Origin of the sequence: Paenibacillus sp. GCM10023252, from assembly GCF_042653305.1 — a bacterium.
Taxonomy (GTDB): domain Bacteria; phylum Bacillota; class Bacilli; order Paenibacillales; family Paenibacillaceae; genus Pristimantibacillus.
On sequence record NZ_JBHSHW010000002.1, the window covers coordinates 1 to 112687 of the forward strand.

A 112687-nucleotide genomic window follows, 5' to 3' on the forward strand; every position below is an offset into this window, starting at 1 on the left:
TAAGAGGACGAAAACAGAAAGAGAAACCCACCGTTCTGAATAAACGGTGGGTTTCTCTACAATCTGAGCCCCCTGTTCAGGGGGCTTTTTAATGGCATGAGCCATGTGATGGTGTGTTTGAAGTATATAAAATGTAGCGTACAAAACTGTAATTTGAATCTTGGAGTGGGAAGTTGGAGGAAGTATGATAAGGGGGAATCAGGGCGAAAGGAGGATACCTTAAATTTTACAAAATGGTAGCGTTTACACAAGCTCTTTCTTATTCGAAAAAGGAGGACAGGCATGAGAAAAAAGAATTGGTTGGCACTTGGATTGGCGACGTTGATTGCAGCAGCTCCTGTAAGCTCGGCATTCGCAGAACAGTGGAAGCCTCTGGCCATTACAGATGAACGCATTATGAATGTTTACGGCGCAGGAGGTGAAGGCGGACAATGGATTCAGGGCGTGGAAGCAGATCCTAATACCGGGGACTTCATGATCTTCACAACAGACGTAGGCGGCATGTACCGTTCCTTGGACGGAGGGGCCTCATGGGCCCAGAGCTCCATCGGCTTCAACCCGCGGGGAGCTAACGACGTTGCCATTGATCCGAATAATAGTAATCGGGTTCTGGTCGTTGGCAGCAACTCTGTACCGGATGAGCGGAACGGCATATACTTGTCTACGGACAAGGGAGCAACCTGGCAATCCGCCTATATTGCCAAGATAGAGGGCTACCGAGATTACCGGGAACAGCTGGCCTTCGACAAGTCCAGCTACGACCCAGTAATCGGGGGGAGCAAGATTGCTTACTGGAGCCGGATTGCTGTGGACACCAATGATTGGATTCCACCAGAGGTGAAGCCGGCACTATATAAGTCTATAGATGGCGGCGCTACCTGGCAGGAGATTCCGAACAGCTCTGCCTATGGAGGCAGTATCGTCAAGGTCCACCCGACCCAAGGATTCGTCTATGTAGCCAACAGCACGGGGTTCTATAAGAGCATCGACGGCGGAGCCAGCTTCACCCAGAAGGTGGCCGGTGATGTGAAGAGTCTGGACGTGATCTATACCCAGTCTAACCGGGTGTATATCAACAAGGCCGATGGTGTATATGTCTCCAATGACAGTGGGGAGAGCTTCCAGAAGGTGAACAGCAGCAGCTTCCCGTCCATTAACCCGATGCTTCTGAAGGTAAGTCCTGTGAACCCTAACCGGATGATCCTGACGGACAATGCCTTGGATGCTACGGGGAACTATGCGGATACCAAGAGTTATTACTCTACCGATGGCGGGGCAACCTGGACCGCCTCGATCAGGGATAATCTGTACAGCTACATCCCCTTCAACGCCCGCCAGAATGTATATGCCTGGGATCCGAACGAAGAGCAGACGGTTTGGTCCAGCGGCGGGGACTACTTCATGAAGAGTATTAACAGCGGAGCCCAGTTCAGAGTCCACAACAAGGGCAATAATGGCATCATGCAAGGCGGCTCCTTCAACTTCAACTTTAAGTATCCAGATCTCTTGTATATGAACTCCCAGGATTATAACGGAGCGGTTACCCAAGATGGCGGCTTGACCTGGAAGTATGTGAATCCGAGCCGGTTCGATTGGGGAGGCTGGGGCTACGGGGCCTATGCGGTCAATCCTAAGCTGCTCTTGGTAGCTACCCGCGGATGGAATTGGAAGAAGCAGATCGCTGTTAGCCGTGATGCAGGGGTTAGTTGGACCAATATCGATCTAGGCCGGGATGCCAACGGAGATGAGATTGGATTGAACGGCTTGGAGAGCTCCTATGCCGATCCGACGGACGACCGGGTGCTCTTCGTACACGAGTACCGCAGTGAGGATCAGGGCTATACCTGGACCAAGATGACGAACAGCAAGGGGGTGCTTAATCACCATCCGATATCTAAGGACCTATATGGGGGGAACAACGGGAAGGTGGTCCGCTCCCAGGATAAGGGCAAGACCTGGCAAACCTTAGTTGACGTAGGCTATGTAGCTGACATCGGCGTGGATCATGTCAATAACCTCCTGTATATTGCAACAGGCGGCGGTATCTATAAATACAATCTATCCACTTCAGAGCTGACGAGCCTGAACTCCAATATCCCTAAGGATCAGGCTGGAACCAATAGACTGAAGACGGTCGCGGTGGATCCCGTGGATACGAATGTCATCTATGCCGGGGGGAGCGCCAACCTGTACTCCACGGATGCGTCTGTGGTCCGTTCGACGGATGGGGGCGTCACCTGGCAGGTGTTGACGCGCAATACTCGGAACAGTGTAATCCTGGCGGGTCCCGATGGCGGACGAGAAGCCAGTTGGATCCGGGTGCATCCTGTAACGCGGTACGCCTATGTAGCCGGACAATGCTATGGGATGTGGGTAATCGGGCCGCCTGGAGATACGACAAGCGCCTCTACTGCTCCCTCTGTAACGATCGTACCGGGTAATGGAGAACTGAAGGTGGACTGGTTCGGTAACGGCAGGGTGACACAGGCTATGGTGGACGATGTTGTGGCCCACTACGGCTCGACCAATGTGGATGATGTATACGCATATGATATTGACGGCAGCAGGGCGATCGACTCCATGGACCGTGATATGCTGGACGCTCGCAGAGTGGAGGATGCAGCGAAGGCTCTCGACAGCTTCGAGGTACACCGGAGCACCTCGGTGAATGGAACCTACTCGAAGATTGCTGGTCCAATCACAGCTTCCGAATATAAGGACGGAACGGCTGTGAATGGAACAACTTATTACTACAAGGTCAAGAATGTGACGACCGGCATATGGTCGGATCCGGTAAAAGGCGTTGCGGCAAATCAAGGGCCGGCAGCGGTCTATGCCACGGAGTTTACGGATAAGGTGGAACTGACCTGGACCGCGAGGAGTGCCACCTCTTACAAGGTGTTACGCTCTACTACGAGCGGCAGCGGGTATACTCAGATTGCCAGCGGCATTACTACTCCTTCTTATACAGACACCACCGCTGCTGCAGGAACCACCTATTATTATGTGGTCAAGGCTGTGAATGCCAAGGGTGACAGCGCCAATTCGCTGGAACGCAGCGCCAAGCGTGCCATTCCCGGAACGCAGCCGCTTCCGCCGGCTCCCGGAGATATACGGCAGGGGGATCCTTACAGCAACAATTTTGACAGCGGATTGGGGAATAATTGGTCAGTGAAGAACGCAGGGGTCAATAGCCAGAAGCTCAACAGCTCTTGGGATGCAGAGGCAATGGCCGTCTACCATGGCTCCACATACTCTGGCAATTACCGCTACAAGGTGGATGTAACCGTCAATGGCAGCGGGGTGTTCAATCGTGGCGGCATCCTGTTCAACTACCAGGACGAAGACAATTACTATTACCTGGACATCGGCTCTTATACCGGCACGAATACGATTAATCTGAAGAAGAAGATCGAAGGCGGAAGCTCCACCATAGCAAGCTACAGCAACTACAACATGAATACAACCACTGCGCTCGAGGTGTTCTATGAAGGAGACGGATATATCACGGTCACAGCTGTGCAGGGCTCAACCAAGACCACCCTCTTCAACCGGGTAAGAGACCGTATGCTGAAGGGCGGCAAGATCGGTATTCGTACAGAGTACAGCTATACACTGTATGACAACTTGCAAGTTATTCCGATGCTGTCTGCCACGCCTAACAAGGCTGGTAACCCTGGATTCGAGACGGGGTCAACCGCTCCATGGGATACGCCATGGGGAGCAGGAGCCATTACCAGTTCAGGTGCGAAGATCGGACAGTATGCTGTGAAGTCTTCAGGCTCAGGAGGTATTGAGCAGACCGTCAGCGGGCTGAAGGCCAACACATCCTATACCGTTAGGGCCTTCGCCAGAGCGGAAGCAGGGACCAGCTACATCGGTGTAAAAAATTTCGGAGGAACCGAGATCAATACCTCTACTACAGAGAAGGATTACCAACGTCTGACGGTAACCTTTACAACAGGGGCTGCCAACACCTCGGCGAAGATATACTTCTGGAAGTCCGATGCCGGCACCGGATACGCGGACGAATTCGAAATTACTGAGAGCAGTGTGGTGCTGCCTTCGGATCTGTCCGTTCCTACCCAGCCTTCGAATGTGAACACGGTGCCGGGTGCAGCCCAAATAGACTTGACCTGGAATGCTTCTACCGATAATACAGGGGTTACCGGTTATAGAATCTACCGGGATGGAGTGCAGGTAGGAGTGGTGTCCGGAACGTCTTACAGCGATACGTCAGTAACGGCTGGAAGTACTTACAAGTATATGGTGCGTGCAGTGGATGCTGCAGGCAATCTCTCGGCTGCCAGCACGGAGAAGACAGTTACAGTCGGAACGGCTGTTAATCTAGTGGGCAACCCGGGCTTCGAGACAGGGGCGGCCAGTCCTTGGGAAGCGCCATGGGGGGGAGGCTCGCTGGTATCCGCTGGAGCTCATGCAGGATCCTATGCGGTGACTTCAGCAGGAGCTGGCGGTATCGAGCAATGGGTCAGCGGGCTTCAAGCGAGCACAACCTATACCTTGAAGGCTCATGTGAAGACGGATGCGGGGTCAGCGAGCATCGGTGTGAAGAACATTACGGACACTAAGAGCGTCTCGACGACTAATGCGGCGTATACTGAGCTTACTTTAACCTTTACTACGGGTTCTTCTGAGACCTCCGCCAAGATTTATTTCTATAAGCCAAATGCGGGGAACGGATTCGGGGATAGTTTCACATTGACCAAAAATTAGCAGTCGTTTGAAATTCAGATAGACGATGCCGCCTTTCAAACCCTCCGGTTGGGAGGCGGCCATCTCTACTTTAACTAGGACAACTCGGGATTAGAGGCGGTTGCCTCGGTGTTTAAAATAACATGAAGAGTTATCTCTGGGGGCGAGATGCTTCTGGAGTTTTTTGTGCTTTTTGGGTAAAATCATGCAACGAACCTCTTCTCAGATACGTCTTACTTAGAGTAATAATCTGGAATAGTAAGAAATATCAGAGAGGATGATTGGAACCCAATGAAGAAGAGGAATCGAAACAAAGTGGCTGCAGCAACTCTAATGGTAAGCATGCTGCAAGCACCGTTCGCCGGATCATACGCCTTAGGGGCATCTACGGAGGTATCCATAACGGCTGTTTCGCTGGATGAGAAGAGTGCGAATGCCCAGCATGACAATGCTCAGGATGAGAGTCAGGCGAAGATTACGAAGGAAGAAGCGGTCGAGAGAATAATCAAGCTATTCCCAGAGTTCGGGAAGGAAGCACGCGTAGAGAGCGTTCAGTTCGGCAACCCCAGTGTATTCCCTCCGCCTCGCAATCTAGTCTGGACCATCAATTGGGTTATAGAGAAGGGGAACTCCTCTCACGGCTTCAATTCTGAGGTAGATGCTATGACGGGTGACCTTCTTCAGTTCTATCATCCTATCAGTGAACAGGATCAAGTCTACTATCCTCCTAAGGTTAGCTACGAGGAAGGAGAGAAGCTGGCTAGAGCATTCGTTAAGAAGGCTTCTCCATCTATCGCGAAGTACAAGCTTGTTCCAATGGATAATTCCTATAACGAGAGCTTTAAGCCCTTATTCGGCTCTGTCCGCTACTCTTATTCCTATAACTTGCTTGTGAATGGAATTCCATCCGATGGAAGCAGTCTCCACTTGACCTTGAATGGCAATGGGGAGGTCGTATCCTACCATGCTAACTACGCTCAGGGCGACTATCCATCATCCGATACGAAGTTGTCTGCTGCAGAAGCTGAGAAGAAGTTCAAGGATGAATTAGCACTCACTCTCTTCTATATTCCTGACAAGCCTTACTATGATCGCAGTCCCAATTCGGAATGGAGTCTAGGTTACTTCCCTGCCGAGGATAGTCTGCTTCCACTAGATGCGAAGACTGGCGACAGAGTTCAGAACCATCCAGTTGCTCAGAATCGGTTCAAGGGGTATATCCCTATACCGAAGTCAGCGGTATCCTTCGTTGCCCATACTGGCAAGACGTTAACGCAGGATGAGGCTAAGGCTCGCGCCTTGAAGATCGTTACGGTGCCAGCAGACTATAAGGCTCATAATGCCTATCTATCGAAGGATTGGTATGGTGGAGCAGGGGAGCGGCCAGTATGGCGGTTCACTTGGAGTAAGGACGATCGGTTCGGCTATATGAATCAGCTCTCTGTCGTTATTGATGCCAACAACGGCCAATTGCTTGAGCTTAATGATTATGATTATGTTAACGAGCCTCCATCTGAAGAGGAAGCGAAGGACAAGCCTCAAGCTTCAATAACGAGCGAACAGGCAAGGTCCAAGGCGCTGACTCTCATCCATGAGATCTATCCCAATGCCGCGGAGAAGCTTAGGCTGATCGAATACGCGCAAGCTGAGGATGGGAACAAGACTGCTACGTTCAGCTTCATCTTCCAGCAATTCCACGAGGATATACCTCTGTACGCCAGTAATGTTCATCTTGTATTAGATGGAGATGGGAAGCTGAAGACCTATAACGATGCGTCTTCCTTGATGGATAAGCAGGCCATTGCTAAGCTGGAGAAGCTGACCGCTAAGCTGGAACCGGATAAGGCTCTTGAGGCTTATCGGGATGTACTATCAGCGGAGCTTCGTTATACTCAATATGGAGGCTATTATGATCCGAATAATTATATTGAACCTGTAACCAAGCTTGCTTACGTACCTCTGGTTCAGAAGAGTCGCCAGTTCTATTATGTTAATGCTATGACAGGGAAGCTCGTTCTTACGTATCCATATGGATCAGAAGCGGCAGCTAAGCCGAAGGCCTCAGACCTAGCTGGTCATTGGGCGGAACGCGAACTCACCACCATGGTGGAATATGGTGTTCTCGAACCAGATGCAGAGGGGCTAGTGAGACCAGATAAGAACCTTACCTTGGGGGATTGGATGAAGATGGTGATGGCCTCATTCAACCCAAGTCAGTCATACTACAATTATTACAGCTCCAACTCCAGTTCGCAGCCTTATTATTCCGATGTGGCCAAGGACAGCCCATATGCGGAAGCCGTGTCCTTATTCGTTAGCCGTGAATGGCTTAAGCCGTCAACACCTGAGGCCAAGCTGAACCCGGAGCAGACATTGACTAGAGGACAACTGGCGCTCCTGTTAACACAATTCCTTAATTATGATGCCCTGTCGGTCTATATGAATAAGGATCAGCAGGTTGCGTCACTGAAGGATGCCGCTTCAATCCCGAATCCAGGGGCGGCTGCCATTGCCCTGAAGCTGGGTCTGCTAACGGCGTCAGGAGGCAGCTTCAAGCCGGATGCTCCTGTCACAAGAGCTCAAGCCAGTGTCATTCTAATGCGGCTCGTCTACTTGCAAGGCAAGGTAGATACGCCAATTATGGGGTAGGAAAGTACGAAGAGTGAGTCCACTCTCCGAGGAACCACATACAGGCTGAGCAGCGTTCTGCTCAGCCTGTAAGGCGTGTGATACTCCTTCTACAGTTGGATCATGCGGTCGCAGATGGCCTCCACATCTTGGGGATCATGTGTCACGAACAAGCAAGTCATATTCTCTCGTCTCAGGATATCCCTGAGCTCCTGGCGAATCGATTCACGAAGCCCGGCATCTAGGGAGCTGAACGGTTCATCCATGAGCAGTACATTCGGCTTAGGAGCAAGAGCTCGGGCTAATGCAACCCTCTGCTGCTGGCCGCCGCTCAGCTCATGGGGATAGCGATCTCCGAATTCCGCAAGCTGTACGAGCCTCAGCATCTCCTCTGCACGCAGCCTTCGTTGCTTCCTCGGCATCCCGTGCAGGCCGAATTCAATATTCGTTCGCACGTTCATATGGGGGAACAAGGCATAATCCTGGAATATCATACCGACTCCGCGGCTCTCAGGTTGAATGAACGAGCTCTGATCGTTGACCGTTACGCCGTTAATGTGAATGGAGCCTCCAGACGGCACTTCCAGCCCGGCAATGAGTCGCAGCAAGGTGCTCTTGCCGCTCCCGCTTGCTCCCAGAATTCCGACAATATCGCCGTGCTGAATGGAATAGGATACGCGGTCAATGACGGCTGTTCCTTGCTTCTGATATGTGAAGGTAAGGTTCTTCACTTCAACTGCATTCATCTGTTCGGTCTCCTTCCAACCTGCTGTAATAGAACTACGGAGATTAAGCTAATTCCAATGATAAGAAGCGAAGGGATTGCAGACCTATGAATCTGCTCGTCATTCGCATACTGATAAGCCTTAATAGCTAAGGTCTCGAAGTTGAAGGGCCTGAGCAGCAGGGCAAGCGGGAGCTCCTTGCACACCTCAACGAAGGTTAGAATGAGACCGGTAAGCAGGGCTCCTCTAATCATGGGCAGATCTACACGAATAATGGTCCTAGTTAAGCCGGCCCCTAACAAGCGAGAAGCTTCGGAATACTTCATGCCGAGCTTCTCATATCCTGTCTCGACTGCTTGATAACCAGTCGCCATGAATCTAACGATATAGCCGAACAACAGCATATAGACAGATAAGCTAAGAATGAGAGGAGCTTCACCCCAGCCTAGGTATTGATAGAGAGGAGCGAAGGTATGGTCCAACTGAATGAACACCGCCAGCACCCCGATGGCAATGATCGCTCCTGGCACAGAGTACCCGGCCGTTATGCTTCGCGACAGCAGGTAGGAGAACCCTGTGCGTGAGCGGTTGACTGAGGCAACGATGACGGTCAGCACCATAATCACAATACTTGATATAGTTGCAACATACAGTGTTCGCCATATGAGCTCGGAGAAGCTGTTGTCCCAGACACTCTCATACGTCCATGCAGCCCACACGATCAGCTGTGCAACAGGAATGAGGAATGAGATGGATACGATGGTGAAGCAGAACAGGACAGCTCCCAGTGCTCTACCGCCCTTCAGCCGAATAGGAGAGAGTCGGCTTGCCTTGCTGGTCGTCGCACTGTAGGCGCGACCGCCGCGAAGCAATCTCTCTAGGATGAACACCCCGATAATAATAAGCATTAACCAAGCGGCAAGCCGCATAGCCGTCTCTACATCATACATGCCGAACCAGGTCTGGAAGATCGCTGTCGTAATGGTCTGGATGCCGAAGTAGCTGGTTACGCCATAATCGCTGAGCACCTCGAATACGACGAGGCTGGCCCCGCCAATAATTGCGGGCCGAGCTAATGGCAAGGCAGCTAACAGGAATACGGCAAGCGGCTTCCGGCCTAACAGCCGGGCATTCTCAATATAAGAGGCGCTCTGATTCTCGAAGTAAGCTCGGGTAATGAGATAGACATAAGGGAACAAGAACATCGTGAATATGAATATGGCGCCTCTCATCGACGAGATGGTAATGAGCTCCTGATTAGGGACAATTCCTAGATGATTACGAAGTGTCGTCTGAACTACTCCTGTATAGCTGAACATGGTGCTGTAGGTGTATGCGGCAATATACGGCGGGATGGCCAGCGGCAGCAATAGAGCCGTTCGGAACAGCCTCTTGCCTGGGAAGTCGAATACAGCGATCAGCCATGCCAGACTTACCCCTAACCCTACAGTCAGAGCACCGGACATTATCGTTAAGAATAGAGTATCTGCCAGATAGTCCTTCAGCAGATATCGCTTCACTTGGTACCAGTTATCACCCGGCGGGGTAAGGATAGTTGTGAAAACATAGCAAATAGGCAGCAGAATTACTGCTGCCGCCAATAAGCTTGTTACTTTCCATCCATTTAGATGCTTTTTCTTGTATAGCTTGAGATTGGGCAAGCTCATCAATTATTTCCAGCCTGTCTTGTTCATGATCTCGATTGCCTTCGCATTATGCTCGCCGAGCTTGCCGAAGTCAAGCGTCTGAGCCTTGAATTCGCCCCATGACTGCAGCAGCTCTGGAAGCTCAGCCTTAGGATTGACGGGATATTCGAAGTTCTCACTGGACACGAGGCTCTGAGCCTCAACATCCGTTAAGTATTCAATAAGCTTAATCGCGTTCTCTTGATTCTTACTATGCTTCGTTAAGCCTGCTCCGCTAATATTAATGTGAGCGCCGGTCGTATCCTGGTTCGGGAAGAATACGCCAAGACTGTTCCCGACCTTAACTTCCTCTGCATCCTCAGAGTTCAGCAGCAGCCCTACATAATAAGTATTCATTAGAGCAACATCACCGACACCGGCAGCAATTGCCTTCGCTTGATCGCGGTCTCCGCCTTCTGGCTCTCGTGCCAGATTAGCTGCAATTCCTTGTGACCATTGTTCAGCCTTCTCCGCTCCATTCAATTCTATGAACGAGGAGAGCAGGGATTGATTGTAGAGCGAAGTGGAAGAGCGGACAAGCAACTTGCCCTTCCAGGACTCACTGGCAAGATCTTCGTAGGTTGACAATTGTTCCGGCTTCACACGGTCCTTGGAGTAGGCAATGACTCTTGCACGGGTCGAGAGGCCAATCCACTCGTTATCTGCATCACGCCGATCCGCAGGTACGTTCGCATTGATAACATCAGATACGGCTGGCTGTAGAATGCCTGCCTGCTTGGCATTGTTCAGTACTCCGCCGTCAACGGTGATGAATAGGTCTGCAGTCGTGCTCTCGCCTTCGCGCTTCAGACGCTCAATCAGCTCTTCGGCCTTCCCGTCTACAACGTTTACTTCGATTCCTGTTTTCTCTGTGAATTTGGAGTAGAGCACCTTATCCACAGCATAGTTCCTGGCGGAATAGACATTAACGACCGCTTCCTTAGCAGTGTCTTGCACCGGTTCCTTTGTTGGCTCAGCAGCGTTCGTGTTGTTTTTATTCTCAGTTGAAGCTCCGCATCCAGCAATTAAGCTCATCGCAGTTACAGCAGATAGTACGAATGTAGACCATTTAGCAATACGCACATTGACACCCCTTAATAATGATAATTATTATCAATATCTATCCTCATTGAATGATAACCATTCTCATGTCTGATGTCAATACTATTTTTGTAACTATGTAGCAGCTATCTGTAAAAAAAAAAGCTCCTACCTCTAGTCAAACTAGTGGAGGGAGCTGCATTCGCTTCTATATAGGATCTTCTACTAAACTAACCGCCGTAGGCTTGCCTGAAGGCGGTAGTAAGCTTAGCGCGGTCAACCTGCCAGAGCTCGGCAATCTCAGCGCTAACTTCTTCGTCCCACCAATCGGACTGGAGCTTGCGATTGCTCTGATGCTCTACGACCCATTGCAGGTTGAGCATCACTTTATTGAAGTAGATGGCCTCTGCTTGGTCCATTAACTCCTTCGATACGTATACTTTCATACGCTTCACCGTACGGTACAGCTCATTGCTGCATGCTCTGCGGATCTTCCTCGCCGTAGGGTAGTCAGCTGAATGCTTCTGGGATGCAGGCTTCAAGGGTATCGGGCTCCTCTCTACCCCATATGTATGCATCCAGCCGAGCGGTGGTCACTACTGCACGACGATATACCCAACCATCGGACCGCCATGATTCATGTCGGTATGGGTCAAGCATTGAATGGCATAGATCCCCTTGCGCTCAGCGGTGAATCGAATCTCCGTTACCTCACCCTTCTTCACTTCGCCGCGCACGCCAAGTCCTTCTATAATGAAGGGATGGCTGGCACCGTTCACTCCAGTAATCTGAAGCTTGATGGCTTCTCCTTGCATGACGGGAATGTTGCCAGGCTGCCAGGTGTATACCTCGAGTTCCTTCCCATCCTCCTTCGTTGTCTTGAACTCGCCCGTTACAATAGAGATTGTCCGTTCCACTTGCGGCTGTGCAGTAGCGGTCTTGGCCGCATTCCAGCTGAAGTAGGCAGCAGCTAGCAAGATAACCAACAGGACAACGGCAGTGACGCCGAGTTGACGCTTCGTTACAAATAAGACTTTAGACATGTAACCCATCCCTCCTATAATCGTATAAGGTATGGCTAGTCTATGCGCAGGCTTGTCTTCCAATGACAAGAAGTGGTAAGCTGGGAGATTCCTGTGATAGAATATGTGCAATAGAGAAGCTAGGGAGATAGGAGCGGAGCAGAGAATGATGGATTGGATTCATGAGGTGTTGGCAGATTTATTAGTATGGATTGAGAGTCTAGGTTACTTCGGCATTCTATTCGGTCTACTTATTGAAGTCATTCCAAGTGAGATTGTTCTTGGTTATGGCGGCTATCTGGTGTCGAAGGGAGACATCTCTTACTTCGGTGCAGTCGTGTTCGGTACAATAGGCGCAGTGGGGCAGAACTGGATTCTGTACGCATTCGGCAGATACGGCGGGAGACCGCTCGTTGAGAAGTATGGCAAGTACATTAAGATTAAGCCTAAGCATGTAGACAAGGCAGAAGCTTGGTTCAATAAGTATGGGGCAGGCATCGTGTTCACCGCCAGGTTCGTTCCGGTTATGAGGCAGGTCATCTCGATTCCGGCTGGTATGGCGAGGATGAACTTCGGGCTGTTCACTCTGTTGACAACATTGGCATCTATTCCTTGGTCGCTGCTGTTCGTATACTTGGGAATGACGCTGGGCGATCAGTGGGAGCATGTGGACGAGAAGGCGGCTCCTTATGTACAGCCTGCCATTCTCATTGCGATTGCCTTATTGGTCATCTATGTGCTGGTGAAGTTTGTACGTTCCCGCGGGAAGTCGGTATAATAGCGTTACATGGCTTAAGTTAGAAGCAACACACAATAATGACTAATTAAGAAGTGAGGGATTGGGATGGGTACAAGCATTGCAAGCAAGTTAGGCCAAGGCATCTCTCCACAGCAGTTCATAGACGGCATGGAGAAGAACAAGGAAGCATTCCTGAATTGGTATGAGCAGTTCGCATGGGCAGAGGAGAGTGACCGCGAGTTCTTCGAATCACTGAACAATCGCGATGACCTCAGATGCTCCATACTGATGGCAGAGTGGTGCGGGGATGTCGTTCGCAACATTCCGGTTGTGTTCCGCGCGCTTGAGAATAGCGGCATTCCAGTCGAAGTACTCATTATGGAGGACCATCTGGATACGATGGATCAATTCTTAACGATGGGCGGACGTGCGGTTCCGATCGTCATCATCTGTGATACAGGCGGTGCGGTGCTTGGTCAGTGGGGGCCGCGTCCGAAGCATGTTCAAGAGGCTATGATTGCGTTCAAGCAGGAGAATCCTGACCGCGAAGCGGCGGATTATCAAGAGAAGCTGGCTGTCACTCGTCAAGAGATGGGACGACGCTACGGAGAAGGCACCGGCTATCAGTCTGTCATTGTTACAGAGCTGCGCGAGCTGCTGTCCTCGTTCTAGCATGAGCAAGCTCCTTATTGAGACGTTCAGCTTAGGCCCTATTCAGACCAATGCTTACTTATTAACAGATGAAGCACGCTCCCGCGGCATCGTAATCGATCCCGGCATGAATCCGAAGCGACTGCTAGATCGTATCGCCGGCATTCATCTGGAAGCCATACTGCTCACCCATGCTCACTTCGACCATATGGGAGGAGTGGATGAGGTGCGCAAGGCAACAGGATGCCCCGTCTATATTCATGATCTCGAGGGGGATTGGCTGACGGATCCGAAGAAGAATGGCTCCCTTCGTTGGTCGGATGTGACCCCGCCGCTAACGACGGACCCAGCCGAATATGCGCTTGATGAAGGTCAGACGCTGGAACTAATCGGCCATACGTTCAAGGTGATGCATACCCCTGGACACTCTCCAGGGAGCGTCTCCTTCCTGTGCGGGAATGACTTGTTCTCCGGGGATGTGCTCTTCAAGCAGTCCGTAGGCCGGACTGACTTACCTGGCGGCAAGGAGCGGGATCTGTACGACTCCATACAGAACAAGCTGTACAAGCTCACTCCGGACACGGTCGTCTACCCTGGGCATGGCCCCAAGACAACGATTGGCTACGAGCTAGCGAACAATCCTTACACAAGATAGTGAACACTCGCTGGAGCTAAGGCAGTATGCCTTCGTCTCCGGCGTTTTTTTGCAATCATGATTAGAATCCATTGAAGGATGGTGCAGTGAATTGGCAGACACGAAGCAAGTACATACAGACCAGGCGAATGCAGAGCAGAGCGCTCTCATGACACGGGTGATTGCGGCTGAGCTAAGCATTCCGGTAACGAAGGTGAAGGCAGCCGTCGGTCTCTTGGATGAAGGCAATACGATACCATTCATTGCCCGCTACAGGAAGGAGATGACCGGCGAGCTGGATGAGAATGATCTGCGTGCCATTGAGGATCGTCTTCAGTATATGCGTAACCTGGAGGAGCGCAAGGCCGAGGTGCTGCGGTTAATTGACGAGCAAGGCAAGCTCACGGAGCAGCTCAGAGGACAGATCTCAGCGTCAACCAAGCTGCAGGAAGTGGAGGACCTATACCGTCCTTATCGGCAGAAGCGTAAGACCCGCGCCTCCGTGGCCAAGGAACGAGGGCTGGAGCCGCTCGCGCTATGGCTATGGAGTCAGCCTCGGCAAGGAGATCCGCTGGCGCAGGCCGCGGCCTATGTTAATGAGTCCGCAGGCGTGGCAACGCCTCAAGACGCCTTGCAAGGAGCGATGGACATCCTTGCTGAGAATCTCGCCGATGACCCAGCCATTCGGAAGTGGGTCCGCCAGCATACGTTCGAACAAGCGCTGCTGAAGACAGAGGCTAAGAAGGCAGATGAAGAGTCGGTCTACGAGATGTACTACAGCTACCAAGAGCCTGTACGCAAGCTGCCTCCTCATCGCATATTGGCGATTAATCGAGGAGAGCGAGAAGAAGTGCTGCGCGTCTCCTTCGAGCTGTCACCGCAGCGCATCCACGATTATATGACGAGGATGACGCTGCGTAATGGTACTGCCCAAGGCATACGTGAAGTGCTGATTGGCATTATAGAGGACAGCTATAAGCGTCTCATTGCACCATCCATTGAACGGGAGGTACGCGGAGAGATGACTGCCAAGGCGGAGGAGCATGCGATCTCCATCTTCTCCGAGAATCTGCGGAATCTGCTGCTCCAGCCGCCTGTTCGCGGTCAGATTATTCTTGGAGTGGATCCAGCATTCCGGACAGGCTGTAAGCTCGCCGTTGTTGATGATACGGGCAAGCTGCTGGAGGTAGCAGTCTCTTACCCGACACCTCCGAACAATAAGGTCGCAGAGGCAGAGAAGCTGATCAATGCTCTGATCGACAAGTACAAGGTCGGACTCATCGTCATCGGCAACGGGACCGCTTCTCGTGAGACGGAGCAGTTCATCGCTTCTCTAATCGGGAAGCGGAAGGGGAACGGGGCTGGAAGCGCCTCCGAACTGAAGTACATCATCGTCAATGAAGCGGGAGCTAGCGTCTATTCCGCTTCCAAGCTGGCGGCGGAGGAATTCCCAGCGCTGGATGTGGCTGAGCGAAGCGCGGTATCCATCGCTCGCAGGCTTCAGGACCCGCTAGCTGAGCTGGTTAAGATCGAACCGAAGGCGATTGGGGTTGGTCAATATCAGCATGATGTCTCTCAGAAGCGGCTAGATGAGACGTTAGGCGGCGTCGTCGAGTCTGCGGTGAACCATGTTGGGGTTGACGTCAACACAGCCTCGGCTTCGCTGTTGTCTTATGTAGCAGGGATTAACGCTACGATTGCGAAGAACATAGTGAAGTATCGCGAAGAGCATGGGAAGTTCAACGCGAGATCCCAGCTTCAGAAGGTTCCGCGTCTCGGCGCGAAGTCCTATGAGCAGTGCATCGGCTTCCTTCGCATAGCAGATGGCCGCAATCCGCTCGACCAGACTCCAATCCATCCCGAATCTTATCGTGTGGTGGACCAGCTGTTCGCCGAGCTCCGCATAGAGCTGGCAGCACTAGGCTCAGAGGAGTTGAAGTTGAAGCTGGCCGAGGTCGATGCCGAGGCGGTTGCTCCAGCGCTCGGAGTCGGCGTACCGACGCTTCGCGACATTGTGGACAGTCTTCTGCGGCCGGGAAGAGACCCGCGTGAAGAGCTTCCTCCGCCGATCTTCCACACGGAGGTACTGAGTCTTGAGGATCTGAAGCCGGGGATGGAGCTGCAGGGGACGGTGCGTAATGTCATTGATTTCGGTGCCTTCATCGATATCGGCATTAAGAATGACGGCCTCGTGCATATCTCGCAGCTAAGCAACAAGTTCGTGAAGCATCCAATGGACGTGGTCTCCGTTGGCGACCAGGTCACCGTATGGGTTATTGGTGTGGATGGGGCCAAGGGGCGAGTGAGTCTAACGATGCGCTCTCCGAAGGGGCAAGCTTAATAACCATAACAAATACCCGCAGTTGCCTTGGAGGGCAGCCGCGGGTATTGCTGTACCAGCTTGATCTAATCGAATGGAGTACCACCAAGCGGAAGGCTTGCGCCATCCTCACCCGGCTTGGAGCTATGCTTGTCGCGATAGAAGTACCAGCAATCATTAAGCAGACGAATCTGCCGAAGGTCCTTCTTCAGATAGGCGCGCATCAGTTGATTGCAGAGCCACTGAGGCATAATCGTCCTCCTCCCGGTGCTATACTTGAAGTAGTATTAGCATATGGGGGAGGGCGAAGGTCCGTGCAGGTCCTAACGGGAACGCTCTATCCCTCTAGTTCTTCCTCGTACCATTGCTCGAGCTGTGCCTGAAGCGCCCGAATCTCTGTCAGCAAGGAGATAAGCGGATAAGCGCTCTCCTTCGTTGCGGCGAATTCCTGCTCGAGCTTGTTAATGTACTGTAGCCCATCCTCAATTGTAAGGCTGCTGCTGTGCAGTTCTACATCATTGCATTCTGCTACAGCGTATGGCAGCTGAGGTACAGCTTCGGCTGTCAGCTTGTCGATCTCTTTATGAAGTCTCAGGTTAAGGGCGCTGAGCTGGTAGGCATGTGTGGCTGGCATCTCTACGAAGAAGAGGCTGTCGGCTTCCTTCATAAGTACGTAACGCATAGTAGGCATAATAATGGTCTGGCTCCCCTCGGTCATGCTGATTGGCAATGAACTAACGTTAATTCTACTTGAAGTGTAGCGTATTGAGGCTTTACAATTCAAGTAGTTGGGGGAGAAAAGTCGATGAATGATGAAACGCTGCAATTGTGGGTGGAGCAGGTGTCGCTGAAGTACTTCGGGCGGCCATTCCTGCATCGTGCCACCTTCAACAGCCGACTGAAGGCGACAGGCGGCCGATATTTCACCAAGAGCCATCATATTGAGATTAGTCCGCATCAACTGGCGAGCTTCGGCACGGAGGAGACCGAGAAGATCATTAAGCATGAGCTGTGCCACTATCATCTCCATATTATGAAGAGGGGCTATCAACATCGGGACAAGGACTTCAAGACGCTTCTGCAGCAAGTAGGCGGCGCTAGGTTCTGCAAGTCTCTGCCTGAGCGTGCCATGCGGAGGCCTGCGCCCTATAAGTACAAGCTCATCTGCCAAGCTTGCGGTATGGAATATCCGAGGAGAAGGCGTGTAGATCCAAGTAGATATGCATGCGGGAAGTGCCGAGGAAAATTATTAATTAAAATGCTTGACTTATAATTTCACGCATGATATATTACTACTTGTCGCTTTTACTTTTCCCTGATAGCTCAGTTGGTAGAGCACTCGACTGTTAATCGAGTTGTCACAGGTTCGAGTCCTGTTCGGGGAGCCAGATTTGGAGAGATACCCAAGTGGCTCAAGGGGACCCTCTGCTAAGGGGTTAGACTGCGCAAGTGGTGCGAGGGTTCGAATCCCTCTCTCTCCGCCACCATATGATTAAGCAATTGATTGTACGGAGGACCGTTGCAGCAGGTCCTTTTTCTTTGCCCGCAAGACAATTGCAAAAAAAAGTACTTGCTTCTAAACAAGCGTTTATGATAAAATCATTTTTGTCGCTTAAGAGTATGATCCCAAGAATGACAAGCTTAAGGCCCGTTGGTCAAGTGGTTAAGACACCTCCCTTTCACGGAGGTAACAGGGGTTCGAGTCCCCTACGGGTCACCATCTTCTCTCTATGAGAGCCATTAGCTCAGTTGGTAGAGCACCTGACTTTTAATCAGGGTGTCGTAGGTTCGAGTCCTACATGGCTCACCATTTTTTCCCCTATAATGTGCGGTAGTGGTGGAACGGCAGACACGCTATCTTGAGGGGGTAGTGTCCAATGGACGTGCAGGTTCAAATCCTGTCTACCGCACCAATATGACAAATGCTCAAGAACCCTTGATGGATAAGGGTTCTTTTTTTGTATACCTGCTTACATACTTCCTAGCTCTAAGACTCAGACTAAGTCTAACTTGAACCTTGACCACAAAGGAGCTTGATTAGCTTGGTGAACAAAAAGCTTACCTCAGCTGCAGTTCAATTCATAAAATTAGGAATAGCGGCATGCATCATGGCAGGGATGTCCGGCTGCGGCACATCAGATGATACGAACCGGAACGAAGGCCCGCGTCTCTCCAGTATCACCGGACAGGACGCCAAGCTGCTCGTCGCAGATGAGCTCGTAGCTAATCATCTGCCTATATACAGGGATAGTGGACATATATGGGTGCCTCTGAAGGGTGCCGCTAAGGCATTAGGATTACAGCTGCATGAAGATGGTGGCGGCCATTATGCAATGGGGCAGACTAATCCGAACTACAACGTGCAGATTAATCATAAGGAAGCGTCAGCCGGTGATAAGGTGATAAGGCTTCCCGAGCCGCTTAGAGAGCTGGACAATGAGCCGTACATGACCATGGAGTCATTGTCAGCTCTGCTTGGAACCCCATTGAATTGGGATGAAACCAGGCAGCAGATCGTCATGACCCCTATCACTGCTGAGCGGCAGTCATCATCAGACGGATCGTCTGATGGAGCTACCTATCGAGGCTTGGCGGCAGGGTATGATGCGACTGAGCTGATTCAGTATGCGAGGTCGTTCGAAGGAACCCCTTATGAATTCGGGACGGGAGATTATGAGCGAACGAGGAAGTTCGATTGCTCGACGTTCACAGCGCATGTATTCGAGCGGTATGGGATTAATCTGCCTAGGACGTCACTCTCTCAATCGCAAGTCGGTGAGCGCGTAGAGAAGGATGAGCTGCAGGCTGGAGATCTCATGTTCTTCTTCACCCCAGGGCGGTATGAGAGCAATGAAGTCGTAGGCCATGTGGGCATCTATGCAGGTGATGGGAATATGATCCATACTTACGGTGATCCAGGCGTTATATTCGACCGCTTCGACAGCTATTGGCAAGGCCGATTCCTCTTCGGAAGACGTGTGGCCAATTGATCGAACCCAAGTAATCCAACCATTCAACGAAGGAGCAGCCCTCTCCGTGCGAGAGGGCTGCTCCTTCGTTATAGTTATAGCCGAGCTTGCTTGCGGTATTGCCCGGGTGGAACTCCCATCTCGCCTTGAAATACCCGGGTGAAGTAGTGGACGGAGTCGAAGCCGCAGGCTGCAGCAATCTCCTTAATGGATAAGCGGTCCTGTCTCAACAGCTCTGCAGCCAGATTGACGCGTGCTGCCCTCAAGAAGGTAACGAAGGTATGCCGATCGTGGTCATGGAATAAGCGTGATAAGTAACGGGATGATACATGCAAATAATCAGCTACGTGCTCTAGCTGCAGCGGCCTGGTCAGATTATCAATGATGAAGGTCTTGGCCTGGAGCAGGACTCGATCAGGACGATCGGTTACCTGTTCCACAGGGGCTTCTGTTCTCAGGAAGCTGCCCATTAACGTACTTAAGAATCCTGCAGCAAGTGGCTGCAGCACATCGATGCTCCCATGACCAATTGAAGCCTGGATAAGGATGGCCTGCCAGATGAGTACCGCAGGCATGGAATGGGCATCACGGAGGAAGTAGTGGTCGGTCACTGCGAGCTGCTGACAGAGCTGGATGGCCTCAGGAGAAGAATGCTTCACCCTTAATTCGAATCCGATCCAGATGAGATGAAGCTGCGCTCCCTGATGGATCTGATGGGTAATATGCGGCCTAGAGCAGAACAGGTCTCCCTCGCGAAGGACATAGGTTGAAGCTCCATCCTGATAGACCCCCTCCCCGCTTACGACGTAACAGATCTCGAAGAAGGAATGGGTGTGAGGAAGATTGTCCAGATGGCTGGAGCTTCCTCCCCAGGCATGAATGTAATAGGCCGCATACTCGGTGCGCGTCTCAACTATATGCCTTAGGTAAGGCAGGGCAGTATTGAAGTTGATGTCTAATGCTGTCAGCATAGCTGGCTTCCTCCGCATCTAGGATTAATAGTTAACCTAATCCTATCATGAATTGAGGCGTAATATTGCAATAATCTGGCGCATCTTTTTAAATACATGGCTGTACACACCGATTAGAATAGTACTATGAATGAATGAAATTATGACATAGGCAAAAGGGAGCGGGATGAATGAGTGTGAAGGTGGATGCGCAATTTTACAATGAAAATGGCTACCTGTTAGTGAAGGGGGTCTTCTCTCCAGAAGAAGTGGCTGAGATGAGGGAAGCGGTTGAACGGGTTATACAGAAAGCGGCAGCAACCAAATACGATCGCAGCCATGCCTGGCAAGGAGACTTCCTGCCTCCTGAGGAATTGAAGAAGCTTGTTCTCAAGGGATTCCATGATGTGCATTATCATGAAGCGGTCTTCACCAGAGCGCTCTCCCATCCGAACATGACTGCGGTGCTGACAGAGCTAATCGGTCCGAACGTACAGCTGCATCACAGTAAAATGCTCGTGAAGCCGCCTGAGCGCGGCGCGGCCTTCCCGATGCATCAAGACTATCCGTACTTCCCGCATGCTCGGCACTCGATGCTGGCCGCTAGTATGCATCTCGATGATTCTGACCTGGAGAATGGCTGCTTGAGTGTTATTCCTGGCTCACACAAGCAGGGACCTCTGCCGCATGTCGGAGCTCACTACTTGAACCATAAGGAGTACCCCTTGTCTCTCGGAACACCTTGCCCGGCTCAAGCGGGAGATGTCTTGTTCTTCAATTACTTGACGATACATGGTTCGGATGTGAACCGAAGCGAACGGCCGCGGCGTAATGTCCTGTTCCAGTATCGCGACCCTGCCGATCTGCCGATTAATGATGAGCATGTGAATTGGGGACAAGGGCTTATGGTCGCAGGTGAGAATCCTGTGTTCAAGGAGTATCGTGCTGATTACAAGCTGGCGTAGCGTGCATGCAGCTTGAGGGGTTCGTAATGCAACATTCAAGACTCTGCGGCCAGTAGGCTTCGGAGTTTTTTATTATACTTAATAGGTTCTTATGCTCATATGGAATTGACAGATAGTAGATTAGTCTATAGAATATTATGGATGATAATCATTATCAGTGGCATCATGTGGAATAATCAGAGCATATGGACAGGGGACAATGAAGATGAAGAAAGTAAGAATACTTATCCTAATCGCACTAGCAGCAATGATGATGTCTGCATGCCAGTCAAGCAGCAGCTCCAAGACGGACTCGGGCTATCCATTGGAAGTGAAGCATCTCGAAGGTACAACTACGGTTAAGGCGCAGCCGAAGAAAATCATCACAACGAGCTATATAGCGGCAGCACAACTGCTGGAGCTCGGTACAGCACCTTATGGAACGGTTGATTACAGCCTGCTTACGAATCTTCGAATCTATGACGAAGAGTTGAATAAGGGAACCATTGTTGACCTTGGGTCACCTATAGACTATGAGGGGATCGAGAAGGCAGCTCCTGATCTTATTCTCTCTCTAGCCGGAGATGGGTCGGATTATGACAAGCTTAGCGGAATCGCTCCAACTGTTGTACTCGAATCCGCGCAGGGACAGTACAGCTTCGATCAGATGCTGCTTGCTGTAGCCAGGATTATGAATGAGACGGATGCTGCTAAGGCTATTATTGACAAGTATGCGAACCGATTAGCCGAAGTGAAGAAGACTGTTCAAGCCAAGGGTGCTGAAGGCAAGACGGGCGTGTTCCTGATGGCCACTAGCAAGGGCAACATCGTCTATGGCGGTTCTTCCGTTCAGTCGTATCTGAGTGCGATCGGACTTACAGAGTTGCCAGAATGGAAGGAAGGCGGAATGGCGGATCATGAGGCGCTTGCTAAGCATAATCCAGACTTCATCTTCTTGGCAGAGGATTATGTGAAGCCTGGCAATTACTCGCTGGATATTCAGAGTAATGAGCTGTGGCAGGGTCTGAAGGCGGTTCAGTCGGGGCAGGTCTATCTGATGGATGCAGCATCAGCGCTGCCGCTGGCACGCGGGCAGTGGGCAGGACTAGACCGGCTCGGCAAGAATCTGGACATGATCCCATAATAATAGAGCAACTTAGACCCTTGCGGATGCAGGGGTTTCTGTTGTTAAATGAAGTGGATCTTATTGTCTGTTAGGAAGAAAGGAACATGAATATTCAGATGGAACAACATTCAACGGCTAGCATGATGAAGCTGGGTATGCCGATGAGCAAGGGCGTCTGGCATAATGCGAGAATCGACTTCGGTGCATCCATCTTATTCAGCCTCTTCAACGTAGTGCTTAACCAATTCTACATTCCGTTCGCTATTCAAGACGGAGCAACGAATGTACAGGTTGGCCTCCTGTCGGCAGCTCCTGCAATAGGATTATTATTCTCTCCCTTGTGGGCAATCTTAATTGAGAGGTCAGGTAATCCTAGACCATTCGTAGTTATCCCTAACTTAATCGGGAGATTGCTGTTGTTCTTGCCAGCCTTCTACCCGACGCCTGTCGTCTATGTGGCTGCAGCTATTCTATTCCAGCTGTTAATGGGCATCCAAGCGCCAGCCTATGCCGCGCTTGTATCACGAATCTATCCAGCTGATCTGCGGGGCAGATTGATGGGCTATGTTCGCGTGGCGATGGGTACGTTAATGATTCCGCTAGCCTACGTTGTCGGATTATGGGCGGAGGGAAGCGGGCCGGCGGGACCGCTCATTACCGCTGCCATCTTCGGAGCCATATCCATATTGTTGTTCAACACCATTCGAATGCCAGAGCCTGCTGCGCAGCCCTCTCCGTCGGCAAGGAGCTTCTCGATAGGTGCACAGTGGCAGCTTATTCGAGACAATCGAGTGCTCGCTGTATTTCTTGCCGCCACGACCTTTGCCGGCTTCGGCAATATGCTGTCGAATCCCATCTATCAGATTGTTCAGGTGGACACGCTGTCGCTTAGCAATATCGAGATCGGTTATGCGAGAATCGCTTATTTCACAGGGTTGCTGTTAACTTACTTAATCGCCGGACGCTTGCTGGATCGAATCGATATTAAGTACACCTTAATATGCGGCATCGCTGCCTATGCTATAGTCCCCATGCTGTACGGAATGTGGGGGACCTACCCTGCGGTCATTGTAGGCAACGGAATACAGGGCATTGGAGAGGCGATCTGGGACATTGGCATACTGGCCTTCATCTTCCGGCTTGCACCAGGGAGGGAAGCGGCTGTGTTCGGCCTCCATCTCATGCTCTTCGGCATTCGAGGCACACTAGGACCAATTATAGGGGCCTCCCTGTCTACGAGCGTACCGTTGTCCGACATTCTCCTGCTTGCAGCTCTATGCGGCTGGATAGGTACTGCCTTGTTTGTTGTCGGGAATTTTCAATGGCGGAAGAGTCGCAGGAGCCGGAACGAGAAGAACAGCAGAAGCAAGTGAGAAGCCTGATCGAAGGATAACAATTATAGAATATCTAATGACACGAAGCCCCCGCAGCCGCTGAATCATCTCTTCAGCAAGCTGCGGGGGCTTCGTGTATAAGCCTAGTATACTCCTTAGTATAGGGAGATGGTCATTGTGTCCTTCTCATGGTAAGTATGCAGAGTGGCTTCACTGCCATCAATCTCTATGCTAATCAGGGATTTAATTGTATTTTTGATGGCATTTTTGCCTGTCGTAAGCTTACGGTTAAGTACGTCGGACAATTTATCGATCGCTTTTTTGTTCGTATCGGTGAGGTACACTGGAATCGTACGGTTCTGAAATAAAATCATGGTTCTCATCACTTTCGGCCTCCATTTCATCAACAAGTGATTAACTTTCCATAAGTCTACTATACAATCATTAATAGATACTTAAAAAACAGTGAATAATTGTTACAAAATATCGTCAAACGGCTTAATCTAGCAGTGTTAGGGAAGTTCGAGCACCATCATTCCCCACTTGTCCCAATCGCTGCCTTGCGAAATTGTGTAGGGGAATAACCCGTTGCCTTGCGAAATACGCGGACAAAATAGCTGTTGTGATCAAAGCCGACATCTGCAGCGATGTCCGATATCTTGCGGCTGCTGCCTCTAAGCAGTTCAGCCGCTCGCATGACTCGATAAGCATTCAAGTATTCAATAGGAGTCTTCCGGGTCATGGACTTGAAAAACCGGCAAAACTGGCCTTCGCTCATTCGAACGAGCTCCGCTAGCTCTGCCGAGCGAATCGTTCGGGTGTAATGAAGCTGCATGTGCTGAATCACTTGCTTGAGCCTGAGCATCTTATCCTGTTCAGCAGGCTGAGGCTGACTGCGATTGACGGAGCAGCCATCAGCAGCGAGGATAGGAAGCATTAGGAATAGGTACCCCTTAATGGCAGCCTCGTAACAAGTATTCTTCGATTCATCTGCTTCCATAATAAGACGAATGAAGTGAACAATTTGTTGCTCCCACGGATGAATTCCCTTCACATGTCTGGGGAATGTACGCTTGCGCTGTTGGAGCGGTGATACAATTGTCTGCTCGATGAGATCAGGAATGGAGCATGTCAGCATGGAAGGATTGAACACAATGGAGCAATATGCACAAGCTGTTCCGCTTATGGAATAAGCGGCATGAACCTCTCCTCCGTCCAGGAAGACAGCCTCACCTGCTGCAACGCGGAAGCATTCCGTATCAACCTGGAATAGCAGCTCACCCTCCATGACGAAGAACCATTCTGCTTCAGGGTGCCAATGGCAGTCCATGAGACTCTCTTCTTCCTCTGCCTTGGACTGCCCGCGCCGAACGGTTAACGGGAAGCTGCAGCTTGTAAGCAAGCTGTATTCAGAATGCACCTCTCTGGTTGAACGATCTCCCATGCTGCCTCGCTCCTATGGTCTTGATTATGTCGAATCATGTCAGAATCGTGCTATAATGAAGTCAATCTAGTTAAGAATAATAGATTTGTAATCAGTATAATGCAAATGTTAAGATTTTCATAGTTGCAATAGTAGAGAGGGGCAAGACTCAGATGAACGAGATGATAAGCTTATTGATGAACCATCGATCGATTCGCAAGTTCAAAAACGAAGACATAACGTCTGAGCAGCTTCATACCATAATTCGATGCGGGCAAATGGCGTCAACCTCGAGCCACATGCAGGCTTACAGCGTGATCCGGATTACGGACAAGGAGCTTCGGGCTCAGCTTGCGGCTCTGGCCGGCAACCAAGCGTATGTAGCGGAAGCGCCTGAATTCCTCGTATGGTGTGCTGATCTGCAGCGTCTTGGTGTTGCTATTGGAATGGTGGAGGAGGAGAGGAAGTGGAATGACTCCGCAGAGAACTTCCTGGTCAGCGCGGTGGATACTGCTCTTGCTGCTCAGAATGCAGCCGTAGCTGCGGAGTCCATGGGGCTTGGCATCGTCTATATCGGGGGTATTCGCAATCAGCTAGGAGAAGTGACGAAGCTGCTGAAGCTTCCGAAGCATGTCTTCCCGGTGTTCGGGATGTGCATCGGTATTCCAGATCAAGAGCCGTCTGCTCATCCTAGACTTCCGCTGGAGGCGATCATCCATGAGAACAGCTATAGCAGTGACCAATACGATTCCTTGTTGAAGAGATATAATGATACAATTAGTCAATATATGAATGAACGAACGGGCGGTAAGCGAACGTCTGGCTGGTCTGAGATGATGGCAGCCAAGAGTAAGCAGCCAGAGCGGTTGCACGAAGAGACACTCAGGGGCCAGGGATTCGGATTCAAGTAAGAGGAATAATAGCATGGACTAAGAATATGGGAGTGTGATGAACTTGGCTAAGCTTCGCCCTTATCTGTATTGTGAGGATGCAAGAACTCAAGCGGCGTACTATGCTAAGGTGCTCGGAGGTGACATCAGGCGTATTCAGACGTTCGGTGACATGCCGGGCGTTCGTGATGAATGGAAGGATCGGGTCATGCATCTCGTCCTCGAGGCAGCCGGAGTTACCTTCTATCTGGCTGATGGTGAGCTTGCAGAGCGGGGCACTAAGGGGTTGGACTTGGTGCTGGAATTCCCATCTGACACCGCTGCCAAGGGGGCATATGAAGGACTTGCGGCCGGCGGCAGGATTATCATGGAATTCGAGAAGATGTTCTGGGGAGCGATGTTCGGCAGAGTGGAGGATCGCTTCGGCGTGCGCTGGCAGATTGCAACGGATGAACGGCAGTCCCAAGGGTTCGGTGATTAACAAGGGCGGTGAGCAAGCAGAGACCCTCCGTGCAAGCTGCAATCGACAGCCTTGCATGGAGGGTCTCTGCTTATAGGTGCCTATGCTGCTGCAATTAAGCCTCCCATACCTTACGCTTCTGATCTTGCCCTGTATATTCAATCCGTGAAGGTGTAATGTTCAAGATGACATAGTCAGGATCGTCAGGCCCTTCGAACCAAGGCTTGAGCTCATCGTTCCACAGCTTGTGACGGAGCGTCTCGTCCTTCGTAATCTGAACCGTACCTTGCAATTCAACGATCTCATCCGGTCCTGTTCCTTCGTGGCCGAATAGCAGGAAGGCATGTGGATTATCCTGCAGCTCCTCTACCTTATGAGTCTTGCGATTCGTAGCCAGATACACCTGAAGTCCATCGTGAAAAATAGCCATATACCTCGCCTTGGGCTTATCTCCCTCGATAGTGGCCAGAGAGCCATAGCGATGCCTGCCCAGCGCTTCAATGATCTCCTTCTCCAACTGCAAATGATTCATGGTTCAATGCTCCCTTCGCGTATGGTTACTCTGGTATAATACCCATGAAGCGACGGAATGAACCGTATGCTTGTACATATTAGACTGCACGTGGAAGGAGAGGAATGCTCGTTGAGAATGCTGTTATTTGTCATGTGGCTGCTGTTCATCTCCTATGCCTGGCTGTTAGCGCCAGGAGCTTCCGGCAGCCAAGATCCAATCCTGCAAGATCTATTGAGAATGAAGGCCGAAGAGCCTGCTGTCCTCGTCATGTTCTCTCTGCTCGGCGTGTTCCCTATGGTCTACGCCTGTCTGCTCTTAAGAGATGATCGTCTGAGAATACCGGCTTGGCCATTCGTCCTATTGTCCTTCGCACTGGGCGCCTTCGCGCTGCTTCCGTATTACTTCTTGCTGAGCGGCCTAGCTAGCAGATCCGAGGGCAATCGAACGCCGATCTTCCTCTTACGTATCACGGACAGCCGTCTATTCGTCTCACTCTTATTCTTAATCACTTCCGCTCTCATGATCTATGCCATCACTGGCGGTGATGGTGAGGCCTATGCCGCAGCATTCCGCCATTCATCGTTCGTTCATGTGATGACCATAGACTTCGTCCTATTAACTCTGCTGTCTGTCTATGCAATCTATACGAATAATCGGCTGTCGAAGCGGGGTGGAGCGCTGCTTGGCCTCATCCCGATCCTTGGCCCTCTCATCTATCTGTGGATAACGGCTGGGACAAGACAGGGCAAAATCGCATAAGAAAAGGGTAATCCGACTCCTAGTTAACCGCGCTGATGCCACTTATAATGAAAACGTATAGCAAAATAAAGACAAGATGGGCTAGAAATCGACTGAAGGCATACTAATTCATCCTAATAGGGGCGTGCAATCGACAATGACAAAACTTAATATTGGCTTGCAATTGTATACGGTTCGTGATGCGACATCAGAAGACTTCGAGGGTACCTTGCGCCAAGTGGCAGCTATGGGCTATGAAGGGGTTGAATTCGCAGGCTATGGGGATGTCCCTGCTGAGAAGATGCGTGACCTGCTTAAGGAGCTGAATCTAACGGCTATCGGAGCCCACCTCGGCTTCCAGCAGCTGGAGGAAGATATTGAAGCTCAGATTGCTTACTTGCAGACGATTGGTGCCAAGTATGCCGTATGCCCTTATCTTGCTGTGGAGAACCGCGGAAGTGAAGAGGCTTGGATTGACGTGATAGAGAGGCTTGAGGCGATCGGCAAGCGAATGCATGAAGCAGGGATCTCCTTCGGTTATCACAATCATGCCTTCGAATTCGAAGACCAGCTAGACGGCGGTTCAGCCTTCGATGCTATCTATAGCCGTACTGCTCCAGAGCATCTTCATGTAGAGATGGATATTGGCTGGGTTCAGTATGCCGGCAATGACCCTCTTGCCTATATTGCCAAGTATAAGGGACGTCTACCGCTGCTGCATCTGAAGGACTTCCGCAAGGCAAACTCTGCGGTTGGCAGTATCGATACGGTTGAGCTTGGCCAAGGGGACCTGCCGTTGACAGACATTATTAAGAGTGCTGAAGCTGCAGACGTGGAGTGGATTATAGTCGAGCAGGATTCCTGTGCCAACCCCCCGATGGAATCGGTTGCTACTAGCATCAACTGGCTGAAGCAGAATTATCTGCAGAGCGTCTAAGAATTATCTGCAGAGCGTCTAAATAGAAGAAATATGAACGCGAGAGGAGCTTCACCAGCATATGAGTATAATCCGAATCGCAGTGATTGGCTGCGGATCAATCTCCAAGCATCGCCATATTCCTGAGTATGCGGCTAACCCGAACGCAGAGCTTGTAGCCTTCTGCGATCCTGTTGCAGAGCGTGCCCAGCATTACGCCGAACAATATGGGGCGAAGGCATATACCGATTATAAGGTTATGCTTCGGGAAGTGAAGCCGGATGCAGTTAGTGTCTGTACACCGAATGCGCTCCATGCATCAATCTCTATCGATGCTGCCAATGCTGGAGCACACGTTCTAGTTGAGAAGCCTATGGCCGTGACAGATGCAGAAGCAGCAGCTATGGTAGAGGCTTCCAATCGTAACGGGGTGTACTTAATGGTAGGCCATAATCAACGCTTCATGCCTCCGCATGTGAAGGCGAAGCAGATCCTTGATTCCGGTGTGCTTGGCAAGGTCATCACGTTCCGCACTTCCTTCGGACATCCAGGTCCTGAATACTGGAGTGTTGACGGGCCGGGCAGCTGGTTCTTCCACAAGGAACAAGCGTATATGGGTGCGATGGGTGACCTCGGCGTCCACAAGGCGGATATGATTCGCTGGATGCTGAATGATGAAGTGGCGCAGGTTGCAGGCTTCATCGATACGATTCACAAGGAAGGCACGGATATTGATGATAATGCCTCCTGCCTCCTGCGCATGAAGAGCGGTGCTGTAGGTACGCTCGTAGCCAGCTGGACCTATTACAAGGGTGAAGACAACAGTACCGTGCTATGGTGCGAGAATGGCGTCATGAAGATTGGCACTGACCCGAATGATCAAGTCATTGTCGAGCTTCGGAATGGGACAGTTGAGAAGCACAAGGTGGGAGCCATCTCAACGAATGACAAGCAGGAATCGAGCGGCGTTATTGACGCCTTCCTGAACAGCATAGTGACGAAGACCACTCCTCCCGTTCCTGGAGAAGAGGGGCGCAAGTCGCTAGCCGTTATTCTCGGCGCCTTCGAATCGCAAGCTAGCGGCAAGTTCGTGAGTCTTGGTTAAGCAATAGCATGTTCAATAGGAGTGCTTGGCGAATTCGCTGAGCACTCCTTTTTTTACCTGGAATAGAAGAGAGCTCACGGCAATATCTTAATCTGTATTGACACGAACTTAATTAATGATTATATTCATAGTGAGTATACTTACTATATGGGGGTAATGAATTTGGATATTGTATCAATTGTGCTGCAAGTCTTATTAGGTCTTATGTTCCTCCTCTCTGCATTCGGCAAGCTGTCCGGGCAGAAGGCCCAAGTTGACAGCTTCAACCATCTTGGACTGCCGCAATGGTTCCGTATTCTGACAGGTTCCATGCAGTTGATTGGTGCAGCAGGCATGATCGTTGGGATCTGGTATGCAGACATTGCCGCAATAGCTGGTCTATGGATTGGGGTCATTATGCTCGGCGCAGTCATCTCTCACCTTAGAGCGAAGGATCCGATTAAGGCTGCAATCCCTGGGATCGTGCTGTTCGTTCTGGCTCTAGCGGTCGTTATATTGAACTGGTCAGAGCTAATGGCATCGTTATAATGGACGACTGGAAGAATGGACTGAGAGGCTGAGAACAATTAGGGTATCCTTCACATATCATGGGGGATCCTTTTTTTTATTCGATTTCTCGGTATGAAGAGATAATTAGTATATTGCAATGTAGAATAGTGGTATGATATGCTCTTGGAGCAGGGATTGACGGATTGTGCATCACGCTATGCATTAATATAGAATAGTGTGTATAGCTTCATAGAGGAGCGGACGGACGAATGAATATTCAGTTCAAGAAGGGCGTACTAGAAGTGTGCGTACTCGTGCTTGCCTCGCGTGAGGACAGGTACGGCTACGAGCTGGCGGTTAAGATCTCTGAGAAGTTCGAGGTAGCGGTAGGCAGCGTATATCCGCTGCTTAATCGGCTGACACAAGAGGGGTACTTCTCTACTTATCTGAAGGAATCGACGGAAGGTCCGCCCCGCAAGTATTATAGGCTCACTAAGGACGGCTGGGCGCATATGCGCGGGTTGATTGACGAGTGGCATCAATTCACGGCGGGAGTTAACGAGATTATCGAAGAAGGGATCAGGCCATGATGAAGACAAGGCAACGTTATATGCAGGAGCTCGATCGTTATCTTAGCAAGGTGCCGGAGCATCTGAGAAGAGAGATGTTGATGGATTATGAGATGCATTTTCAGATGGCGGTGGAGGATGGCAAGTCGGAAGAGCAAGCAGCCGCAGAGCTTGGTGATCCAAGAGTCAATGCAAGTGAGCTGCTGCTCAATTACAGGGTAGAGCAGGCTGAGACGAACAATAATATATCAAGCTTGTCTAAGGCTGTGTTCGCCACGTTAGGGCTCGGATTATTCAATGCGATCTTCGTTCTCGGACCTTATGCCGGGCTGCTTGCTGTGATACTGGCGCTGTGGTCCGCTGTCCTTGCCCTTGGGGCAGCGGGAATCGGAGTCATACTGGATAGTATATGGAATGGGAATCTAACGATGAAGCAGGCTGTATCACTCGCACTTATCGTGTGGGGGCTAGCGATTCTGCTGGGACTCGGACTTAACAAGCTGACGAAGGTATTATACACATCTACTCTTCGATATCTGAAGTTCAATACCCGACTAGTGAGGGGGAGACAAGGATGAACAAGTGGGCAGGGTCTGCTCTCGTTATGATCGGTGTTGGAATCATTGGCGTGCTCATGAGCTTCCGCGGTGAACAGCTCTTGACCTTCGGTACGGAACCAGTTCTTCAGGAGAAGACTCTCAGTGTTCCGAGTGATGTGAAGGAGCTGCAACTGGCACTTGAAGAGATGGATGTGAAGGTCGTTCGTACGAATTCGGCTGAGGTTAAGCTTCGCCTTGAAGGCCGTGCCAGCAAGCAGTATGTCGATAAGTTCAAGCTTGATGCGCATATTCAGGGAGATAAGCTGGTCGTCAGCGGCGCCAATACCAAGAAGTTCTCGATTGGTGTTAATATTATGGATGTTGATCTTACAGTATCCCTCCCGAGTAACGTCTGGAATTCCATTGATATAGGATCGGATAGCGGCAACATAGAGGCTGCCGACTTAGAAGGCAGCAGTCTGGACATTCGAGCAGGCAGCGGCAATATTCGAGGAGATGGATTACATGCCAATAAGATGTCCTATTATTCGGGCAGCGGCAACCTTCGTCTGTCTGGGGTAACGGGCGAGACGGCAATGGTTAAGCTTGGTTCCGGCAACGTTGTGATGAACGATTATCGGTTGGAGCAATTGGAATATAAGCTGAGCAGCGGTAATGTGACACTGAGGGACGGAAGCGGCAGCGTGTCGGGCCGATTAGGGAGTGGTAATGTTAACATCTACACTGACCGAATTGATCATCTCATGAGATTGTACGCTGGGAGTGGTAACATCTCTGTCTATACCGATCAGAAGCCGGAAGGGCTGCAAGTGAAGTTCAAGACCGGTTCCGGTAATCGATCCATCCAGTGGGAGGGCTTCTCTTATGAGGATAAGGATGGCGAAGGTGCCATCGGATCATTCGCGGGCTCAGGCAGTGGAGTGTTGGAGGTTCAGACAGGCTCAGGCAACTTCAAGCTAGGCCAAAAATAGAAAAATAAGGCGCTTTCCTTGCGGTGCAGGGTGGATATAGGTTATGCTTCGGTTAACGATATGAACGGAGCGAACGGTATGGACACTAAAATATGCACAGTCTGCGGCTGTGAGAAGGAGCTTAGCTCATATGCTAAGCGAACGGGCAGAAGCGCAAGAAGGGGCACCTGCCGTTCCTGCCAGAGGAAGAAGAGCAGGACCGAGAACCCGTCCCTTGCTGAGCTTAATCCAGACAGGGAGGTGCCTGCAGGAGAAGAGCTGCCTGCAAGGCGCAAGCGCAGGCGCAGAAGGAAGAGCCGATCAGCGGAACAGAAGCTTGATACGCTAAGCCTGGATGAGAACGGCGCGGCGCTTGAAGAATCCGCTGTCGTGTCAGGTATGGCAGAGGAGATGGATAAGTCCATCGGTATCTCGAATCCTGCGAAGCGCAAGAGGAAGCGGAGAAGACGCAGGAAGGCTGCTCCTTCCAGTGCGCAGGAGATAGGAATCTCCAGTGAATCACCTGAGATTGCGGAGGAGGCTGGGCAAGAGCCTCCGGAAGCTGAACCAGTGAAGCGCAAGCGTAAGAGGAAGCGTAGACGTAAGAGTGGAGGGGCAGCTCAGAAGCTGAACGCCTTGCAGACAGACAGCGCACAGCCCTTGCTGCTTCCGCCGCGCAGACATATCGAACCGCTGAACGGGCCGTTCACCTTCGATACGAATCGATTGAATGACCGCGGATCAGGCGTGATTAAGCTGAGGGGTCGCAGAGAATCAGGGAAGCGCTGGCATACGGATATTGATACAGCGATGGCTGTTCGTATGGTGAAGGAAGGGGCGGCGGGCATTGTGAACTCCCGTACCATCCATAAGCTGTATACGAAGAGCGACTTCCGTATCTTCGTCCTCCAACGGGATAACTACGTCTGTAAGTATTGCGGGCGATATGGCGATACGATTGACCATGTGCTCCCTAAGTCCAAGGGCGGCTTATCGACGCCGGATAACTGTGTCTGCGCTTGCTCCAGCTGCAATCTGCACAAGGCTGATAAGCTGACCTATACATATAGCCGTCATGACCTATAGATAGAGAATGAACCGCATGCTCAGAGGCATGTGGTTTTTTGTCTTTTCATGCGGCTGGAGCAAGGTTAACTGACTTATACCTAACATAACAATAACACTATTTTGTTCTAATTATGGAGTCATTCCATTAGAATTTTACACAAACTTCTGTAAATCTTTTGTTCTGTGTTATGAAAATTGACATGAATCCTTGCTCGCCTTAACCAGCGGCTTATATAATGGTCATAAATGGTGCAGGTTGACAGGGGGAAGTGACATGGATCGCTCTCAGTATGCCATTGAGATGATCGATATTCACAAAGTGTTCGGTGAGATAGCCGCAGCGGACGGAGTGAGCTTCCGCGTGCTTGCAGGAGAGATTCATGCCCTGTTAGGGGAGAACGGAGCAGGGAAGAGCACGCTCATGAGCATCCTGTTCGGGGTCTATCGTCCTGATAGCGGAATCATTAAGGTGAATGGCTCAGAGGTGAAGATCCGTTCCCCTAAGGAAGCAGCCAAGCGTCGAATCGGTATGGTGCATCAGCACTTCAAGCTGGTGCCTGCGTTAACAGCATTAGAGAACATTGTGCTGGGTGACCCGAGCGGGTGGCGTAATCTATGGAACGGAGCAACGTGGCGGGAGAGGAAGACTGCTGAGCTCTCTGCGCTATGCGAGCGATATGCTCTGGTGTTCCCGCTGCATCGCCCGGTGTGGCAGCTATCGGTTGGGGAACAGCAGCGAATTGAGATTATGAAGACTCTCTATCGCAGCTGCGATATTATCGTGCTGGATGAACCAACAGCGGTGCTCACTCCGTCTGAAGTCGAAGATCTGCTTGCGACGCTGAAGGAGTTGAAGTCTAGCGGGAAGACCGTTATCTTGACCACGCACAAGCTGAAGGAGGTTATGTCTTCATGCGACCGAATCTCAGTCATGCGCCGCGGCAAGATGATTCGTACCGTTACGTCGCAGGAGACGGAAGAGAGGGAGCTTGCGGAGATGATTATGGGCCGAGAGGTTATCCGTCCTACCGATTCTGACCGTAAGCCTTCAGGTGATGAGCTGCTGAGGATTACTGACTTGAGCGCTAAGGGAGATCATGGGCAGAATACGCTAAGCGGCTTCAGCTTGTCTCTGCAACGGGGCGAGGTGCTGGGCATCGCAGGTGTAGCTGGTAATGGACAGAAGGAATTGGCAGAGATTATAGCTGGTCTTCGTCCGTGGCAAGGAGGCGAGATCCAGTTCGATGGGGAGTCGCTTGCCGGCCTGTCCGTGCAGCAGATTATTGAGCGGGGTATTGCGCATATTCCAGAGAATCGGATGCGAAGCGGGATGGCAGGCAGCCTGAGTGCTGTAGATAACCTGCTCATGAAGTCATACGCAAGGCCTTCCCGTTCCAGAGGCGGATTCATGAAGAGAGCAGGCAATCGTTCATGGGCCGAGAGGATGGTTGAGCAATTCGAAGTACGAACACCTGGTATAGACACCGAGGTTCGAATGCTGTCAGGCGGGAATCAACAGAAGCTGTTATTCGCTAGGGAGTTGGACATGAAGCCGCTCATGCTGATGGCAGTTCATCCGACACAGGGACTCGATGTCGGTGCAGCTGGGGTCGTACATAAGCTGCTCATGGAGCTTCGCAACAGCGGAAGCGGCGTGCTCCTCATCTCGGAGGACCTAGATGAGATGATGCATCTCGCTGACCGGATTGTAGTGATCTACAATGGTAGAATTCAAGGACAATTCATTCCCGGGGAAGCCTCCAGGACAGATATTGGCCTCCTCATGACAGGGATGAATTCTATTCAGCATGACGAACAGCACGGTGAGCAGCAGATCGAGCAGCAGATCGAGCAGCAGACTGAGCGGAAGGGCAAGCCTCCCACTCATTCACCCGATTATTATCAAGAAGGGGAAGGTGCTTAATGCAACGATTAACGCTGGGTTCCAGCAGCGGGAGAAGGCTGAGTGTTGTGAAGCTTACGGCCTCATCCTCGTCTGGGTGGTGGGTGCCGCTGTTGTCTATAGGAGGGGCGCTCCTCTTCACCAGCTTATTCATTCTGCTGAACGGAATGAATCCGCTTGTTGTCTACAAGCAGATGCTTGCCGGCGCATTCGGCTCTTCCTATGGTATTGGGGAGACGCTCGTGAAGGCGATTCCGCTCCTGCTCTGTGGACTGGGTGTCTCCTTCGCTTATCGAATTGGGATATGGAATATTGGAGCGGAAGGCCAGTTCACAGTAGGGGCTATTGCGGCTACAAGCGTAGTCATCTACTGGCCAGCTCTTCCTCCGGGGATCTATATTCCACTGATGATAATGGTAGGAGCTGCAGCAGGAGCATTATGGGGGGTACTGGCGGCTATACCAAGAGCTTGGCTGGGAGTGAATGAACTAATCACTTCACTAATGCTTAATTATATAGGACTGCTCCTCCTCGACTACTTCGTCTACGGACCGTGGAAGGATCCGAATGGCCTCGGCTTCCCGGGAACGATTGCCTTCGAGCCCTTCCAGCAGCTCCTGTCCTTCGGAAGCAGCCGTCTCCATATGGGACTGGTGTTCGGTCTGGTTGCGGTCCTTGCTTATTATCTCATTATGAATCATATGAAGTGGGGCTATGAGCTGCGAGTACTCGGGGCAAGCCCGGAAGCAGCGCGCAGCGCGGGTATATCTATCAACAAGCAGATACTGCTCGTCATGCTCGTCAGCGGCGGCCTAGCTGGGCTTGCAGGCATGTCCGAAGTAGCCGGCGTATCCCATCGTCTAATCTATGGTATCTCGCCTGGCTACGGCTATACCGCCATTATTGTCGCATGGCTCGCCAAGCTGAATCCGTGGGGACTGGTGCTCTCGTCCATCCTGTGCGGTGCGGTCATCGTAGGAGGCTATAGTGTCCAGATGATCGGCCTGCCGGCATCGATGTCCCTCATCCTGCAAGGCTCCATCTTGTTCTTCCTAATAGGCGGGGAGCAGCTTCGCCATTATCGTATAAGCTTCTCGAGAGCTGGAGGTGCAGGCTGATGGACAGCTTATTATTGATTGCGATTGCAGCCATGTCGGCCGGAACTCCTCTCTTGTTCGCTACACTCGGCGGTATCCTCTCTGAACGCTCAGGAGTCATCTATCTAGGAACCGAAGGAACGATGCTGATGGGAGCAGTGACAGCCTTCATCACGTTCTATACGTCCGGCAGCTGGCTCGCAGCCCTGCTGTCTGCCATACTCGTCGGTGGAGCGTTCGGCTTGCTCCATGCGGTGCTGACCGTGTCACTCAAGGCGAACCAGACAGTAGCAGGAATGGCTATCACACTGTTCGGAACAGGACTAAGCGCTTATCTAGGCAAGGCCTATGCCGGTATGCCTGCCCCAGGGTCAGTGCCGAAGCTGCATTTGTCCTTCTTGGAAGGAACCCCTATGTTAGGCGCCTTGCTCGGACATCAGAATGTACTCATCTGGCTCAGCTTCGCCCTAACCGCTATTCTGCAGGTGTATATTCACCGTACGTCCTGGGGGTTGAAGCTCAGGGCTGTAGGCGACAGTCCGGCTGCCGCAGACTCCATGGGCCTGCAGGTGGGCGCCATTCGCTACACTCATGTCATTGCAGGAGCGATGTTGATGGGGCTGTCAGGGGCCTACCTCATTCTAGTCTTTTCACCGAATTGGCTGGAGGGCATGACTGCAGGTAGAGGCTGGATTGCAGTGGCTTTAATCATTTTCGCTCGGTGGAATCCTGTACGTGCCCTGCTAGGTGCTTATTTATTCGGTGCATTCGAGGCGCTAGGCTTCCGAATTCAGATGATGAGTGATTGGATTCCTTCCTACTTTTTGAAAATGATGCCCTACCTCATTACCATCATTGTGCTCATGATGATCGGCTTCAAAAACCGCAAAAAACCGTCAGGTCAGCCGGAATCGCTTGGCATTCCTTACTATAGGGAGCAGAGGGTTTAGCTGCTATCTCAACCGGATAGGACTTAGATTGATTTATGAATAGATATTAATGCTGATGCTCGGCAGTCGATTTTCGAGGAGGAGCCGGGGTGGTTCGTTCATTAATAAATGCAGCGCAGACGGTCAATAATGGTCTATTCCATGCGGCTTCTGTTAAGGTTAAGGGATTCTCATAATCGCACAGGTTGTTCTTATTTTATTTGGTTTACCAATTTTTGAACCATGAAGGAAGTACCTCCTCATGCTACGATAGGTGGCGTCGGGTAGTTGAACCGGCACATCCCACTACTCCTGAGGAGGAACAATTCATATGAACATGCAACATATACGTCTAGGCGTCGCAAGCATAGTAGCAGCTACGATGATTGGCGCAGGCTTAACCGCCCCAACTGCAGGTGCAGCACCAGCTGTGAAGACAGACTCCAATGTTAGCCAATTGATCTTCAATGGAGATGCATTCAGAGAGTTAGCCAATAAATATGGAATTGACTTGAATAATCTGACATTCGGCACAGGTATCGTTGTAACATGGCCAGGTCAAGGCGGTACAGCTCCTGTGCAGCCTGAGAAGCCAGTGAAGCCAACTGAACCTAGCAAGCCAACTAAGCCGGTTCAACCTTCACCAACGCCATCGCCGACTCCTGTACCAACGCCGAAGCCAACACCGAAGCCAACGCCATCACCAACACCAGCTCCAACGACTCCAGACGTGAGCAAGCCAAGCGGCTTCGAAGCTCAGGTCGTTGATCTAGTGAATGTAGAACGGGCGAAGGCTGGCCTCCCAGCTCTGAAGAGTGATGCTCCTCTTGCGAAGGTAGCTCTCGCCAAGGCTAAGGATATGGACACGAACAATTACTTCAGCCATACTTCGCCGACTTACGGCTCACCATTCGATATGATGCGTCAGTTCGGAATCTCCTATTCTTATGCAGGAGAGAACATCGCATCCGGACAGCGTACGCCTGAAGAAGTCATGAAGGCATGGATGAACTCCCCGGGTCATCGTGAGAACATTATGAGCGCTAACTTCACCAAGATCGGCGTAGGCTACTACAACGGCGACTGGGTTCAGATGTTCATCGGTTAATGGAAGAATAACGACAACGGCTTACTGAGCTCACAGCTCGGTAAGCCGTTTTTTATTTCTATACAGGGCATTAATTCAATCGTTCCTTCAACCAATCCTTCAGCCTAGGCTCCTCCGACCTGGGACAGATAAGCAGCCCATTCGGGGTGGATACAATGATAAGATCACTAACACCGATGATGAGTGCTGCCTGATCGATATCAATCGTGTTGTTATAGGCTTCTGCCGTATGGACATCACCTCGGATTACATTCCCTCCGCCATCTGCCTTAATGTGCCTTCTCAGAGCTGACCATGATCCCAGATCATCCCACCCGCAGCTGACTGGAACACAGTAGATGGATTCCGTATGCTCCATAACCGCATAGTCAATAGACAAGCTTGGAACCGCCTTGTAGGCCTCTCCCAGTTCGTCGTATCCGTTAACAAGCGTGTTCCACACCCCAGGAGCATGTCTCGCCATATAGTAAGCAATCGTAGAGGGTCTCCAGATCCAAATCCCGCAATTCCAATACACGCTCGGGTTCGTGATGAGCTCAGCCGCGATTCGCTCTGTAGGCTTCTCAAGGAATCGGCTGACCTTATAGAATTGCCCTTGGGGTATGGAGCCTTCAGACGTATGAGCAGGACCGGACGTCTCTAGATAGCCGAAGCCGGTCTCTGCCCGATCTGGCACCGCACCTATCGTTGCAATCGTTCGCTCTCTCTCTGCCACTCGCGAAGCGGTGCTGATGGCCGCTCTGAACGCCTCACTATCGCTAACCCATTGATCGGAAGGGACGAATACGAGCGGGTCATCCTTATTCTGCTGCAGGAATGTCAGGGCGGTTAAGGCCATGCATGCGGCAGTATCTCTCTGCTGAGGCTCAATAATAAGCTGACTTGGAGGAATATGAGGTAATTGCTCTGTAATCAATGGAAGATATACGCTGGGGGCTGCGATATAGATCTGCTCTTCCCGAGCGAAGCTTGTGCTCGTGAAGCGGTTGACGGTCTCCTGAATCAATGAGCGTTCAGAATGAAGAGCGATGAATTGCTTAGGGAGATCACAGGTGCTGCGCGGCCAGAAGCGTGTTCCCTTGCCTCCGGCCATTATGACGATATTCAATGCGTAATCCCACCTCCGATGCTGCGAACGAACAAGAAGGGAGAAGGCTGTCCGCGAATGTATTCTCATTCTATTCAACGTCAGGCCCTCACCGTAACGGCATCCGTACACAGGCGGGTGAGTATATTTGCAGCAGGTCGATCCCATTCATGCCTATCATTCATTCCTGAAGGGAAGCCGTCTTATGAAGCAGCTCCGACAGAGTGACGAGCTCGTACCCTGACTTGCGCAGCATGACGATCAGCTCGGGCAGTGCCTTAACGGTGCCCGTGAGATCTTGGCTAGAGCCGCCTCCGGCATGCTGCAGAATGATGGAGCCAGGTTGAAGCGTCTTGCGAATGTTGCGAAGGACCAGAGAGCTGGATAAGCTGCGCCAGTCTACGGAGTCTACATCCCAGTTCACAATGACATAACCGGAGAGCTTCGCCCATGCAACCTGAGAAGGGAGCACCTCGCCATATGGAGGACGAATGAACCTGGGATGATACCCGACTAGCGAGGCAAGCACATCGTCTGTCTGCCCCAGCTGCTTCCGGTAGGCGCTCTCAGATAGCAAGGAGAATACGGCATGGTTATAGGAATGGTTGCCAATATCATGACCTTCCTTATGTATTCTCTTGACCAGTGTTGGATACTCCACGGCTCTAGATCCGATGATGAAGAAGGTTGCGCGTACCTTGTATGCTGCAAGAGTATCCAGAATAGCAGGAGTGTATCTGGGATCAGGGGCATCATCGAAGGTAAGCGCTACTCGCTTCGTCTGACGGGAGCCGTTCATGATGAATACGCCAGGATATCTCCGCTGCAGAGTCACCCAAGATACAGCAGGCTCACGGTTCAGCCGCTTCGGTACGGGACGGTCGGGGGAGGCTTGCAGAGCAGACAGGCAGGATAGGGAGATGAGAATGACAAGGATCGTTGCTAAGCTTATTCTTAGTCGCATGTTATCGGCCTCCAAGGATGTACACCGCTGTCGCCTAAGCTATTGTTCCCTAGCGGCTATCTGCCATGCACAACCGATGCAACATCCATGAGGCCGTGTATAGAAAACGCTTTACAAGGTCTGGAAGCGGGCGTAATATAATTTGGAGATATTAGCCTATATTTGAATCCGAAGGAGAATGAAGATGCCATTAGTGGATATGCCCTTAGAACAGTTGCTGCAATATCAAGGTAAGAACCCTCGGCCCCATGACTTCGATACGTATTGGGAGAGAGCGCTCTCAGAGCTGAATTCCGTAGAATCAAGCATAGAGATGGTTCCTGCAGCCTTCCAGACGCCGCAGGCCGAATGCTATGACCTATACTTCACTGGAGTGCGCGGCGCACGCATACACGCGAAGTATCTGAAGCCGAGAGGGAGCAGTGAGCCTCATCCGGCTGTCGTCATGTTCCATGGCTACACAGGCTCGTCTGGCGACTGGGCGGACAAGCTCAGCTATGTATCCCTTGGTTATTCCGTTCTAGCGATGGATTGCAGGGGCCAGGGTGGAGGCTCCAATGACAGCGGGGGTGTAACAGGGAATACCCATCATGGGCATATCATTAGAGGGCTGGCTGATGAGGATGCAGACAATCTGTTGTTCCGTCATATCTTCCTGGATACAGCGCAGCTGGCGCGCATTGCACTCGAGCTTCCTGAAGTAGATGCCAATCGCGTCTATGCCACGGGATGGTCCCAGGGTGGTGCACTGACGATTGCATGTGCGGCATTAGAGCCCAGAGTGAAGAAGCTTGCTCCTGTCTATCCGTTCCTGAGCGATTACATCCGGGTGTGGCAGATGGATCTGGCGAAGGATGCGTATGCAGAGCTTCGTACGTACTTCCGTCACTTCGATCCGCAGCATAAACAAGAGCTCGAGACGTTCACGAAGCTGGGGTATATTGATATTCAGAATCTAGCCCCTCGAATTAGAGGAGAGGTTCTGCTTGGAATAGGGCTGATGGACACGATCTGTCCTCCATCGACTCAGTTCGCTGCCTATAACAAGATTACATCGCCGAAGAGGCTGGAGATCTATCCAGACTTCGGTCATGAAGGATTGCCTGGACTTAATGATCAGATTATGATGTTCTTCGAGCAGAATTAGGTGGAGTGAAGGCAGCGGCGCTGGTGTTGCTGCCTTACTTATTAACTTCAATTGATAATCGTTATCATCATAAGTATAATGAAATGAAAAGATGCTCATACCATTCGTCGAAGTTAGTTCGGTGAATTGGAGCGGTTGGAATGTGGAGGGAATACAATGAATGAGGACAAGTTATGGTCCGTCTTAGAAGAGAAGTTGAACGTGAGCAGGTATCGTCCCCAGCACGGAGCGGTGCTGGATGTGTCTGCGGAGCGGCTTGTTGATCCTAATGCGCTAGCAGAGGTGCTCGCCATCTACTACCCATTAATTGGAGGAGTGGATCAAGAGGCTGGCGAGGTCTACATGGCTAGATGGATGATCAATCCGATGATGGCCGCTATCTATTCACTTGCTCTTCATGAGTCAATACCGGACTTGTCTCTAAGTAACTTGACCGCATATATAAGCAAGGATCAAGTCGTGTGGCAATTGAAGCAGCAGAGCTTGCTGGAACCAGGCGGGGATGTGAATCGGCTTGAGTGGAGCAAGGAGATGCTGTCAGCGCTGATCTCGAATACAGTCAGGCCATTATTCGAAGCAATTGCCGTAGCGGGAACGGCTCGCCTGAGTCTGCTATGGAGCCAGTTGCCAACTTATCTCATCTACAGCTGTGAGCAGTTAATGGCCTGCGCTTCGGATGAGGACGAGAGGAACCGGTTAGCGGCTATGTACACTGTCATGCATGAGCTGCCGCCGTCCACGTTCGGCCGCAGCTCGAATCCTCTAGCTGTCACCTTCCAGTATACCGAATCGCTGACGGATCCTTGTGCCACCTATCGGCTGAAGTACGGCTGCTGCCTATACTACAAGATTGAGGGCGGGGAGTATTGTTATACTTGTCCTCGCCTGAAGGAGGAAGACAGGCTCCGTCAACGAATGGCCTACCGGAATCCATCACAAGCGTCAGCTTCGTCTTAGTCGAGCTTACTACTTACTTCATCTTGAACACTTGAATGGTCCGTTGAAGCTGAGTTGCCATGTTCAGCATGCGCTCAGTCTCTCCAACTACAGCTTGCACGGATGCAATCTGCTCATTCATAGAGGCTGATACTTGCTCCGTGCCAGCCGCGGATTGCTGGGTGATGGCGGAGATGTTCTGAATGGCGCCAGATATGCTGCGAGCACTCTCAAGCATCACGTCACTCTCTTGGGCGAACGTGGAGATCTGACCTGTAATGAACTGAACGCTCTCCGCAATCTCATGGAATACATGCTCAGATTCGCGAATCCGTTCCGTCTGCAGATGGACGACTTCCTCGTTCACCTTCATATGCTCTATAGCTTGTCTGATGCTATCGTCAATACTCTTGACAAGAGTGAATACTTCCTTCGTTGACTGGCTCGATTCTTCTGCGAGCTTACGTACCTCTTGTGCGACTACAGCGAAGCCCCGCCCATGCTCTCCTGCACGAGCTGCTTCGATAGAGGCATTAAGCGAGAGCAGATTGGTCTGCTCGGCAATATCGGAGATCGTCGCAGTAATGGCTGATATCCCTCTGGCTTGAAGGGCGAGATTCTCGATGGTCTCTGATACTCTGGCAGTAGCGTCTACGTTGCGGCGCATTCCCTCCGATTGGCTGTCCAGCGCCTCGCGCCCCTTGCCTACAAGCTGAAGCGTCTGCTCCGAGCGGTCGTTCATCTCTCTGGATGAAGATGCGTAGGCAGACACCTTCTCTTCAATCTCACGGATTGACTCACTCATGTCGGTTACGTCCTCGGATATCTCATTCGCGCCGGTAGCCAGCTCGTTAGCCGAAGCGGCAACCTGCTCCATCGCAGTCTTAATCTCATTGTTCTTATCGAATATGCTGCGGCTCGTATCCGATACATGTCTAGTAATGCTGGAGGTCTCTGTTAGAATCTCGCGAAGCTTGTCAATCATGCTGTTGAAGGCATGGCCAAGCTCTCCAAGGGCAGAGGAGGAGGAGGTGTCGATCTTCTGCGTGAAGTCTCCCTTGGCTATACGGAACGCTGCACTGGACATCTCATCGAAGGAGTCTCGCATGGATTTCTCTACGAATCCGGTAAGTGGATAGATAACCGCGGCTAATATGATAGCGATTACAATTCCGGTGAAGACAGATCCACCTGTGACCATCAAGGCAATAATCATGGCTGTGGAGAGCAAGATGAGATTGAGATAAGCGGCTAACAGAAGCTTGGATCTTACGGATAACGAGTAGTACCATTGGACCATATGTAAGCGCTCCTTTTACACGAATAACCATATTATAGCATCTCCGTCGATACTCGTCTATCGTTGTCGAACGATAGCGATGAAGCTAGGATCCTGTTGGAACTTGATAGATATATTGTGAAAAATGTGTAAAATATATGTTGTCATACCAATAATCTTGTCATATAATGGGACTTAATAACTAGATGGTAACAACATGACTAATCTATTGGGAGGAGGCGATTAGTATGAATCTGGAAACCACATCACTAGCTAGACAGGTAGACTTCGTATTCCGCCAGTTGGAAGGCGAGCTGAAGAGCGCTACAGCCGGGACAATCATGATTCATGTACGCAACAACTCAGTTGGCAAGTATGGCATTCGCCATAATCCGATTGAATGCAAGAATGGCGAGATCGAGCAAGCTGGCGGAGGTATGACTGCCCAGCAAGTACAGGCACTTAGGCAGATGGCGATTGATGCTCTGAAGCTCAAGGCTAACTGGACTCATGGAGAGATTATGTATGACTTCTCCGTTCGGCCCAGCACTGGGTCCTGGTCGGCAAGCATTATGTATGAATCCAATTACAACACTGCGAACTGGAATTACCGCTATCAGCCGAAGCATCCATCACTCGGTTATGTATCTGAGTAGTGACTGTAAGGCCCATAAGTAACAGCTTCACCTTACATAGAGAAGATTCATGGGGATACGATTGAAGGCTCCATTCCATATATATAGAAAAACTGCAGCTACAGGAATATATATCCTATAGCTGCAGTTTTTTGTTACTACAATCCAAAATCCAAGTCGGCATATACATAAGGCGATTCCGGAGCAATAGCCTGCTGAATCGTAGTGACGTCCAGCTTAATGACTTCATTCTCTTGATAAGTCGTTGTGCCTAGTATCCCGCTGACACGCACCCACTGATCATCCGCATATCGAGCAGCGTTGTCCAGCTCAACAATGACTCCGTATGGCAGTGCATCTGCAGAGCAGCAGTTCATAGCGAATCGGCTGACTACGAACTGATTAGAAGGCATAGCCTCTTCCCGATAGACGAAGCCGGTCAGCTCGACGGTCTTGCCAATCAGCGGCCTGCGGTATAGATCCAGCGTCGTTAAGGTCTCGATGAACTGCTTGTCTGAGACATTGATAACAGGTTGTTCATAGAGCTGCTTGCCAAGCTCTGCGTGACCCTTCGTGTATTCATCGTAAGGGAACATAGCGTCTAAGTCATTAGAATCAGCATGAAGGGGAGCAGCTCCCGAAGCAGCTCCTGGCCCCGGTCCTGTTCGGTTAACGAAGTCTGTGCTGGTCAAGCTCATTCCCTTGCGGGCTGCTTCTGCTGAGCCTAGTGTCGCATTAGGCAACAGGAAGCCTAACAGCAAGGGGAAGATGAATAATCCGTAGATCAGAGTATTCTTCAGGGAAGCTGGCGGCGATTCTAAGGCGTGGTCATGCTCGCAGCCGCAATCCGCAACAGAGCGGCCCATTCGCTTCTGCAGTGCGGCATATACCTGGTAGATAGCTGCTGCATATAGTCCTACTGCGGACAGCTTCACATACAACAACATTCTCGGAGCGATATAGAGCATAATCTGATCTGTCCTGACGAGATATACGATGAACATGGCGAAGGCTGTGAGGATTACAGCCCGGATAACATGATGACTCATAGGAATACCTCCGTAATCCACGCTCCGGCCCAGGCAAGCGTGCCTGCCATCACAATAAGGGCGATGACGATGCGGACGCGGAAGGTGGATAGTAGCATTAATGTATTTTTGAGATCAACCATCGGCCCGAACACGAGGAAGGCGAGCAGAGGACCGCTGTCGAACATGCCGCTGAAGGAAGAGGCGATGAATGCATCTGATGTCGAGCAGATGGACAGGAAGAAGGCGAACCCCATCATGAACAGATAAGTGAAGGGGCCGTCCGCGACGCTCGCCAGTGTATCACGATCGAGCACGGTCTGAATGAGTGCGGTGAGCAGGGCACCGAATATAAGATATTTGCCCATCTCGAAAAATTCATCAGAAGCATGTCCGAGTGTAGAGCTAATGCGGGATGGCAGCTTGGGAGAAGCTGGCCCTGACGCATTCCCATGATGATGGACATGGTGATTAGAATGATTATGATAATGGGGATCCACGGCTGCTGCCGTCTCTCTAAGCGGATTCGTACGCATGAACTTGTACAGCACCAAGCCGATAAGGACTGCAATGGAGAAGCCTAAGCCCATCCGCATATAGGCAATGATTGGCGTCGTTCGGAACGCGGTGTATGTAGCGGTATACACAATCGGATTGACAATCGGGCCCGCAAGCAGATAGACAATCCCGATGTATGCAGGCATACCCTTCCGAATCAGCCTGCGAACGACAGGAATCATGCCGCATTCACACAGTGGGAACAACAGACCGAGCAGCCCTCCGAACAAGACACCAAGAATCGGATTGCGCGGTGTTAATCTCTGAATCATGGCATCCGTCACGAATACTTGAAGAAGAGCAGAGAAGATGACCCCGAGCAGAATGAAGGGGAAGGCTTCTAAGATTAGGCTGATGAATGAGATCTTGAACGTCTGCAGCTGTTCCATTCCTATGTATAGGTCGGGCAATTGCCGATTCACGGCAATCATGATGATCATAATTAGGCAGCCTATCCCCAGAATCGGAGTGCCGAAGCGGTAAAAAAATGCAGTCATCTGATTCCCTCTCTTTATTGTAAGGATTACGATTATTAGTATAGTCTATGCGAACAACCTTGACCATAGGACAACTTAAATTAACTTGTCATCATGTCAGCTCTCTTGCGTCAACTCATGTCTTTTGAACCAGTTCTCTAGAACCTGCTTTATGCAGGTTTATTTGTATGTGTACGACTAAAGAATGAATTTGATTAAGCAGTGTTCAAAAATGAAGGATTGCTTCCGAATGTCGTCGAATGCTGTCAGCCGCATAAATAAAATACAGAAGGTGTGGTCGTCGTTGAGTAGTTCGTGGAGTCATTCGTTGAAGTTGGTCTTAAGTATCGTAATTAGCATGATCGTAATCATGGGTAATCTGGGTAATCCAGCTGCCATGCAGGCAGCTCTGCAGAAGGAACCATCGCTAAGCATGGATTATGAAGTGAAGCCGGGCGATACGTGGTATGGAATAGCCAAGCGTTATTATCTAACCAGTGACTTCGAGCGGGTAGCCCGACTGAACGGAATGAGTTCCAAGGTGAAGCTGCAAGCGGGGGCTTCCCTCAAGCTTACCAATCCGCTCGTGCTTGACCAGTATACAGTGAAGACAGGAGATACCTTGTATGCGATTGCAGGCCAATACTTCAGCCGCAGTTATTACTTAACGATTCTCATGCAATATAACCAGATGACGAGCTCGCAGGATCTGAAGGCAGGCATGAAGCTTCGCATCCCGCTGCCGGCAGGTGAAGGCAACCATCTCGTGCGATCAGGTGAGACGCTGTACAGCCTGACGTCGAAGTATTACAATCTGGCGGATTATCAAGCGGCAATAGCGGGGGCGAACGGCCTGGAGGGAGCGGGGGGCTTGATCAAGCTCGGCCAAGAGCTGCGTATACCTAACCCGTTCTACATGGGGGAGACCCATCCAGCGTCCAGCGGAACGATTACAGCAGGTGGTGAAGGCATTCGAACGATCGAGATTGACGTGACAACCAACAAGCTGTATGTGAAGATTGGCGGCAAGGTGGAGAAGAGCTTCAGCATCGCGAGCGGTCAGCGGAGAGGGCAGACACCGACAGGAACCTTCGAGATCATGACTAAGCTGAAGAACCCGTGGTACTCAGCTAGAGGAATAGCAGGAGGTGACCCTGATAATCCGCTTGGCAGCCGCTGGCTCGGTCTTAGCGTTCCTAATACGCAAGGGACGAAATACGGCATTCACGGCACGAATTCGCCACAATCCATTGGCAAGCATGCAAGTGCCGGCTGCATCCGTATGCTCAATCAAGATGTAGAGTGGCTGTTCAGCACGATTCCGACGGGAACCAAAGTATTCATTCACGCCTAATCCGCGAGCTGGATAGCTGCTGGACTGCTGTCCCTTGACAAGAGAGCTTCCGGCGGTATAATCGTTGTAAATGCAGTGAAGGGAACAAGTAAGCAGGAAGGCTTGCCTCAGAGAGCCGGTGGGAGCTGTGAACCGGTGCAAGCATCTTAGCTGAATGGATCCTGGAGCAGAGAGCGGAACACAGCCTCCCTACATAAGGGCGCAGCGCTGTCTATGCTTCTCCGGCACTCCCCGTTACGGAGCTCAAGGCTAATTGATTACAGGCTGCTGACAGCAGCGGCTGCATCTTTAGCGAATTAGGGTGGCACCACGGTCTCTCGTCCCTTACGACGGGAGGCCTTTTTTTGTCGTTCGCAGGGAGCAATTCAATAGAGGGAATGAAGGAGAGAGTGAACAATGAGCAGAGTATTATCAGGCATACAGCCTAGCGGCCAGCTGACACTAGGCAATTATATCGGAGCGATGAAGAACTTCGTTAAGCTGCAAGAGACCGAGGAATGCTTCTTCATGGTCGTTGACCTGCACGCTATTACGGTCCCGCAGGAGCCGGCTGCGCTTAGCGAGCAGACCGAGGCACTGGCAGCACTGTATATTGCTGCGGGAATCGACCCGAGCAAGGCAAGTGTCTTCATCCAGTCCCATGTGCGAGCGCATGCCGAGCTGGGCTGGTTGTTCACGACACTCGCTAACATGGGCGAGCTGGAGAGAATGACTCAGTTCAAGGACAAGGCAGCAGGCAAGGAATCAGTAGGAGCAGGCCTGTTCGTGTACCCGACACTGATGGCGGCAGACATCCTGATCTACCATGCGGATCTCATACCAGTGGGGGATGATCAGAAGCAGCATATTGAACTGACACGTGACCTGACGCAGCGATTCAATTCCAGATTCGGAGAATACTTCAAGACGCCAGAGCCTTATATTCATAAGGTAGGGGCAAGAATTATGTCTCTGGACGATGCGAGCAAGAAGATGAGCAAGAGCAATCCGAATCCGGGAAGCTTCATCGCGCTGCTCGATCCAATTGATGTTATTCGCAAGAAGATTGCAAGAGCAACGACCGATTCTGGCATGGAAGTCCGGTTCGATCCGGCGAATAAGCCAGAGGTCAGCAATCTCATGAGCATCTATTCCCATTGCGCAGATCTCACTCTTCCGGAGATTGAAGAGCGCTATCAAGGCCAAGGCTATGGTTCGTTCAAAAAAGACCTGGCAGAAGCGGTCATCTCCGTCATCGAGCCGCTGCAAGCCAGGTACCACGAAATTCGGGAATCTGGTGAGATTCATCAGATTCTGAAGCAGGGAGCAGAGAAAGCTTCCAATATTGCAGATCGCACCTTGGCAGAGGTGAAGGAGCGAATGGGCTTCCTGCTCCCAAGAGGATAGGGAAGCTAGCTGCTCCCATGACCACGTCTGCGAAGCCTTGCCTTCGTAATGAAGCCGGCAGCAATGGTCGCGATGGAGAGGAACAGGAACAAGGCGGCTAGCCAGCCATTGTAGCTGAGAGTCATCGCTGTTGCGCACATGAACAGGACGCCGACAACGGAGAAGAATAGGGATAAGGACTTGGACATTTGCGGATTCTCTCCTTCGAATAAAGTTCAATATATTTTTTTATAACAGGCCGAATAGTTTCGAGGACCCTGCACATAATAAGTTTGCAACAACACATCACAGTGCAGGATTCGAAAGGAGAAATTCCACATGGCAGGTTCAGGTTCACGCAGCAGCAACCAATTGGTCGTTCCTCAAGCACAGCAAGCTCTAAATCAGTTGAAAATGGAAGCCGCTCAAGAGCTAGGCGTACAAATTCCAGCTGACGGCTACTATGGCAACGTTTCAACTCGTGATGCAGGTTCCCTTGGCGGATACATCACGAAGAAACTGGTACAAATTGCGGAGCAACAACTGTCCGGCGGTTACCGTTAAGTTATCCATATACACAAAGCTCAAGTTACGAGAGCTCAAGGGGAACCTTGGGCTTTTTTCACGTATCATATGCAACAATTAACATGCACGGACAGCCCCCTCTATTGTGAAGGAAGGGGCACCATGCGTCAATGCTGAGAGGGAGTTCAATAGCTGTTCGTACCGAGCCGCTTCGTGAGCCGCTCATCGCTGAGCCATCCTACATATGATCCTAATGTCTTGTAATGCTTGTCCATGAGCAGTACACCAACGAATGGATACTGCTTGCGGTGGCGATATCTCACATCTGACCATCTCACCTCATACCCCCAGCTATGCTCCTTCACTTGTGCACATGCGAACTTCGTGAAGTAGAGGAAGGAACGAATCGACGGATCATTCTTCGACAGCTCTACCGCTTCATGCTCGGAGCAGCGGGCATAGTCGAGCCAGCTTAGCGTGGAGCCCCTTAGATGGCCAATAGCGAAGCTGCCGTCCCCCAGGTGCTTGACTACATTCCAGTTCGTGAGGGAGATGGTAGGTATAACGATGTAGCCGATCGCGGCATCGTTCTTCATCTCGCTATCCAGCCGTGCAATCTTGCGTTCCGCCTTCCCCCTCGCCCAAGTTCTCCATACATAGTAGATCATGGTGAACAAGTAGAGGATAGGGAATATATGGACCGGCCTTACCATTCCGGAAGCCCATATAAGGATAGCGATGACATGGGAGGTGAAGATGACCGGATCGAAGATATGGATAATATTCCATGAGATCCAACGATCGGTGAATGGGCGCATCGCTTGTGTCCCATACGTGTTGAATAGATCACTGAACACATGGACGATGACAGCGAGCAAGGTCCAGCCTCCGACATGCAGCCATGGCAAGCTTCCTCGATAGAGGAGTTGAAGAATTCCTGTAATCAGGATTGTCCATATACCAATGGCTGGAATAGAATGGGAGATGCCTCTGTGGTTCCGAATATAGATGGCATTGCCGCGCAATCGCAAGAGACCGTCTAGGTCTGGAGCCTGCGATCCGGCAACCGTCCCGAAGAAGACAGCAGTGTGAATGGCTGGATTCGCTGCAACGACAGGATCTATAGCTGCGAGGCCGGCGAGGCCGATTCCCATGACGAGATGTGTTCCGGTGTCCAGCGCCCTCTCCTCCTTCAGAGATGAATTAGCAGCAGACGATTAGGTGGTATACTGCACATATAGTATCTGTGGAATAGACCAACTTTATGACCTATATGACCATAGTAAGTTAGTGAGGGGGAATAATAAATGTATACCTGCATGGCGGAATATAAGATCGCACAGGAGTACAGGGAGAAGTACCTGCATTATGTGGAAGGGTTGCTCAGAGGAGAGAAGGCTGTACAAGTATACGAAGGAACGAATCAGCCGAACTTGTTCGTCGAGGTATGGCACGCGGCAACAGAAGCAGAGGCCTTGCAAGTGCAAGAAGAACGCTGCGGGGAGCGCTCTTCTTGGTCTGCTATTACAGCATGGATTCCGGGGGGAGTCTCCAAGCTGCATGTATGGACATTCCGGCGGATTAACGCCCAGTAGATATGGTGCCTACCGCAGCTGTGCCTGACCCACTCACTGTAGTTGGCGTTAGGTTGGATATGATATTGCCTTGGAAAGCATATTCGTACGCGATAGGCTCATCGAAGGTAACGTAGTCTAAGTTAAGTGTCAGCAGCAGGTAGCGCATACCTGTTGTCGGATCGCTAATAATAATGTGGTCTCTGCCAGCCGCTTCAATCTTGCCTTTGAACACCTTGGCATTCCATTCTCTGTTGTTCTCATACGTCATGTAGAAGGTGGCCAGCTTGCCGCGGTTAAGCCGCAATATATTTTCCACATACGATTCCTCTACAACGGGCACAGTTACGACGTTGCCTCCTGCTGGAGTAACGAATGAGCCGCTAGGTACGCCTACAGGTGGCATCATCTGTGCTCCTCCCAGCGCTTGAGCCGCTGGCTGCGCAACAGGATAAGGCATAGGTGCAGGGAGCGGCATAGGGACTGGAGGATTCATCTGACCGCCTACACCAGGATAGTTCCAATTCGCGTTGGCGTTGCCGTAACCGCCCGTTTGATAAGGGCTCACTGCATTTTTGTTGCCATTGCCATATCCATAACCATAACCGTTAGACATGAGTTAGATCCTCACTTTCATTTTGTAGGGTTATCCATGTATTAGTACACACTCGGACAGTCGGTACGGGTCGGGATGAAGAAGCAGTGCTTCTTGAAGCGTCCGCTGTTCGTCTGGTCATACCATGTCGCAGGGCATCCGCCTGCCGGACGGAAGAACCATAAGGCATTCGAGGCAGGATGCTGGCGCTCGCCGTTAATCATTCGTTTGGCTAGACGAATCTCACTTTCCCTAGCCTTTTGGTAGAAGTAGCTTTTCTGGGTAGCTTCGAATCCTCCCGGGCTCTGGAAGACCATCTGCGGTATGGAACGTATGTTGCGGAAGTCCAGACAGTTGCCGCGCACACGGTTCACGCCGACGTTGCCAACCATGAGCATGCCGAGCTCGCCCTCTCCTTCAGCTTCCGCGCGCATGAGTCTTGCGAGCATTCTTGTATCTTCAGAGGTTGTTTTGATGACGGCCATAGATGAATCATTCACCTCCTCTCGCGAAGGGGATACTGCTTAAGACATGAGAAGCTTCTGGGCCTGTGGGCTACAACACATTGTATTGGGCACAGCAGGAAATGGTTCCAATTTGTTTAGTGACATCAGATGTTCAAGTTCTAATGGCGAATTATTGAATAAAAAAGCTCGAACATTGTCAACGTCAGGTATTTCCGATATCATTAGAACCGATCTAAGAAATGATATGATAAGCGCGATTAACAGCGCTTGGTCGCATAACTCGGGAGGCTCGCTCTGTGCTTAAAGACTTAATTGCCCTAACGAAGCCGCGCATCATACGGCTTAATGTCATTGCTGCGTTCGGCGGATTCTGGGTTGCTGCGAAGTGGGACTTCTCTTGGCCCTTGATGCTGACGCTTCTATGGATGCTCGTCGGATCAGCTCTTACCATGGCTTCTGCCTGTGTCATCAATAATTATTGGGACCGTGAGATGGACCAGAAGATGGAGAGAACGAAGGACCGCGCAACCGCAACAGGACGTCTAAGTCCCCGCTTCGTCCTTACTTATGGCATTATACTGGGGATTGTTGGACTAGCTGTACTATGGTTCTTGACTGGGCCGCTTACGTTCTGGCTTGGCCTGCTCGGCTGGTTCGTCTACATTGTCGTCTACACCATCTGGCTGAAGAGAACGTCAACATGGAGTACGTCAGTTGGAGGAATATCCGGTGCAATGCCGCCTGTCATCGGTTATTGTGCAGTCACCAATGAGGTGGATGCAGGGGCTTGGATATTATTTGCCTTGCTATTCCTATGGCAGCCCGCACACTTCTGGTCACTGGCTATCCGCCGCGTGGAGGAGTATCGTGCAGCGGGATTCCCGCTCTTGCCTGTCGTGAAGGGGATTGAGAGAACGAAGAAGCAGATGATTCCTTATATCGTGCTGCTCATCCCGTTAGGTATTCTGTTCTTCTACTATGGATATGTAGGTTATGTGTTCCTGACGATATCGATCGTTGCAGGGATTGTCTGGTTCATTCATACGCTGACTGGATTCAAGGCGAAGAATACGGAGAAGTGGGCGAAGGTTAACTTCATTATCTCAGTGAATTATCTGATGCTCGTCTTCCTGGTTATGATTGGAGATACGAGATGGGTGTAATACGCAAGCACGGCTTCAAGATTGCCGTCCTTACTCTATGTGCTGCTATGGGCATCTATCTGTTCATTATGAATATGGAGCCGAAGCGGACCTTGCCGTTGAATCAGCCTGCGCCAGCGTTCGAGCTGACGAATCTGGACGGGAAGCAAGTGTCGCTGGAGTCTACGAACGGCAAGGCGAGGATCGTCTACTTCTACTTCGCGAACTGTCCGGATGTGTGTCCGCCTACGACGTACTTGCTGTCGCAAGTGCAGGACAAGCTGGAGGAGGACGGGAGCTTAGGCAAGGAAGCGGAGATTCTGTCCATTACGTTCGATCCTGAGCGGGATACCCCTGAAGCCGTTCGCAAGTTCGCAGATCGGCTGGATGTAGATACGACCAAGGGCTGGGAATTCCTGAGACCTGCAACGGAGGACGCCTCGATGAAGCTGGCACGGGACTTCGGAGTATCTGTCATTAAGGACGAAGCATCCGCAGGATATACCCATATGAACGTCATTACATTGGTGGACAAGAGAGGGCAGATCCGTAAGTGGATCAACGCCAGTGCCAAGGAAGAACTAACGGTCGATGCCATTATGGACGACTTCAACATTATTTTACAAGAATAATAGAGCATTAGAGAAAGAGACGATGCAATCATGACGATATTCGCTCATATCCTGCTCCATAATGTACTCCCGCTGTCGGTGATGATTGCTATTGGCGTCATCGTGCAGCGGGTTTTTTCTCTTGATATGAAGACGCTGTCGAAGCTCAACTTCTATGTATTCTCTCCAGCAATCATCTTCCAGCTGCTGTACACAACAGATATCTCTTGGTCGCTTATCGGCCAAGTGCTGCTATTCTTCGTGCTGTTCATGGCTCTGCAATACGCCGCTGTGGAAGCGGCTGTTCGGCTGCGAGGGCTCCAGGGCGGCAGACGCGGTGCGATGCGCAACAGTGTGCTCTTCTATAATAGCGCCAACTATGGCATTCCGCTGAATCAGCTCGCCTTCGCAGCCAATCCGTATACCCTCTCGATTCAGATTATTATTATGATGATGCAATCTCTGCTCCCTAATACCTATGGGATCTACAATGTAACCTCGCATCGCAGCGACTGGCGGGACATTATGCGTACCATTCGGAAGCAGCCGATTATCTATGTCATTCCGCTCGCCTTCCTGCTCCGCGGCTTCAGCATTCCGCTTCCGCAGTTCGCCATGACGCCGATTGGCTATCTCGCTAGCGCCTTCATAGGCACAGCCTTGCTCACGCTTGGCGTCCAGCTTGGCAGCATGAGCTGGCGACTCGATCGAGCCTTAGTGACCGATGTGCTGACCTCCAATGGCCTTCGATTAATTGGGGGGCCGCTGCTGGCAGCTGCGGTTGTATGGGCGCTTGACATTGATTCCTTGACCGGCGCAGCCCTGATTGTCTCCTCGGCAGTGCCAACCTCGCTCAGCTCCGTCTTGCTTGCTGTGGAGTTCGACAATGAAGCCGAATTCGCTTCGCAGGCGGTGTTCCTATCTACCCTGCTCAGCATCGTGACCGTAGCTTCCGTCATTGCGCTGCTTCAGATCTGATCTTCCTTGCTCCAGCGAGGGGACGGATCAGGCTCCGGGTAGAGGATATACTCTTGCAGGCCAGCCTTCTCGAGCTGCTCAATCAGATACTCGGGCGGAGTCTTCTCCACGCCGGGATAGCCGCGGCGCGTATGGATATGATCGGCGTCCGGGAAGGCGTCACGCAGGATGCCGCGTATCTTGCGGCCCGAAGCGTCATTATCAGTGAAGATATAGACCTGACTGTTGCCAACCTGCTTGCGGAGCCGATCGATTCGATCCGTTCCGGGCGTTCCGTAGGTGCAGTAGACGGCAATCTCATCATTCAACACCCGCTTCAGCCTGCTCTTGTCATTCTTCCCTTCCACCACGATAGTGATATCCATCCTGCCCCTTCAACTCCTATCTAACGGATGCTTGTCCTCCTTATTATAGCAAATAGACGGCTTGCAAGTAGCAAGCCGCCAGATGCGGGGCGATTAGGGTACTATTAATAGAACCAAGCCGTACCGACGATGATGACCAACAGGATGAACAGAACCAGAATAATTCCGATGCTGTTGTATCCGCCGTGTCCGAATTTTGTTCCCTCAACACATTGAGACATGATGATGTCACCCCTCTTTCAACTGGTGAAGGTCAAATGACCTTGCCTTCTTGACGTTTAACCTGATGCGGTATGGCCATTTGACATATTGCAGTATATGTACAGGAGCGGCATGCGCCCCCGTGCATTCACCCATTTTTCATGAAAAATGGGTGCGGGAGCTGACGGTTCGGGAGTTGTGAAAAGGGAGGATGGAGACGGCCAGCATAAGGGCGACGAAGGAGATGTAATAAGGGGATACGAGCTCCCTCATCTGACCTGCCAGCATCGGTCCGAGGAATGCGCCGATGGAGAAGGCGATGGAGAGCACGGAGAAGGTACGCCCGTAACGCGCTCCGCCGCTTAGCTCGATGAGGAGCGTAGATAGCGCGGGAAGAATAATTCCCTTAGCCATTCCAATCAGAAGGAGCATGACGGCAAGTGGGAGCGGGACCCCTGCTGCGATCGCGAAGTAGATGACGGCAAGTGCCAGAGAGCCCCACAGCGTTCGAGAGAAGGGGGCTATGCGGTTCAGGAACAGCATGCTTAACGTAAGGAGAGCGCCAATACTGACGACCGAGAACAATAACCCCGTAGTTAGCATGGAGGATTCATCCGTTGCCATGAGCGGCAGCTCGAAGGAGAGGATGCCTTGTGCACAGGAGAAGGCGACAGGAAGAATGTAGATTATCCAGGGCATAGGCGCATCTTCAACGGGTACAGGAGATGGAGTTGAGGGGGTTGCCGGCTGCTCTCCCTCCTGTAATCGGATGTCTCTAATGAAGAAGATAGCGCACGCTGCCGTTCCAATAAGAATCCAGCCCAGCACGTAGAACGCCGTTGTGAAGCCAATCTGTGAGACAAGGTAAGCACCTGCTGCTGGAGAGACAACCGATGCTAGGGTATGGACGAGACCATTGCCCGCCATCAGCTTCCCTTGCTTCGCACGGTCCGTAGTCATCCTTGCCAGCAGGGACAGGCAGGCGGGGGAGAGGAATGCCAGGACGAACCCGCTGATTGACCTTAGAACGAGCAGCTGCCATGGGTCGGTTACCTTGGATTGCAAGAGCAGGATGATGCCCGCCGCCATTAAGCTGAACACGATGAACAGCCTGCTCCCATATCGGTCTACCCCGTAGCCGGCAATGAGGTTGCCTGGCAGATGGGTAATGGAATACATCCCCATCATGAGCCCGATGAACGATGGAGCAGCGCCGAGCGAGACAGCGAACGGAGTCAATATCGGATATTGCGCGTGCAGATCGAAGAAGGCAACGAATAAGAACAGATAGAGCCATATTGCAGCTTTCATCGGATTCCCTCCTCGGAGCTTATAGTCCGCACGCAGGCGAGTGCGCCTTGCGGCCCTGCTCCTCTTATCTCATCTCTACTACTTGTACGCCGGAGACGGACAAGATATGCCCCCTATCAAGCTTACGCAAAAGGCGTGTTTACGCGTTTATGGGGGTGGGGTATAATGTTTTGTATTGAAGCATTGGACGCGTTATAATGGAGGAGTATAAGATGAATAATTTCGATATCGCATCCTATGACTGGAACACATGGACCGTATTCTTCAAGGAGCATTGGCTCGTACTTGTCATTGCTCTCCTTGTGCTGTTCATCGTTATCCGGATTGTGAAGACTGTCGTCAAGTGGGCGCTTGCTGCGGTCATCATTATTGGCGTCGTGCTCTACAGCGGATATACGCTTGATGACGTGAAGGAGATTACGGGCAAGGTTACGGAGGGCTTGAAGCAAGAGGCGATTGATGCAATGGCCGGCGAGATGTCGGAGGCTACCTTCGTGAACAACGCGGACGGAACGTATACGGTGAAGACGAAGAACCTCGAGCTAAGCGGGGTGCCGGGACAGAATGAAGTAAGCGTGAACTTCCGCGGTACGCCGCTAGGCACATGGAAGATAGATGAGACCGTTCGAGCTCTGATCGATACGGCGAAGCAGAACAGCTAACGCAGCAAGGAGATGATGAACATAGCAGATTGGGCTTTGGCGCTTACGGAACGTGAGCCTGTTGCTTTTGTCGTGCTGCTCATTATCTTCGGTTCGCTCCTTCAAGGCATGTTAAGAGGCGCATCGGGATCCGCGAGGCGTCTCTTCTTATTTGCCTGGGAGACCGTCGTCGTCCTCGCTTGTATCTTGCTGTCCTGGCAGCTTGCCACCTGGTTATCTCCCCTTGCAGCAGACTGGCTGAGTCAGCGAGTAGAAGTGCCGAAGGAAGAGCTGAAGCCGTTCGCACAGGCCTGGTATACCTTCGTCACCAGCGTGAGAGACTTCGCCCTGCTGCGGTTCGGCTTGCTCTTCCTGCTGCTCTACTCGCTGTTAAGATTCGTCTTGTCCTTCCTAGCGCCGCTCGTCCTGGGCTTGTTCACCGCTGTGGCAGGCAAGGCTGGCGACGCTCCCCGGCGGCGGGAGGAGCAGCTGCTTGGACGTGCCTCGAGCCGTGTCACTGGCGCAGTACTTGGAGCTGTGCATGGATCGGGAAGGTCCTTCCTCCTGCTCGGAATTCTGTTCATCTACGTGTCTCTAATGCCTGGCGGCCCGCTCGTGAAGGGCATTGAAGATTCCGCTCTATACAAGGAGACTGCCCAGCTGCTCGGTCCTGTCGCAGGTGATGTGCTGAGCGGGCGTGGACCTGTACTTGCTGATGCAGTACAGACCGAATTCCAGAACATTCTCAAGCGGAAGTACGAGATGATTGACTATGCAGTACCAGCAGAGATTGAAGAGGCAGCCCTTCATATTACGAAGGATTCGCCGAGCGATGAAGTCAAGGCCAGAGCGCTGTATGATTGGCTGGGAACACGCATAGCCTATGATTGGGATAAGGCTCGTGCTTATGAGCAGCGCGGGGTATGGAAGGAGCAGACGCCTGAGGACACGTTCAGATCGCGCAAGGGTGTCTGCATCGACGTGGCCCGGTTGTATGCCATGATGGCCCGTACTGCCGGCTTAGAGGTGCAGGTGGTTACTGGACTTGGCGCAGATGGACGCGGCGGCTTCGGCCCTCATGCGTGGAATGAAGTGAAGCTGGGCGGACAATGGGTACCGCTTGATGCGACCTGGGCTTCCTCAGGAGACTGGTTTAATCCGAAGGACTTTGATGCGACCCATATCAGGGAAGCTTAGATAGAGAGCTCTAGTGAAGAGATGATAATAATCGGGATATATTGAGATATGAGATATGAGGTGAGACGGCATGCATGATGATGATCCGCAGAAGCGGGAGATCATTAACCGGAGACATTTTTCCTTTCGATTGAACTTATTCTTTTTTGCCACATTCGCTGTATTCAGCATCCTCGTCGTTCGCCTGGCCATCCTTCAGTTCGTGGAGGGGCCGGCCTTAGCCAAGGAAGGGACGAATATAGGAACGAACTCGATTAAGATACCCCCGATACGGGGCAATATCTATGATTCCACCGGGTATCCGATCGCCTATTCTACATCAACGCAGACCTTGTACTTCACGATACAGCCCGGCTTCAATACGAAGGAGACCGCGTCGTATGAGGCGTATGCCAATAAGCTGCTCGAGGTGTTCAACAAGTATGGAGACCCTGCTAAGGCGATGTCACTGGAAGATATTATTGAGCAGATGGACCTCACCTTCCGAAGGAACTTCATGTCGACCCCTAGACGGATCAAGACCGGTCTAACGAAGAAGGAGATTGCGTATTTCCTGGAAAATCGTAACGAGTTCCCCGGCGTAGATATCGTGGAAGAGAGTGTAAGGAACTATGATCAAGGGACCATTGCCGTTCAATTAGTCGGATATCTGAAGAAGTTCCAGAGCGCGAAGGAAACCTTTGACTTCTATAAGGAAAAGCTGAAAGAGGAAGACCCTCGGCTCAAATATTTGAATGAAGAGGATGTAGGAGAAGATGGACTCGAATTCATGTATCAGGATCAGCTCCGTGGCAAAAACGGGCTGAAAACGTACCCGGTTAATGCGGAAGAGCGCATTATTGGTCCTGTGCAGATAACGAATCCTGAGAAAGGCAATAATCTGTATCTCACGATTAACAAAAATGTACAGGTAAAAACGGAAGAAGCGATTATGAGCCACCTGAAGCAGCTTAGAAATTCAAATAAGCGTGCGGAGAGAGCACCTTATGCAAAAACAGGATTTGCAGTAGCGATGGAAGTACAGACTGGTAAAGTCGTTACAATGGCCAGTATGCCTGATTATGATCCTAATATTTGGGCAGGAGGACGCATCAAAAACAACGCTGACTTCAAAAACATCGAGTCCTACTACAAAAATGGTACCATTCGCCAAGTGTATACGCATTATGATGATCCTAAGGAATTCAAGAAGCATCCTTCTTCACTCGTACCGCCTGGCTCCACGTTAAAACCTTTATCCGTCTTGGTAGGGTTAAGTGAGAAATTATTTTCTACTTCATCTACGTATCAGGACAGGGGAGTCTTTTATTTCGGCCGCAAGGGGCATGAACAGCCCATCCGCAACGCTCAGAATCATGTCTATGGCGCACTCGACCCAGCTCGGGCGATTGCCAAGTCTTCTAACCCGTTCATGGCCGCTATGATCGGCAACGGCTTGTACAAGAAGTATGAAGGCGAAGCCGCTATTGATAAATGGGATAAGTACATGAAGGAGTTCGGACTAGGTGTGTCCACAGAGAGCGGATTAATTGGTGAGACTAATGGCGTTATCGATTATACCAATATTAAGCAGGCAGGAAGTGTGCAAGCCTCCTTGGTGTTCGCCTCCTTCGGACAGATGGGGAAGTATACGACGCTTCAATTAGCCCAGTACGCCTCTATGCTTGCCAATCACGGCAAGCGGATGAAGCCTCAGTTCGTAAACGAGATTAAGGATGCTGCTGGCAAGGTCGTGCAAGGCTTCAAGCCCGAAGTGTTGAATAAGGTGGAGCTCCCCGAAGCTTATTGGGATGAGGTTGAGAGAGGGATGTCGCAGGTTGGCGTGCAGGGCTTCGACGGGGTGAAGTACTCCTTCAACCGGAAGACCGGTACCTCTCAGCAAGATGTTGGTGGCAAGACGGTGGATAACGCTGTATTCATCGCTTACGCACCAGCAGAGAATCCAGTATTGGCTGTGGCTGTTGTTGTGCCTGACGGCGGCTTCGGCGGATGGGGCGCGGCACCAATCGCCCGCCAGATCTTCGATGCTTATGATGCTGAAGTTGGCCTGTATGGCAAGCCTAACAAGGCTGCATATGCAGCGAGCAGCACAGCGGATACGGGAGAAGGCAACGCAGAGCAGTAGAATGAGCCCAGTATTAGTCCGTACAAGGCTGCACAGGTGAATGACCTGATGCAGCCTTATTTTGTTATGGATAGAGGGGGAGGGGCGGCCAGGCTCCATAAAAAAATTTGGATTAAAAGTTGCATTAAAGAAACTTTTTTGTATAATATAAAAAAAGAGGCAGTAAACTAACTTATGTTCACGAGGGCAAGTCCTAACTCATACAATGTGGAGGAATCAATGATGCGTAAAGCGAACCGAGCGAATTCGGCCTTAAAAAGATTCATCATGACGATCTTATTCCTAACGATTACTTCCTTACTGTTGTCAGCATGCGGAGAGGAAGGCACACCTGCGCAGGGCAGCGGCAAGCTTAAGGTTACGACAACGATCGGTATGATTACCGATGTAGTGAATGAGGTAGGCGGCGATTATGTTGAGGCAGTCGGTCTGATGGGACCTGGCATTGACCCCCATCTCTACAAGGCATCCCAAGGTGATGTGAAGAAGCTGGATGAGGCAGACGTCATCTTCTACGGGGGACTTCATCTGGAAGGCAAGATGGCGGAGATGTTCGAGAGTCTGGAGAAGAGCAAGCCGACAGTCGCTGTCTCCTCCCAGATTCCGGAATCGTCGCTCCGAGCCAATCCACAAGGGGGCAACTATTCGCATGACCCTCATATCTGGTTCAACGTGAAGCTGTGGATGTCGGCTACAGAAGTCATTCGCGATACATTGGTGGAGAAGGATCCAGCTCACAAGTCAGTCTATATGGACAGAGCGGCTGCATACATGGCTAAGCTGGAAGAGCTCGATCAGTACGTACGCACACAAGTTGGCCTCATTCCGGAGCAGAGCCGTATTCTCGTTACCGCGCATGATGCGTTCGGGTACTTCGGTGACGAATACGGGATGAAGGTGATGGGGCTTCAGGGGATGAACACCATGTCCGAATACGGGTCGAAGGACGTCTCCGAGCTGCGTGACTTCCTCGTCGAGAACAAGATCAAGGCGGTATTCATTGAATCCTCCGTCCCTCGCAAGTCGATCGAGTCCGTCATTGAAGGCGCGAAGAAGCTCGGACATGAAGTGACCATCGGCGGAGAATTGTTCTCCGATGCGATGGGAGATGCAGGAACGCCTGAGGGCACTTATATCGGGATGGTTAAGCATAATGTAGATACGATAGTGAACGCGTTGAAATAGGATAAGAAGGCGGGGAACCAACCATGATTACACAAGCAGCAGTTGACGGTATGGACTCTGTGGCAGCATCAGCCATATCTCCATTAAGCATACAGAACCTGAGTGTCGCCTATCAGAAGAAGCCTGTGCTGAAGCACGTATCCTTCCATGTGAAGGAAGGCGAGCTGATCGGGGTAGTTGGACCGAATGGAGCAGGCAAGTCTACGCTCATGAAGGCGACGCTTGGACTGCTGCCAGCTCTCAGCGGCGAAGTACTCGTATACGGCAAGCCCTACAAGGAGCAGCGCAAGCTGGTGGGGTATGTCCCGCAGCGGGAGTCGGTTGACTGGGACTTCCCGACGAATGCGCTCGATGTCGTCATGATGGGGCGCTATGGCCATCTAGGATGGTTCGGACGCCCGAGATCCAAGGAGAAGGCCATCGCGATGGAATGCTTATCGAAGGTCGGGATGGCTGACTTCGCAGGGCGGCAGATTAGCCAGCTGTCTGGAGGTCAGCAGCAGCGAGTGTTCCTTGCCAGGGCGCTTGCCCAGGACGCGAAGCTGTACTTCATGGATGAACCGTTCGCAGGGGTTGATGCGGCGACGGAGAAGGCGATTATTACGCTGCTGCAAGAGCTGAAGGGGCAGGGCAAGACCGTCATCGTCGTCCATCATGATCTCGCTACGGTTGAGGATTACTTCGACTCCGTCATGCTGCTCAATGTAGAGCTGCAAGCCTTCGGACCAACACCTGAGGTATTCACGCAGGATCAGCTGCAGCGCACGTACGGCGGACGATTAGCATTCCTTGACCGGAGCGTCGGTTCTTCTTCGGCCGGCAGGAAGGGGTGACTCGTCATGGAACAGCTGCTCTCGTTATTACGTGATCCTAATATGCAGTGGATCTTCCTCGGCTGCACCCTTCTTGGGCTTAGCAGCGGGGTAATCGGCTGCTTCTCCTACTTGCGCAAGCAGAGCTTGATGGGAGATACGCTGGCTCATGCGGCGCTTCCGGGCATATGTATTGCCTTCATGCTGACAGGGGTGAAGTCGCTTCTCGTATTCTTGATTGGAGCTGGTCTGGCAGGAGTCGTCGCTACGATGGGGATGGGCATCATTACGAGGCATACACGCATTAAGCCTGATGCGGCAATGGGCATCGTGCTGTCGGGCTTCTTCGGCTTCGGCATCGTGCTGCTCACCCTTATCCAGCACGGCGACTACGGGAATCAGAGTGGACTTGATAAGTTCCTGTTCGGCCAGGCCGCAGCCATGATTGGCTCCGATGTGCTGACCATGAGTGTGGTCTGCGGGTTAATGATAGCGGTATGTACGCTGCTGTTCAAGGAATTCAAGCTCATCTCGTTCGATCCAGGCTTCGCCAAGGGGCTGGGCTACCCGGTTGCCTTCCTCGAGCAGCTCCTCATGTTCTTCATGGTGGTAGCCGTCGTAGTCGGCATACAGGCGGTAGGTGTGGTGCTCGTGGCAGCCCTCCTCATTACCCCTGCTGTGTCCGCTCGCTATTGGACCGATCGGCTAAGCTTGATGGTTATCATCTCCGGAGTGTTCGGAGCGGTGAGCGGCGCTGTAGGCACGTTAATCTCCTCGACAGCTGCGAGTCTGCCTACTGGACCCTTGACGGTGCTGACGGCATCGGTATTGTTCAGCTTATCCGTATGCTTCGGTCCGAAGCGCGGGCTGCTTGCGAAGCGTCTGGCTCGTACACGGGTGAGGAAGTCATTCCTCGCCTCATCTGATACTCTGCAGATTAGCAAGGAGAAGATGAACGGAGGGGCTGCATCATGAGTGAGTTCTGGATTCTGCTGACGGGCGCGCTCGTTGCCAGCTGCAGCGGAATATTAGGGGCGTTCCTCGTCCTTCGCCGGATGGCTATGATTGGTGATGCGATCTCCCACTCCGTTATGCCGGGCATCGTCATTGCCTTCCTGCTGAGCGGCTCGCGTGATTCGCTGCTCATGATGACGGCGGCCCTCGTATTCGGCCTGCTGACGACCTTCCTGATTCAGCTGTTCCAGTCAGGCGGGATACAGTCAGATGCCTCGATCGGTGTTGTGTTCACTACCTTGTTCGCCGTCGGCGTCCTGCTCGTGAGCTTGTTCGCGAGACAGGTGCATCTGGATCAAGATGCAATCCTGTACGGCGAGATTGCCTATGTGCATTGGAACACATGGGAGTGGTCCGGTGTGAATATGGGACCGAAGGCGGTATGGCTGCTGGGCTTCACTCTGCTCGTAATCGTGACGGTCATAGGCCTCTTCTACAAGCAGTTCAAGCTATGCGCCTTCGACCCCGCCTTGGCAGCGGCTCTCGGTATTCCGGTTGCTCTATTCCATTATCTGCTCATGGGGCTGGTCTCCATGGCGACCGTATCTTCCTTCGAGAGTGTTGGAGCGATCCTCGTCGTCGGCATGCTCATCATTCCTGCATCTACGGCCTATCTCTTGACCGACAAGCTCGGCATGATGATTGGGCTTAGTGTAGCGGTCGGCATTCTAAGCACGATTATCGGCTATGGAGCAGCAGTCCTGCTGGACGCTTCAATAGCTGGCTGTATGGTTAGCGCAGCAGGATTATTATTCGTCCTGGCGCTCCTGTTCTCGCCATCTCACGGGCTTGCGGCGAAGAAGCTGCGGCAGCGAAGGCTCTCCCAGCAGAGCAAGGTTAATTAAGGAAGTGAATAGAAGCAGCTCCAGAGGGTCACATAGACCCCAGGGGCTGCTTCTATTGTATATAACCCGCCTGAAGAGAGTACGCTTCTCACATATCCATATAAACTAACCAACATTGCGTAACCTCGGCCAACCGCTATTCGTTATAATAGGAGCTGTGCTTGAAGAGCTCTTGATCGCTTGGATTCTCTCCGCCTGATTGTGATATTATAGCTGTAGGACTAGCAAGGAGGCTTACATGGGAGATTATAAGTTGATTGCGCTGGACATGGATGGGACGCTCCTGAATGAGCAGAGCGAGATTAGTGAAGAGAATCAGTACTGGATTCAGCGTGCACAGGATGCAGGGATTATCGTCAGCTTCTCAACAGGGCGCGGCTTCCGCAGCGCATTGCCTTATGCAGAGCAGCTGAAGCTGGAGACTCCGATGATTACGGTGAACGGCGGCGAGATCTGGCAGAAGCCGCATGTGCTGCATCGCAGGGAACTGATGAATGCTGCTGATATTAGGCGCATGCATGAGCTTGCGCTTAAGCACGGAGAGCCCTGGTATTGGGCCTACTCTACCGATGACATCTATAACAAGGAGAAGTGGATCGACCCCGTAGACGATTACGACAATCATCACTGGCTCAAGTTCGGCTATTATACGGAGAATGATGCCGTTCGGCAGCAGATTCTCGAAGAGGTAGAGTCATGGCAGGCGCTGGAGATTACGAATTCCTCACCATGGAACCTGGAGATGAACCCGCTCGGGGTGTCCAAGGCAAGCGCGCTCAGAGAGCTGTGCGAGGTGCTTGGGATCACCATGGACGAAGTCGTAGCGGTCGGCGACAGCCTGAACGATATCGCAGCTATTCGTGAAGCAGGACTAGGAGTTGCAATGGGCAATGCTCAGGATACGGTTAAGGCTGCGGCGGATGTCGTAACCCTATCGAATCAAGAGCATGGGGTCGCTGATGTGATTCGTCATCACGTGCTGAGGGGGTAATGGATAGATGGAGATTATTGGCTGGATACTAATCATTGTCTTGTTCGCCGTCGGTATGGCTGGAGCTATCTTCCCAATCTTGCCGGGTGCGCTTGCGATCTACGCAGCATTCTTCGTCTATGGATGGTTCTTCACCTTCGAGCCGTTCGGCTGGGTATTCTGGTCGACTCAGACGCTGATTGTCGCCTTGTTGTTCCTAGCAGATTACGCGGTTAACGCTTGGGGCGTGAAGAGATTCGGCGGCTCTAGAGCCTCCATCATAGGCAGTACGATTGGCGTCATAGCCGGGGCATTCGTCGTCCCGCCATTCGGACTGGTACTTGGTCCGTTCGTTGGCGCAGTCATCGGAGAGCTGATAGCCGGTTCGGACGTGAACAAGTCGCTCAAGGTGGGATTCGGTTCGGTCATCGGCTTCTTCTCCAGCATGATTGTGAAGATTGTTCTGCAGCTGGCGATGATTGCTATGTTCGTCATATGGATTGTTAAATTCAACTGACATTGAGAAGGAGATTATTAGGCATGACTATTAGAGTAACCGTATGGAATGAATACCTGCATGAGAAGGTTCATCCTGAAGTAACTGCCGTATACCCGGACGGCATCCATGCAGCACTGGCTGCAGGAATCGGCAGCGACGGCTTCGAGGTTCGTACCGCTACGCTGGAAGAGGCCGAGCATGGTCTGACTGAGGAAGTGCTGGCGAGTACTGACGTACTCATCTGGTGGGGACATATGGGCCATGACAAGGTAGAGGATGCAATCGTTGACCGTGTTCATCAGCGGGTCATGGACGGCATGGGACTAATCGTGCTCCACTCCGGTCACTTCTCGAAGATCTTCAAGAAGCTGATGGGTACTGGCTGCGATCTGAAGTGGCGTGAAGCAGGCGAGAAGGAACGGATCTGGACGGTCAACCCTGCTCACCCTATAGCTGCGGGCCTTCCTGAATATATTACGATTGAGAATGAAGAGATGTACGGCGAGCACTTCGACATTCCGGCGCCGGACGAGCTTATCTTCGTGTCCTGGTTCGAAGGCGGAGAGGTGTTCCGCAGCGGCTGCACATGGAATCGCGGACAAGGCAAGGTATTCTACTTCCGTCCGGGCCATGAGACCTACCCGACGTATTACAACCCGGAAGTGCTCCGGGTCATTCAGAACGGAATTAAGTGGGCAGCTCCATCCGGTGCGGCAACGCCTGTACGCGGCAACCACCAGCCGCTCGAGCAGATTGGCAGCAAGGGTAATTAACTAGTATGGTATCGTAATTATGACAAGCGGACGGTCGTCCTTAAGCCTGCTTGCCACACAGCGTAACTAGCGCGTGAGGCAGCCGGCAGGGACCCGTCCGCTTGTGTGATGACTGAGAGGCGAACACAACTATGATTAAGAAGGACTCATTACTTAAGGGCACGCTCATTCTCGCCGCAGCCGCTCTCGTCGCCAGATTCCTGGGCTTGTTCCAGCGGATTCCGATGGACTATATGCTGGGAGAGGACGGAGGGATCTCCTTCTCCCTGGCTAATAATCTCTATCTCTGGCTGCTCGTCATTGCGACAGGAGGCATTCCATCAGCCATTAGCAAGATGGTATCCGAGCGCCATGCTCTAGGAAGAGCAGGGGAGGCGCAGCGCATCTACAGGGCTGCCCTTGTGTTCGGTGCCGTCACCGGCCTGTTGCTCTCCGTGATCCTCTATGTGTTAGCTCCATGGTATTCCTCCTATGTGGCTAAGATTGATATTGCTTCGTCCTCCATTAGGGCTATCGCACCTGCTCTGCTGCTCTTCCCGATCATCGCCATGATGAGAGGATACTTCCAAGGCAGGCAGATGATGTCTGCAGGCGGAATCTCTCAGATTATTGAGCAAGTGATGCGGGTTATCGTCGGTATAGGTCTGGCCCTGTTCGTGCTTAACTGGGGCTGGGGAGACCGCTGGGTAGCAGCGGCCGTATCGTTCGGCAGCGTATTCGGCAGCATCGGAGCTCTGGCGGTCATGCTCTATTACGGCCATAAGCTCAGCAGGCAAGATGCCGCGGAGGTCAAGGCTGGCAGCATTCGATTCGAGAAGTCGACGATTCCATTCAGGAAGATCTATGGTGAGATCTTCTCCATGTCTATCCCCATTGTTGTGACCGCAATGACAGTTAATCTCATGTACTTATTCGATACTTCATTATTCATGCGACTGACGGAAGGGTTCTATACATCCGATGCCGTTGCCAAGCTGTTCAATGATGCTTATAGCGTGAAGGCAATTGCACTGGCAGGCATTCCGCCTATACTGGCTATAGCTCTCAGTCAGTCCATCATCCCGGCGATCTCCGCTGCTCATTCCGTTGGTAATGTGAAGGAAGTGCAGCGGCAAGCGTCACTGGTTATGCGGATTGTCGTCTTCACCGGTGTGCCCATCGCACTGCTGTTGACGGTTGCGGCTACCTCTGCCACAGGCTTCCTCTTCCCGAATACTACCGGAAGCGGGCTGGTTGCCGCCCTCACAGCGGGCACCATCTTCCAGATTACGATGATGACATCGAATTCTATCCTGTTCGGATTAGGCAAGGCAAGACTGCCGATGAGGCACACGCTGCTTGGCTTCGCAATCAAGGTGGCTGGAAGTCTGGCTCTAGCCCCTCTGATGGGCGCATACGGCTTGATCGCAGCATCCACGCTGTGCTTCCTCGCCATCTCCTGGCTTAATCTGCGTGCGATTCGCCGAGGGGTAGCGCTGAATGTGCTTGGCACACGCTGGCCTGCTTATCTCCTTACGATCGCGGTCGCCAGTGCTGCCGGCTTCGGTACCGATTATGGTCTAAGGAGTTTGCTCAGCGCTTGGCCGGATAAGCTAACTTATCTCATAGCCGGAGGGCTGACTGCGCTCGTCGTTGGAGCGCTCTACGTCGGACTGCTCATTGTGCTGCGAGTGATTACGCCGCAGGACATCCAATCCTTCCCCGGACCGCTTCGCAAGCTGTTCGGCAAGGTGATGAGGCTCATCCCTGGAGGAAGCCGTCAAGCTTCTTCTTAATGTACTTTAATTACGAAGGCCTGCCCGTCATTGGGCAGGCCTTCACAATTATGTTAGATACGGCAACGCTGATAATCGTTTACAGCCTCCTCCCCCCTCATGTACAATAAGCTGGAACTACATAAATGAGGGAATTGAGAGAGGGGTATCACTTTTTTGAGAAAAATTGGGGGAAGAAATAAGGTTGTCGCTGGGCTGCTCGTGGTTACGATGCTGATTGTTGCCGGCTGCCAAGCAGTAGGCGGACTTGACCTGAACCGCATGATTGCAAATGCGCTTAAGGTGACGTCCATGGAAGCAGCAGAGACGATGGAGCTGAAGCTGCATCTGAATGAAGAGCTAATGGAAGACATGGACGAGGATGAGACTGAGCTTCTTCGCATGATGGCGAACGTGAAGCTGGAGCTGAAGGATGTGAAGATGCAGGATTCCACGCATGCCTCCTTCCAAGGTAGAATCTACTTCGGTGACAAGACCGATATCGGCTTCGAGATGAGCATGTCGGAGACGCTGATGGTGATGGAGATTGAAGGTGTGAAGCAGCCGCTCGTCCTGGATATGACAGGCGAGGAGCTCATTAATATGGCTGGAGCTGAAGTCGGGGTAGGTGTTCAGTCAGCTGGGGAGACAGAGCTGGATGAAGCATCGCTTACGGCCATCGGACATGAGATTATTGATCAAGTGAGCGGTTATGCCATCCATCACCTTCCTAATCCTGCGGGATTAACGGTGAAGCCGGCTACAGAGTCCATTCATGGTGAAGCCGTCTCGGTCATGCATGTTCAGTCCGAACTTAAGGGCATGGACATCTGGGACTGGGCGAAGTCCTATGTGGAGGCGCTGTCCGCAGACCGCAAGGGTATGGAGAAGATGCTGACAGGCATCTACGACATTATGCTGCAGCATCCCGAGCTGTACGAAGCAGCGGGTGAAGTGAATCCTTATGAGCAGCCTGAACTGGATGCCCCTACGAAGAAGGAGACGATCCGGGAGACAGTGGATGAAGTCATGGATATGATGGAGTCACTGAAGGAAGAGATGGAGCTGGCCGAGGAAGAGGGCGAGGAGGGTGAGCTTCCGCTCGATGAGATTCTGACAGAGGATACGTATATGAAGGCAGACCTGTATGTGGACAGCAAGCTGGATGTTCGCAAGCAGCGGATTGAAGCGGCTGTGAAGCCTGGCGCTGAGCTGACAGAAGGCTCCCCGCTTGAAGGGGTTACGGTCATTATGACTAGCGAGCGCTGGAATGTGAACGGCTCTGTCCAGTCCGAAGCTCCAACGAAGCCTAAGGAAGCGCTGGACCTTGAAGAGATGTTCAGCATGGATGGACGTGACTTGCTGCAGCAGGCAGATTCCGATTCCACGGTCTATGATATACTGAAGAACAAGCTGCACGTTGGACGACAATCTATTATGCTATGGACCGACGATGCGCACCCGCCAATCCTGACTCCGTCAGGAGCTACCCTGATCCCGCTTCGCAGCACGTCTGAGCAGCTAGGCGCTAAGGTCACTTACGACAAGAAGACAAGAGCCATTAAGGTCGTAGACGATGCGACAGCAACGACGCTCAGCATGAAGATCGGCAGCGATTCCGTCCTCGTGAACGGGAAGGCGCAGAAGTGGGCGTTCCCGGTGACGACGATTAACAGCACGACTTATGTCTCGGCGAAGGACTTCGTGAAGGTGCTCGGTGCTGAGCTGCAGTGGGACGAATACGATGAGGAAGATTACGGGTATGTTACGATTGAACGGGAAGTTGAATAAGGAGGCAAGCACGAGCTTATGGAGAAGTTGTTAACGGAAGAAGCATTCCGCGAAGCTGTTGCAAGGGAAGAGGTCACCATTGCTGTATTCAAAACAACCTGGTGCCCGGATTGTCACTTCATCGACCCCTTCATGCCGGACCTGGAGAAGCATTACGCTGGCAAGGCGTCCTTCATTGAGCTGGATCGGGACGATCTGCCGGAGCTCTGCTCGGAGCTTAATATTCTAGGTATTCCGAGCTTCATCGCATTCCGCCAAGGAGTGGAGCTCATCCGGTTCGTCAGCAAGCTTCGCAAGTCCAGAGAAGAGATTGAGCAGTTCGTTGACCGTGCGATTGCGGTTGCGGGCGCTCTCCCTAATCCTTAAGAGGAATGAATGCCGTGCGGCTTACGGGACACTCCCGGCTGCACGGTTTTTGTTTTGTTCACAACTCGAATTCGCAGGGGGAAGTTTCACATTTTCAACATGGCTTTATGCGAATCATATCAGATATAATGAGTTGTGATTACTGAAGGGAAGGGTGAGGAATGACATGATGGTAACTCGCCGTTATCGTATACTTGCTATTGTCACTTGCATCGGAATGCTCCTTGTCCTATTAGGCGGAGCTCTTGTAACTAATACCGGATCAGGCGAAGGCTGTGGAACGGACTGGCCGCTATGCCATGGTAAGTTCATCCCTGCGAAGTCGCTGGAATCCTTAATAGAGTATTCTCATCGGTTCTTAACGGGGGTAGAAGGTCTGCTCGTCGTTGCCACATTACTTGCAACTCTAATTGGTTATCGTAAACATAGAGAGCCAATTATCTATGCTGCTGCGGCGTTCGTGCTGACAGTTGTTCAAGCGTTAATGGGACGTGCAGCGGTCATATGGCCGACATCAGCCCCTGTCATGGCGCTCCACTTCGGCATCTCGATGCTGGCCGTAGCAGCCACGCTGCTGCTCGTCATCTGGACAGGCAGAGCAAGGCGCGGCGTTCATACGACGACGCTGACCGTCCCGCGGTCTGTATTCCCGTTCGTGCTGGCAACAACGGTCTATTGTTATGTGGTCGTCTACATTGGCGCCTTCCTGCGCCATACGGATTCAGCAGGAGGGTGTGTGGGATGGCCGCTGTGCAACGGAGAAGTCATTCCTGAACTTGAAGGAGCGACTCTGTTCGTCTTCATCCACCGCGTAGCGGCGATGATATTCGGGCTAGCGATCGTTGCCCTCTACCTTCACATTAGACGGGTCAGCGGCAGCGGCGGAGTGGATATGAAGCGTCCCGCAGGCTGGGTGCTCACGCTCGTAGTCGCTCAGATCTTAAGCGGTGCTTGGCTGACCGCGACGATCGGCAACGAGGAATGGTTCATCTTCACGAACTTATTGCATAATGTCATCATTACAGGCTTGTTCGGCTTATTAATTGATATGACGATTCGAGCCAAGCGGCTTCAGGAAGGACGGAGACACGGTTGAGCTTACACAACTTGCGTGAATTCATCGAATTGCTTAAGAGAGAGAACGACTTGAAGATTATTGAGGCACCTGTAGATCCTTATCTGGAGATTGCCGAGATTCATAGACGCGTCATCGACGCCGAAGGGCCTGCTCTTCTCTTCACGAATGTGAAGGGGAGCAGCTTCCCTGTGTTCACGAACATGTTCGGGACGAGCCGAAGAGTCGATCTAGCCTTCGGACCGCGACCGGAAGCGCTGGTGAAGCAGATTATTGGAGCGGTAGACCGGATTATGCCGCCCACCTTCAGCGCGATCTGGGGAGAGAAGAATCTGGCTTGGGAGATGCTGAAGGTAGGTCTTAAGGAAGTGCCTGCGGGCAGCGCTCCTGTGCTGCAGGTTGCGAAGAAGGACAAGCCGCTGGCAGGCATTCCGGCGATTACGAGCTGGCAGGAGGACGGTGGACCGTTCGTCACGCTGCCTCTCGTCTATACCGAGCACCCGCAGCATCGCAAGCAGCATAACCTCGGCATGTACCGGATGCAGATCTTCGATGATTCCACGACAGGCATGCACTGGCAGATACATAAGGGTGGAGGGTTCCATTACCACGAGGCAGAGAAGCGGAATGAAGCGCTGCCGGTGTCGGTGTTCCTAGGCGGTCCGCCGGCTCTAATTGCATCGGCGATTGCACCCTTGCCGGAAGGTCTTCCTGAGCTTATGTTGGCATCTCTCATTACAGGGAGCAAGCTCCCGGTTGTAACCGATCCATATGGTATCCATCGCATACCTTCGGAGGCGGAGTTCGTCATCTCCGGCAACGTGCCGCCGCATGTGAGACGTCCGGAAGGGCCGTTCGGCGACCACTTCGGCTACTACTCGTTAACGCATGACTTCCCTGTATTCAATGTGAATCATGTATGGCATCGGAAGGATGCCATCTACCCGGCTACCATTGTCGGCAAGCCTCGCCAAGAAGACTATTACCTTGGCGAATACTTGCAGCGCTTGCTGTCACCTGCCTTCCCGATGGCGATGCCGGGTGTGAAGGACCTGTGGGCCTATGCAGAGACGGGCGTGCATGCGCTGGCAGCAGCTGTAGTGAGAGAAGCATATTCAAGGGAAGCCTTGTCGACCGCCTTCCGCATTCTTGGCGAAGGTCAGCTTCGCCTGACGAAGTTCCTCATCCTGACCGACCAGCCCGTTCAGCTGTCCAGCTTCCATACGCTGCTGGAGACGGTGCTTGAGCGCTTCCAGCCGAGCAAGGACCTGTTCATCTTCGATGAGACGTCCCATGATACGCTCGACTATACGAGCGGCAAGCTTAACCATGGCAGTAAGGGTGTGCTGCTCGGCGTCGGAGAGCCTGTGCGTGAGCTTCCGGCTGTCTATGAAGAAGGACCGATTGATGAGATTACAGCGGCTGTTCCTTACTGCCGCGGCTGCCTAGTCGTATCGGGTGCAGCCTACGAAGCGGAGCCGGCTCTGGCAGAGCGTCTGCTGGAGAGATTGACCGCGAGAGGCACGCAGTGGCCGCTAGTCATACTAGCTGACGATGCTGAGATTGCAAGAGCGCAGACCCCGTTCCTCTGGACCGTATTCACACGCTTCAATCCAGCAGATGATATCTATGCAGGTGCGGAGATTCAGCGCCATCACTTCGGCTACAAGCTTCCAATCGTCATCGATGCCCGCATGAAGCCGGGTTATCCGGATGAGCTGTTCCCGCGCGAGGATATCGTGAAGCTGGTCGACGGACGCTGGAGCGAATACTTCCAGTAGTAGCTGCCGATATGCGGGGTACACTATAGTATTAGCCTAAGACTAGAGGAGGAGCAGGATGCTGCGATTGCTGCTGGATGAACCACCCCGCATACCGGAAGGGAGGCTGGCGGACACCTTCCGCATCATGGAGCAGTTCGCCTCCACGCTTCATCAGCGTGTGGCTGCAGGCCAAGATGTCGATCATAAGCTTCGCACCTATGAGATCTGGACTCGCGGTCTGCTTGCTTCACTCGATGAGCTGGAGCAGAGCCATTATGCGGCGGGGCGATTCGGCAGGAAGGTGAAGTCCGCTGTTCTGGCGAATATGGGAGAGGAAGAGCAGATGGATTACTATCGCTACGTCTATTTTGACAAAAACGCCTTCATCCGCATCTTCTCCATGCTCGACAAGCTGGGTACGCTCCTCAACGATAGTCTGCAGATGCATACGGAACGAATCAAGCCGCACTTCTCTTACTTCACGGTTCTGCGTACAATGAGAGAGAAGAATGCGCATACGGAGCTTACTTGGAGGCTTAATGAGCTGAAGGAGAGCAAGAAGGAAGTTACGAACAGACTCCGCAAGCGGCGCAACAGTGAGATCCATTACATGAACTCCGAGATGCAGGATGATCTCGTGCAGAGCCACAGAACGTACGGGGAAGCTGTGCTGCTGGAAAATATCGAGGCTCAAATGGTTGACTTAAGCGAAGGGCTGCAGCTCGTCATCGAGTCGGTGTATCTGTCCTATGACTATATGACGAAGCAGCTCTCGCCATCCTTGAAGTAGGAAGGCGTAGGGGGGATATCGCCTGTGCTCAGAGGCCGAACCGCATTAATAACAGGCAGCGCTAAGGGACTGGGGAAGCGGGCTGCGTTAGAGCTTGCTGCCGAGGGCTGCGACATTATTATTAATTATCTACATAGTGAAGTGGAAGCGCAGGAGCTGCAGCAGCAGCTTACCGGCATGAACGTGCGGGCTATCGCGATTCGGGCCGATATCTCGACAGCTGACGGGGTAGAGGAGCTGGCTGCCCGCGCAGAGGAATGGAGTCCTTCGGGAATTGATATTCTAATTAATAACGCGGGGCCGTTCATCAGGGAACGCCGGTTATTCGTCGATTACTCGGCCGAAGAGATTACGAGACTCGTGAATGGCAATCTGCTCGGTGTCATGCTGCTCGACCACAGGCTCCTTCCGGGCATGAGAGCGAGGCGTTGGGGACGGATTATCCACTTCGGCTTCGGTCACGCTGCTGAAGCCCGCGCTTGGCCGCACAGGGCGGTCTATGCCGCTGCGAAGACGGGACTCGTCTCCTTCACCAAGACGCTGGCGGTGGAGGAAGCGCCCTATGGCATTACCGTTAATATGATTGGACCCGGGGATATTAGGGGAGACCATAAGGAGATGTCGATCGAACAGGCTGCCAGCTTGATTGATCCAGAGTCTCCGGTTGGAAGGCCGGGTGCTGGCGAGGACGTTGGCAGAGTCATTGTGTTCCTCTGTCATCCGCGCTCTGACTTCATTACGGGCAACCTCGTTAGCGTAACGGGCGGCTTCGATCCGATACGCAATAATATTATGACAAAAAAAGAGTCTTGCCCGCCTGAAGCTTAGCGGGTAAGACTCTTTGCTTATGCGGAGGAGCTCAAGGTAGCTCTGCCAGCAATTAGAATACTTGAACGACCTCTTGTACGCCTTCAACCTCTTCAAGAAGCGCGCGCTCGATACCGGCCTTAAGGGTAATCGTAGAGCTTGGGCAGCTGCCGCATGCACCTAGCAGGCGAAGCTTCACGATGCCATCCTCTACATCAACCAATTCACAGTCGCCGCCGTCGCGCTGCAAGAACGGACGAAGCTTATCTAGAACATCCAGTACCTCATCGTACATCGTTGTGTCTTGGATACTTTCACTCATTGCAATCATCTCCTTTCTAACCTATTATAATACAAAGTATCTTAATTGAAAATGGATATCAACTTAAGTAAGGCAAGGAGATTCATTATGATCCTAAAACCTACCATAGAATTCTGTGCGAGTAACATGCATCACGGAACTGATAACATCATGAAAAAGCTGGAGGCGGACGAACGGTTCGACGTCATCGAGTACGGTTGCCTGGGCAACTGCGGAGAATGCTATATGCTTCCCTTCGCGCTCGTGGATGGAACCATCGTCTCTGCCGAGTCAGTTGATCAGCTGTATGACAAGATCTTATCCTCGGTGGATCAGCAGCAAGCCGACCGGGAAGCATTAGACAGGCTCATTGACGATCTGTGAGCTGACAAGTGTACAAGGCACTATTATCTCCACTCGCCAATACTATCCGAAGTGCCGCTTCGACTTCCACAATACACCGCTCTTGATGAGACGGGGCACACGTCCCATTAAGGCGGTACTGCCCATGAGGCCGAAGCCGCTCTTCTTCCCAAGCGAACCAAGTACTCCCTTAAGCTGAATGCGGGATAGCCTTGGTGTCCGGTCATTCCATATGGCATGCATGACCTCTGCTACTTGCTTGCCCTGCGCCCCTGCTGCCTGACCGCTCGGTGAGAACGGCAGGGAAGCACAGTCTCCCACGATGAATACTTCGGGATGGCTAGGCAGCTGATGATGCTCATTAATAATCAGTCTTCCCTGATTGTCCTTCGGCAGATTCATCCGCTGAACGAGCGGCACCGGCTGAATACCGGCCGTCCATACCGTGACATCGGTATAGATCGTATCCCCTGAACGCTGATCATACAGCGCACCTTGCTCGAGCTTATTGAGCGATACGTTGCCGAGCATCTCCACGTGATGCTCGTTGAACCACGAGGCAACGAACGTCTGCAGCTTGCCTGGGAAGGCAGACATGATGCTAGGTCCGCGGTCAATGATGCGAATGTTAAGATCACTGCGGCTCTCACGCAGCTCGGCTGCAACCTCAACTCCGCTTAATCCCCCGCCCACTATCGTAACTTGCCCATATGGCTTCGTATCATTCAGCAGCTGGTAGGTATGCCTGGCTGCGGAGAAGGTCTGAATACTTGTGGCATATTGCTCTGCTCCTTCAATACCGTGGAAGCGGTCCGTGCAGCCTAGGGCGATAGCCATCCAATCATAGGAGATCGGGTCCTGGCCTTCCAGATGGATAAGCTTCGCATCCATATCCACATCGGTCACTTCACCGTAAGTGAGCTGCAGGCGAGGGTCCACCGGGAACTTCACTCTAAGCTCCAGATCGGACACCGTTCCTGCTGCCAGCGCATAGTATTCGGTTTTAAGCCCTTGGAAGGGCATGCGGTCTATTAGCGTAATTTGAATATCGTTGCTTAAGTTTTTTTCAAGCAGCTCATTGACGAGGGATAATCCACCATATCCTCCGCCGAGCACGACGAATTTTTTCATCAGTTCTCTACCTCACTCACAACTCTAGATGTTAATGTACTGTGGCTAATATATGCCCTAAGCCAAGGGATTACTCAAGCTGACGTTATTCGTATACCTTCACTTCATTATAGAACGTATCCCGCTCGATTGGAGTCCGCCCAGCACCCTTGACGAGCCAGATCAGATCCTCGCGTGTGATGCCTTCAGGCGTCAATGCTCCGGCCGCATGAGAGATCTTCTCCTTCACGATGGTGCCGTGTACATCAGAGGCTCCCATCGTAAGGGCAACTTGGGTCAGCTGAACGCCGATATTAATGAAGTAAGCCTTGATATGTTGGAAGTTATCAAGCATTAATCGTGAGATGGCAATCGTCTTAAGATCCTCATAAGCCGAGTTGCGGCGGCGAATGCCTGCCTTAGGACTTATCGGCTGCATCGAGAGCGGAATGAAGACAAGGAAGCCATTCGTCTCATCCTGCAGCTCGCGAAGGTGTATAAGATGTCTAACCCGATCCTCATGCGTCTCAATCGAACCGTACAGCATCGTCGTATGGGTACGCAGACCAAGCTCATGGGCGGTGCGATGCACTTGCAGATATTGGGTAACGTCTGCCTTGTCTACACGCATCTTCTTCCGATAATGATCCGACAGAATCTCTGCTCCGCCGCCAGTCAGCGACTCTAGGCCAGCCTTCATCAGCTCCTGCAGCACTTCGCGATAGCTCAGACCGCTGATGCGGGAGAAGAAGTCAATCTCCGCCGCTGTGTAAGCCTTCAGTGTCACTTCCGGGAAGCGCTCCTTAAGCGCCCGCAGGGAGTCTACATAGTATTGGAACGGTACGTTCGGGTTATGTCCGCCTACAATATGGAATTCCCTCACGCCTGGGTGATAATGCTGCTCCACATATTCAATCATCTGCTGGCCAGTCAGCGTGTAAGCCCCGTCTTGCCCTTCGTCCTTGCGGAAGTTGCAGAACGCACAATGAGCTTCACACACATTCGTGAAGTATAAGCTCATATTCTCGATGAAGTAGACCTTCTTGCCGTTCTTGCGCATATTCGCTTCGTTGGCCATCTGGCCTATGGTGAGCAGGTCGTCCGATTGATAGAGGAAGACGCCGTCCTCAAGCGTCAGACGCTCTCCGCGCCGAACCTTCTCCTGTATTGCTTGCATGCGTGTACTCTCGGCTGATGTAACGACGTTCATACCGGAGGCCTCCTTATATCTCAGGTGAGTCCGAATCCTTAAGTTTGTGAAAAAAAGAACTTGCTTATCCGATTCAGAAGCTGTAACTATTATAAACCTCATCGTATAGACGGGCAACAACAAAGTCTGACATCCCTTGAGCAAGCGTGGGAAGTGGAGTATAATAGTTGAAGAAGATAAGAATCATTCTAGTTATAAGAATGTTACCATCTTGGTATGGAGGGATGAGCATGATCGCAATTAGCGAATCGGCATCAGATAAAATTAAAGAAATGCTGGAGCAAGAAGAAACGCCTAACCTTTTCCTGCGAATTGGCGTCAAGGAAGGCGGCTGCAGCGGCTTCTCCTATGGGATGGGCTTCGACGATGAGCTGCATGACAATGATCAAGAGCTAAGCGCAACCGGCGGATTGAAGGTCGTTGTAGACCAGGAGAGCATCAAGTACTTGAATGGGCTAGAGATTGACTGGAAGGAATCAGCAATGGGCGGAGGGTTCACCATTGAGAACCCGAATGCATCTGCTACTTGCGGCTGCGGCTCCTCCTTCCGGACAGCAACGGATGCGGGCAAGCCTAGCGAAGCCGGCGAATGTTAAGCTGATACAGGATTGACCAAGGGGGCTGCCCTTGACAATCGAGGGGAATACAGCTATTCTTGCGTAAGTCAAATTCACAAATATAGGTGGTAATCCAATATGGCCTTTAGCTCGGAGATTAAGCATATTCAGACTTCGGATGTGAACGAGAAGTCAGGGCTCTACCAGTACGTAGTTACAACGGTAGACCAATCGAAGTACCGTCTCTTCTTAACGAAGGATCCAGATTGGAAGCTGAAGGACGTTAACCGCTTGCTGAACTTCCCTTGCCCGGTATGCCGCAAGGACTACTACTGCAAGTGCGCGAACAAGCATATGCCTGAGCTGGAAGCGGAATTCATCAAGCAGATGAGCTAATTCAACAACAGTTTAAGAGATGTCTCCGAGCAATCGGGGGCATTTTTTGTGCTTACTGGGAACGATAACCATACAGAAGGAGCCGGCTATGTATCGCATAATGATTGTGGAAGATGATGAGAAGATTAGTACTATTCTGCAGGAGTTCCTTGCCAGATACGGCTTCGACGCGTATCGAACGCCTTCCTTCAATGAGATTACCCAAGAGCTGGAGAGGACCAGTCCTGATCTCGTGCTGCTGGATATTAATCTTCCCTACTACGATGGCTATTATTGGTGCAGACAGATTCGATCCAGGTCGAATGTGCCGATCATCTTCATCTCCGCTCGTGCGGGAGAGATGGACCAGGTCATGGCGATTGAGAATGGCGGAGACGACTATGTGACCAAGCCGATTCATCTGGACCTGCTCATGGCCAAGGTGAAGAGCGTCTTAAGGAGAGCTTACGGGGAATATGCTCCTTCGACGACAGCTGGATCGATATCCGTAGTAGAAGCAAGCGGGCTTAAGCTCTATCTGAATCGTAACGAACTGGAATGGAACGAGGAGCGGGTAGAGCTCACGAAGAATGAGCAGCTGCTCGCAGGCTGTCTGCTTGAAGCAGCTGGTGAAGTCATATCCAGAGACAAGCTGCTAGAGGCATTGTGGGATGATGTTCAGTTCGTCGACGACAACACGCTGACGGTGAATGTGACAAGGCTTAGGAAGAAGCTTGATGGTCTAGGTCTAGAAGGGGCGATCGAGACGGTGCGGGGCATAGGGTACAAGCTCAACATCCATTCTACTAGAGAAGGCCGAGAGAGAAGATGAAGCTGGGGAATTATATTCGGGATCGACTGCTGTACATAGCGGTATATGTACTGGGAGCGGGCTTGGCGATAGGACTGCTGCTGTTGGAGCGATGGAGATATGATCGAATGGTAGATACCGGGACCATCTGGTATTACCTGATTCTATCGGGTAGCCTCCTAATCCTGTGGCTTGTCTTGGACTATGTGTGGAGGCGCCCCTTCTTCAAGCAGCTAGACGAAGCGTTAGCATCTAATCAGGGAATTAAGGAAGTAGCACTAGTCCCCTCCGGAGGAACGAGGGAGCAGCAAGCTGTTCAGCATCTGTTAACGGAGCTGCACAGCAGCTACCTGAACGAGCTGAGGCAATATAGGAAGCAGCAGGAGCTGCGAGACCACTTCATCATGCAATGGGTTCATCATATGAAGACCCCCGTATCGGTCATCGACCTGCTCGCTCAACAAGGGCAGCATGAAGAGCTTGGACTGCAGCAAGATTCGGCTGTCAGGGCTGCGTGGACAAGCGTAGCTGAAGAGACGGAGCGCCTCACGAGTGGTCTGGAGATGATGCTTACAGCAGCTAGGCTGGACAAGTTCGAGATGGATGTCCATCCGAAGCAGCTCCCGCTGCATGAGTTGATTCGAACGGCTGTCAATCGGCACAAGCGGCTGTTCATCCGGCATGCAATCTACCCTAGTATTCAAGGAGAAGCGGTCGTTCAGAGTGATGAGAAGTGGTTGGACTTCGTGCTTAATCAGTTGATCAGCAACGCTATTAAGTACTCACAAGGCAAGGAGGGCGCGAAGCAGCTCCGAATTGCCCTGCACTCCCTGCCCAGCGGAGGGACTGTGCTCGAGCTGGAGGACGAAGGAGCTGGCATCCCTTCGCATGATTTGCCACGTGTGTTTGATCCTTTCTATACCGGGGAGAATGGTCGAACGGGCAGAGAGTCAACCGGCATGGGGCTCTACTTGTCGAAGCAAGTATGCGATAAGCTGGGGCATGAGCTGACGCTGACCTCTGAGAGGGGGAGAGGGACGAGGGTGAAGCTCGTATTCGAGACCACTAGTCTTCATAAGTGATGGTTAGGTGACAACTCTGTAATGTTCGGGGCGGCAATTGCAACGGTAATCGATGGGTTCCTCCTCCAAGCGGCGATATACTACAGGTAGTGATTCAGAGCAGCTACTAAGGGAGGATATAGGAATGAGCATATTGCAAGCGCAAGGACTCAGCAAGGTATACAGCAGCAAGGGGAATGTGTCCTACAAGGCACTGGAGGATATCGACTTAACGATTGAGGCAGGGGAATTCGTAGGGGTCATGGGGCCTTCGGGGAGCGGGAAGACCACTCTGCTTAATCTGCTCTCCACCATTGACCGTCCGACGTCTGGCGTCATCGAGATTAATGGGGTGGAGCCGACCCGCCTTGATGCGAATAAGCTGGCTATGTTCCGGAGACGTGAGCTGGGGTTCGTCTTCCAGGACTTCAACCTGCTGGATACCTTGTCCATTAAGGAGAATATCATCCTGCCGCTTGTACTGGATGGGATGGCTCCTAAGCAGATTGAACAGAAGGCTGCAGCCATAGCAGACGTGCTGCACATCACGGGTATTATGGACAAGCGTACGTATGAGGTGTCCGGCGGACAGAAGCAGCGGGCTGCTATTGCAAGGGCGCTTATTCATCAGCCGTCTATCGTGCTGGCGGACGAACTAACGGGCAATCTCGATTCCAAGTCGGCGAAGGACGCCATGGACGCGCTGAAGGATATGAATGAGCGGCTGCGGGCGACCATTCTGATGGTTACGCATGACCCGTTCTCAGCGAGCTATTGTGAGAGGATTCTGTTCATCAAGGATGGGAAGTTCTTCTCCGAGCTTCGGCGCGGGAGCAACCGACAGGCATTCTTCCAACAGATTCTAGACTCTCTCAGTCTGCTGGGAGGGAGCTTCGAATGAACTTCCGATCTCTTGCCATGTCCAACATTCGGGGCAACTGGAGAGCGTACAGCGCGTTCTTCCTCAGCAGTGTATTCTCTGTCCTCATCTTCTATATCTATGCCTCGTTCCTCTACCATCCAGATGTCTTGAGCGGTGTCATTGTTGGAGCGAATAAGGTTAGAAAAGCTCTCGAGCTATGCGAATATGTCATCGTCATCTTCTCCTTCCTGTTCGTGCTCTATGCCACTTCCGCCTTCTTGAAGACAAGGAAGCTGGAATTCGGCCTGCTAAGCTTGTTCGGCATGACGAGATTGCAGCTTCGCAAGCTTGTAATCTATGAGACGATCGGAATTGGAATGTTAGCCATCGGGACAGGCATTGCGGCGGGCATGCTCCTCAGCAAGCTGTTCTTCATGGCCATTGGTGTGTTGCTCGGCAGCAGTTCCTCCATCGCCTTCGCTGCTCCGCTGCCTGCTATCGGTCTGACAGCTGGAGGATTCCTGGCCATGTTCCTGGTCATTGCAATTGTAACGTCGCTTAGCACCGGGCGATCGGAGATTATCGAACTGATTCGGGCGTCGCGCAAGCCGAGATCTGCACCGAAGTATTCTCCATGGCTGTCGCTGCTTGCAGCGGTGTGCTTGGGTGGAGGCTACTACCTGGCTGTCGATATAAGCAGTGTTACCTTCAATGTATACGCGCTGCCAATATTAGCTCTAGTCTGCGTGGGTACTTACTTCCTGTATACACAAGCCAGCATCTTCATTGTACGCGGGCTGCAGAGGAGGAAGGCTATCTATTATGACCGTACGAATATGCTGACCCTCTCTCAGCTTGCTTACAAGATGAAGGATAACGCGAGGATTCTGTTCATCGTAACGCTGCTGAGCGCGGTCATTCTGACAGCATCCGGAGCGGTATACATTATGCAGGTGAACAGCAAGGAGAATGCAGTGCGCATATCTCCCTACACGATCGCCTTCACGGAGAAGGGAGAGGGCGTTCATGAGGTAATCCAGCCGGAGAAGCTGGAGGAGTTCCTCAAGGCGGAAGAGTTGGACATTAAGCATCAGCTTAAGTTGATTGGCATTCCGGCGGGCAGGGCAAGCATAGATACGAATGTAGGGAACATAGAGTATCCGAGTCGCCAGCTTCTGTTCGTATCTGAGAGTGATTATAACGTGATGGCAGACCAGCAATCCATCAGCACAACGAATCTGCAGCCGCAACAGGCTGCACTGGTGATCAGCCAATGGGATAAGCAGGACTACAGTGACGCTAAGCTGGAGGTAACTGTGGGCGGAGAGGTCATGTCCCTTCCTATCACAAGCACGCTTAACCGTGAAGTGATGAATAAGATAGATTATGCGTATGGACTCATCGTTCTTGATGATACCAGGTACGAAGATTGGCTCGCGAAGACGCCAGAGTCGGAGCGAATCATCGTATACGGCTATGAGCTGGTGAGCTGGGAGAAGGCTGTAGATGCGATGGCTAAGCTTAAGCAGCAGTTGCCGGAGGAGTTGAGGATGCAATACAGTGTTCAGCGAAGCATTGACTACGCGGATGCCAAGCAGACCATCGCCCTCACGCTGTTCATCGGCCTGTTCATCTCTCTGCTCTTCTTCGTCGCCTCGGGGAGCATGATCTACTTCAAGCTGTTCACCGAGCTGCAGGAGGATATCGCTCAATTCAAGGCACTGCAGCGAATCGGGATGACGGGAAGGGAGATTCGCAGAATCGTTACCTCGCAGATTGCCGTCGTGTTCTATCTGCCTGTGCTGCTTGGCTCCGTACATGCCCTGTTCGCCATGCAGACGCTGGACAATCTGATGGGCAGCTCATATTGGGCCTATGCGTTCGTCATCATTGGCATCTATGCCTTCATGCAGACTGTGTACTTCGTCTTAGCTTCCTCAAGTTATAGGAGGAAAATATCGGGAGGAAGCAGAGGGTAGCAATGCGCTCAGCAGCAAGCTCGGCCCTCTATCCACCGCTCAAGCCCGAAGCCTAGAATTGACTTCCTGTTCGATCCGCTCATACGTAATTGTCCAGTGAGAGGCATGCCAGAGCACCTCTCTGCGATGGATCAGGAAGATCTGAGGTGATTCATGCTTCGTGCCTAAGTCCGCTGTCATCTGGTTGGATACAGATCGGGACTCTATGACCTTGACCATGACACACGACAGCTTCCGCTTCGGCTTGCGTGCATAGACAGTGAACTCTCCATAAGCCGCTCCGCTAATCGGGCAAGCCGTGCTGTGCTTGAGCAAGAGCACAGGCTCCTTATCCGAGTGGCGGAGCACCTCATTCCATTCCTCAATCGTTGTCAGCTCTTCATAATTCAGCTTCATCTTATAGGTATCTCCTCTCGAGCAGCGGATGCTGGATGTTTGATGACATTGACTGTTCATCTATGATACGATCTCGAATAGACAACCGGTTCAATTAATGGAGAGGAGCAATTCCCTGCATGAGCAAGTATTGGAATGAGACCATTACCGCCTTAACCCCCTATGTACCCGGCGAGCAGCCGAAGGACAAGCAGTATATTAAGCTGAACACGAATGAGAATCCGTACCCTCCGTCACCTAAGGCTGTCGAAGCGATGAAGGCTGCTGTAGGCGCCGATCTTCGGCTCTATCCTGATCCAACATGCGACCATCTCGTTCACACCGCGGCTAAGTATTATGGCGTATCACCGAAGCAGGTGTTCGTCGGCAACGGCTCGGATGAGATTCTAGCCTTCGCCTTCGGAGCCTTCTTCTCCCCTGCCAAGCCAGTAGCCTTCGCCGACATTACCTACAGCTTCTACAAGGTGTACGCGAAGCTGTACAATATTCCGGCTGAGCTCATACCGCTCGAGGAGGACTTCAGCCTGCCCCTGCAGCCATTCATGAATGGAAGCTATGGAGGCATCGTCATTCCGAACCCGAACGCGCCTACGTCGAAGGGCATACCAGCAGATGACTTCCGCGAGCTGCTGAAGAGCAGCTTGGATCAAGTAGTCATCATTGATGAAGCCTATATTGACTTCGGCGGGGAGTCGGCAGTCAAGCTGATTGATGAGTTCCCTAATCTGCTCGTCGTGCAGACGCTCTCCAAGTCTCGGTCACTCGCAGGGCTGCGGGTAGGAGTCGCTCTTGGCAGCGAGGAGTTCATCGAAGGACTGAATCGTATGAAGAATTCCTTCAATTCCTATACGATCGATCGCATTGCCCTTGCTGGAGCAGCTGCGGCCTATGAGGATGAGGCTTACTTCCAAGAGATGAGGCTGAAGGTCATATCTACTAGAGAGAGCACTTCTACTGAGCTAACCAAGCTAGGCTTCCATGTGGTGGACTCTATGGCTAACTTCGTATTCGTCTCTCATCCGAGTAAGCCTGCCCAAGAGCTATTCCGACAGCTAGGGGAGAGAGGAATCCTCGTTCGTTACTTCAATCAGCCGCGAATTGACAACTACTTGCGGATTACGATTGGAACGGACGAAGAGATGTCTGCCTTCCTGTCGACAGTCCGTGAGCTGGTGGGTGAATAGGATGCGAACCTACAACAGCGGACCTGCGCTCATGCAGCAGATTCGTGAGACCAGGCTGCCGGATCATGCTCTTGCGCTATGGGCGCTCGGTCAAGAAGGCTTCTTGGTGAAGTACGGGGAGACGAAGATATTGTTCGATCCCTATCTGACGAACTGGGTGTTCGAGCTGGCGGGAGAGCCATGGTCGCGCAGATTCGTGTCTCCGTTAGCGCCCGAGGATTGCGAAGAGATTGATTATGTCATCATTAGCCATCATCATGAGGATCATATGGATAAGCAGACCTTGCAGGCGCTCAGCCGTCATGAGCAGACGAAGTTCATTGTGCCAAGAGCTCATCTCTCCTTAATTCGCAGCTGGGGCATTCGTGAGGAGCAGCTTATTGGAATATCTCATCTGGAGATAGTAGAGTTAAGCGGAGACCTCTCCCTTGAAGCCCATGCGGCGATGCATGAGCAGCTGGAACAGAATGAAGAAGGGGAGCATCTCTATCTTGGTTATGTGCTTAGCCTTGGAGACATCAGGCTGTATCATTCCGGTGATACGATCGGCTTCCCGGAGCTGGTCGCTTGGCTCCAAGTGAAGCAGGCCGACATTGCAATGCTTCCGATTAATGGAAGGGATTATGTCCGCCGAGGGTCGGGTATTGCAGGGAATACCAATTATCGGGAGGCGGTCGACATAGGTGCGGCCATCGGAGCGGATCTGCTAATTCCGATGCACTTCGGCCTATTCCCGCATAATGATGAGAATCCCGCCTACTTCGTTGACTATCTGTACAGCCATTACCCTGAGCAGCGGTTCCATATGTTCACACCAGGTGAGCGATTCATCTATATGAAGTAGCAGCTGCACAATAGAGAGCCTGCGGAAGATGTACAGCATCTTCCGCAGGCTCTAAGCTGCTGCGAGTCATTTTTATCCTCTGTGGCGAGGCACATAATCAGGATAGTCGGTAATAATGCCGTCGACTCCCGCATCCAGGAGAGGCTGGACATAGACCGCATTGCGTACCGTCCAAGCCATGATTCCCATATCAAGAGCATGGACTCTATTGACAAGATCCTCACTAATGTAAGCAAGGTTAGGATTAATGTAATCGGCATAAGTGCTGAACTGTGCCAGTGCTTCGTCGGTCAACTGATTGGCGCTTGAGGTGAGAATGCCGACCGGAATATCGGGAAGCAGCTTGTGGAACTTCTCAACAGAAGCGGTCTCGAAGGATTGAATGATGACTTTGCCGTTGTTAGGCTTATCTAGATTACGATCACTTAAGGCGTCGGCTACCTTCTGTTCAATACCGGGATAGAGGTAGGAAGCCTTAATCTCAATGAGAATTCCGATCTTGCCGCGATACTCATCGAGCACTTGTTCAAGGGTAGGGATCTTCTCGCCTTGGAAGGCGGGGGAGAAGAAGCTTCCGGCATCGAGCTGGCTCAGCTCTTCGTAAGTGAGAGAGCGTACAGTACCCGTGCCGTCAGTCGTGCGATCAACGGTCGTGTCATGAATGATAACCAGTCTGCCATCCTTGCTCAGCTGTACGTCTAGTTCAAGGAAGTCGGCCTTCATAGCCACAGACTGTTCAAAAGCAGCCATCGTGTTCTCTGGAGCGTAACCAGATGCCCCGCGGTGAGCGACTGTAATGACCTTATCTTCCTTCTCCGTCGCAGCACTGACTCCTGCTGCTTGCCCAGCCATAAGACCTGCGGCAAGCATAAGTACGATAGCTGTTTTTCCCATTCGCTTCATTGTTGATGATTCCTCCTCAAGAATGTAGGATGCTTTCCTGTAAGACTATAGGGGAGATTTGTCAACGGAAGATGCGGGTAATCTAATGTTCTTGTTAGTTTTACAAGGACATTGTCATTATTACCTTTTTCATCCATGTATATTAAGTTAGGAGGACTAGGAGATTAGATGAGAACGACCGCAGAGAGTGCTAACCGCGGTTCCGAAGGGTCAGGCCGTATCCTTGATATCTACCTGCTGTCTGGCGTAGCGACGATGCCGGGCTTCTTCCTCAGTCTGGAGCAGGCGCTGCTTGCAAGATGCCGTGAGGAAGGATGGGATGCCGCTATCTATAGAATGGATCCATACGGAGATCATACGCGGAGAGTGTGGAGGCAGGTACCTGAGGTGTACGGGGACTTCTCATTCCGATCTGGGGTGCATGGTCCTAGAGCAGAAGCCGTCGTACATGCCATTCAATCTTCGTATCGTGGAGGCGGGCTGCTGCTCATCGGACATAGCGGGGGAGGAGTTGCAGCCTATCTAGCCGCAGCTAAGCTGCTTGATGCGGGGGCTGCCCCAGACTGCCGAATCATTCAGATTGGTTCCCCTCGAGTGAGAATAAGCCCCGAGCTGCAAGCAGCGGTCACCCATCTTGCGGCAGCCGACAACACCGGTAAGCGCAAGGATCCGATTACAAGACTCGGCAGCTGGGGGGGACCTGTTCGAGGAAGGGGAGGCCTATGGACGTGGAATCAGCTGAAGCATGCGCCTCAGGATAGACTGGTCGTGCCGCTAATCGGAGGCCATGCTGATTACTTCCGAAGCAGACCTCCTTATATTCATAGGGATGAGAGTTCGAATCTCGATCGCACACTTGGCGCGTTCTGGCCAGGGGTGAAGGACTATATGGGCCTTCGCTGGCGCTAGCCTTAGCCGGTGAAGTCTACAATAATCTCTACGATCTCAGATCGGCTGCCGATTCGGATAGGCGGACCCCACGTTCCGAAGCCAGACGATACGATGGCATGAAGATTACCCTTGCGAAGATAACCCCAATCCACTTCGAAGATACGCCTAGTAATCAGATGGTTCGGCATCATCTGCCCGCGGTGCGTATGCCCGGACAGCGTTAGATCAATGCCGAGATTAGCTGCTGCGGTTAGATCAGAAGGCTGATGATCCATCATGACTAGTGGAAGCTCCTTGTGCGGAACCTCCTCCAGCAGCTCAGCGATAGACAATCTCCCTCCAGCGCGGAAGCCCTGAGCTGCACGGTCCTTGCGGCCAATCAGGTAGAAGCTGTCATCAATGAGTACATGCTCATCCTGCAGCACTCTAATCCCAGCCGCATCCATCTCGGCCGTATACTCCGCAATATGACCTCCGATATATTCATGATTGCCAAGCACGGCATAGACACCGAGCGGAGCCTTCAGCTCACCGATGACCTCGCCCATCCGACGATGGATGAAGGGGCGAATGTCATCGTCAATGACGTCCCCGGGAAGCAGGATGAGGTCAGGCTGCATCCTCTCCATCTCCGAGACGAGCTTCCGCAGGTGGCGATTGCCGACGATCGTGCCAAGATGAAGATCGGATGCAGCGCCGATCCGCAGAGACTTGGGCTCCCCGGCACCCTTCGGTATCGTCACACGATAAGTCCGCACGATTGGATTCCATGCATTCCATGACCCTCTAATCAACAGGGCGCTCAGCAGAGCAAGCACAATGGTGCCTATCAGCCCGATATACATACTCTTAGGAGCACCTGCAAGCTTGAGCATCCAGGCTGCGAGATCGGCAGCCGGCAGCACGAGCACCGAATATTGGATAACGGCGAACCAGTAAGACCCTATCAGCTTAAGCAGCTGTGCTGCAGGACGGACGATAGGCTTATTCTGACCGATTCTCCCCAGGATATAAGACAGGCCGATCACAATGACAAGGCTCGTATAGACGGGAAGGTGGCTCCAGCCGAACAGCGTTCGGGCATACACCCAGCCGTTCCAGCCGATATACCATACAATGAGTGAATAGATGGTTAGAATTACAGCAAGTCCAGCAATCATACGCGGTCTCATACTCTCTCTCCCTCCAAGTGAGATTACTATAGCACACCCCCTCCTCCCGGGTAAAATTACCTGATCCTAGCGGTTGAACGAACGCTATCTAAGGGTATACATAGATAAGAAGGGTGGGAGGACATGATTTTTACAACGGATACTCTTGTATTCATTCTCGCGATGCTGCTCATAACCGGTGTCGTGATGACGAAATTCTCAGCGAAGCTTGGTATGCCTTCCCTAGTGTTCTATGTAGGTGTCGGCATGCTGCTTAAGCCCTTCATCGGGTATGAGAATGTCGCACTCACTCAGCTGTTCGGTATATTTGCCTTGATTGTTATTCTATTCGACGGCGGGATGCAGACGAAGTGGTTCGACGTTCGCAAGGTACTAGCTCCCTCCCTGTCTCTCGCGACAATCGGCGTCCTCCTCACGACGGTCATCGTCGGAGGCGCAGCTAAGCTCATCCTGCAAGTGGATTGGCTGGAGGCGATGCTGTTCGGTGCAATCGTGGGCTCGACGGATGCAGCCGCCGTATTCGCTGTGCTCGGTTCTAAAAATATCAAGCGGAGGATCACCTCAACGCTCGAAGCTGAATCGGGTACGAATGACCCGATGGCGGTGTTCCTGACCATTACTCTAATCGAGTTAATCGAGAAGCCGGATACGAACTATCTGAAGCTCGGCATGGGGTTCGTGCTGGAGATGGGCATTGGGCTTGCAGCAGGCTTGCTCGTGGGAATGGCCGCGATATGGCTGATGAACCGGATCCACCTGGAGTCATCCGGCTTGTATCCCGTACTTGCAATCGGGTTCGCGGTGCTTGTATACAGCGGAACAGCCCTGCTGCACGGCAGCGGTCTGCTCGCCGTCTATGTGCTGGCAATGAAGCTGGGCAATTCGCAGCTTACTTGCCGCCAGCCGATCGTCCGGTTCAACTCCGGCTTCGCATGGATGATGCAGATTCTCATGTTCATCGTGCTCGGACTGCTTGTGACACCCAAGGAACTGTTCCAATTCACTTGGCAGGGCATCGTACTGTCGTTCGTTCTTATGCTGCTAGCGAGGCCGGTATCCGTGGCCGTATCCCTGTTACTCACGAGATTCTCGCTTAAGGAGAAGGTCGTCATTGCTTGGGCAGGGCTCCGCGGTGCCGTACCTATTGTACTGGCTACTTATCCTTTGCTGGCGGGACTGGAGAATGGTCAGCTGCTTTTCCACGTGGTGTTCTTCGTTGTACTAAGCTCTGCACTTATCCAAGGCTCCACCATTAATCCGCTGATGACCAAGCTGGGCTTGTCGGAGGGGGACAAGGAGATTATTCCGCACCGGATCGAGCTGATCTCCAGAGGACGAACGGGGCAGAGGGTGATGGAGGTTCGTGTAGAGGCAGGCAGCGGAGGAGCTGGCAGGACGATGGCAGACCTTGCCCTGCCGGAGGAGTGTCTCATCATTGCGGTAGTCAGAGGGCAAGAGATCATTGCGCCGAGGGGTTCCACGAGATTGGAAGGCGGCGATACGCTGTATGTGCTGACACCGGATATATACCGCGATCAGCTGAAGATGGTGATGGGCCGAGACAAGGAGCGAGTGGAGGCGGGATAAGTGAATATTGAGTGAATGAATATCGGAGTGAATGAATATCGGAGTGAGTGGATATGGGCGTGAGAGGAGGTCTGCGGAAGGAGAAGTCTTGCTTCACGGCGAATGAGGAGGGGAGGACTGAATATAGAGGAGGTTCATTATGGCTATTGTGAGGATGAGCGAGGAAGCGCATTCGCGCGCGGCAACGTATATGAAGCGGAATGCTAGAGTGCTGGAAGGTGCACTGTACGCATGGGAATTCGAAGGCGGCACCGCTGCTCAGGCTCTCTCTGCGCTTGCAGCGTATCAGAATGAGGATGGCGGCTTCGGGCATGGACTTGAGCCGGATATTCAGTGTGCGGATTCCACTGTCATTACGACCACGGTTGCTCTCCAACACCTGTCCAAGCTTGGGATGGACGACTCCTCCGAGCTGGTGCAAGGTGCCATACGTTACCTGCTTGCCGAGTATGACAGGAAGCTGCCTGACGGCTGGGAGATTGTACCTGCGGCAGTAGAATCCGCTCCTCATGCTCCGTGGTGGCAGTACAATTCAGGTCACTTCGGCTGGGGGAATCCGGCTATAGAGATTGCGGGCTTCTTCCACGAGTATGAGAAGCTCGTGCCGACGGCTGTCCTGTCACGCGTGATGAGAGATACAGTGGAGTACTTGCTAGTGAAGTCCAGCAGGAGTGATATGCATGAGCTGCTATGTGCGCTGAGGTTCGCGGAGCGAGTGCCTTCGGACGTGCTGGAGGAAGTGAAGCCGGCCATCGATGAGATGGTTGAACGATGTGTGCTGAGAGATCCGTCTCAATGGCAAGATTACGGACTGCTTCCGCTGCAGGCTGCACCTCGTCCCGACTCCATCTACCATGCTCGGTTGAGGAGCAGTATTGAAGCGAACCTTAAGCATGTCTTGCAGGAGCAAGGGGAGGATGGCGCTTGGCAGCCGATATGGAGCTGGGGGATGCACGACGAGGCTTGGTCCCGGGCTAAGGAAGACTGGAAGGGTGTGCTCACACTCCACAATCTGCGAATATTGCATGCTTATGGCGTTGCCAAGGTGAACTAAGACAGGGCGGGCTGTAGTTGGAGTTTTATTGGAAAATTATGGCGCAAGGTGCAGGTGAGAGCGTTCGTTGGCGGGGAAATTGAGGGGAAAAGTACCTCTAATTCAGGAGAGAGCGACCCTGAGAGTGGAATAGAGGTAAAAAGTACCTCTAATTCAGGAGAGAGTCACTCCGAGAGCAGAATAGAGGTAAAAAGTACCTCTAATTCAGGAGAGAGTCACTCCGAGAGCAAAATAGAGGTAAAAAATACCTCTAATTCATCAAAAAGCCGCTCTGAGAGCGAAATAGAGGTAAAAAGTACCTCTATTCCGCAAAGTGCCACCCGCTGAGAGCGAACTAAGCCCTTGGTGAGGTCTGAACTACAATCTGGACCACACCGAGCAGCGGTCAGCGGTTCGCGGTCTTTCAGGCAAAGCTAACAATCTCCCCATCTCCCCATCTCCCAATCTATCCAACTAATACACCCGATGAATAATGTCTTCGAAGTGTGGCTCCTCCATATGAACGTCCACGATTGCTCCTAGACTCTCGAGCATACGGAGCGCTTCCATCGCACTTAGCCGCTCCCGATCGCATTCGAAGGTATAAGCATCGCCGTCGCTTCTTGCGCAGCGTAAGGCGGAGTCCGTTGAGTTCTGTATGTGAAGTATCCCATCCTCATCAGGCAGACTGTCCTTGCGATACTTGACCTGAAGCACGGATGGCAAGCCGATCCGCTTGCGAAGCTCGCTAATCGAGCCGTCGAAGCCAAGCTCGCCGTTGTTAATGACCATCACTCGGGAGCAGAGCTGTTCAATATCATCCATGTCATGAGTGGTGAGGAGAATCGTCTTGCCCAGCTCTGTATTAATCTCCCGAAGGAACGAGCGAATATTACGCTTAGCAATGAGATCAAGCCCGATCGTCGGCTCATCGAGGAACAGGATGTCAGGGTCATGCAGCAGTGCTGCTGCAAGATCTGCTCTCATCCGCTGCCCAAGCGACAGCTTCCTCACGGGCGTCTCATAGAACTCACCTAGCTGAAGCAGCTCTCTAAGCATGGCAAGCCTTGTCTTCGCTCGCTCTTGCGGAATGCCGTACATCGCTGCGAGAATCTCGTAGGAGTCCTTGACCGGCAAGTCCCACCACAGCTGGGTGCGTTGACCGAACAGCACCCCCAGCTTCCGAGCCACCTGGCGCCTGCTGCGATGAGGGTTCAGGCCTCCTATGCTGACTTCACCAGAGGTGGGGTGAAGGATGCCGGCGAGCATCTTAATCGTGGTGGACTTGCCAGCTCCATTAGGTCCGATATAGCCGACGAATTCACCAGGTTGAATCGTGAAGCTCACGTCTCGAACGGCCTCCTTCACTCTGACCTCCCGGGAGAATAACCCCCTTAGACCCTTGAACGCCCCTTCCTTCGGAACAGGTGAGCGGAACTGCTTATGCAGCTGGGTAACTCTGATCATTGTGTAACCCTCCATCTCTCAACTTCTTCAGTAATCCTCTACTACTCATCAACTTCCGGTACTCTGGTAACGGGTAAGACCAAGCCGCCATACGAGGAGGGCAATGCCCATGACAGCTCCGCCGACTGCTGCAGAGAGCCCGAGCATCCAAGGCCCCGTCTCGTGCCTAAGTATGTACAACGAAGGCATATAATTCGCGAACGCCACCGGAATGATGCCGATGAGCACACCCTGCAGCCACCGCGGATAGATCGTAAGCGGATATCCCGCAGCCGTGCGGGCTGCATCCTCTGTAATGTTCTGCAGCTGCTCGATTCTCGTGAACCAGAAGCCAAGAGCAGCCGTCAATAGACCGATGGCGAAGAGGAGCAGAGCACCCGATAGAATAACGAACAGACTAAGAGGAACAACCGTCCATTCGACCTGCCCGCTGTCGATCAACACTCGAATACAATAGGCAAGGATGGCGGTGCCCTGCACGAATTCCCCGATTCTTACCGAGAAGTTCTGCGTCATAAGCGTCATCAATACAGGCACTGGACGAACGAGCAGGGAATCCAGATCCCCGCTTAGCAGATACTTCTCCAGATGATGCACATCAGAGGCCAATGTGCGATAGAGCGCCTTGGATAAGGTCAGCAGCGCGTACAGATATCCGGCTTCCGCCAGCGACCACCCCTTGAGTGATCCGAACTTCCATAGAATAGCGGCAAGCATGATGAACTCCAGCGCATTAATCAGAGCGGCCATTAAGGTGGAGAACCAGAAGTTGAACTTATATTGCATTCTGCTTCGAAAGGAGGCGCGAACGAGTAGGCCATACATACGAAGTCCATTCATCCGCCCTGCACCTCCACTCGTACACGCATCGTCCTAGTGAGCAGGAGGCAAGCTGTCGTCAGCCCGCAGCACCAGAGCACCGCGCCAATTATAGCCGAAGGCTGCTCCATCCCAAGATAGATTCGAGTCGGTACATAATGCAAGTAGGGATAGAAGGTGTACGAGCTTAAGCTCCTAAGCGGTCCAGGCAGCCATTCGACAGGGATGAGGAATCCGGACAGCAGCATGCTGAAGGCATAGTTGACCCAGTAGAGCCAGCGGGATTCGGTCGTCCACAGCGCGGCGGCACCGATGAGGTAGTTCAGGCAGATGGAGATGTAAGCGGCGGAGAGCAGGGATAAGGCGGTCCAGCAGTAAGTCATGAACGAAGTGGGCAGCTGCAGCGGCATAATGAAGATGTACAGGACATAGATGGGGAGGAACTTATACACGAATTGATACGCAATCTGTCCCCATTCCTTGCTCATGAGGTGATAGAACAAGTGAACCGGACGCATGAGATCCAGGGCGATCTGCCCCGTCCGAACCGACTGCTCGATGCCGAGGCCATTGTTCAGGAAGGAGACGACCCACAGGCAGCACTGGTTAAAAGCAATATAACTAACCATCGCGCTCCCATATGCGCCAAGAGAATGATTCTCTCCAATCCCGGTCCAGATGGACACGTAGATGAAGCCGAACAGAGCGCTGGCGATGTTGTTAATCATATGCGCCCCGCGGAACTGAAGGTTGCGGGCGTAGCTTTTGCCCGCTAGTTGCAGGAATAACATGAGCACCTCCACTTTTGTCATTTGGAATAGTTGGAAAAAGGGGTGACAGATGTGAAATACGAAGAGAGCAGGAGAAACATCATATCAAATCAGCCCAGAGAAATGCAAACGTTTTTTTATCGTTAGGTGATGAAGACGGGAGGGTTGCTTGGTTTATTTTTTTGACAACGGTTCCCTCAGCTTGGATAATATTAAAATTGAGTCAGCTAACGTGAAGGAGCGCGAACGATAGATGAAATCGCTAGTTCTAGCAGAGAAGCCAAGTGTAGCAAGGGAGATTGCCCGCGTGCTTGGCTGCAGCCAGAAGCATAAGAGTTATATAGAAGGACCGAGTTATGTCGTCACCTGGGCGCTGGGGCATCTGGTTACGCTTGCCGAGCCTGAAGATTATGATGTCAAGTATCGGACGTGGAATCTGGAGGATCTTCCGATGATTCCGGACCGTATGAATCTGAAGGTGATGAAGGAGACGTCACAGCAATTCAAGGAAGTGGCGAGACTGTGCAAGCGGCAGGACATTCATGAGCTAATTATCGCAACGGATGCCGGCCGTGAAGGAGAGCTCGTCGCTCGCTGGATTATGGAGCTTGTCCATTGGCGCAAGCCGTTCAAGCGGCTGTGGATCTCTTCGCAGACGGACAAGGCGATTAAGGACGGATTCGAGTCGCTTCGACCGGGCAAGGAGTATGACAATCTATATGCGTCAGCAGTCTGCCGCGCGGAGGCGGATTGGCTAATCGGCCTGAACATGACGCGTGCGCTTACCTGCAAGTATAATGCCCAGCTTGCTGCTGGACGGGTGCAGACTCCTACGCTTGCCATGCTCATGGACCGCGAACGTGAGATTGCAGCCTTCGAGTCTGCTCCTTACTGGACGGTGACCGCTGAGTTCAGCGGCTTCAGCGCACGATGGCGGGAAGGAGAGGGGCATGACGGCAGACTGTGGGAGCATGACAAGGCTCAGAGCGCAGCACAGCGGATACGTGGCAAGGCCGCAACCGTCAGCAGGCTGAAGACGGTGGAGAAGTCGGAGCCTCATCCCCAGGCCTATGATCTGACGGAGCTGCAGCGCGATGCGAATAAGCGGCTGGGCTTCTCGGCGAAGCAGACATCCAACGTGCTGCAGAAGCTGTATGAGCAGCACAAGCTGGTCACTTATCCGAGAACGGATTCCAGGTACTTATCCACCGACATGGTATCTACGCTGAAGGGCCGTATCGAGAGTGTTGCCGTGGGACCTTATGCAGCACTAGCACGCAAGCTGCTTAGAGGACCGCTTCCTGTGACGAAGAGGGTGGTCGATGACAGCAAGGTCAGCGACCATCATGCGATTATACCGACTGAGCAGTACGTGAATCTGTCAGCTCTAAGCCATGATGAGCGGAGATTGTATGATCTCATCGTACGGCGCTTCCTCGCTCTGTTCTACTCAGCCTATCTTTATGAGGAGACAAGTGTAGTCCTGTCCATCGGCGTGGACAGCTTCTATACGAAGGGCAGAGTTCAGAAGGAGCTCGGGTGGAGAGAGCTGTACAGCGGCGGGACAGCGGCATTGGAAGATAGTGACGAGGAGAGTGACCGTGATGCAGAGGGGCGACAGCCGGAACAGCTGCTGCCCCCTCTCACGCAAGGTCAGTCGATTCCTGTACTGCAGAGCCGTGTGAAGGAGCTGCGGACACAGCCTCCCGGCCGGCATACGGAAGCCAGCCTGCTCACTAGGATGGAGAAGCACAGCTTAGGTACACCAGCTACGAGAGCGGATATCATTGAGAAGCTGCTCCATTCTCAGACGATTGAACGTGCGCAGAATCGCTTAATTCCGACTGGCAAGGGGAAGCAGCTCATCGAGCTCGTAGGCAAGGAGCTGCGCAGTCCAGAGCTGACCGCAGAGTGGGAACAGGAGCTGGAGCGCATTGCCAAGGGCAAGGGTGATGCGGCGAAGTTCATGGCAGGCATTCGCGAGCAAGCCAGCCGCTGGGTGAGCGAGGTGCGCATGGTGACGAAGGAGTACAAGCCTCATAATGTGACGAGCTCACGCTGTCCGGAATGCAGCAAGCCGCTGCTTGAAGTGAATGGCAAGCGAGGCAAGTCCTATGTCTGCTCGGATCGTGAATGCAGTTATCGCCGGTCGGCTGAGCCGCAGCTGTCGAACAAGCGTTGTCAGGTATGCCGCAAGAAGATGGAGATCCATACGGGCAAGGCGGGCAAGTATGCCCAGTGCCGTCCTTGCAATGTCATCGAGATGCTTGGCGACAAGGCAGGGGGACGTGTCAACAAGCGGGAGCAGAAGCAGCTGATTGAGAAGTTCTCGGAGGGGGTGTCGTTGTCCAGTTCACTTGGCGATGCCTTGAAGGCGGCTATGCAGAGGCAAGATAAGGAATAATAGCCGCCTGATCTTCCCATTAATCTATTACTCATATTAAGAATACTCTCCCAACCTACTACATTCAGGCTACTAGCCAGCGGCATCCATCCAAGAGAGAGCTGTCTCCCAGTCATATGCTATAGCAGAAGGTGCCTGAGAGGAGTCTGAATGATATGGTTGAAGGTCAGGGAAGGCAGTTGGCTAGCAAGTGGGCGAAGACAGAGGTGCTGCTCTCACATCCCAGTATAGCGCCTCATATCCCGCCTACAAGGATATTCACTTCTGCGAATCTGAAGAGTATGCTCGGTCTTCATCGGATGGTCGTCGTGAAGCCGGTGAAGGGCGCTGGTGGACACGGGGTCATCAAGGTTACCAAGGAGAGTACCGGTTACGCTTACACCTATTACTCGCAGACGAAGAGATTCGCTAGCTTCGAGGGGCTGTTCGCCTCTCTTAATCAGCAGAGGTCTGGGAGGAAGTACTTGATTCAGAAGGGGATCTATCTGGCAACCATTGGAGGCAGGCCGATAGACTATAGAGTGAAGTACGTGAAGACGGATACTGGCTGGGTGTACCGGGCTATGGTCGGACGTCTTGCGAAGCCAGGGCTGTTCGTTACGAATCTATGTCGCGGGGGAACGATTATGACGGCAGCTCAAGGGATTAGCCGCTCACTGTCCCCCTCGCTTGTTGGGGCGAAGAAGAGGAAGATGAGAGAGCTCACCGTATTGTCGACCCATCTGTTAGAGTCCCATTTTCCAGGGATCGGACAGCTTGGGTTTGATTATGGAATTGACCGAAGCGGGAAGATATGGATCTTTGAAGTGAATACACGTCCTCAATGAGGTAGCTGCTCACCCTTACTGTGGTGGGCAGTTTTATTATAGCTCAAGGAATGGTATTTGGTATTCCTTCCTCTTGAGAGAGAGGATTCTAATATAATGTGTTGATAGATTAATAGAGATCCATCAAAGTTTTTTATTAAGAAATCGTAATATGAGCCTGTGCATAACCCTATCCACAGCATCCACATTGGTATTCCTCACCATTCGACGAATACCCACAATCTATACACATGCTGTGCACAGCCTGCTGTGCATAAGGAGCCACCTTGTTGGGGGTTAGGGTGCAATGCTAAGATGATGAAGCACTAGGAAATCTAAGGAAGAAGGGATGTGTATACCATGGAGTTGCTGTCTGACGAAATGCTCGTGGACACCTACCATGCGGCCATTCAGTTCAATCTGGAGCCTGAGTTCATCCGGCTGCTCATTCAGGAATTGAAGCGGCGGCAGATTAACCCCGAGGCAAGCCGCATCACGGCATAGGCTCTACAGATACCTCGTACGTAGCTTGACAGGCTGAGCAGTATGCCGCATGTTGACAATCCGAGAAGGCAGACATGCCTAGTTCGGACATGCTGTTCCTCAATATGAACTCAATCGATTCGTAGGGAGCGTAAGGTCCTGACAGATCGGTCATCCTACCCAGATCCTCCACTCTGCTGGCACATACAGCACAGCTTGCATCAAGCTGAGTCATTCCATTACACACCGGACATAACATAATAAGGGTATCCTCCTTCGGCTTATCAAGAACAGCTTGCCCGAAGGGACAAGTCGATTCAAGACATGGTTCGCACCGCCTCGTTAGGATACCCTTAACATCCAATCTTATAGCCTCGTTAGGCTATCCTTATCTCTTCATATTGCTGCTATGGCCTGGAGACAGCTTCGCTTCAGGATCTACATATACCTTGGCATTGTTAATCGCTGTAGGTGCCTCTCCGAATCCAACGGCAATCAGCTTCAGCTTGCCTGGATACGTCGTAATATCACCCGCTGCGAAGATGCCGGGAATGTTAGTCTCCATCCGTGTATCCACGACGATGGAGCCGCTCTGAATCTGGATGCCCCAATCGGCAATCGGCCCCAGGGAGGAGATGAATCCGAAGTTGACGATGACCGCATCGACTTCGTGCTCGGTCGTTGCCTTCGTCTTGACATCAGTCAAGGTGACTCGCTCGATCTGATCCTCACCGCTCAGCTCTGTAATCTCAACAGGAGTAAGGACGCGGACGGTTGAATTCATTAAGTTCTCTACGCTGTGCTCATGGGCACGGAACTTATCACGTCGATGGATGAGCGTGACACTCTCTGCGATTGGCTCGAGCATGAGCGCCCAATCTACCGCAGAGTCGCCGCCCCCGCTTATCAATACCTTCTGGCCTTGGAACCTCTGCAGGTCCCCAACGAAGTAATGCAGATTCTTCTTCTCATACTTCGCCGCTTCCGGAAGCTCCAGCCGTCTAGGCTCGAATGCCCCTACACCCGCTGTGATGATGACCGCCCTCGCATGGTGTGATCCCTTGTCGGTCACGATCTCGAACATTCGCTCATCCTTCTTAATGACTTGCAGCACTTTCTCCTCCAAGCAGATCTCCTGCTGGAAGTGACTCAGCTGCTCAATCAGGCGATCAACCAGCTCTTGTGCCGTAACCTTAGGAAATCCAGCTACATCATAGATGTACTTCTCCGGATAGAGAGCAGCAAGCTGCCCGCCTAGCTGGGGCATACTCTCAATGAGCTTAACGGAAGCTTGACGCATCCCGCCGTAGAACGCTGCGAACAGTCCTGCAGGACCTCCGCCGATAATGGCAATGTCAACAATAGATGAATTCGTTGCTTCCTGGGACAAAAAACTGCACCTCCTGAAATGGGTAAAGCGGATCATCGTCAATTTCACAATTTTACAAAGGCTCAACCTATAGATTTCATTATAAAGCTACAGGAAGCGACAGGGAAATAAGTAATTTGTATAGCTCTCTAAAGTTTTTCGTATATTTTTCCCTTGATCTATTTGTAAAAACTTTGTATCATATCTGAAGTGTGTTACGTTTGAGTTCTGTAACAACGGGAGCTCTTCTTCATAAATAGGATTCAAATTGCACAGACTGTAACTGGTCATCATTCTCGTTTAGTTAGGTTTGTGTAATTTTTCACAAAGTAAATAAATATAGAACAGGAATGGAAGGGATCATACGATGAGCAACATACCGAAGATTGTCATCTTGGGCGCTGGATACGGCGGCGTACTGACCGCACTGCGTCTCCAGAAGGAACTGAACTACAACGAGGCCGACGTTACCCTCGTGAACAAGCATGACTATCATTACATTACGACTCATCTTCACATGCCGGCAGCGGGTACTGACAACCCTGAGAACGCTCGCGTCAGCATCTCCAAGCTGATTGATGAATTCAAGATTGACTTCGTGAAGTCTACAGTCGTACAGATTCGCCCGCAAGACAAGAAGGTCATTCTGGAAGATGGCACCCTGTCTTATGACTACCTGGTTATCGGTCTTGGCGGCGAGCCTGAGACGTTCGGTATTCCTGGCCTCGGCGAGTATGCGATGAATATCCGGAGCATTAACTCCGTTCGCTTGATCCGTGAGCACATCGATTACCAGTTCGCACGCTTCAAGCGCGAGCCGCATCGTACGGATTACCTGACCTTCGTTGTTGGAGGCGCTGGCTTCACTGGTATTGAATTCCTGGGTGAATTGTCAGATCGTATTCCTGAACTGTGCAGAACGTTCGACGTGGATCCTAGCCTCGTTAAGATCTATAATGTAGAAGCTGCTCCAACTGCTCTGCCAGGCTTCGATCCTGAGCTTGTAGAGTATGCGATGAACGTGCTGACGAAGAAGGGCGTTACCTTCAAGATTGGTACGGCTATTAAGGAATGTACACCGGAGGGCGTTATCGTCGGTGAAGGCGAAGAGATCAAGTCCGCTACGGTAATCTGGACTGGCGGTATCCGCGGCAATCGTCTGATTGACGAAGCTGGCTTCGAGACGATGCGCGGCCGTGTCAAGATTGATGAGTTCCTGCGTGCGCCTGGCCACGAGAACATCTACATCCTTGGCGACAACTCCTTGATGTTTAATCCAGAGGGCCGTCCATACCCTCCTACTGCTCAGATTGCTATGCAGCAGGGTGTCGTATGTGCGCATAACCTGGTTGCCGCTATTCGCAATCAGCCGCTGAAGACGTTCGTATTCAGCAACAAGGGTACAGTTGCATCCCTTGGCAAGGGCGAAGCGGTTGGCATTGCCTTCGGCAAGAAGTACAAGGGCCGTGTGGCGGCTTGGCTGAAGAAGCTGATTGACCTTCGTTACCTGTTCATTATCGGCGGCATTCCGCTCGTTCTTCGTAAGGGCAAGTTCCTGTAATGCGCCACTGCAGCGTACAGGTGCGCGGCTTGCTGACGAGAGATGAGCTCGATCGTTACAACGCGTTAATGGAAGTGGGTTCATTCCTTGAATCGCAGAACCGTTATGACCTGGCTTACACGGTGCAGAAGGAAGTTGACCTCCTCATTCAGCCCGCAATAGAGCGGCTTAAGGACAAGGGCCGGCAGCGCGATCGCGACACGCAGGACTACCTTGAAGCGAAGAAGCTTGCTATGCTCGATGAGCTGGCTGAGCTTGATGATGAAGACTAGAAGGCTATGATTATATATATGTTAATCAAGGGAATCCGTCTCCGATTGTTTGGAGGCGGATTTTTTTGTTGCCATGTGAAAAAAAAGGCTCACGCAACCTCCGCTGACAGCGGGGGGCGAGAGCCTGATTATTATCAACCAATGGGTCTATTCAACCGAGAGCAAGGACTTGAACTTGTCCGCATCCAGACGGTTGCCGACGTAGAAGTCTCCGAAGTCGCCGTAACGGGCGCTGACCTCATCGAATCTCATCTCGTAGACGAGCTTCTTGAATTGAAGCGGATCATCGGCGAACAGGGTGACGCCCCATTCCCAGTTGTCGAAGCCGACAGAGCCGGTAATGATCTGACGCACCTTGCCTGCATAGGAACGGCCGATCATCCCGTGGCTGCGCATCATCGTGCGGCGCTCATCCATGCCGAGCATGTACCAGTTGTCTGCACCCTCACGGCGCTTGTTCATCGGATAGAAGCAGATATGATTCATACGAGGAAGGGCTGGCTTCAGCCTGGCAACAACTTCAGGATTCTGAAGAGGGTCCGTCCCTGGCTGCCCCATATAGTTGCTAAGTTCCACTACGCTCACGTAAGAGTAGGTTGGAATCGTATAGTCGGCGAAGGTTGTCTTGTTGAAGGCTGTCTCAAGAGCATTCAGATCCTCCAGCGTCTCCCGCAGATGCATGAAGGTGAAGTCCGCCTTCTGCCCGATGATGGTATAGACGGCCGTACTCCCCAGCTTGCTCTCCTCAGCTCCTGCCCATATACCTAGCAAGTCTACCAGCTCCTGCGTTGCGGTCTCACGCTCCTGCACAGTCGCTTGCTTCCACTTGGTCCAGTTCATGCTGCGGAATTCATGCAGAGCATACCAGCCTTCTAATGTCTGTGCTGCTTCACTCATAATTGATGTAAGTCTCCCTTCCTGAGCGATATCCAGCGGGATGACGAACATTCCACGAACTGGCATCGCTATGGCTGTTAACATTGTATCGTAATCGTTCGGGCAAGAGCAAATGGCGGACTTGTGACAATTGCCGCGGTGGAATTGACTTCCTATCAGCCATTATTTAAACTTAACATCGAGTAGCTTATAGGGGGTTGTCACCATGCTTCAACTAATTATTGCGACGGTGCTGTTCTTAGTCATGATGTTCGGCATCGGCTTCATTCTGAATATGCTATTGAAAACAACCTGGTTCCCGATCTATGCCTTCTTCATCGTCCTCATCCCGCTGTGGATCTGGGGCACATGGGATCATTCGGAGAGCTTCGCTGACAACTTTGGAGCCTTCACCATTGTGGATTCCATTCCGGTTATCGGTGCGCTGATCGGTGCTTATGTGAGCGGTTGGGCCATCCAGGCGCTTCGCCGCGGCGGCTATAAGATGTTCTAGAGAAGAGAAGCAAGGCTGCAGCAGAATCCTCCCGTCCGGAGGATTTTTTCTATTTTTTGAGCGACCCTCCTAAGCAGGCTTTTGTGTTAAAATGATAGAAAGTATGAACATGGATGGGGTAGATGCGATGCGCATCAGCAATATGATGCACTTTACAGAACATCACCGCTACTACATATTTCGTGACTTCTCGCTGAGCAGCACCGAGCAAAGAATGCTCACCCTTATCTATCAGCCGATGGTGGGGGCTTTTGCTATTGGACTGTATCAGCAGCTGTATCACGGGGTGGCGGAAGGAAAGTCCGGGTATTCTCTGCTAGAGTCTCAGCGTAAGCTGCTGCTGGGACTAGGTCTTGATATGAATGAGCGTGACCGCAAGTACCTGGTTGAGCAGGCTTCACGTCTGGAGGCGGTTGGGCTGTTGCAGACCTCTCGGCTTGGATTAGAGGGCCAGGATGACGTCATATACGAATACGAGCTGACAGAGCCGCTGTCTGCGGGTGAGTTTTTCCGGAACCAGCATCTGGCCATGCTCCTTAGAGATAAGATTGGCAAGTATGCGGTCATCTCGCTGCGAGAGTCCTTCGGGGTGAAGGAGCCTGATGAGCTGGCCGCACAGGTGAATCTAACGAAGCAGAATATATCCGTTCCGTTCTATGAGCTGTTCAAGCTGAACGTGCAGTCGGTCGATCTGGAGATGGAGCAGGCGCTTACTGAGGTTGCGCCTTCGAGGCAGGCAGCGCCAAGAGCTGCACTCGAGACCGCTGGCATTCCTTATGGAGAGATTATTCTGCGCTTCCCGCGCAATTCAGACAATCGACGTTATGTAGAGCAGCTCAGGGGACATGCTGAGCAGCTGGGACAGATTAATTATGTTGCTTATAAGTACGATCTAACCGTGGCAGATATCTGCCGGCTGCTAGACGAGGACGGCATCTTCGCTACAGATGGAGAGCTGATGGTGGATGAGCTTCAGCTGCGGGCTAACCAGATGTATCGTCAAGATAAGAAGCGTGAGGGAGACCGGCAGCGTACGCTCGGAAGAGCGCAAGCTGCCTCAACGGCAGCTGCTGCAACTGACTCTGATTCGGAAGAGTCGATGATTGAGTACGAAGTGCTAGAGAAGGATTATCTCAGTGTTCCTAATCAGCTCAACGGCCGCTGTGATATACAGCAGTACAATATGCTGATGCGTAACGAGCCGCATACACGCTTCCTGCAGCGATTCTTCCCGGGCGCAGTGCCGGATTGGATAGAGCGGGCATGTGAGCGGATGGATCTGAACTACCGCTTGCCTGCTCCTGCCATTAATGTCCTCATTCATTATGTAATCGGAATGAACGATGCTCAGAGGGTAACGAAGTCATTCCTGGATTCAGTCGCGTCCAATATGCTCGTGAAGGGGGTCGACTCCTTCGAGAAGGCAGTTCAGTATGTTCGGGAGCAGCAGCAGGTGGAGCTGGATAAGGAACGTCGCAAGGAAGAGCCTAGCTACGGCATGTCAGCAGGAGCGAGACGACCGGGCAATAGAGGCGGCAGCTCTCGCAAGCCCGCTATACCGATTGTAGACCACGCGCTATCAGGAGGTACTGTGTCAGCCGATGAGCTTCAGGAGCTTCAGAGACTGGCCAGGAAGCTGGGAGGCAAATCATAGGGGGTGAGCATAGATGGAATCGCTGGGCGAATTGTTGAAGTCATGGCCCACAGGCAAGTCCATTGTCGGACAAGCCGAGCAGAAGATGGCGGAGCTGATGAATGACCCGCTCGTCGTGAAGCTGCAAGTGAAGTATCCGGAACTGAATGAGCAGGGCGTTCGTCTCAATCTGAACCGCGTCTACCAATATGTAACCGAGTATCGGAACTGTGTGAATTGTCCTGGGCTTGAACGATGCCCGAATGACTATACAGGTCATTATACGCTCCTGTCTTGTGAGGTGGTCGGAGAGCAGGCTCAGCTCTATGACCGCAAGGTGTCCTGCAAGAAGTTCATTGCGAAGCAGAACGAGGATCAAGTGCGCAGCCGGGTGAAGAGCTTCTACGTTGACGAGAGGGCGCTGGAGCAGGGCTATGATCCAAGTGAGATTCTGACGAATGACCCCGCGAGGATGAAGGCAGTTGGGCAGGTGCTCAGCTATATCGATCGAACAAGAGAGTCGGGCTTACAGGTGGAGGGGCTCTACCTTGAAGGCCGATTCGGAACAGGCAAGACCTTCCTCATGTGCTACATGCTGCATGAGCTTGCGAAGGCAGGCTATTCGGGGGTTATCGTATACATGCCTGAATTCGTGGAAGACTTGAAGACGATGATGCATGAGCCAGGCAAGCTGAGAGAGACGATACAGATGATGCAGAATACCGATCTGCTCATCTTCGACGATATTGGAGCGGAGAATACGAATCCGTGGGTTAGAGATCATGTGCTCGGTTCCATTCTTAATTACCGAATGAAGCGCAAGCCCACCTTCTATACGTCTAATTATAATCTTGATGCGTTAGAGCGTCACTTCAGCTTCACCAGCAAGGACGGCGACGATCAGCATAAGGGTGAGCGGTTAATGGACCGCATTCGCCACTATGTCGAAGTTGTTATGGTGACGGGGGAGAATAAGCGTCATCGTAAGTCATAATAGCAGAGCCGCCATCGGGTATATCCGGTGGCGGCTTTTGTCGTATAGAAGGATGTCAGCTATAAGCAAATCTAATGGGATTGATTATTTTTTCATAAAAAATGTATTGACAGGTAAGACCAGCCGCTGGTAGAATTCTCACATAACCAACTAAACAGGTAGGAATTATCATTAATCTACCGGACCAACCGGAGAACGAATGTTATTCATCTGTCAACTCACTAAAGGGGTGTATCGACTGTGAAAAAACAAAAAACAGGGTCCGTGGTCTTATTCGTACTTATTCTATCCTTGGTGCTAGCTGCTTGCGGTTCGAACAGCAATAACGCTAGCAATACAAACAACGCGAACAAAAACGGCGGAGCGGCAGCAACAGCCTCTCCTGAAGCATCAGTTGCTCCTACAGCTGAGCCTAAGCCTCCAGTTGAATTAACGAACGTGTCCTATGATCCGACTCGAGAGCTCTATGAGGAATACAATACCGCATTCGCGAAGTATTGGCTGGAGAAGTCAGGGCAGGAAGTGACGTTCAAGCAATCCCATGGCGGATCAGGCAAGCAGAGCCGTGCCGTTATTGACGGGCTTAAGGCCGACGTCGTAACCTTGGCGCTAGGCTATGATATTGATGCCATTGCAGAGAAGGGCATTCTGAATACGGATTGGCAGTCCAAGTTCGAGCACAACAGCTCGCCTTATACGTCCACGATCGTATTCCTCGTTCGCAAGGGGAACCCGAAGGGAATTAAGGATTGGAATGATCTGATCAATAAGGGTGTAGAAGTCATCACGCCTAACCCGAAGACATCAGGTGGAGCTCGTTGGAACTATCTGGCTGCTTGGGGCTATGCTCTGAAGCAGAATGCGAACGACGAAGCGAAGGCGCAAGAGTTCGTGAAGGCGTTGTTCAAGAATGTACCTGTCCTTGACTCCGGCGCACGCGGCTCTACAACAACCTTCGTAGAGCGCGGGATTGGCGACGTCCTGCTGGCATGGGAGAATGAAGCGTTCCTGTCCATTAACGAGCTAGGCAAGGATAAGTTCGAGATTGTATACCCAAGCCTCAGCATACTGGCGGAGCCGCCAGTAGCGGTTGTAGACAAGAATGTAGATGAGAAGGGCACTCGCGAAGCGGCAACAGCTTACCTTGAATACCTGTACACCGAGGAAGGACAGCGTATTGCTGCTAAGAATTACTACCGACCAATCAATGAGACGGTAGCTGCTGAATTCAAGGATCAGTTCAAGGCGCTTGAGCTGCTGTCGATTGACAAGGACTTCGGCGGCTGGAAGGAAGCGCAAGGCAAGCACTTTGCCGACGGCGGAGTGTTCGACAAGATCTATACGCCAGGTGCGAAATAATACGGAGAACCCATCTGATTGGAGCTGACTTCACATGAAAGGTTCCAAGTCTAAGTCGAAAAATGTATTGCCCGGGTTCGGATTGTCCATGGGCTTCACAATTGTCTATCTTAGCTTGTTAGTGCTCATTCCTCTTGCCAGTGTCTTCTTCAAGACGGCAGGGATGGGCTGGGAAGACTTCTGGAACACCGTTACGAATCCTAGGGTGCTCGCCTCTTACCGGGTGAGCTTCCTAACGGCATTCGCTGCTGCCTTCGTTAATCTCCTATTCGGCCTGCTCGTAGCATGGGTACTCGTTCGCTATCGATTCCCGGGGAAGAAGCTGATCGACAGTCTCGTGGATCTTCCATTCGCCTTGCCGACAGCTGTTGCCGGAATCGCCTTAACGGCAATCTATGCGCCTAACGGCTGGATGGGTAAGCTGCTGGAGCCGCTTGGCATTAAGGTGGCATACTCGCCGATTGGCATTACGATAGCGCTCATCTTCATCGGTCTGCCCTTCGTCGTTCGCACCGTGCAGCCCGTGCTGCAGGATATGGACAAGGAGACCGAGGAAGCAGCGGTCATGCTCGGTGCTTATCGGCTGCGCACCTTCTGGAAGGTTGTCCTGCCTGAGCTGATGCCGGCCATGTTAACGGGCTTCGCTCTAGCCTTCGCTCGAGGAATCGGCGAGTATGGCTCTGTGGTCTTCATCTCCGGCAACATGCCGATGAAGACGGAGATAACGCCGCTGCTCATCATGACGAAGCTTGAACAGTATGATTATGCAGGTGCTACCGCTATTGCAGTCGTCATGCTGGTGGTCTCCTTCCTCCTGCTGCTGCTTATTAACTTCATGCAATGGCGGATTAATCGCCGTACCATTGCGGATTAGGGGGACCCAGATATGGCTGGAGCTATTACGGCGCACTTGTCCGAAGAGACTTCGAGGCGGCCGAAGCATATTAATGAATCTGGACCGGTTCGCTTCATCCTAATTACCATTGCTCTATTGTTCTTAAGCTTGGTCGTGGCCTTGCCTCTGATCTCTGTATTCTCCGAAGCGCTGAAGAAGGGATTCGAGGTATACCGTGCAGCCATTACAGAACCGGATGCCTTATCCGCTCTGAAGCTAACCTTGTCGGTAGCTCTCGTTGCTGTTCCGCTTAATACGCTGTTCGGAGTTGCAGCGGCATGGGCCATTGCGAAGTTCCGCTTCCAAGGCAAAAACGTGCTCATCACGCTAATCGATCTTCCATTCGCGGTGTCGCCTGTTATCTCAGGATTGATCTACGTGCTGCTGTTCGGAGCACAAGGCTTCCTTGGACCATGGCTTGATGACCGGGGCATTCAGATCATCTTCGCCTTGCCAGGCATGGTACTGGCGACTGTATTCGTCACCGTGCCCTTCGTCGCGCGTGAGCTCATTCCGCTCATGCAAGCACAAGGGGTGCAGGAGGAAGAGGCAGCAGCCAGTCTCGGAGCGAAGGGCTGGCAGATCTTCTGGAGAGTGACCCTCCCCAACATTAAGTGGGGGCTGCTATACGGTATTATTCTATGTAATGCCCGTGCTATGGGGGAATTCGGTGCCGTATCGGTCGTATCCGGCCACATCCGAGGTGAGACGAATACGCTGCCCCTTCACATTGAGATTCTGTACAATGAGTACCAGTTCTCCGCTTCATTCGCGGTAGCTTCGTTGCTCGTTATGCTGGCAGTTATTACTCTCATTGCGAAGAGCCTAATTGAATGGCAATCATCCAGAGGACAGTCACAGAATCCAGTTACCTAATCTAGGCAGGAAGAAATCCGTCTTCTCTATATGGCCTCTACATGGCGCAGGGAAGGCGGCATTTCATCACTATAAATCCGATTAAATCGGTCGACTATGGAGGGATTAAGTATGGCAAAACCGTTGGAAGTAGATCAGCAGTGGCTGGATCGTATCGTGGAACAGGTGAATGGGCTGCAATATGGATCGGTGAATATTACGGTTCATGATGGACGAATTGTGCAGATCGATCGGACGGAGAGAACACGCTACGATAGTCCCTCCCACAAGCAGTCCCAGCATGATGGACAGGGGCAGTCGAAGCCCCGTGAGACCGCACATGCTCAGGCGGAGTCGCTTCGAGCGGTACAATAGCAGCATGAGAACCATTACAATTATAAAAAAGCTCCATTCGAATGACATTCGAATGGAGCTTTCTTAGTTTACCCAGGATACAAATCGCCAGTCATTAGTCAATCAAGAACTTCACAATGACAGCAACGGCAAAGATTAGAGTCATGAGGCCCAGCATGCCGCCAAAGCCAAACACAACGTCCATCAAGTCATCGCGCGGTTCCTCGTTCAAATGTTCGCGAGGGTCTCTTACATTCTCCATCGTTGACGTCCTCCTATAGAGCGAATGCTTCACTTAGTATACCCAACTTCCCGAACAATTGTAAAGCATTAGCACGTGACAATTATGAGGCAAATGCGCCGCTTCCTGTGATAAAATGTTACGATAGAGGATATGTCCGTGAAGGCTGGAGGGAAGTATAGATGGACGTTCACAATAACCTGATCAAGGAGCAGGAGCGAATCGCCGCAATGGAAGGCATTCGGCATAAGCTTGCGCTGCTGCCGGATCAGTCCGGCTGTTACCTGATGAAGAACAGCGAAGGTACGATCATATACGTAGGCAAGGCGAAGGTGCTGAAGAATCGTGTCAGGTCTTACTTCAATGGCAGTCATAACGGCAAGACACAGCGTCTTGTCTCAGAGATTCGTGACTTCGACTATATAATAACGAGCAGCAATATGGAAGCTCTTATCCTTGAATGCAATCTCATTAAGCAATATCATCCGCGTTACAATGTACTGCTGAAGGACGACAAGTCCTTCCCCTATATTAAGATAACGAACGAGAAGCATCCTAAGCTCGAGGTCACTCGCCGCATCATTAAGGACAAGGCGAAGTACTTCGGCCCTTATCCGAATGCCTATGCTGCGCAGGAGACGAAGAAGCTGCTCGATCGGCTCTACCCGCTGCGCAAGTGCAAGACACTGCCGGATAAGGTGTGCTTGTATTATCATATCGGGCAATGCATTGCCCCTTGCGTGTACGAGATTGAGAATCAGACGTATGAAGCGATGATTAGTGAGATCGCCAAGTTCCTGAACGGCGGGCATGATGCTGTGAAGGCGGAGCTGCAGCGCAAGATGGAAGGCGCTGCTGAGCAGCTCGAGTTCGAGCGGGCGAAGGAATACCGAGATCAGATCGTGGCGATTGACGCGGTTATGGAGAAGCAGAAGATTACGATGTCGGACAGCTTGGACCGCGATATCTTCGGCTATGCCGTTGATAAGGGCTGGATGTGTGTTCAGATTCTGTATATGCGCCAGGGCAAGCTCATTGAGCGCCATGGTACGTCCTTCCCTTATTATGGTGAAAAATACGATGACTTCATGACGTTCGTAACCCAGTATTACAGCGACAATCCAGCGTTGCCGAAGCAGATTCTGCTGCCGCTGCCGCCTGAGCAGGAGGAAGGTATCCAGGAGGTTGAAGGACTGGAGTCTGGGCAGCCTGAGGAGGCAGGACAGGGGTCTACGAGGGCAGATGATGTCATGACGACGCTTAACAAGTGGCTGAAGGTGAAGGTGCTCATGCCGCAGCGCGGGCGCAAGAGCGAGGTCGTGACGATGGCGACGGACAACGCGAAGATGATGCTGGAGGAGAAGTTCCGGCTGATCGAACGGGATGAAGAGCGAAGCGTGAAGGCCGCAGATGGACTTGCCGCCCTGCTCGGTCTGCCTGAGGTGCGCCGCATCGAGGCGTTCGACAACTCGAATATACAAGGAACGAATCCTGTCTCGGCCATGGTCGTCTTCACGGACGGCAAGCCGGATCGGAAGGAATATCGCAAGTATAATATTAAGACGGTCTATGGACCTGATGATTACAATACGATGCGTGAGGTGATTCGGCGGCGCTATGAACGGGTGCTGAAGGAAGGGCTGCCGCTGCCCGATCTAATCGTCGTAGACGGAGGCAAGGGTCAGCTGTCGGCAGCCATTGATATCCTTGAGAATGAGCTCGGTCTGTCGGTTCCGGTGTGCGGCATCGTGAAGGACGCGAAGCATAAGACGGCCCAGCTCATGCAGGGTGACCCGCCAGAGGTCGTGCCTCTGCCGCGCGACAGCCAGGAGTTCTATCTGCTGCAGCGCATTCAGGATGAGGTTCACCGGTTCGCGATTACGTTCCACCGCGAGCAGAGGGGCAAGTCGATGGTCGCTTCCCAGCTCGACTCCATCCCGGGCATCGGCGAGAAGCGGCGCAAGGCGCTGCTGAAGCACTTCGGCTCGCTGAAGAAGATTCGTGAAGCATCGGCCCAGGACTTCAAGCCGCTGTCGATCGGAGAGAAGCTGGCTGAACAGATTCTGCAGTCGCTTAGAGAACAGTCATAGGCAGGTCTCTCGTATGGCATACCAAAAAGCTCTGATTCGGGGTCATTCCACCCGAAACAGAGCTTTTTGTGAAATGAATAAGAGAGCTAGGCTGTCTGTGTGGTACCCTTCTTGGATCGCCAGTTCTTCATGACCCATGCGATGGGAACCGGAAGCACGAGGTAGAAGATGGCCGCAGCCACATTGGCCGCAGTCCCCATGAAGAGCAGCGAGGCAGCCATCAGGATGCTGTCCAGTATGGCGTGTGTGAATACGGCTGTGATGAATCCATATCGCAGGAACAGCCACGAGAAGACGAGACCAAGGATAACGAGCTCAATTAATCTGGTGGTTGATGGGAAGATCGGGTATGCAACATGTCCGAGCGCCCAGATCACTGACGGAATGAGAGCGGCAATCCACGGATTGCGCAGCCACTTGCGCAGCAGGCCGATGCCGAATAACCGATAGATGCTCTCCTCGGAGATTGCAGCGCACCAAGCAAGCAAGGGCATGAGCCAAGGGAGAGCCATGTTGTATGGCGATTGCGTAGCATCGCTCGTTGACCAAGCTCCTGTCACGAGCTGCAGCACGATCAGGATAATGGACTGCATGCCCAGCAGAATAATGGCGAACAGATAGGATAGCTTCATGCTCTGCCACACATGGTCCCCATAGCCGGGCTCGCCGAAGCGTGGCCACAATCGCTGTCCCGCAGCCCGCCATAGTCCATCTCCAGCGACGAGGGAGAAGTAGACTGCAGCACCGAATACAACGGTTGTAAGCACCGTGACGAACATCATGATGGCCATATACAGATCAGGATTAGTGCTCTCTCCAAGGGTGGAGCGCAGGCCGTCCGCCATGTTGAAGTTGTTCGCAATATAAAAGGCGAGGAAGAAGCCCGTGAGCAGCAGACCGCGCTGGAATGAAGTATGCTTACGGTACAAGATGGCATAGATGACAGCGAACAGGAACAGCACCCCTGTCATGACGAGGTAGCCCCAGACAGACAACAGATTCGCAATCGACTTCTGTTCCTCGACATAGGACACATAGTCGGAAGGAGCAACGAAGGCCGGCTTGTACTCCGTAACGAGCG

113 protein-coding genes, 5 tRNA genes and 1 other annotated feature (1 of these 119 cut by a window edge) are annotated in these 112687 nt (G+C 52.0%); of the genes, 82 read left to right on the forward strand and 36 right to left on the reverse strand.

Annotated features, from left to right (window positions below; translation table 11 throughout):
* Positions 1–282: 282 nt before the first annotated feature.
* Positions 283–4734 (forward strand): VPS10 domain-containing protein, encoded by a 4452-nt coding sequence (locus tag ACFO9Q_RS01720; RefSeq protein ID WP_379178051.1) that lies wholly within the window; start codon positions 283–285, stop codon positions 4732–4734.
* A gap of 270 nt (positions 4735–5004) precedes the next feature.
* Positions 5005–7362: a YcdB/YcdC domain-containing protein gene (locus ACFO9Q_RS01725; protein WP_379178053.1), complete on the forward strand. Its 2358-nt coding sequence runs from the start codon at positions 5005–5007 to the stop codon at positions 7360–7362.
* An 89-nt stretch (positions 7363–7451) separates the two neighbouring features.
* On the opposite strand, the gene ACFO9Q_RS01730 is transcribed toward ACFO9Q_RS01725, so the two are convergent.
* From ACFO9Q_RS01730 to ACFO9Q_RS01750, 5 genes are all read right to left on the reverse strand, one after another.
* Positions 7452–8087 carry an ABC transporter ATP-binding protein gene (locus ACFO9Q_RS01730; RefSeq protein ID WP_379178055.1) on the reverse strand — a complete coding sequence of 212 codons (636 nt, stop codon included), beginning with the start codon at positions 8085–8087 and terminating at the stop codon, positions 7452–7454.
* Complete coding sequence (locus tag ACFO9Q_RS01735) at positions 8084–9667, reverse strand: ABC transporter permease (RefSeq protein ID WP_379178057.1); 1584 nt, start codon at positions 9665–9667, stop codon at positions 8084–8086. The genes ACFO9Q_RS01730 and ACFO9Q_RS01735 overlap by 4 nt, the downstream gene beginning before the upstream one ends.
* A 69-nt stretch (positions 9668–9736) precedes the next feature.
* Positions 9737–10834 carry a Fe(3+) ABC transporter substrate-binding protein gene (locus tag ACFO9Q_RS01740; RefSeq protein ID WP_379178059.1) on the reverse strand — a complete coding sequence of 366 codons (1098 nt, stop codon included), beginning with the start codon at positions 10832–10834 and terminating at the stop codon, positions 9737–9739.
* Positions 10835–11022: 188 nt separating this feature from the next.
* Positions 11023–11334 carry a dehydrogenase gene (locus ACFO9Q_RS01745; RefSeq protein ID WP_379178061.1) on the reverse strand — a complete coding sequence of 104 codons (312 nt, stop codon included), beginning with the start codon at positions 11332–11334 and terminating at the stop codon, positions 11023–11025.
* Positions 11335–11388: 54 nt separating this feature from the next.
* Entirely contained in the window at positions 11389–11835 is a 447-nt protein-coding gene (locus tag ACFO9Q_RS01750) for a cupredoxin domain-containing protein (protein ID WP_379178063.1), read from the reverse strand.
* Between the two features lie 148 nt (positions 11836–11983).
* Between ACFO9Q_RS01750 and ACFO9Q_RS01755 the strand changes: the two genes are divergently transcribed.
* The 4 genes from ACFO9Q_RS01755 to ACFO9Q_RS01770 all read left to right on the forward strand — a co-directional run bounded on the left by ACFO9Q_RS01755 (position 11984) and on the right by ACFO9Q_RS01770 (position 16179).
* Entirely contained in the window at positions 11984–12592 is a 609-nt protein-coding gene (locus tag ACFO9Q_RS01755) for a DedA family protein (protein ID WP_379178377.1), read from the forward strand.
* Positions 12593–12658: 66 nt separating this feature from the next.
* Positions 12659–13225 (forward strand): thioredoxin family protein, encoded by a 567-nt coding sequence (locus ACFO9Q_RS01760; protein ID WP_379178065.1) that lies wholly within the window; start codon positions 12659–12661, stop codon positions 13223–13225.
* A 1-nt stretch (position 13226) separates the two neighbouring features.
* Positions 13227–13859 (forward strand): MBL fold metallo-hydrolase, encoded by a 633-nt coding sequence (locus ACFO9Q_RS01765; protein ID WP_379178067.1) that lies wholly within the window; start codon positions 13227–13229, stop codon positions 13857–13859.
* Between the two features lie 148 nt (positions 13860–14007).
* A complete protein-coding gene (locus tag ACFO9Q_RS01770; protein WP_379178379.1) occupies positions 14008–16179 on the forward strand; it encodes a Tex family protein in 2172 nt (723 codons plus the stop codon).
* A gap of 65 nt (positions 16180–16244) precedes the next feature.
* Here the strand turns inward: ACFO9Q_RS01770 and cmpA are convergent, their stop codons facing one another.
* The gene (cmpA, locus tag ACFO9Q_RS01775) at positions 16245–16409 is read right to left on the reverse strand and encodes a cortex morphogenetic protein CmpA (RefSeq protein ID WP_379178069.1); all 165 of its coding nucleotides are present in this window, start codon (positions 16407–16409) and stop codon (positions 16245–16247) included.
* A gap of 86 nt (positions 16410–16495) precedes the next feature.
* On the reverse strand, positions 16496–16849 hold the full coding sequence (locus ACFO9Q_RS01780) for a hydrolase/acyltransferase (RefSeq protein WP_379178071.1): 354 nt from the start codon (positions 16847–16849) through the stop codon (positions 16496–16498).
* Positions 16850–16963: 114 nt separating this feature from the next.
* Here ACFO9Q_RS01780 and ACFO9Q_RS01785 point away from each other — a divergent pair, with 114 nt between their 5' ends.
* The 7 genes from ACFO9Q_RS01785 (at position 16964) to ACFO9Q_RS01815 (ending at position 19148) form a co-directional block, all read left to right on the forward strand.
* Positions 16964–17431, forward strand: a complete 468-nt coding sequence (locus tag ACFO9Q_RS01785) for a SprT family protein (protein WP_379178073.1) — start codon at positions 16964–16966, stop codon at positions 17429–17431.
* 39 nt (positions 17432–17470) lie between these two features.
* Positions 17471–17546: transfer RNA gene (locus ACFO9Q_RS01790), tRNA-Asn, on the forward strand.
* Positions 17547–17551: 5 nt separating this feature from the next.
* Positions 17552–17642: transfer RNA gene (locus ACFO9Q_RS01795), tRNA-Ser, on the forward strand.
* A 161-nt stretch (positions 17643–17803) separates the two neighbouring features.
* Positions 17804–17878 (forward strand) — tRNA-Glu (locus ACFO9Q_RS01800).
* 14 nt (positions 17879–17892) lie between these two features.
* Positions 17893–17968, forward strand: a tRNA-Lys gene (locus ACFO9Q_RS01805).
* 18 nt (positions 17969–17986) lie between these two features.
* Positions 17987–18071: transfer RNA gene (locus tag ACFO9Q_RS01810), tRNA-Leu, on the forward strand.
* Between the two features lie 132 nt (positions 18072–18203).
* On the forward strand, positions 18204–19148 hold the full coding sequence (locus ACFO9Q_RS01815) for a C40 family peptidase (RefSeq protein WP_379178075.1): 945 nt from the start codon (positions 18204–18206) through the stop codon (positions 19146–19148).
* 74 nt (positions 19149–19222) lie between these two features.
* Here the strand turns inward: ACFO9Q_RS01815 and ACFO9Q_RS01820 are convergent, their stop codons facing one another.
* The gene (locus ACFO9Q_RS01820) at positions 19223–20098 is read right to left on the reverse strand and encodes a helix-turn-helix domain-containing protein (protein WP_379178077.1); all 876 of its coding nucleotides are present in this window, start codon (positions 20096–20098) and stop codon (positions 19223–19225) included.
* 170 nt (positions 20099–20268) lie between these two features.
* On the opposite strand from ACFO9Q_RS01820, the gene ACFO9Q_RS01825 reads away from it, so the two are divergent.
* The 3 genes from ACFO9Q_RS01825 to ACFO9Q_RS01835 all read left to right on the forward strand — a co-directional run bounded on the left by ACFO9Q_RS01825 (position 20269) and on the right by ACFO9Q_RS01835 (position 23520).
* On the forward strand, positions 20269–21042 hold the full coding sequence (locus ACFO9Q_RS01825) for a phytanoyl-CoA dioxygenase family protein (protein WP_379178079.1): 774 nt from the start codon (positions 20269–20271) through the stop codon (positions 21040–21042).
* A 205-nt stretch (positions 21043–21247) separates the two neighbouring features.
* Positions 21248–22165 (forward strand): ABC transporter substrate-binding protein, encoded by a 918-nt coding sequence (locus ACFO9Q_RS01830; RefSeq protein WP_379178081.1) that lies wholly within the window; start codon positions 21248–21250, stop codon positions 22163–22165.
* Between the two features lie 86 nt (positions 22166–22251).
* The gene (locus ACFO9Q_RS01835) at positions 22252–23520 is read left to right on the forward strand and encodes an MFS transporter (RefSeq protein WP_379178083.1); all 1269 of its coding nucleotides are present in this window, start codon (positions 22252–22254) and stop codon (positions 23518–23520) included.
* Between the two features lie 116 nt (positions 23521–23636).
* Here the strand turns inward: ACFO9Q_RS01835 and ACFO9Q_RS01840 are convergent, their stop codons facing one another.
* The gene (locus ACFO9Q_RS01840) at positions 23637–23864 is read right to left on the reverse strand and encodes a 3-dehydroquinate dehydratase (protein WP_379178085.1); all 228 of its coding nucleotides are present in this window, start codon (positions 23862–23864) and stop codon (positions 23637–23639) included.
* 149 nt (positions 23865–24013) lie between these two features.
* A complete protein-coding gene (locus ACFO9Q_RS01845; protein ID WP_379178087.1) occupies positions 24014–24925 on the reverse strand; it encodes an AraC family transcriptional regulator in 912 nt (303 codons plus the stop codon).
* A gap of 152 nt (positions 24926–25077) precedes the next feature.
* On the opposite strand from ACFO9Q_RS01845, the gene nfsA reads away from it, so the two are divergent.
* Together nfsA and ACFO9Q_RS01855 are read left to right on the forward strand one after the other, a co-directional pair.
* Positions 25078–25815 (forward strand): oxygen-insensitive NADPH nitroreductase, encoded by a 738-nt coding sequence (nfsA, locus tag ACFO9Q_RS01850; RefSeq protein WP_379178089.1) that lies wholly within the window; start codon positions 25078–25080, stop codon positions 25813–25815.
* A gap of 43 nt (positions 25816–25858) precedes the next feature.
* Positions 25859–26275 (forward strand): VOC family protein, encoded by a 417-nt coding sequence (locus ACFO9Q_RS01855; protein WP_379178091.1) that lies wholly within the window; start codon positions 25859–25861, stop codon positions 26273–26275.
* 94 nt (positions 26276–26369) lie between these two features.
* Here ACFO9Q_RS01855 and ACFO9Q_RS01860 read toward each other — a convergent pair whose 3' ends face one another.
* The gene (locus tag ACFO9Q_RS01860; RefSeq protein ID WP_379178093.1) at positions 26370–26786 is read right to left on the reverse strand and encodes a pyridoxamine 5'-phosphate oxidase family protein; all 417 of its coding nucleotides are present in this window, start codon (positions 26784–26786) and stop codon (positions 26370–26372) included.
* A gap of 111 nt (positions 26787–26897) precedes the next feature.
* On the opposite strand from ACFO9Q_RS01860, the gene ACFO9Q_RS01865 reads away from it, so the two are divergent.
* The 12 genes from ACFO9Q_RS01865 (at position 26898) to ACFO9Q_RS01920 (ending at position 38200) form a co-directional block, all read left to right on the forward strand.
* Complete coding sequence (locus tag ACFO9Q_RS01865) at positions 26898–27527, forward strand: hypothetical protein (RefSeq protein WP_379178095.1); 630 nt, start codon at positions 26898–26900, stop codon at positions 27525–27527.
* Between the two features lie 136 nt (positions 27528–27663).
* On the forward strand, positions 27664–28443 hold the full coding sequence (locus ACFO9Q_RS01870) for a sugar phosphate isomerase/epimerase family protein (RefSeq protein ID WP_379178097.1): 780 nt from the start codon (positions 27664–27666) through the stop codon (positions 28441–28443).
* A gap of 61 nt (positions 28444–28504) precedes the next feature.
* Positions 28505–29527, forward strand: coding sequence for a Gfo/Idh/MocA family protein (locus tag ACFO9Q_RS01875; RefSeq protein WP_379178099.1), 1023 nt, complete (start codon positions 28505–28507; stop codon positions 29525–29527).
* A 162-nt stretch (positions 29528–29689) separates the two neighbouring features.
* On the forward strand, positions 29690–30055 hold the full coding sequence (locus tag ACFO9Q_RS01880; RefSeq protein ID WP_379178101.1) for a DoxX family protein: 366 nt from the start codon (positions 29690–29692) through the stop codon (positions 30053–30055).
* A gap of 230 nt (positions 30056–30285) precedes the next feature.
* A complete protein-coding gene (locus tag ACFO9Q_RS01885; protein ID WP_379178103.1) occupies positions 30286–30606 on the forward strand; it encodes a PadR family transcriptional regulator in 321 nt (106 codons plus the stop codon).
* Positions 30603–31163, forward strand: coding sequence for an HAAS signaling domain-containing protein (locus ACFO9Q_RS01890; RefSeq protein ID WP_379178105.1), 561 nt, complete (start codon positions 30603–30605; stop codon positions 31161–31163). The genes ACFO9Q_RS01885 and ACFO9Q_RS01890 overlap by 4 nt, the downstream gene beginning before the upstream one ends.
* On the forward strand, positions 31160–32116 hold the full coding sequence (locus tag ACFO9Q_RS01895) for a DUF4097 family beta strand repeat-containing protein (RefSeq protein WP_379178107.1): 957 nt from the start codon (positions 31160–31162) through the stop codon (positions 32114–32116). Before ACFO9Q_RS01890 ends, ACFO9Q_RS01895 begins: the two co-directional genes overlap by 4 nt.
* A gap of 78 nt (positions 32117–32194) precedes the next feature.
* Complete coding sequence (locus tag ACFO9Q_RS01900) at positions 32195–33181, forward strand: HNH endonuclease (protein ID WP_379178109.1); 987 nt, start codon at positions 32195–32197, stop codon at positions 33179–33181.
* A 256-nt stretch (positions 33182–33437) separates the two neighbouring features.
* Positions 33438–35087, forward strand: a complete 1650-nt coding sequence (locus ACFO9Q_RS01905) for an ABC transporter ATP-binding protein (protein ID WP_379178111.1) — start codon at positions 33438–33440, stop codon at positions 35085–35087.
* Positions 35087–36184, forward strand: a complete 1098-nt coding sequence (locus ACFO9Q_RS01910) for an ABC transporter permease (protein ID WP_379178113.1) — start codon at positions 35087–35089, stop codon at positions 36182–36184. The genes ACFO9Q_RS01905 and ACFO9Q_RS01910 overlap by 1 nt, the downstream gene beginning before the upstream one ends.
* Positions 36184–37113 (forward strand): ABC transporter permease, encoded by a 930-nt coding sequence (locus ACFO9Q_RS01915; protein ID WP_379178115.1) that lies wholly within the window; start codon positions 36184–36186, stop codon positions 37111–37113. Before ACFO9Q_RS01910 ends, ACFO9Q_RS01915 begins: the two co-directional genes overlap by 1 nt.
* A gap of 310 nt (positions 37114–37423) precedes the next feature.
* Complete coding sequence (locus tag ACFO9Q_RS01920) at positions 37424–38200, forward strand: CAP domain-containing protein (RefSeq protein ID WP_379178117.1); 777 nt, start codon at positions 37424–37426, stop codon at positions 38198–38200.
* Between the two features lie 70 nt (positions 38201–38270).
* Here ACFO9Q_RS01920 and ACFO9Q_RS01925 read toward each other — a convergent pair whose 3' ends face one another.
* Together ACFO9Q_RS01925 and ACFO9Q_RS01930 are read right to left on the reverse strand one after the other, a co-directional pair.
* On the reverse strand, positions 38271–39308 hold the full coding sequence (locus tag ACFO9Q_RS01925; protein ID WP_379178119.1) for a mannose-1-phosphate guanylyltransferase: 1038 nt from the start codon (positions 39306–39308) through the stop codon (positions 38271–38273).
* Positions 39309–39468: 160 nt separating this feature from the next.
* On the reverse strand, positions 39469–40251 hold the full coding sequence (locus ACFO9Q_RS01930; RefSeq protein WP_379178121.1) for a polysaccharide deacetylase family protein: 783 nt from the start codon (positions 40249–40251) through the stop codon (positions 39469–39471).
* A gap of 184 nt (positions 40252–40435) precedes the next feature.
* Here ACFO9Q_RS01930 and ACFO9Q_RS01935 point away from each other — a divergent pair, with 184 nt between their 5' ends.
* The gene (locus ACFO9Q_RS01935) at positions 40436–41398 is read left to right on the forward strand and encodes an alpha/beta fold hydrolase (RefSeq protein ID WP_379178123.1); all 963 of its coding nucleotides are present in this window, start codon (positions 40436–40438) and stop codon (positions 41396–41398) included.
* A gap of 156 nt (positions 41399–41554) precedes the next feature.
* On the forward strand, positions 41555–42355 hold the full coding sequence (locus ACFO9Q_RS01940) for a (2Fe-2S)-binding protein (protein WP_379178125.1): 801 nt from the start codon (positions 41555–41557) through the stop codon (positions 42353–42355).
* A 13-nt stretch (positions 42356–42368) separates the two neighbouring features.
* Here ACFO9Q_RS01940 and ACFO9Q_RS01945 read toward each other — a convergent pair whose 3' ends face one another.
* Positions 42369–43634: a methyl-accepting chemotaxis protein gene (locus ACFO9Q_RS01945; protein WP_379178127.1), complete on the reverse strand. Its 1266-nt coding sequence runs from the start codon at positions 43632–43634 to the stop codon at positions 42369–42371.
* 227 nt (positions 43635–43861) lie between these two features.
* Between ACFO9Q_RS01945 and ACFO9Q_RS01950 the strand changes: the two genes are divergently transcribed.
* Positions 43862–44269, forward strand: a complete 408-nt coding sequence (locus ACFO9Q_RS01950; protein WP_379178129.1) for an O-methyltransferase — start codon at positions 43862–43864, stop codon at positions 44267–44269.
* Positions 44270–44406: 137 nt separating this feature from the next.
* Here the strand turns inward: ACFO9Q_RS01950 and ACFO9Q_RS01955 are convergent, their stop codons facing one another.
* Both ACFO9Q_RS01955 and ACFO9Q_RS01960 read right to left on the reverse strand, forming a co-directional pair.
* Complete coding sequence (locus tag ACFO9Q_RS01955; RefSeq protein WP_379178131.1) at positions 44407–45297, reverse strand: TIGR03943 family putative permease subunit; 891 nt, start codon at positions 45295–45297, stop codon at positions 44407–44409.
* Complete coding sequence (locus tag ACFO9Q_RS01960; protein ID WP_379178133.1) at positions 45294–46331, reverse strand: permease; 1038 nt, start codon at positions 46329–46331, stop codon at positions 45294–45296. The genes ACFO9Q_RS01955 and ACFO9Q_RS01960 overlap by 4 nt, the downstream gene beginning before the upstream one ends.
* Positions 46332–46638: 307 nt before the next feature.
* Between ACFO9Q_RS01960 and ACFO9Q_RS01965 the strand changes: the two genes are divergently transcribed.
* Positions 46639–47664 carry a LysM peptidoglycan-binding domain-containing protein gene (locus ACFO9Q_RS01965; protein ID WP_379178135.1) on the forward strand — a complete coding sequence of 342 codons (1026 nt, stop codon included), beginning with the start codon at positions 46639–46641 and terminating at the stop codon, positions 47662–47664.
* A 66-nt stretch (positions 47665–47730) separates the two neighbouring features.
* Positions 47731–47992, forward strand: a binding site (T-box leader).
* Between the two features lie 68 nt (positions 47993–48060).
* Complete coding sequence (gene trpS, locus ACFO9Q_RS01970; protein ID WP_379178137.1) at positions 48061–49050, forward strand: tryptophan--tRNA ligase; 990 nt, start codon at positions 48061–48063, stop codon at positions 49048–49050.
* 5 nt (positions 49051–49055) lie between these two features.
* On the opposite strand, the gene ACFO9Q_RS01975 is transcribed toward trpS, so the two are convergent.
* The gene (locus ACFO9Q_RS01975) at positions 49056–49238 is read right to left on the reverse strand and encodes a hypothetical protein (protein ID WP_379178139.1); all 183 of its coding nucleotides are present in this window, start codon (positions 49236–49238) and stop codon (positions 49056–49058) included.
* A gap of 130 nt (positions 49239–49368) precedes the next feature.
* On the opposite strand from ACFO9Q_RS01975, the gene ACFO9Q_RS01980 reads away from it, so the two are divergent.
* On the forward strand, positions 49369–49593 hold the full coding sequence (locus ACFO9Q_RS01980; RefSeq protein ID WP_379178141.1) for a small, acid-soluble spore protein, alpha/beta type: 225 nt from the start codon (positions 49369–49371) through the stop codon (positions 49591–49593).
* Between the two features lie 146 nt (positions 49594–49739).
* On the opposite strand, the gene ACFO9Q_RS01985 is transcribed toward ACFO9Q_RS01980, so the two are convergent.
* Positions 49740–50732 (reverse strand): metal-dependent hydrolase, encoded by a 993-nt coding sequence (locus ACFO9Q_RS01985; protein WP_379178381.1) that lies wholly within the window; start codon positions 50730–50732, stop codon positions 49740–49742.
* A gap of 129 nt (positions 50733–50861) precedes the next feature.
* On the opposite strand from ACFO9Q_RS01985, the gene ACFO9Q_RS01990 reads away from it, so the two are divergent.
* Positions 50862–51149, forward strand: a complete 288-nt coding sequence (locus ACFO9Q_RS01990; protein ID WP_379178143.1) for a hypothetical protein — start codon at positions 50862–50864, stop codon at positions 51147–51149.
* Here ACFO9Q_RS01990 and gerQ read toward each other — a convergent pair.
* A complete protein-coding gene (gerQ, locus tag ACFO9Q_RS01995; RefSeq protein WP_379178145.1) occupies positions 51136–51744 on the reverse strand; it encodes a spore coat protein GerQ in 609 nt (202 codons plus the stop codon). The genes ACFO9Q_RS01990 and gerQ overlap by 14 nt on opposite strands.
* A gap of 41 nt (positions 51745–51785) precedes the next feature.
* On the reverse strand, positions 51786–52208 hold the full coding sequence (locus ACFO9Q_RS02000) for a cell wall hydrolase (protein WP_379178147.1): 423 nt from the start codon (positions 52206–52208) through the stop codon (positions 51786–51788).
* Positions 52209–52465: 257 nt separating this feature from the next.
* On the opposite strand from ACFO9Q_RS02000, the gene cyoE reads away from it, so the two are divergent.
* Genes cyoE through ACFO9Q_RS02015 form a run of 3 tightly spaced genes read left to right on the forward strand, consistent with a single transcriptional unit; the run spans position 52466 to position 54921 of the window.
* Positions 52466–53353, forward strand: a complete 888-nt coding sequence (gene cyoE, locus ACFO9Q_RS02005) for a heme o synthase (RefSeq protein ID WP_379178383.1) — start codon at positions 52466–52468, stop codon at positions 53351–53353.
* A complete protein-coding gene (locus ACFO9Q_RS02010) occupies positions 53344–53964 on the forward strand; it encodes an SCO family protein (protein WP_379178149.1) in 621 nt (206 codons plus the stop codon). Before cyoE ends, ACFO9Q_RS02010 begins: the two co-directional genes overlap by 10 nt.
* Positions 53965–53994: 30 nt before the next feature.
* Entirely contained in the window at positions 53995–54921 is a 927-nt protein-coding gene (locus tag ACFO9Q_RS02015; protein WP_379178151.1) for an AEC family transporter, read from the forward strand.
* Here the strand turns inward: ACFO9Q_RS02015 and ACFO9Q_RS02020 are convergent.
* From ACFO9Q_RS02020 to ACFO9Q_RS02030, 3 genes are all read right to left on the reverse strand, one after another.
* Positions 54912–55286 (reverse strand): toprim domain-containing protein, encoded by a 375-nt coding sequence (locus ACFO9Q_RS02020; protein WP_379178153.1) that lies wholly within the window; start codon positions 55284–55286, stop codon positions 54912–54914. The two genes, ACFO9Q_RS02015 and ACFO9Q_RS02020, sit on opposite strands and share 10 nt — an antisense overlap.
* A 104-nt stretch (positions 55287–55390) precedes the next feature.
* On the reverse strand, positions 55391–55507 hold the full coding sequence (locus tag ACFO9Q_RS02025) for a YjcZ family sporulation protein (protein ID WP_379178155.1): 117 nt from the start codon (positions 55505–55507) through the stop codon (positions 55391–55393).
* Positions 55508–55646: 139 nt separating this feature from the next.
* Positions 55647–56798, reverse strand: a complete 1152-nt coding sequence (locus ACFO9Q_RS02030) for an MFS transporter (protein ID WP_379178157.1) — start codon at positions 56796–56798, stop codon at positions 55647–55649.
* Between the two features lie 212 nt (positions 56799–57010).
* Between ACFO9Q_RS02030 and ACFO9Q_RS02035 the strand changes: the two genes are divergently transcribed.
* The 17 genes from ACFO9Q_RS02035 (at position 57011) to ACFO9Q_RS02115 (ending at position 75226) form a co-directional block, all read left to right on the forward strand.
* Entirely contained in the window at positions 57011–57460 is a 450-nt protein-coding gene (locus ACFO9Q_RS02035; protein ID WP_379178159.1) for a hypothetical protein, read from the forward strand.
* 36 nt (positions 57461–57496) lie between these two features.
* Entirely contained in the window at positions 57497–58636 is a 1140-nt protein-coding gene (locus ACFO9Q_RS02040) for a transglutaminase domain-containing protein (RefSeq protein ID WP_379178161.1), read from the forward strand.
* Between the two features lie 70 nt (positions 58637–58706).
* Positions 58707–60761, forward strand: coding sequence for a peptidoglycan D,D-transpeptidase FtsI family protein (locus ACFO9Q_RS02045; RefSeq protein ID WP_379178163.1), 2055 nt, complete (start codon positions 58707–58709; stop codon positions 60759–60761).
* Positions 60762–60980: 219 nt separating this feature from the next.
* A complete protein-coding gene (locus ACFO9Q_RS02050) occupies positions 60981–61946 on the forward strand; it encodes a metal ABC transporter solute-binding protein, Zn/Mn family (RefSeq protein ID WP_379178165.1) in 966 nt (321 codons plus the stop codon).
* Positions 61947–61996: 50 nt separating this feature from the next.
* Positions 61997–62779: a metal ABC transporter ATP-binding protein gene (locus ACFO9Q_RS02055; RefSeq protein ID WP_379178385.1), complete on the forward strand. Its 783-nt coding sequence runs from the start codon at positions 61997–61999 to the stop codon at positions 62777–62779.
* 6 nt (positions 62780–62785) lie between these two features.
* Positions 62786–63733: a metal ABC transporter permease gene (locus ACFO9Q_RS02060; RefSeq protein ID WP_379178167.1), complete on the forward strand. Its 948-nt coding sequence runs from the start codon at positions 62786–62788 to the stop codon at positions 63731–63733.
* Positions 63730–64617 carry a metal ABC transporter permease gene (locus ACFO9Q_RS02065; protein ID WP_379178169.1) on the forward strand — a complete coding sequence of 296 codons (888 nt, stop codon included), beginning with the start codon at positions 63730–63732 and terminating at the stop codon, positions 64615–64617. The genes ACFO9Q_RS02060 and ACFO9Q_RS02065 overlap by 4 nt, the downstream gene beginning before the upstream one ends.
* A gap of 238 nt (positions 64618–64855) precedes the next feature.
* On the forward strand, positions 64856–65608 hold the full coding sequence (locus tag ACFO9Q_RS02070) for a Cof-type HAD-IIB family hydrolase (RefSeq protein WP_379178171.1): 753 nt from the start codon (positions 64856–64858) through the stop codon (positions 65606–65608).
* 7 nt (positions 65609–65615) lie between these two features.
* Positions 65616–66104 (forward strand): DUF456 domain-containing protein, encoded by a 489-nt coding sequence (locus tag ACFO9Q_RS02075; RefSeq protein ID WP_379178173.1) that lies wholly within the window; start codon positions 65616–65618, stop codon positions 66102–66104.
* Between the two features lie 23 nt (positions 66105–66127).
* A complete protein-coding gene (locus tag ACFO9Q_RS02080; protein ID WP_379178175.1) occupies positions 66128–66859 on the forward strand; it encodes a ThuA domain-containing protein in 732 nt (243 codons plus the stop codon).
* Between the two features lie 131 nt (positions 66860–66990).
* A complete protein-coding gene (locus ACFO9Q_RS02085; RefSeq protein WP_379178177.1) occupies positions 66991–68634 on the forward strand; it encodes a putative polysaccharide biosynthesis protein in 1644 nt (547 codons plus the stop codon).
* A 156-nt stretch (positions 68635–68790) separates the two neighbouring features.
* Positions 68791–70404 (forward strand): copper amine oxidase N-terminal domain-containing protein, encoded by a 1614-nt coding sequence (locus ACFO9Q_RS02090; RefSeq protein WP_379178179.1) that lies wholly within the window; start codon positions 68791–68793, stop codon positions 70402–70404.
* A gap of 18 nt (positions 70405–70422) precedes the next feature.
* Positions 70423–70770, forward strand: a complete 348-nt coding sequence (locus ACFO9Q_RS02095; RefSeq protein ID WP_379178181.1) for a thioredoxin family protein — start codon at positions 70423–70425, stop codon at positions 70768–70770.
* A gap of 166 nt (positions 70771–70936) precedes the next feature.
* Positions 70937–71866, forward strand: coding sequence for a COX15/CtaA family protein (locus ACFO9Q_RS02100; RefSeq protein ID WP_379178183.1), 930 nt, complete (start codon positions 70937–70939; stop codon positions 71864–71866).
* Positions 71863–73626 carry a UbiD family decarboxylase gene (locus ACFO9Q_RS02105; RefSeq protein ID WP_379178185.1) on the forward strand — a complete coding sequence of 588 codons (1764 nt, stop codon included), beginning with the start codon at positions 71863–71865 and terminating at the stop codon, positions 73624–73626. Before ACFO9Q_RS02100 ends, ACFO9Q_RS02105 begins: the two co-directional genes overlap by 4 nt.
* Positions 73627–73684: 58 nt before the next feature.
* Positions 73685–74398, forward strand: coding sequence for a Cthe_2314 family HEPN domain-containing protein (locus ACFO9Q_RS02110; RefSeq protein ID WP_379178187.1), 714 nt, complete (start codon positions 73685–73687; stop codon positions 74396–74398).
* Between the two features lie 24 nt (positions 74399–74422).
* Positions 74423–75226, forward strand: a complete 804-nt coding sequence (locus ACFO9Q_RS02115) for an SDR family oxidoreductase (protein ID WP_379178189.1) — start codon at positions 74423–74425, stop codon at positions 75224–75226.
* A gap of 52 nt (positions 75227–75278) precedes the next feature.
* Here the strand turns inward: ACFO9Q_RS02115 and ACFO9Q_RS02120 are convergent, their stop codons facing one another.
* Complete coding sequence (locus tag ACFO9Q_RS02120; RefSeq protein WP_379178191.1) at positions 75279–75527, reverse strand: NifU family protein; 249 nt, start codon at positions 75525–75527, stop codon at positions 75279–75281.
* An 87-nt stretch (positions 75528–75614) separates the two neighbouring features.
* Between ACFO9Q_RS02120 and ACFO9Q_RS02125 the strand changes: the two genes are divergently transcribed.
* Positions 75615–75890 carry a YuzB family protein gene (locus tag ACFO9Q_RS02125; protein WP_379178193.1) on the forward strand — a complete coding sequence of 92 codons (276 nt, stop codon included), beginning with the start codon at positions 75615–75617 and terminating at the stop codon, positions 75888–75890.
* A 42-nt stretch (positions 75891–75932) separates the two neighbouring features.
* Here the strand turns inward: ACFO9Q_RS02125 and ACFO9Q_RS02130 are convergent, their stop codons facing one another.
* Both ACFO9Q_RS02130 and mqnE read right to left on the reverse strand, forming a co-directional pair.
* Positions 75933–77000 (reverse strand): NAD(P)/FAD-dependent oxidoreductase, encoded by a 1068-nt coding sequence (locus ACFO9Q_RS02130; protein ID WP_379178195.1) that lies wholly within the window; start codon positions 76998–77000, stop codon positions 75933–75935.
* Between the two features lie 85 nt (positions 77001–77085).
* A complete protein-coding gene (gene mqnE, locus ACFO9Q_RS02135) occupies positions 77086–78189 on the reverse strand; it encodes an aminofutalosine synthase MqnE (protein ID WP_379178197.1) in 1104 nt (367 codons plus the stop codon).
* 230 nt (positions 78190–78419) lie between these two features.
* Here mqnE and ACFO9Q_RS02140 point away from each other — a divergent pair, with 230 nt between their 5' ends.
* From ACFO9Q_RS02140 to ACFO9Q_RS02165, 6 genes are all read left to right on the forward strand, one after another.
* Positions 78420–78785, forward strand: coding sequence for a HesB/IscA family protein (locus ACFO9Q_RS02140; RefSeq protein WP_379178199.1), 366 nt, complete (start codon positions 78420–78422; stop codon positions 78783–78785).
* A gap of 99 nt (positions 78786–78884) precedes the next feature.
* Entirely contained in the window at positions 78885–79142 is a 258-nt protein-coding gene (locus tag ACFO9Q_RS02145) for a hypothetical protein (protein WP_379178201.1), read from the forward strand.
* 88 nt (positions 79143–79230) lie between these two features.
* A complete protein-coding gene (locus tag ACFO9Q_RS02150) occupies positions 79231–79953 on the forward strand; it encodes a response regulator (protein WP_379178203.1) in 723 nt (240 codons plus the stop codon).
* Positions 79950–81014 carry a sensor histidine kinase gene (locus ACFO9Q_RS02155; protein ID WP_379178205.1) on the forward strand — a complete coding sequence of 355 codons (1065 nt, stop codon included), beginning with the start codon at positions 79950–79952 and terminating at the stop codon, positions 81012–81014. The genes ACFO9Q_RS02150 and ACFO9Q_RS02155 overlap by 4 nt, the downstream gene beginning before the upstream one ends.
* A gap of 124 nt (positions 81015–81138) precedes the next feature.
* Positions 81139–81894 (forward strand): ABC transporter ATP-binding protein, encoded by a 756-nt coding sequence (locus ACFO9Q_RS02160; protein ID WP_379178207.1) that lies wholly within the window; start codon positions 81139–81141, stop codon positions 81892–81894.
* Positions 81891–83834 carry an FtsX-like permease family protein gene (locus tag ACFO9Q_RS02165; protein WP_379178209.1) on the forward strand — a complete coding sequence of 648 codons (1944 nt, stop codon included), beginning with the start codon at positions 81891–81893 and terminating at the stop codon, positions 83832–83834. The genes ACFO9Q_RS02160 and ACFO9Q_RS02165 overlap by 4 nt, the downstream gene beginning before the upstream one ends.
* 39 nt (positions 83835–83873) lie before the next feature.
* Here the strand turns inward: ACFO9Q_RS02165 and ytxJ are convergent, their stop codons facing one another.
* Positions 83874–84230, reverse strand: coding sequence for a bacillithiol system redox-active protein YtxJ (gene ytxJ / locus ACFO9Q_RS02170; RefSeq protein ID WP_379178211.1), 357 nt, complete (start codon positions 84228–84230; stop codon positions 83874–83876).
* A gap of 119 nt (positions 84231–84349) precedes the next feature.
* On the opposite strand from ytxJ, the gene hisC reads away from it, so the two are divergent.
* Positions 84350–85414 (forward strand): histidinol-phosphate transaminase, encoded by a 1065-nt coding sequence (hisC, locus tag ACFO9Q_RS02175; protein WP_379178213.1) that lies wholly within the window; start codon positions 84350–84352, stop codon positions 85412–85414.
* 1 nt (position 85415) lies between these two features.
* The gene (locus ACFO9Q_RS02180) at positions 85416–86258 is read left to right on the forward strand and encodes an MBL fold metallo-hydrolase (protein WP_379178215.1); all 843 of its coding nucleotides are present in this window, start codon (positions 85416–85418) and stop codon (positions 86256–86258) included.
* Positions 86259–86330: 72 nt separating this feature from the next.
* On the opposite strand, the gene ACFO9Q_RS02185 is transcribed toward ACFO9Q_RS02180, so the two are convergent.
* Entirely contained in the window at positions 86331–87161 is an 831-nt protein-coding gene (locus tag ACFO9Q_RS02185) for a glycerophosphodiester phosphodiesterase (RefSeq protein WP_379178217.1), read from the reverse strand.
* A 168-nt stretch (positions 87162–87329) separates the two neighbouring features.
* Between ACFO9Q_RS02185 and ACFO9Q_RS02190 the strand changes: the two genes are divergently transcribed.
* On the forward strand, positions 87330–88070 hold the full coding sequence (locus tag ACFO9Q_RS02190) for a lipase family protein (protein WP_379178219.1): 741 nt from the start codon (positions 87330–87332) through the stop codon (positions 88068–88070).
* A gap of 2 nt (positions 88071–88072) precedes the next feature.
* Here the strand turns inward: ACFO9Q_RS02190 and ACFO9Q_RS02195 are convergent, their stop codons facing one another.
* Entirely contained in the window at positions 88073–89224 is a 1152-nt protein-coding gene (locus ACFO9Q_RS02195) for a metallophosphoesterase (protein ID WP_379178221.1), read from the reverse strand.
* Positions 89225–89347: 123 nt separating this feature from the next.
* Between ACFO9Q_RS02195 and ACFO9Q_RS02200 the strand changes: the two genes are divergently transcribed.
* Together ACFO9Q_RS02200 and ACFO9Q_RS02205 are read left to right on the forward strand one after the other, a co-directional pair.
* On the forward strand, positions 89348–90811 hold the full coding sequence (locus ACFO9Q_RS02200; RefSeq protein WP_379178223.1) for a potassium/proton antiporter: 1464 nt from the start codon (positions 89348–89350) through the stop codon (positions 90809–90811).
* Positions 90812–90950: 139 nt separating this feature from the next.
* Positions 90951–91865: a hypothetical protein gene (locus tag ACFO9Q_RS02205; RefSeq protein WP_379178225.1), complete on the forward strand. Its 915-nt coding sequence runs from the start codon at positions 90951–90953 to the stop codon at positions 91863–91865.
* 453 nt (positions 91866–92318) lie between these two features.
* Here ACFO9Q_RS02205 and ACFO9Q_RS02210 read toward each other — a convergent pair whose 3' ends face one another.
* From ACFO9Q_RS02210 to ACFO9Q_RS02220, 3 genes are read right to left on the reverse strand one after another with little or no spacing between them, the layout of a single operon-like run.
* Positions 92319–93311 (reverse strand): ABC transporter ATP-binding protein, encoded by a 993-nt coding sequence (locus ACFO9Q_RS02210; RefSeq protein ID WP_379178227.1) that lies wholly within the window; start codon positions 93309–93311, stop codon positions 92319–92321.
* 48 nt (positions 93312–93359) lie between these two features.
* Positions 93360–94151: an ABC transporter permease gene (locus tag ACFO9Q_RS02215; protein WP_379178229.1), complete on the reverse strand. Its 792-nt coding sequence runs from the start codon at positions 94149–94151 to the stop codon at positions 93360–93362.
* Positions 94148–94921: an ABC transporter permease gene (locus tag ACFO9Q_RS02220; RefSeq protein WP_379178231.1), complete on the reverse strand. Its 774-nt coding sequence runs from the start codon at positions 94919–94921 to the stop codon at positions 94148–94150. The genes ACFO9Q_RS02215 and ACFO9Q_RS02220 overlap by 4 nt, the downstream gene beginning before the upstream one ends.
* Before the next feature lie 232 nt (positions 94922–95153).
* Here ACFO9Q_RS02220 and ACFO9Q_RS02225 point away from each other — a divergent pair, with 232 nt between their 5' ends.
* The 3 genes from ACFO9Q_RS02225 (at position 95154) to ACFO9Q_RS02235 (ending at position 98614) form a co-directional block, all read left to right on the forward strand.
* A complete protein-coding gene (locus ACFO9Q_RS02225; RefSeq protein WP_379178233.1) occupies positions 95154–97304 on the forward strand; it encodes a DNA topoisomerase III in 2151 nt (716 codons plus the stop codon).
* 155 nt (positions 97305–97459) lie between these two features.
* On the forward strand, positions 97460–98131 hold the full coding sequence (locus ACFO9Q_RS02230) for a YheC/YheD family protein (RefSeq protein WP_379178235.1): 672 nt from the start codon (positions 97460–97462) through the stop codon (positions 98129–98131).
* A gap of 339 nt (positions 98132–98470) precedes the next feature.
* Positions 98471–98614, forward strand: coding sequence for a sporulation histidine kinase inhibitor Sda (locus ACFO9Q_RS02235; RefSeq protein WP_379178387.1), 144 nt, complete (start codon positions 98471–98473; stop codon positions 98612–98614).
* A 367-nt stretch (positions 98615–98981) separates the two neighbouring features.
* Here the strand turns inward: ACFO9Q_RS02235 and ACFO9Q_RS02240 are convergent, their stop codons facing one another.
* Entirely contained in the window at positions 98982–99983 is a 1002-nt protein-coding gene (locus tag ACFO9Q_RS02240) for an NAD(P)/FAD-dependent oxidoreductase (RefSeq protein ID WP_379178237.1), read from the reverse strand.
* Between the two features lie 346 nt (positions 99984–100329).
* On the opposite strand from ACFO9Q_RS02240, the gene ACFO9Q_RS02245 reads away from it, so the two are divergent.
* Together ACFO9Q_RS02245 and ACFO9Q_RS02250 are read left to right on the forward strand one after the other, a co-directional pair.
* Positions 100330–101523, forward strand: a complete 1194-nt coding sequence (locus ACFO9Q_RS02245; RefSeq protein ID WP_379178239.1) for an NAD(P)/FAD-dependent oxidoreductase — start codon at positions 100330–100332, stop codon at positions 101521–101523.
* Positions 101523–101795 carry a hypothetical protein gene (locus ACFO9Q_RS02250; RefSeq protein WP_379178241.1) on the forward strand — a complete coding sequence of 91 codons (273 nt, stop codon included), beginning with the start codon at positions 101523–101525 and terminating at the stop codon, positions 101793–101795. Before ACFO9Q_RS02245 ends, ACFO9Q_RS02250 begins: the two co-directional genes overlap by 1 nt.
* A gap of 147 nt (positions 101796–101942) precedes the next feature.
* Here ACFO9Q_RS02250 and hemQ read toward each other — a convergent pair whose 3' ends face one another.
* Complete coding sequence (gene hemQ, locus ACFO9Q_RS02255; protein ID WP_379178389.1) at positions 101943–102692, reverse strand: hydrogen peroxide-dependent heme synthase; 750 nt, start codon at positions 102690–102692, stop codon at positions 101943–101945.
* A 205-nt stretch (positions 102693–102897) separates the two neighbouring features.
* On the opposite strand from hemQ, the gene ACFO9Q_RS02260 reads away from it, so the two are divergent.
* The 7 genes from ACFO9Q_RS02260 (at position 102898) to ACFO9Q_RS02290 (ending at position 109296) form a co-directional block, all read left to right on the forward strand.
* Positions 102898–103185 carry a YuiB family protein gene (locus ACFO9Q_RS02260; RefSeq protein WP_379178243.1) on the forward strand — a complete coding sequence of 96 codons (288 nt, stop codon included), beginning with the start codon at positions 102898–102900 and terminating at the stop codon, positions 103183–103185.
* Positions 103186–103312: 127 nt separating this feature from the next.
* Complete coding sequence (locus ACFO9Q_RS02265) at positions 103313–104839, forward strand: helicase DnaB (RefSeq protein WP_379178391.1); 1527 nt, start codon at positions 103313–103315, stop codon at positions 104837–104839.
* A gap of 13 nt (positions 104840–104852) precedes the next feature.
* Entirely contained in the window at positions 104853–105812 is a 960-nt protein-coding gene (gene dnaI, locus ACFO9Q_RS02270; protein ID WP_379178245.1) for a primosomal protein DnaI, read from the forward strand.
* Between the two features lie 240 nt (positions 105813–106052).
* Positions 106053–107171 (forward strand): sulfate ABC transporter substrate-binding protein, encoded by a 1119-nt coding sequence (locus ACFO9Q_RS02275; protein WP_379178247.1) that lies wholly within the window; start codon positions 106053–106055, stop codon positions 107169–107171.
* 34 nt (positions 107172–107205) lie between these two features.
* On the forward strand, positions 107206–108045 hold the full coding sequence (gene cysT, locus ACFO9Q_RS02280; protein ID WP_379178249.1) for a sulfate ABC transporter permease subunit CysT: 840 nt from the start codon (positions 107206–107208) through the stop codon (positions 108043–108045).
* A 12-nt stretch (positions 108046–108057) separates the two neighbouring features.
* Entirely contained in the window at positions 108058–108942 is an 885-nt protein-coding gene (gene cysW, locus ACFO9Q_RS02285) for a sulfate ABC transporter permease subunit CysW (protein ID WP_379178251.1), read from the forward strand.
* A gap of 111 nt (positions 108943–109053) precedes the next feature.
* Entirely contained in the window at positions 109054–109296 is a 243-nt protein-coding gene (locus tag ACFO9Q_RS02290) for a YezD family protein (RefSeq protein ID WP_379178253.1), read from the forward strand.
* Between the two features lie 94 nt (positions 109297–109390).
* Here ACFO9Q_RS02290 and ACFO9Q_RS02295 read toward each other — a convergent pair whose 3' ends face one another.
* A complete protein-coding gene (locus tag ACFO9Q_RS02295; protein WP_379178255.1) occupies positions 109391–109537 on the reverse strand; it encodes a YqzM family protein in 147 nt (48 codons plus the stop codon).
* Between the two features lie 161 nt (positions 109538–109698).
* On the opposite strand from ACFO9Q_RS02295, the gene uvrC reads away from it, so the two are divergent.
* Positions 109699–111606 (forward strand): excinuclease ABC subunit UvrC, encoded by a 1908-nt coding sequence (gene uvrC, locus ACFO9Q_RS02300; protein WP_379178257.1) that lies wholly within the window; start codon positions 109699–109701, stop codon positions 111604–111606.
* An 86-nt stretch (positions 111607–111692) separates the two neighbouring features.
* Here the strand turns inward: uvrC and ACFO9Q_RS02305 are convergent, their stop codons facing one another.
* Positions 111693–112687, reverse strand: the 3' portion of a protein-coding gene (locus ACFO9Q_RS02305) for a CPBP family intramembrane glutamic endopeptidase (RefSeq protein ID WP_379178259.1). The gene runs 619 nt beyond the window's last position; 995 of the gene's 1614 nt are visible here — the last part of the coding sequence; its start codon lies off the right edge, out of view; it ends in the stop codon at positions 111693–111695.

What these genes read in the sequence shown, in the direction of transcription:
- ACFO9Q_RS01720 (WP_379178051.1), top strand. Translation starts at nt 283, where the DNA reads ATGAGAAAAAAGAATTGGTTGGCACTTGGATTGGCGACGTTGATTGCA.
- ACFO9Q_RS01725 (WP_379178053.1), top strand. Translation starts at nt 5,005, where the DNA reads ATGAAGAAGAGGAATCGAAACAAAGTGGCTGCAGCAACTCTAATGGTA.
- ACFO9Q_RS01730 (WP_379178055.1), bottom strand. Translation starts at nt 8,087, where the DNA reads ATGAATGCAGTTGAAGTGAAGAACCTTACCTTCACATATCAGAAGCAA.
- ACFO9Q_RS01750 (WP_379178063.1), bottom strand. Translation starts at nt 11,835, where the DNA reads ATGTCTAAAGTCTTATTTGTAACGAAGCGTCAACTCGGCGTCACTGCC.
- ACFO9Q_RS01755 (WP_379178377.1), top strand. Translation starts at nt 11,984, where the DNA reads ATGGATTGGATTCATGAGGTGTTGGCAGATTTATTAGTATGGATTGAG.
- ACFO9Q_RS01760 (WP_379178065.1), top strand. Translation starts at nt 12,659, where the DNA reads ATGGGTACAAGCATTGCAAGCAAGTTAGGCCAAGGCATCTCTCCACAG.
- ACFO9Q_RS01765 (WP_379178067.1), top strand. Translation starts at nt 13,227, where the DNA reads ATGAGCAAGCTCCTTATTGAGACGTTCAGCTTAGGCCCTATTCAGACC.
- ACFO9Q_RS01770 (WP_379178379.1), top strand. Translation starts at nt 14,008, where the DNA reads ATGACACGGGTGATTGCGGCTGAGCTAAGCATTCCGGTAACGAAGGTG.
- cmpA (WP_379178069.1), bottom strand. Translation starts at nt 16,409, where the DNA reads ATGCCTCAGTGGCTCTGCAATCAACTGATGCGCGCCTATCTGAAGAAG.
- ACFO9Q_RS01780 (WP_379178071.1), bottom strand. Translation starts at nt 16,849, where the DNA reads ATGCCTACTATGCGTTACGTACTTATGAAGGAAGCCGACAGCCTCTTC.
- ACFO9Q_RS01785 (WP_379178073.1), top strand. Translation starts at nt 16,964, where the DNA reads ATGAATGATGAAACGCTGCAATTGTGGGTGGAGCAGGTGTCGCTGAAG.
- ACFO9Q_RS01820 (WP_379178077.1), bottom strand. Translation starts at nt 20,098, where the DNA reads ATGCTGACAGCATTAGACATCAACTTCAATACTGCCCTGCCTTACCTA.
- ACFO9Q_RS01825 (WP_379178079.1), top strand. Translation starts at nt 20,269, where the DNA reads ATGAGTGTGAAGGTGGATGCGCAATTTTACAATGAAAATGGCTACCTG.
- ACFO9Q_RS01830 (WP_379178081.1), top strand. Translation starts at nt 21,248, where the DNA reads ATGAAGAAAGTAAGAATACTTATCCTAATCGCACTAGCAGCAATGATG.
- ACFO9Q_RS01835 (WP_379178083.1), top strand. Translation starts at nt 22,252, where the DNA reads ATGAATATTCAGATGGAACAACATTCAACGGCTAGCATGATGAAGCTG.
- ACFO9Q_RS01840 (WP_379178085.1), bottom strand. Translation starts at nt 23,864, where the DNA reads ATGAGAACCATGATTTTATTTCAGAACCGTACGATTCCAGTGTACCTC.
- ACFO9Q_RS01845 (WP_379178087.1), bottom strand. Translation starts at nt 24,925, where the DNA reads ATGGGAGATCGTTCAACCAGAGAGGTGCATTCTGAATACAGCTTGCTT.
- nfsA (WP_379178089.1), top strand. Translation starts at nt 25,078, where the DNA reads ATGAACGAGATGATAAGCTTATTGATGAACCATCGATCGATTCGCAAG.
- ACFO9Q_RS01860 (WP_379178093.1), bottom strand. Translation starts at nt 26,786, where the DNA reads ATGAATCATTTGCAGTTGGAGAAGGAGATCATTGAAGCGCTGGGCAGG.
- ACFO9Q_RS01870 (WP_379178097.1), top strand. Translation starts at nt 27,664, where the DNA reads ATGACAAAACTTAATATTGGCTTGCAATTGTATACGGTTCGTGATGCG.
- ACFO9Q_RS01875 (WP_379178099.1), top strand. Translation starts at nt 28,505, where the DNA reads ATGAGTATAATCCGAATCGCAGTGATTGGCTGCGGATCAATCTCCAAG.
- ACFO9Q_RS01885 (WP_379178103.1), top strand. Translation starts at nt 30,286, where the DNA reads ATGAATATTCAGTTCAAGAAGGGCGTACTAGAAGTGTGCGTACTCGTG.
- ACFO9Q_RS01890 (WP_379178105.1), top strand. Translation starts at nt 30,603, where the DNA reads ATGATGAAGACAAGGCAACGTTATATGCAGGAGCTCGATCGTTATCTT.
- ACFO9Q_RS01895 (WP_379178107.1), top strand. Translation starts at nt 31,160, where the DNA reads ATGAACAAGTGGGCAGGGTCTGCTCTCGTTATGATCGGTGTTGGAATC.
- ACFO9Q_RS01900 (WP_379178109.1), top strand. Translation starts at nt 32,195, where the DNA reads ATGGACACTAAAATATGCACAGTCTGCGGCTGTGAGAAGGAGCTTAGC.
- ACFO9Q_RS01905 (WP_379178111.1), top strand. Translation starts at nt 33,438, where the DNA reads ATGGATCGCTCTCAGTATGCCATTGAGATGATCGATATTCACAAAGTG.
- ACFO9Q_RS01910 (WP_379178113.1), top strand. Translation starts at nt 35,087, where the DNA reads ATGCAACGATTAACGCTGGGTTCCAGCAGCGGGAGAAGGCTGAGTGTT.
- ACFO9Q_RS01915 (WP_379178115.1), top strand. Translation starts at nt 36,184, where the DNA reads ATGGACAGCTTATTATTGATTGCGATTGCAGCCATGTCGGCCGGAACT.
- ACFO9Q_RS01920 (WP_379178117.1), top strand. Translation starts at nt 37,424, where the DNA reads ATGAACATGCAACATATACGTCTAGGCGTCGCAAGCATAGTAGCAGCT.
- ACFO9Q_RS01930 (WP_379178121.1), bottom strand. Translation starts at nt 40,251, where the DNA reads ATGCGACTAAGAATAAGCTTAGCAACGATCCTTGTCATTCTCATCTCC.
- ACFO9Q_RS01935 (WP_379178123.1), top strand. Translation starts at nt 40,436, where the DNA reads ATGCCATTAGTGGATATGCCCTTAGAACAGTTGCTGCAATATCAAGGT.
- ACFO9Q_RS01940 (WP_379178125.1), top strand. Translation starts at nt 41,555, where the DNA reads ATGAATGAGGACAAGTTATGGTCCGTCTTAGAAGAGAAGTTGAACGTG.
- ACFO9Q_RS01945 (WP_379178127.1), bottom strand. Translation starts at nt 43,634, where the DNA reads ATGGTCCAATGGTACTACTCGTTATCCGTAAGATCCAAGCTTCTGTTA.
- ACFO9Q_RS01950 (WP_379178129.1), top strand. Translation starts at nt 43,862, where the DNA reads ATGAATCTGGAAACCACATCACTAGCTAGACAGGTAGACTTCGTATTC.
- ACFO9Q_RS01955 (WP_379178131.1), bottom strand. Translation starts at nt 45,297, where the DNA reads ATGAGTCATCATGTTATCCGGGCTGTAATCCTCACAGCCTTCGCCATG.
- ACFO9Q_RS01960 (WP_379178133.1), bottom strand. Translation starts at nt 46,331, where the DNA reads ATGACTGCATTTTTTTACCGCTTCGGCACTCCGATTCTGGGGATAGGC.
- trpS (WP_379178137.1), top strand. Translation starts at nt 48,061, where the DNA reads ATGAGCAGAGTATTATCAGGCATACAGCCTAGCGGCCAGCTGACACTA.
- ACFO9Q_RS01975 (WP_379178139.1), bottom strand. Translation starts at nt 49,238, where the DNA reads ATGTCCAAGTCCTTATCCCTATTCTTCTCCGTTGTCGGCGTCCTGTTC.
- ACFO9Q_RS01980 (WP_379178141.1), top strand. Translation starts at nt 49,369, where the DNA reads ATGGCAGGTTCAGGTTCACGCAGCAGCAACCAATTGGTCGTTCCTCAA.
- ACFO9Q_RS01990 (WP_379178143.1), top strand. Translation starts at nt 50,862, where the DNA reads ATGTATACCTGCATGGCGGAATATAAGATCGCACAGGAGTACAGGGAG.
- gerQ (WP_379178145.1), bottom strand. Translation starts at nt 51,744, where the DNA reads ATGTCTAACGGTTATGGTTATGGATATGGCAATGGCAACAAAAATGCA.
- ACFO9Q_RS02000 (WP_379178147.1), bottom strand. Translation starts at nt 52,208, where the DNA reads ATGGCCGTCATCAAAACAACCTCTGAAGATACAAGAATGCTCGCAAGA.
- ACFO9Q_RS02010 (WP_379178149.1), top strand. Translation starts at nt 53,344, where the DNA reads ATGGGTGTAATACGCAAGCACGGCTTCAAGATTGCCGTCCTTACTCTA.
- ACFO9Q_RS02015 (WP_379178151.1), top strand. Translation starts at nt 53,995, where the DNA reads ATGACGATATTCGCTCATATCCTGCTCCATAATGTACTCCCGCTGTCG.
- ACFO9Q_RS02020 (WP_379178153.1), bottom strand. Translation starts at nt 55,286, where the DNA reads ATGGATATCACTATCGTGGTGGAAGGGAAGAATGACAAGAGCAGGCTG.
- ACFO9Q_RS02025 (WP_379178155.1), bottom strand. Translation starts at nt 55,507, where the DNA reads ATGTCTCAATGTGTTGAGGGAACAAAATTCGGACACGGCGGATACAAC.
- ACFO9Q_RS02030 (WP_379178157.1), bottom strand. Translation starts at nt 56,798, where the DNA reads ATGAAAGCTGCAATATGGCTCTATCTGTTCTTATTCGTTGCCTTCTTC.
- ACFO9Q_RS02035 (WP_379178159.1), top strand. Translation starts at nt 57,011, where the DNA reads ATGAATAATTTCGATATCGCATCCTATGACTGGAACACATGGACCGTA.
- ACFO9Q_RS02045 (WP_379178163.1), top strand. Translation starts at nt 58,707, where the DNA reads ATGCATGATGATGATCCGCAGAAGCGGGAGATCATTAACCGGAGACAT.
- ACFO9Q_RS02050 (WP_379178165.1), top strand. Translation starts at nt 60,981, where the DNA reads ATGATGCGTAAAGCGAACCGAGCGAATTCGGCCTTAAAAAGATTCATC.
- ACFO9Q_RS02055 (WP_379178385.1), top strand. Translation starts at nt 61,997, where the DNA reads ATGGACTCTGTGGCAGCATCAGCCATATCTCCATTAAGCATACAGAAC.
- ACFO9Q_RS02060 (WP_379178167.1), top strand. Translation starts at nt 62,786, where the DNA reads ATGGAACAGCTGCTCTCGTTATTACGTGATCCTAATATGCAGTGGATC.
- ACFO9Q_RS02065 (WP_379178169.1), top strand. Translation starts at nt 63,730, where the DNA reads ATGAGTGAGTTCTGGATTCTGCTGACGGGCGCGCTCGTTGCCAGCTGC.
- ACFO9Q_RS02070 (WP_379178171.1), top strand. Translation starts at nt 64,856, where the DNA reads ATGGGAGATTATAAGTTGATTGCGCTGGACATGGATGGGACGCTCCTG.
- ACFO9Q_RS02075 (WP_379178173.1), top strand. Translation starts at nt 65,616, where the DNA reads ATGGAGATTATTGGCTGGATACTAATCATTGTCTTGTTCGCCGTCGGT.
- ACFO9Q_RS02080 (WP_379178175.1), top strand. Translation starts at nt 66,128, where the DNA reads ATGACTATTAGAGTAACCGTATGGAATGAATACCTGCATGAGAAGGTT.
- ACFO9Q_RS02085 (WP_379178177.1), top strand. Translation starts at nt 66,991, where the DNA reads ATGATTAAGAAGGACTCATTACTTAAGGGCACGCTCATTCTCGCCGCA.
- ACFO9Q_RS02095 (WP_379178181.1), top strand. Translation starts at nt 70,423, where the DNA reads ATGGAGAAGTTGTTAACGGAAGAAGCATTCCGCGAAGCTGTTGCAAGG.
- ACFO9Q_RS02100 (WP_379178183.1), top strand. Translation starts at nt 70,937, where the DNA reads ATGATGGTAACTCGCCGTTATCGTATACTTGCTATTGTCACTTGCATC.
- ACFO9Q_RS02110 (WP_379178187.1), top strand. Translation starts at nt 73,685, where the DNA reads ATGCTGCGATTGCTGCTGGATGAACCACCCCGCATACCGGAAGGGAGG.
- ACFO9Q_RS02120 (WP_379178191.1), bottom strand. Translation starts at nt 75,527, where the DNA reads ATGAGTGAAAGTATCCAAGACACAACGATGTACGATGAGGTACTGGAT.
- ACFO9Q_RS02125 (WP_379178193.1), top strand. Translation starts at nt 75,615, where the DNA reads ATGATCCTAAAACCTACCATAGAATTCTGTGCGAGTAACATGCATCAC.
- ACFO9Q_RS02130 (WP_379178195.1), bottom strand. Translation starts at nt 77,000, where the DNA reads ATGAAAAAATTCGTCGTGCTCGGCGGAGGATATGGTGGATTATCCCTC.
- mqnE (WP_379178197.1), bottom strand. Translation starts at nt 78,189, where the DNA reads ATGAACGTCGTTACATCAGCCGAGAGTACACGCATGCAAGCAATACAG.
- ACFO9Q_RS02140 (WP_379178199.1), top strand. Translation starts at nt 78,420, where the DNA reads ATGATCGCAATTAGCGAATCGGCATCAGATAAAATTAAAGAAATGCTG.
- ACFO9Q_RS02145 (WP_379178201.1), top strand. Translation starts at nt 78,885, where the DNA reads ATGGCCTTTAGCTCGGAGATTAAGCATATTCAGACTTCGGATGTGAAC.
- ACFO9Q_RS02150 (WP_379178203.1), top strand. Translation starts at nt 79,231, where the DNA reads ATGTATCGCATAATGATTGTGGAAGATGATGAGAAGATTAGTACTATT.
- ACFO9Q_RS02155 (WP_379178205.1), top strand. Translation starts at nt 79,950, where the DNA reads ATGAAGCTGGGGAATTATATTCGGGATCGACTGCTGTACATAGCGGTA.
- ACFO9Q_RS02160 (WP_379178207.1), top strand. Translation starts at nt 81,139, where the DNA reads ATGAGCATATTGCAAGCGCAAGGACTCAGCAAGGTATACAGCAGCAAG.
- ACFO9Q_RS02165 (WP_379178209.1), top strand. Translation starts at nt 81,891, where the DNA reads ATGAACTTCCGATCTCTTGCCATGTCCAACATTCGGGGCAACTGGAGA.
- ytxJ (WP_379178211.1), bottom strand. Translation starts at nt 84,230, where the DNA reads ATGAAGCTGAATTATGAAGAGCTGACAACGATTGAGGAATGGAATGAG.
- hisC (WP_379178213.1), top strand. Translation starts at nt 84,350, where the DNA reads ATGAGCAAGTATTGGAATGAGACCATTACCGCCTTAACCCCCTATGTA.
- ACFO9Q_RS02180 (WP_379178215.1), top strand. Translation starts at nt 85,416, where the DNA reads ATGCGAACCTACAACAGCGGACCTGCGCTCATGCAGCAGATTCGTGAG.
- ACFO9Q_RS02185 (WP_379178217.1), bottom strand. Translation starts at nt 87,161, where the DNA reads ATGAAGCGAATGGGAAAAACAGCTATCGTACTTATGCTTGCCGCAGGT.
- ACFO9Q_RS02190 (WP_379178219.1), top strand. Translation starts at nt 87,330, where the DNA reads ATGAGAACGACCGCAGAGAGTGCTAACCGCGGTTCCGAAGGGTCAGGC.
- ACFO9Q_RS02195 (WP_379178221.1), bottom strand. Translation starts at nt 89,224, where the DNA reads ATGAGACCGCGTATGATTGCTGGACTTGCTGTAATTCTAACCATCTAT.
- ACFO9Q_RS02200 (WP_379178223.1), top strand. Translation starts at nt 89,348, where the DNA reads ATGATTTTTACAACGGATACTCTTGTATTCATTCTCGCGATGCTGCTC.
- ACFO9Q_RS02205 (WP_379178225.1), top strand. Translation starts at nt 90,951, where the DNA reads ATGGCTATTGTGAGGATGAGCGAGGAAGCGCATTCGCGCGCGGCAACG.
- ACFO9Q_RS02210 (WP_379178227.1), bottom strand. Translation starts at nt 93,311, where the DNA reads ATGATCAGAGTTACCCAGCTGCATAAGCAGTTCCGCTCACCTGTTCCG.
- ACFO9Q_RS02215 (WP_379178229.1), bottom strand. Translation starts at nt 94,151, where the DNA reads ATGAATGGACTTCGTATGTATGGCCTACTCGTTCGCGCCTCCTTTCGA.
- ACFO9Q_RS02220 (WP_379178231.1), bottom strand. Translation starts at nt 94,921, where the DNA reads ATGTTATTCCTGCAACTAGCGGGCAAAAGCTACGCCCGCAACCTTCAG.
- ACFO9Q_RS02225 (WP_379178233.1), top strand. Translation starts at nt 95,154, where the DNA reads ATGAAATCGCTAGTTCTAGCAGAGAAGCCAAGTGTAGCAAGGGAGATT.
- ACFO9Q_RS02230 (WP_379178235.1), top strand. Translation starts at nt 97,460, where the DNA reads ATGGTTGAAGGTCAGGGAAGGCAGTTGGCTAGCAAGTGGGCGAAGACA.
- ACFO9Q_RS02235 (WP_379178387.1), top strand. Translation starts at nt 98,471, where the DNA reads ATGGAGTTGCTGTCTGACGAAATGCTCGTGGACACCTACCATGCGGCC.
- ACFO9Q_RS02245 (WP_379178239.1), top strand. Translation starts at nt 100,330, where the DNA reads ATGAGCAACATACCGAAGATTGTCATCTTGGGCGCTGGATACGGCGGC.
- ACFO9Q_RS02250 (WP_379178241.1), top strand. Translation starts at nt 101,523, where the DNA reads ATGCGCCACTGCAGCGTACAGGTGCGCGGCTTGCTGACGAGAGATGAG.
- hemQ (WP_379178389.1), bottom strand. Translation starts at nt 102,692, where the DNA reads ATGAGTGAAGCAGCACAGACATTAGAAGGCTGGTATGCTCTGCATGAA.
- ACFO9Q_RS02260 (WP_379178243.1), top strand. Translation starts at nt 102,898, where the DNA reads ATGCTTCAACTAATTATTGCGACGGTGCTGTTCTTAGTCATGATGTTC.
- ACFO9Q_RS02265 (WP_379178391.1), top strand. Translation starts at nt 103,313, where the DNA reads ATGCGCATCAGCAATATGATGCACTTTACAGAACATCACCGCTACTAC.
- dnaI (WP_379178245.1), top strand. Translation starts at nt 104,853, where the DNA reads ATGGAATCGCTGGGCGAATTGTTGAAGTCATGGCCCACAGGCAAGTCC.
- cysT (WP_379178249.1), top strand. Translation starts at nt 107,206, where the DNA reads ATGAAAGGTTCCAAGTCTAAGTCGAAAAATGTATTGCCCGGGTTCGGA.
- cysW (WP_379178251.1), top strand. Translation starts at nt 108,058, where the DNA reads ATGGCTGGAGCTATTACGGCGCACTTGTCCGAAGAGACTTCGAGGCGG.
- ACFO9Q_RS02290 (WP_379178253.1), top strand. Translation starts at nt 109,054, where the DNA reads ATGGCAAAACCGTTGGAAGTAGATCAGCAGTGGCTGGATCGTATCGTG.
- ACFO9Q_RS02295 (WP_379178255.1), bottom strand. Translation starts at nt 109,537, where the DNA reads ATGGAGAATGTAAGAGACCCTCGCGAACATTTGAACGAGGAACCGCGC.
- uvrC (WP_379178257.1), top strand. Translation starts at nt 109,699, where the DNA reads ATGGACGTTCACAATAACCTGATCAAGGAGCAGGAGCGAATCGCCGCA.